This is a genomic window from Bombilactobacillus sp. ESL1197 (assembly GCF_058107145.1).
Genome location: NZ_JBYLTY010000001.1, coordinates 288,358 through 403,700 on the forward strand (window position 1 = coordinate 288,358; position 115,343 = coordinate 403,700).

The following is a 115,343-nucleotide window of genomic DNA, read 5'->3' on the forward strand; positions in this document are numbered from 1 at the left end:
CTGTTCATTTTTTTCGACCAGTTGAATTAATTCTGGATTAACTTGATTTAAACTACGTCCTAGTAAATCCTTATCAACAAAATGGCGCTGTAAATTAGGATTCACCCATTCAATCGTGCGCTGTTTGTCGTTATCATACAGTAACATCCCAATGGGAATATTAATCAAAGCTTCTTGTTTGCCCCGATTTTCACGAAATGATAAATCGTATAGATATTTATTAGTTTGCACCACAAACTTGCGTAATAAATAAGAACCAATGGCGACAATTAACGTAAAAATAATAAAGACCAATAAACCTAAAACTGGACTAATTCCAAAAATTAAACTAACTAAAATTAAAGCCAAAACCACTACGACAATTAACCCCCAACGTAGTGGCTGACTAATAGCTAATAAACTATTCTTAGCTACGCTCTTTTTTTTCATACTTACCCTCTTGTAACTAGAATTTAGCTATATTTTAACATACTGTTTACATTAAAAAAGAAGCCTACCTTGAGTAGACTTCTTTGGGATTGAAGCTTATTAATCTTCAGCAACAAATGGTAATAAGCCCATTACTCGTGCACGTTTAATCGCAATTGTTAAACGGCGTTGATTCTTGGCGCTTGTTCCCGTTACTCGACGAGGTAAAATCTTGCCTCGTTCCGAAATAAAACGTTTCAGCAAATCTGTATCTTTGTAATCAATATATTCAATATGGTTAGCGGCAATAAAGTCAACCTTCCGGCGACGACGGCCACCACGACGTTGTTGTGCCATGTTGAACGCTCCTTTCAATTATTCACAAAATTTAAAACGGTAAATCATCATCTGAAATATCAATCGACTGCGTATTATCCGCAAATGGATCTTCATCCATTGATGGAGCAGAATTATTGGCAGCTCTATTATTGGAATTATTAAAATTATTATTAGAGTTGCTTGGTCCAGGAGTCGTATTATTTTCAACCGTTTGATTTTGATTTCCATTATTGTGGTTCGCCGATTTCGGTTCTAGCAGTGCAAAATTCTCCACTACAACTTCGGTCACGTAAACCCGCTGTCCTTGTTGATTCTCATAATTGCGAGTTTGAATGCGCCCATCAATACCAACTAATGAGCCCTTATGCGTAAAATTAGCAAAATTTTCCGCTGATTTACGCCAAATCACACAATTAATAAAATCAGCTTCCCGTTCACCATTCGAATTGGTGAATTGCCGATTAACAGCAACGGTAAAAGTAGCAACGGCTGTTCCTGCAGCTGTATACCGCAAATCAGGGTCACGGGTCAAACGACCAACTAATACACTACGATTAATCATACTCCTGTCTCCTTTTTGACTGTCTCCAACAGATTAATCTTCGCGCTTGATAATCATATGACGTAAGATGCTGTCATCAATTTTTGATAACCGGTCAAATTCATTGATCGCTGCTTGGTCTTGGGCATTAACATTAACGATATGGTAAGTACCTTCATTGTAACCACCAATTTCGTAAGCCAAACGCCGTTTTTGCCAATCTTTTGAATCTAATACATCAGCACCGTTGTCTTTGAGAACCTTATCAAAGCGTTCAATCAAGGCCTTCTTATCTTCTTCAGAAATATCCGGTTTGATGATATAAGTGATTTCATAATGTGTTTGAGCCATTATTTTACCTCCTTATGGACTAATGGAGAATAAATAGATTATTCTCAAGGAGTATTAACTATCTTAAAGTGTAATACTCACAGAATAGTATTCTACCATCATTTACCAAAAAATACTACCAAAAAAGTTTTTAACGTTCCAAGCGCCTTGCACTTTTAGATTACGTTAAAAACTTTAAGAATTTTTAGTTTTCTGAATCTGGCTGAGTTTCGGTGACTTCCGGTTCAGGATCTACCTTCGTCATTGTCGAAACCTTGGCGCCATCATCCAATTTAATTAACCGCACACCTAAAGTGGCCCGGCCGGTTTGTGAAACATTATTAACTGCAAACCGAATCATGACGCCTTGATTGGTTACCACCATCATGTCTTCAGTTCCAGCAACGGTCGTAATTCCTGCTAGCGGACCATTTTTAGCCGTCACATTCGAAGTCTTAATTCCTTTGCCACCGCGCCCTTTGATTGGATATTCTGTGGCCGGTGTTTTTTTACCATAACCATTTTCCGAGATGACCAATACATCACTTTGCTCAGCTAAAATGGCTGAACCAACTACGTAATCTTCTTCTCGTAAGCGAATACCCCGTACGCCTGCGGCCGTGCGACCCATGATCCGCACTGCATTCTCTTCAAAAGCAACAGCATAGCCTAAATGCGTGCCAATCAAAATATTATTCTGACCATTGGTTAGCATTACATTATCTAACGAGTCATTATCTTTTAAAGTAATTGCTCGCAAACCATTTTTGCGAATATTTTGAAATTCATCTAAAGCTGTACGTTTCACGGTTCCTTGTTTAGTGACAAAGAATAAATAATGATCCGCACTAGAAGCATCCTTCTTTAAATGAACCACCGTCTGAATTTGTTCACCGTTATCAATTCCTAGTAAATTAATAATCGGAATTCCTTTAGCACTACGCCCATATTCAGGAATTTCGTAAGCTTTCGAACGATAAATCTTGCCGGCATCAGTGAAGAAGAGTAAGACATCATGCGTCGATGTATAAATTAATTGTTCAATGAAATCATCATCATTGACGCCCATCCCTTTAATGCCGCGACCACCACGATTTTGTACTTTAAATTCGTCGGCGGGCAACCGCTTGATGTAACCACTATGAGTCAAAACAATTAAGACATTTTCTTCTTCAATTAAATCTTCATCTTCAATACTTAATACTTCGCCGACTAATAATTCCGTGCGGCGGGCATCACCATATTTACTTTGAATTTCCAGTAATTCTTGATAAATTATTTCGTCAATCCGCTCAGGTTTCGCTAAAATATCTTGATAATCAGCAATTTTGGTCATCAAATCTTGATACTCATTTTCAATTTTGTCTCGTTCTAAGCCAGTCAAACGGACCAAACGCATATCTAAAATTGCCTGAGCTTGTTTATCAGACAAAGAAAATTGGGTAATCAAAGTGCTTTTCGCAATTTCCGCCGTTTTAGAACTGCGGATCACTTCAATCACCGCATCAATATGATCTAACGCAATGCGTAAACCATCTAAAATATGTGCGCGATTTTGCGCTTTCTTGAGTTCAAATTGGGTACGCCGACGAATAACTTGTTCTTGATGTTTTAAATAATATTGCAAAATCTCTTTTAACGATAAGACTTGCGGCGCACCTTTAACGATGGCAACCATATTAAAACCAAATGAAGTTTGTAAGGCGGTCATCTTATATAAATTGTTTAAAACAACATTAGCACTCATGTCGCGACGAATATCAATCGTCACCCGCATACCTGTGCGATCTGATTCATCGATCAAGTTAGTAATTCCCTCAATTCGGTGATCCCGTGCCAATTCAGCTATCCGTTCAATTAACTTAGCTTTATTAACCATGTAGGGTAATTCAGTGATAATTAATCGTTCCCGACCATTTTTTAGCGTTTCAATTTCTACTTTGGCCCGTAAAACAATATTTCCACGACCCGTTTCATAGGCATGCCGAATCCCCGACTTACCCATTACCACACCGCCAGTAGGAAAATCGGGTCCCGGAATGGCCTGCATCAACTCAGCAGTAGTCACATCCGGATTTTTCATCAACATGTGAATACCATTAATAACCTCAGTCAGATTGTGGGGTGGAATATTAGTTGTCATCCCGACAGCAATCCCCGTCGCACCATTGACTAATAAGTTCGGAAAGCGTGCTGGCAAAACCACCGGTTCGCGTTCAGTTCCATCATAATTTTCCTGAAAATCAATGGTGTCTTTATTAATGTCACGCAACATTTCGGTCGCAATTTTACTCATTTTTGCTTCGGTGTACCGCATTGCGGCCGCAGAATCGCCATCGACGGAACCAAAGTTACCATGTCCGTCCACTAACAAATAACGATAACTAAATTTTTGTGCCATCCGCACCATCGACTCATAAATCGCGGAATCACCATGGGGATGATACTTTCCCATCACATCCCCCACAATCCGGGCGGATTTTTTATAAGGCTTGTCCGGCGTAACACCTAATTCATTCATTCCATATAGAATTCGCCGGTGAACGGGTTTCAAGCCATCACGGACATCAGGCAACGCCCGGGCCACAATGACACTCATTGCGTAGTCTAAAAACGAACTCCGCATTGTTTTGGATAGGTCAACCGTTTGAATACGGCGATCATCAGTTTCTGCCATGCACTATCAGCTCCCTCAATTAAAAATCTAACTCTGCATATTGCGCATTTTGTTCAATAAATTCTCGCCGCGGTTCGACTTTATTACCCATCAACATTGAAAAAACTCGATCGGCATCAGCTGCATCAGAACTAGCCACTCGATCCAAGCGCCGATTTTCGGGATTCATCGTCGTCTCCCAGAGTTGATCAGCATCCATTTCGCCTAGACCTTTATACCGTTGAATGACGGGCTTAGGACTCGGCTGTAAAGTTACCATAAAATCTTTTAATTCTTCATCCGAATCAATATAACGCGACATTTTACCTTGGCGGACTTGATATAGCGGTGGCTTAGCAATATAAACATAGCCGGCTTCCAAAATTGGACGCATATAACGATACAACAGCGTCAACAATAAGGTCCGAATATGGGCACCATCAACATCGGCATCCGTCATGATAATTAATTTATGATAGCGCGCTTTGGTAACATCAAAATCATTGCCAAAACCCGTGCCCATCGCTGTAAACAAGGTGCGAATTTCATCATTCGCTAAAATCCGATCCATTGAAGCTTTTTCGACATTTAAAATTTTACCGCGAATTGGCAAGATTGCTTGCGTTAAGCGTGAGCGCCCCTCTTTAGCAGAACCGCCGGCGGAATCTCCCTCAACAATAAATAATTCAGAAATTTCTGGATCTTTACTAGTATTGTCTGCTAATTTACCGGGCAGATTACTAATTTCCAAACCGGATTTTTTCCGCGTTACTTCACGTGCCCGTTTGGCTGCTACTCGAGCTCTGGAAGCCAACATTCCTTTATCAATAATTTGCCGCGCTTGAGCAGGATGTTCCAACAAAAACTTATTAAAATGATCAGCAAAAGTCCGATCGGTAACTGTGCGGGCATCAGAATTGCCCAATTTGGTTTTAGTTTGGCCTTCAAATTGTGGATCTGGATGTTTAATACTGACCACGGCTGTCATACCTTCGCGCACATCATCACCGGACAATTTTTCGTTGTCTTTGAGTAAATTATTTCGGTGACCATAATCATTAATCACCCGGGTTAAAGCAGCTTTAAACCCAGCTTCGTGTGTGCCGCCTTCATAAGTATGGATATTGTTAGCGAAGGTCATTAAATTCGAATGATAATCATCCGTATATTGTAAAGCAACCTCCACAGTAATCCCGTCTTGAACGCCTTCGACATAAATTGGTTCTTCAAAAATGACATCTTTATTTTCGTTCAAATACTCAACGTAACTCTTAATGCCACCTTCATAGTGGAATTCGAGCTTTTCCGCCGTGTCTTGCCGTTTATCCGTAAACGTAATTTTCAAACCTTTATTCAAAAAGGCTAATTCGCGAATCCGGGTCACTAAGGTGTGATCATCATAAACCGTCGTTTCGGTAAAAATGTCGGGATCGGGTGCAAAATGCACTTTAGTACCATGTGGGCGATCATCAGTGATGGACCCCAAAACTTTCATTGGCGTTTTCACTTTGCCCCGTTCAAAGTCCATGTAATAGCGTTGGCCATTGCGGTGCACTTCAACATCTAAATGCGTACTTAATGCATTGACTACTGAAGCGCCAACCCCGTGCAAACCACCCGAGACTTTATAACCGCCACCGCCAAATTTACCACCAGCGTGTAACACATTAAAGACCGTTTCCAAAGCGGGTTTACCCGTTTTTTGTTGAATGTCTACCGGAATCCCCCGACCATCATCAATGACCGTGATACTGTTATCCGGTTCTACTTCCACATTAATTTCGGTGGCAAAACCAGCTAACGCTTCATCAATGCCGTTATCAATAATTTCCCAAACTAAATGATGCAATCCTTGCACACTCGTTGAGCCAATGTACATCCCCGGCCGTTTTCTAACAGCTTCTAAGCCGGATAAAACTTGGATTTGACTGGCATCATATTCCTTGGCTCTTTGCGCCAAGCTCTCCTGCTTGTTTGAATCTTTATCACTCATACTATCCCTCCAGCTTTTATTTGAAAGATTTTCGGATGATCAATTTTAGTTAAATCAACCCCATCTAAACTTGTGGTTGTAATAAAAGTTTGAATGCGATCTTGAATTACCTTTAATAATTGGGTCTGCCGCACTTGGTCTAATTCTGACAAAACATCATCCAATAACAAGATTGGATATTCGCCAACCTGTTGGTTAAACAATTCAATTTCTGCTAACTTCAGACTTAAGACCGCGCTCCGCTGTTGTCCTTGTGACCCAAACTTCTGCAAATCCTTATCATTAATCAAAAATTGAAAATCATCATGATGGGGCCCCGTAGTGGTTGAACCTAACCAAATATCATGATCTTGGTTTTTTTGCAATTGGTGCAATAGTTCTTGATAAACTTGTTCGACCGTCGTAATTTGTTGAACTCCTGCTGGCAAATATTTCAGTTGCAAATTTTCTTGTTGTTGCGTGATTTGTTGATGAATCGGTAACAAAAATTGCTGAATTTGCTCAAAAAATTGCTGGCGCTCATAAATTAGTTCTGCACCAAAACCTGCTAATTGATCAGAAAGAACTTCTAAGTATACTTGATCATGCGCTTTTTTCGAACGTAATTGCTTTAAATAAAGGTTCCGCTGCTTTAAAACTTGCCGATATTTCGAACTGTTACTTAAATACGGAGCGTTAATTTGACCAATTTCCATATTTAAAAAATGCCGCCTTTTTCCGGGAGCACCTTTGACTAAGGTTAAATCTTCTGGCGCAAATAAAATAATATTTAATTGACCAACATATTGGGACAATTTCTTTTGCTCTAAATGATTTAAACTCGCCTTTTTACCAGCAGCACTTAAAATCAAATCTAAAGTTAAACGACCACTATTTTTTTGCACCACCGCATGCAACTTACTAAAGTCACAACCCCAACGAATCAATTCCTGATTATTATTCGTTCGATGTGAGCGTACCAAAGCTAACACCGAGATAGCTTCCAATAAATTGGTCTTGCCCTGAGCATTTTGGCCAATAAAGATATTTAAATTTTGACCAAAGGACAAAGCTAATTGCTGATAATTGCGAAAATTTTTCAGAACTAATTGTTGTAATTGCATTAGTTAATGGTTAACTGAGCTCCATTTGGTAATTGGAGTTGATCACCAGCATAGAGCTTTTTCCCCCGCCGATTTTCTGGTTCACCATTTAAGAAAATTGTGTTTTCCTGTAAGTACCATTTAGCTTGACCGCCGGTGGCGATGACGCCTGCTTCTTTTAAAGCTTGCGTTAATGTCATGTAATCACCATTTAATTTGATGTTCATTGCTGCACTCACATCCTTATAATTAGATAAACTTATCTAAGCTAATTATAACGCTTTTTAGTTTAACTAGCAATTTAAAGCCGTTTTAGCTCATTGATCTCATTTAGACTAAAAAGACTAAAAACCATTTAAATTAAAATTTACGCAAAAATTTAGCTTCAAGGCAAAATAAAATGTCCGGCAACCGTAAACGATTGTCCGGACATTCTACGTAAAAGTTAATTTTAAATTTTAGTTAAAAGTTCTTACCGGAGTGATCAGTTGAATAAAGCCTTGATCATCTGCTAAAGGTTTCAGCGTAAAGGGATGCAGTGCTGCGGTTAATTCAACTTTAATTTTTGTATCACCGAAAGCTTGTAAGGCTTCTTTTAAATAGTCCGGATTAAACGAAATGTCTAAATCTTGACCCGTAACTTGATCAAATTGCACTTCTTCTTCAACGGTTCCGACTTCAGGAGAATTACCATAGATAATAACTTTTGATTCGGCAGCATTAATCGCCAAGCGTACAACATTATTACGACTAGCATGTGATAACAGTGAAGCCCGTTCAATTGAAGCTAACAGTGATTTGGCTTCAATTTCAATCTGGGTCGTCGATGATTCGGGAATTAAACGGTCGGTACGCGGATAATTGCCCTCTAAGAGCCGTGAATAAAATAAAGTATTTTCAAATTCGAATAAAACTTGGTTTTCAGAAATTGCTAAATTGATATCACCGGCATTATCCCCAATTGAATGTTCTAATTCTTTTAAGCTACGCGCGGGCAAGACTAAATCATAATCGTTGGCGTTTGGATTTTGAATTTTGATAATCCGTTGCGCGAGACGATGGCTGTCAGTGGCTACGGTTAATAATTGGTCTTGGTTAACTGTCAAATGTAAACCTGTCAAAATTGGACGATTTTCTTCTTTAGAAGCAGAAAAGACGGTTTCGTCAATTACTTGTTTTAATAGGTCGGCTGGAATTTTTAATTGATCGGAATTAGCAACTTCTGGTAGATGTGGATAATTATTTGCATCTAAGCCATTAATCTTAAATTCAGAATTACCTGAAGTAATTGCCACTTGTAAATGATCTAAAACTTCTAGACTGAAATGGTCATTAGGTAGTTTTTTGATAATGTCGCTAAAAAAGCGGGCTGGTAGAACAATAGAACCTGTTGATTCAATTGTTAGTTCATTATCAGCATTTTGTTGATCAATAAAAGTTTGCACAGAAATGTCCACATCGCTGCCGGTAACTGTTAAACCTTCATCTTTTAGATCTAATTTAATTCCTGTGAGAATTGGAATTGTTGTTTTGGTTGAGATAGCTCTTTGAACATTTGTGATTTGGCGGTTGAATTGATTACGATTGATTGAGAATTTCATGGTGGTCTCCTTAATAATTAATAAAAAAATAGTAGTAATAGTAGTAGGAGCTGTTGAAACTGTGCGTTTCAGCTAAAAGGCTAACAGCTACTTAACTTTTGACTGTTAATAAATTGCGCAAAACTCTTGTGGAAAAACTTGAGCTTTGCTTTTTTTATCCACATGTTAATTTTTTAGGCTAGCTTTGAGATTGGTCAAATCATGTTGGATATTGAGATCGGATTCTAACAATTTGGCGATTTTGTCACAAGAATGAATAACGGTGGTGTGATCTTTACCGCCAAATTCTTGACCAATTTTAGGTAAAGAACTATCAGTTAGTTCCCGCGCTAAATACATAGCCACTTGGCGGGGAACGACAATAGCTTTATTACGGCGCTTGCCTTTGAGGTCTTCCACAGAAACTTTGTAGTATTTAGCAACTTGATCTTGAATATTGCTGATGGTTAAGCCGACTTGATGTTTGGAATCTTTGAGATCTTTGAGTGCTTCGGCGGCTAAACTAATGTCAATATCCGCATTGTTAATTGTTGAATAAGCTTGGACACGGACGAGCGCGCCCTCTAATTCCCGGACGTTACTGTCAATTTGACTAGCGATATAGGATAACGCATCATCCGGAATTTCTAAGTTTTCGGCGATGGCTTTTTTGCGTAGAATTGCCGTCCGAGTTTCTAGATCAGGTGCAGTAATATCCACTGATAACCCCCATTTAAAACGCGAAACTAACCGTTCTTGTAATTTTGGAATTTCATTTGGTAACCGATCAGAGGTTAGGACAATTTGTTTTTTAGTATTATAAAGTGTATTAAATGTATGGAAAAATTCCTCTTGGGTACCTTCTTTATCCGCAAAGAATTGAATGTCGTCGACTAAAAGTAAGTCAACTGTGCGGTACTCATTGCGAAATTGTTCTTGGGTCCGATTTTGAATGGAATTAATAAAATCATTGGCAAATGATTCACTGGAAATATATTTAACATTGGCACTGGGATCACGCTCTAGTAATTGATGTCCAATCGCTTGCATCAAATGAGTTTTTCCCAAACCGACACCACCGTAAATAAATAACGGATTATACATAGTACCAGGTTCTTCAGAGACCACTAAAGCGGCAGCGTGGGCCATTTGATTACCCCCACCAGTCACGAAAGAATCAAAAGTATATTTACTATTTAAATGAGCGGCTTGAATAGGTGACTGTGCAGTCTTAGTAGTAACAGTTTGCGGTTGGGTAATTGTTTGTTCTAATTGTTGTTTTTTGAGCTCAGATTCTAATAAAACGACGGGGACAATTTCTTGATTACTGTACTCATAAGCTGTTTCAACTACTTTAGTACTAATATTTCGTTCCCAATATTCTTTGTGCAATGATGATGGAACGGAAATATAAATTTTTTGGTTTTCTAATTTTAAGGGTTTGGCGCTTTCGATCCAAGTTTGATAACTAACCGGTGCAAAATCTTGTTTAAATTTCTTTTGCAAAAATTCCCAAAAAGAATCCAACTCACCATTTGTTATTTCGGGCACATTACTCCTCCAACTAAAATGTAATAGATAATTAACTGCATTATTTTAGCATTTTTTAAAAAAGTTTTCCACAAGTGGATATTAAAAACTAACTTTTAAACTTAGCACTGATAAATCATTCAGAAAATTGTGGAAAACAAGAAAGAAAATAAAACATTTGGAGTTTTCCACAGAGATAAAAGCAAACAGATTTGCTATTTCAAAAGAAAATTAATTTAATATTAACAACTGTGGAAAAACTGTTAACAAAGCAGTTAATTGTTAATTTACTGCGGATTTACTTGTGGAAAAAGTTTGAGGATTAGAAACTGTTTTAATTTATACACAACTTTTTAAACAAGTAATTAGAATGAGAACGTCCTTCGCTTAAGAAAAATAATTTTATTTAGGCGGCAAATGTGGTAAACTACTATGGTATTATCATTAGAATAATAAACGATGAGATTAGTTATGGAGGTGTTTAAACATGACTACAAAAAGAACTTATCAACCTAAGAAACGTCATCGTCAACGTGTTCATGGTTTTATGAAACGGATGAGTACTAGTAACGGTCGTAAGGTTTTAGCACGTCGTCGTCAAAAAGGTAGAAAAGTATTATCCGCCTAAGCCACTGAAGATTCAGTGGTTTTTTTATACAGGACGCCAGTTAAGACAACCTAGGAAGGTATTATTCTTAGGATGAATTAACGTCTCAGGCGTCCTTTTTTATGCTAAAATTATTTTTGTGAAATGAGGTGTAACGGCCGTGGATCAAGGTCTTAAATTACAGATTTATCCTCACCAAAAGCCAAAACAACTTTTGCTGGACCAGAATCTACAATTGTCAAAAATGGTTAACTACTGTGGTCGTTGCACCAAGTCAAAATTGTAAACAGACTGCAATCACGATTAAACTGTTACGAAAATTTAAGAAAAATTAGGCCGGTTAAGTCTGTTTCTAACGGCTTGGTACTTGGTGCCGAAGGAATTTACTTTTCACTAGATGAGGTTAAAAGATGCGTAAAAGTTATCGAATTAAAAAGGAAAAAGAATTTCAAGCAGTTTTTGATCAACATAATTCCGTGGCGAATCGGGCGTTTGTGTTGTATCAAATTGAAAAACCCAACCAACCGCATTTTCGCGTAGGCTTATCGGTTAGTAAAAAGATTGCCCATACTGCTGTGTTACGAAATCAGATGAAACGTTATTTACGGCAATCTTTATTGGAGTTAAAGCCCCAATTGCCAGCAGAAGTAGATTTTTTAATTATTGCTCGCAAGCCGGCTACTAAATTAAATATGGCTGAAACTAAAAAAAATCTGATACATCTTCTAAAATTAGGTAAAATGTTATAGGAAGACTAATAACGTGGACGAGACAAAAATAATTGTTAATTAATTAACGGCTATCTAAAATCTTTGTGTGACGATTTGCTACGTTACTAAAAAGCACAGTGATTTGGTGACACTATTTGTCTCAACTACTGATAAAGGAAAGTTGCTATGTTGAAGAAAAAGAATCGACGTTGGTTACTATTAGTTGCAGTTTTAATGCTGGTAGTGGTCGTCAGCGGTTGTTCTAATTTGAACGAACCGATTACGAAAAGTAGTAGTGGATTTTGGAATCATTATGTCTTATATCAAGGCTCCCGCTTTATTTTATGGTTGGCAAAATTAGTCGGTAATAATTACGGTTGGGCAATTGTCTTATTTACAGTGATTATTCGGATTATTTTGTTGCCGTTAAATTGGTGGCAGACTCGCAGTATGAAAAAGCAAATGGATATTCAACCGCAGATGAAAGCTTTGCAGGATAAATATTCAGCTAAGGATTTAGATACGCAGCAAAAATTACAAGAAGAAACGAAGAAACTCTATGCTGAAGCAGGGGTTAATCCGTTTGTTGGTTGCTTGCCGCTGCTGATTCAGTTACCAGTGATGTGGGCTTTATATCAAGCTATTTATCGGACTACGCAATTACGGAATGGTAGCTTTTTATGGATGGCATTGGGTAAACCAGATCCGATTTACGTTTTACCGATTTTAGCTGCGATCTTTACGTTCTTGAGTACTTGGATTGCTAACTTATCACAGCCGGATCAACCGCAATCAGCGAAAATGATGATGTGGTTTATGCCAATTGTCGTCTTGATTCCAGCCATTAGTTTTCCATCGGCAATCTCTGTTTACTGGGTGGTTTCTAATGCTTTTCAAGTTTTGCAAACTTTATTGTTGCAAAATCCGTTTAAATTTAAACGGGAACAAGAAGCTAAGGCGCAACAAGAACGAGAGCGACAAAAGGCCTTACGGAAGGCTCGTAAAAAAGCTTATAAAAAGCGCAAGTAATTATTATTTGGAGGAGCTTGGTTGTAGCTATGGCAGAGTTTAAGGGAACAACAATTCAAAAGGCCATTGATGAGGGGTTAAAACAGTTACAGGTTAAACGAGAGCAGGTTTCAGTTAATGTAATCAGTGAAGGACGAACTGGATTCTTAGGGATTGGGCGGAAACCAGCCATTGTGGATTTGAAGCCGGTGGAAAGTATTCAAAATCTTGTGGAACAAACGCAATCCACGCAAAATAAGATTCAACAAATTCAAGATTATTTAGCGCATATTTTGCAGACGATGGGTTTTAAGCAAGCAGTCAAATATGTTAAAAATTCGGATTGTTTAAAGTTTGATATTGATGTCACTGAGAAATTGCAAGCGAAAATTATTGGAAAACATGGTAAAAATATCAATGCCCTACAAACAATTGTGCAAGAGTATGCTTATTACTTAGATTTTCGAGAGCAGCCAATTTTGTTGGATATTGGTAATTACCGCAAACGGCGGCAAGAGTCGTTAATTGCTTTATCAACATTCAAGGCGGAACAAGTGGCTGCTACCAAACGGCCAGTTTATTTAGATGCTATGCCAGCGATTGAACGTAAAATTATTTATCAAAACTTGGAAAACAATGATCAAGTTTTCGTGCGGACACAAGGACGCGGTTTAGATAAGTATTTGGTCATTCGCCCAGTCCGTGAATTGCAGAAGTAATTTTTGACAAAATGGCATTTAACCAGTATATTAACCGTATTAACTAGATTTAAAATCATTGGGATCTGAAAGATTAGAGATCAAAAAGTAGTCAAAGTGCTTTTTATCGAGATTAGTAACCGACTAATCTGGATTAGTAGCACTTTTTTTGTGCTTTCAAAGGAGTAGTTTGATGACGGAAATTACAGAATTTGATACAATTGCGGCAATTTCGACACCCATTGGAGAAGGGGCCATTGCAATTGTGCGTTTATCAGGAGATCAAGCAATTAAAATTGCTAACCAAGTGACGACGGGGGTCGATTTAACCACCGTGGCTTCGCATACTATTAATTATGGACACGTGATTGATCCCCAAAATCAGCAGCCAATTGATGAAGTCATGATTTCGGTGATGCGAGCACCCAAAACTTTTACTCGTGAAGATGTCGTGGAAATTAATACACACGGTGGTTTGTTAGCTACTAACCGAGTTTTACAAGTTTTGTTAAGTCATGGTGCGCGCTTGGCGGAACCTGGTGAATTTACGAAGCGGGCATTTTTAAACGGGCGGATTGATTTAACGCAGGCAGAATCGGTAATGGACTTGATTCGTGCTAAAACGGATCGTGCGATGGATCAAGCTTTACAGCAATTAGATGGTTCATTAAATCACTTAATTAAAAATCTACGCCAAGAAATTTTGGATGTTTTGGCCCAAGTGGAAGTCAATATTGATTATCCAGAATATGATAATGAAGAATTGACAACGCAGATGTTATTAGAAAAAGCCCAACAAGTGCAGCAACAAATTGCCAATCTGTTAAAGACAGCTCAAGAAGGCCAAATTTTAAATCAAGGTTTAAAGACAGCAATTGTTGGCAAACCCAACGTTGGTAAATCCAGTTTATTAAATGTCTTGGCCAAGCAAGATCGTGCCATTGTAACTGATGTGGCGGGCACAACGCGTGATGTCATTGAACAAATGGCTAATGTGAATGGCATTCCCTTAACGCTCATTGATACAGCCGGCATCCATGCGACGGATGATAAAGTAGAAAAAATTGGTGTGGATCGCAGTCGGCAAGAATTAAAGAAAGCCGATTTGGTCTTATTAGTTTTGGATGGCAGTCGGCCGTTCAGTGAGCAAGACCAACAGTTATTAGCCGAAACTGCCACGCAGCAACGCATTGTCATTATTAATAAAAGTGATTTGCCACAAGCGTTTAGTGTGCAAGATTTAACTGCCGATCCACAGGAAGTGATTCAAATTTCCGCGGTGGAGCAGCAAGGCATTGATCAAATTGAACAAAAAATACAAACGATGTTTTTTGCAGGGATTGATCAACAACAAAATGGTGCAGTGGTAACCAATGCCCGCCAAGTTGGGCTGTTAAACCAGGCACAAGATTCTTTAAGTGATGTCATTCAAGGCATTAAAGCTGGTATGCCGATTGATCTAGTCCAGATTGATATGACTAACTGTTGGGACAAATTAGGTGAAATTACGGGTGAAAGTACTCCCGATGAGTTAATTACAGAGTTATTTACGCAATTTTGCGTGGGAAAATAAGGAGTTTAATAGATGGCAGATGGGAAAGTTAGAGAGTATGAAGCCGCCAAAAGTTATGATGTGATTGTGGTCGGTGCTGGGCATGCTGGGTGTGAAGCCGCCTTGGCTGCTGCTAGAATGGGTCAAGAAACTTTATTATTGACTTTGAACTTAGATATGATTGCGTTTATGCCATGTAATCCGTCGATTGGGGGCCCCGCTAAAGGCGTAGTTGTCCGTGAAATCGATGCGTTGGGTGGCGAAATGGGTAAAGCCATTGATGCAACCTATCTACAAATGCGGATGTTAAATACTGGTAAAGGTCCTGCTGTGCGGGCATTACGGGCACAAGCTGATAAAAATGAATATCATCAATACATGAAAGAAACGATTGAAACCACGCCGCACTTGACTTTGCGGCAAGGCTTAGTTGACCAGTTGATTGTGGAAGACCAAGTTTGTCAAGGAGTGATTACCAGTACCGGTGCGCGTTATCGAGCAAAGAGCGTGGTTTTAACTGCCGGGACCTCTTCACGGGGCAAAATTATTATTGGTGAATTGATGTATTCTTCAGGTCCCAATAATTCTTTGCCTTCGATTAAATTATCGGAAGATTTAGAACGTTTAGGTCTAAAATTACGGCGTTTTAAAACAGGTACCCCACCGCGAGTAGCTAAGGATAGTGTTGATTTTTCCCAAATGGAAGAACAACCTGGTGACAAAACGCCTCGGTCATTTTCTTATTTAACTGACCGGACTCATTATTTAAAGGACCAAATATCTTGTTGGATGACTTATACCAATGAACAGACCCACCAGATTATTCGGGATAATTTAGATCGGGCTCCGATGTTTTCGGGCGTAATTGAGGGTGTTGGTCCACGATATTGTCCTTCTATTGAAGATAAAGTAGTGCGTTTTGCGGATAAACCGCGGCATCAGATTTTTATGGAACCAGAAGGACGCACGACGCAAGAATATTATGTAGGGGATTTTTCGACCTCTATGCCGGAAGAAATTCAACAACAGATGTTGCATTCCGTAGCCGGGTTAGAACATGCGAAAATGATGCGGCCTGGTTATGCTATTGAATATGATATTGTGGAACCGTGGCAATTGAAGCAATCTTTGGAAACAAAAGTTATTAGTCACTTGTACACTGCTGGACAAATGAACGGAACTTCTGGATATGAAGAAGCAGCAGGGCAGGGCATTATGGCGGGCATCAATGCGGCCTTAAGTGCCCAAAATAAAGAACCATTAATCCTAGGTCGCAATGAAGCTTATATTGGTGTGATGATTGATGATTTAGTGACGAAGGGTACTAATGAACCATACCGCTTGTTAACTAGTCGGGCCGAATACCGCTTAATTTTACGGCATGACAATGCAGATGAACGGTTAACTGAAAAGGGGTATCACCTCGGTTTAATTAACGAAACTCGTTATCAAAATTTCCTCAATAAGTATCAGCAGGTTACGGCGGAAATTTTACGTTTGAAAATGACCCGAATTAAACCATCCAAAAAAGTGAATGAGTTTTTGGAAGGTTTGGGAATGAATCCGCTGAAAGATAGTGTGGTCGCGGCAGACTTTTTGAAACGTCCCGAAATTGATTATGCTAAGTTAGTGGAATTTATTGGGCCAACGAGTGAACCTTTGGCGCCGGAGGTTACGGAACAAGTTGAAATCTCACTCAAATATGCGGGCTATATTAAAAAAGAAGAAGCGCAGATTGCGCATTTGAAAAAATTGGAATCAAAAAAGATTCCTGAGCGGTTGGATTATGATGATGTACAAGGCTTGGCTACGGAAGCTCGGCAAAAATTGCAAAAAATCAATCCAACCACGATGGCCCAAGCTAGCCGCATCTCCGGTGTTAATCCAGCGGATTTAAGTATCTTGATGGTTTATATCCAACGTGGGCGGATTGCTAAAATTGGTCAAGAGCAGGAACAAGCAACAAAATAAAAGGTTATTTAAAAAGTGTTGATGATTGGATCAGCACTTTTTTATTCGCTTTAAAAAATAAACAAGAGGTCGGGACAATAAAATTACTGCTCACATTTTGGATAGAAATATCTGAGCAGTAATTTTATTGCGTTTTAAAAGTCAGCAGTTTTTGCCTAATTGAATCCAATTATTTCCAGTCGTGAGCGGACTGGAAAATTTAATTCGGCTAGTGCTCAACTGTGAAACGACTTTTGGCCCCGCCTCTTGTGACAGTATTAGTAAGATTTAAATAGAAATTTATCATTCAGATGATTTTATTAGTTAGTCGGCTAAATTGAGATTTTTTTCAAAGGCACTTAATTCGGGTAACGGTAGAGCAAATCTTCGTTGTAGCCAAGTGGCGCATAAATCAAACCAAATAGCAATGTCGGGCTTGATTTGATTTTGAGAAGCAGCACTGGCTTGTGTGGCTAAGCTTAAGCCGTGAGCACCATGTTCAAAGAGGTGAATTTCAAAAGGAACGTGGTGGTTCTTTAATTCTTGGGCAAACGTGAGTGAATTAAGTGACGGGACTAGAGGATCATCAGCAGTGGCCCACATAAATGTTGGTGGTGTGAACTCGGTCACTTGCAAACGGGGACTAACTTTTTTTAAATCAGCTAGGTCCGGGTTCTCTTGCCCTAAAAAGGTCACCATGGAAGCTTTCATAAATTGCTGTTCCATCCCCTGCAGCTCATTTTGGATATGTTCATTAAGGTTAACGTAGTCGGTAATGGCGTAACCTAAGATGCAAGCAGCAGGCTGGAGTAATTGGGCCTCAGCGCCAAAATGTTTTTGAAAACACTCCTGATGCCAATTGGTGGCGTACAAGGCGACGTTATGACCACCAGCAGAAAAGCCACAAATTGCTAACTTTTGATCATCAACCTGCCAGGCATCAGCGTGTTGCTTCACTAAGACCATGGCTTGTCCTAATTCCAACAATTGTTGGGGAAATAGACGCTCTTTTTTGGGCGCAATATTGGTAATATTGGAAAAATCCGAAGAACCTTCATTATAGGTACTGTAGCGCAGGATAAAGGCATGATAACCCAAAGAATTAAATTTTAAAGCTACTGGTTCAGCTTCCGGATAAGAACAATTCATATAAGCGCCACCTGGGCAAATGATAACTCCAGGCCGTTTTTTACCGGCCAAAGTTTCTTCGGAATCGTCTAATAAATAGGCGGTTAAAGTGACAGCGGGATTTGTTTCACTTAATTGGATAGTTTTGATTTGCATAAATAACACTCCTTTAAAATTATTTAATAATGATAAAAATATTCACCAGCAGTAACTTTAAGTTGTAAACAATGTTGTTGTTCATTAAGAGCGCCATCAGGATAATTTTGCAGTAGCTGTCTTTTTTGTGTTGGATTGGTATAAGGCAAGCAAACTAGCGCACAAGTGTCTTGGGGAACACTGAGTTTTAAGACGGTGATCTGATCTTGTGTAGTTAAATCTAGTTTAATTAAGCCGTTTTGAGAGGCATATTGGAGTTGAATTTTGTCACAAACGTGAACTAATGGATGAATTTGAAAAGTTTGAAATCCTGGTTTCAATGTTTGCAAGCCGGCAACTTTGCGGACAAACCAATCCAAAACACAGCCCATAGCGTAATGATTAAAGGACAATTGGCCCACTTTACCGTCTGGTTGAATGCCCGCCCAAGATTCCCAAATCGTGGTGGCACCATGTTGAACTTCATATAACCAAGAAGGGCATTGCTCTTGCAAGAATAGTTTAGCAGCTAATGGTGCTTGACCATTATCACTTAAAACATCTAATAAATAGGGTGTGGCTAAAAAGCCAGTATCTAAGCGATCATGATTGTGATGAATCAATTCAACTAGGCGGTTAATTAAAGTTGGACGCATTTTTTGGGGAACCATGTCGAAAGCGAGTGCTAAAACATAACAGCCTTGATAATCTTCTTTGAGTTGGTGGTTGTCAGTTACCAAATATTTGGTAAAAGCAGCCTTAACTTTTTGAGAGTAAGCTTTGAAACGAGCGCCATCTTGCTGTAAAACAGTACTAATTTGGGCCAACAGATCTGCGGAATGGGCTAGAAAAGCTGTGGCCACAGTATTTTTAGTGGCTTGCGCCGTTTTCATGGGATCAGGATCTTGGAGCATGAAACTGGGAAACATCCAATCGCCGTAATGAAACTTCGTGTCCCACAGATATTGGGAATCATCAGTCTTGTCGCCGGCGGCACTGTTTTTAGAAAATTCAAACCACTTAACCATGGCTTGATAATTATCTTGTAAGACTTGTTTGTTGTTATATCTTTGATATAAGGTCCAAGGAACTAAAATAATAGCATCACCCCAACCGGCCGAAGAATAAGAACCGGTAAATTCTACACTCTTTTGGGCATCTTTGGGTGAAGGTGAGTAATCTAAGATTTCACCGTTGGGACGTTGGTCAATGCGAACATTTTTAAGCCAGCGTTCGATAAACTGATTGGTATTCATGTAAAATGTGGCAGCAGGCGCAAAGACTTGCATATCACCCGTCCAGCCAACTCGTTCACGTTGAGGACAGTCAGTGGGAATGGAAAGCATATTGCTTTGCTGACTCCATTTGATATTGGATAACAATTGGTTGATTTGTTGGTTATCAGTGGTAATAGTGCCGGTTTCTGGCATATTGGAATATAGTGGAATAGCTTGAATCTGTTGGAGATTACTTTGTTGGAGACCAGAAATTTTGACATAGCGAAAACCATGAAAAGTAAAGTCGGGCTGCATGGTTTGCGTAGTACCATTACCAATAAAAATATCGGTTTGGTCTTTATTACGTCCAATAATATTAATTAAGAATTGGCCGTTTTCATCTAAAGTTTCGGAGTGTTGAAGTGTAACTGCCTGATTTTTGGGAATAGTGGCTGTTAAACGGACGACACCAGTAATTACTTGACCAAAATCACAGATTAAGTCGTCATTTTCTGACCAAACTTTTTGACAAGCTAAGGGCTTTTGTGCATAGACTAGCGGACCTTGTTGTGGTTGTAAACGCGAATAATCAGCATCAATGATAAAGGTCGTAAGAGGTAGATTTAAGTTGTCCGTTAGCCAAGCATCCGTCTGTCTTAAATCTTGTTTTTCACCGATATCAATGTCAGCATAGACATGTTTACCGGAACCGGCAGTAAAACTATCATCTGTGCCAAGGATTTCTTGGGTGCCATCGAGATATTCAAGCGTTAGTTCTGCCAATAATGCTAATTGATTACCAAATTGATTACTGCCACCTTGAACACTGATGCGTCCAGCGTACCAACCATCAGCAACCATGATGCAAAAGTGATTTTGTCCAGAAATTATCTGATCAGTCACATCATAAGTTTGATATTGCAAAAATTCATTGTAATTGGTGTAATCCGGAGTAAAACGAGCTTGAGTTACTGGGCGACCATTGATCAATGCTTTATAAATTCCTTGGGCAGTCATGTTCAGGTGGGCTGTTTTAACTCGTTTATCGATGGAAAAATTTTTTTTAAAATAAACTACAGGGTGCAACCGTTCAGCAACTGGTTTTTGTGGTTTAGTTTGACCAGAGAACATTTCTGCAAGTGTAAATTCTGGTTCTTCTGAAACCAAACAGTTGTTGGCGCTAATCCAGCGTCCTTGCCAATTAGTTTGGGTGCTTTTTTCTTGCTTCAATGACAACACTTCTTTCTCAAAGATATTAATCTGCTTCGACATTAGCATTTCTGTTGGGAAAATTCATTGCTTTGCGACCAATTTGCGATACTAAACAAATAACTGCAACGACAATGCTACAAATTCCGCCAAACAGAAAGGAATCAACGCCGGCATTAATGTTAATTAGTTTTAAAACTAGTGGCGCAATAGTTCCACCTAAGGAATTAGCAAATTGAAAAATAGCCATGGCCATCGCTACTTGAGCCGGTTTGGAAACTAAAGAAATTAAAAAAGGAACGGTAGACATAATCATTGACATGGCAAAACCTGATAACAAGGCACCAATAATAATTAAAGTTATATTCTTGAAGAAGTAAATAAAGAAGAAGGTTAGCGCTAAGGCAACGAAGCCGGCAGTTAACGTTTGGTTCTTAAATAACTTATTCAAGTACTTCATACTAAAACCAGTTAAAACGCCGCCCAATGTTCCCAGCGAATTGATGATGCCGGTTAAGCTAGTACCGCCAAGATGTTTGGTGTTAATGATGATCGATAGATTGGTGGGAAAAATATTATAAATGAGCGCTAGTAAAAAAGTTAGTGTGGCTAAGGCAAAAACATAGCCGCTTAAACTTTTGACAATCTGCCAAGTATGATGATCTTGTGACGTATCACTTTTGGTAGCTGCCGCTTTTTGAGTACTATCTTGAGGCAAAAAGAAAATAACTAATAAAATAACAGGGATGGTTAATAAGAAAATTAAATAAGTGTTAACCCAATTTTTAGCCCCTAAAAAGCTTCCGCCCATCATTAAAATAATCGAGCCAAAGCTATTAATGGCTGTAGATTGCCCCATAACGCTAGCGCGCTCTTCGTCTGCAAAAAACAAAGAAATCAACATCGGTGCTAATGTATTAATGAAGCCAATGCCAATTCCTAATAGTAAAGCGCAGATTAATAGTTCGTTGACACTATTGTGGAAAACCAATGGCATTAATCCGCCCAAGGCTAAAACCAGGGTGCCTACTAGCGTTAAGCTTTTTTTAGAAAAATGCGTGGCTAAAGTTCCAACCACCAAAGTGGATATCAAAGCGCTTAAATTAGGGATGGTGGCAATCATTTGAATCTTGGCAATAGAATCATTGGGAAAAGCTTTAATAATAGAATTTAAAGCACTAGAAATGGCTAAAGCACTCATGGATAATGAGGTAGTACTTAAAATCCCAACTTTAATTTTGGTTTTATTCATACAGGGTTCCTCCAGTTAAAAATTATTCTTGAGATAAAATTTGAAAAGGGTGTATGCTTGATACGAATAGAAAAACAAAATTTTGGCCCAAAATTTTTTCATAGAAGCTCTAACTAAACTGTCATAAGCTACAGTCTTAATTTTTGTCGTTTTAGCAAACGGTTACAATGCTCAATTATGATGAATGTCTGCTTTTTTGTGACTTTGAGGAGGAACCCTTATGACAGTGGATTTTCAAAAAAATCAGTTACCGCTTCTCTTGAATGTAGATAAGCAAGTTTTTTTAGATGGTCAAATACGCTCAGAACAATTATTCTCTAATGATAAAAATATTTTTATCGTCGCCCACCGAATGTACGAACCGGCGCCACTCCATCAACATAATTTTTATGAATTTGTGTTTGTAAATGATGGGAGAGTGATCAATCAAACTTTAGATGATCGAATTTATTTATTAGCTAATAGTCTCTTAATCATGAATTTGCATAGTCAACATGCGTTGGAAGTTGTTGATTCTAACGCATTGGTTATTAATATTGGGGTCAATCAATCACTGTTTCAGCAGGGGCTTTTTAAACAATTTTTGCAGGATGTTAATCCTTTAAGTCAATTTTTGCAAGGAAGCGGAACCAAAAAATATTTATATTTTCCGACCTTTCATCAACTAGAAATTTGGGATTTTTTAAATCAAATTATTCAAGAATATTGTCAAAGCAATTTTCAAAATACGTATAAATTATATGGCTATTTTCTATTGTTATTAGCCGATATTTCCCAGGAAATTCATTATTCATTTAAGGGAATTGATCATCGCAGTATGCAAATCATTAATTATATCGAGCAAAATTATGCCACGGTTAATGTTCAGCAATTGGCCCGACAGTTTAATTTTAGTGCGAGTTATTTATCAAGATATGTTAAGCAACATACGGGCTGGAATATATCAGAATTGATTGTTACTACTAAACTGGAGCAAGCGAAAGAACGCCTGTTAAAAACGGAGGCCACAATTGAGGAAATAGCGCGCGAGGTTGGCTATCAAAGTACTAGTTATTTTTATAAACTTTTTAAGAAAAAAGAAGGCCATTCCCCACAAGAATATCGAGAAATGAACCGCTAGGCCTACTTATTATTGTCCATTAGTTAAAAAGTGTTGAGTAAGTAATCATATAAATCATTAATGTTATTAATATAAAGAAAGTCGTTCACAAAATCAGGACTATTAGACAGTTGCAGAAAGCGCTTTAATAATTGGCTATGTAAAGAAGGCGTTTTGTCCGAAATTCCTAAAAAGAAAAAGTTTTGGACAGGAATGATAAACTGTTGATCCATTTGTTGCATTAAAATCGGGTTGTTCGTACGCACTAAAGTAATAAATGAATGATTAATGTGCTGTGGTTTAGTATGAGGTAAAGAAATAGTAATATAAGGGGTCTTAATTCCGGTGGGAAACTTTTGTTCACGTTGCCACAAGGCTTGTTCATAGTTAGTAGTAACCAAATCTAACTTTAATAATTTTTGTGAAATGTGATGGCATAGCGCAGCAAAGTCAGATATTTCAGAATTTAAAAAAATCAGTTGATTACTAAAAAGGTCGGCGTATTCTGTCATTATTATCACCTGCGTCCGTTCATCTCAATGAACAAATATAAACATCTGATATTAGACTACAGTTTTATTTTAGTTTAAAGTAAAGGCTTTAACAAGATAATCTTTGCTTGGTAAAACGGTTAATGTTCATAAATGTTCACTGATTTTTTTAAAATAATTATTGTATAATAATTAAAAAGTAACCTGAAAGAATTGAATTGTCAGATGACACAAGCAGAACGACTTCAAAGTATTATTGAGATTTTATCGAATCACAAAAAAGTAAAGACTAGTATTTTACAACAAAAGCTGGGCATCAGCACTTCGACTTTACGACGTGATCTCATTGGTTTAGAGCTCACAAATACCGTCAAACGTGACCAGGGTTATGTCAGTTTGCTCAAAAACTCCAATGTGGAAATGACCTATGCTATTAGGCGTAGTGAGAATGAAGCTGCGAAAAAAAAGTTGTGCTCCTTAGCTGCAAAACGGATTCACAATAATCAAGCAATTTTCTTGGACGGTTCTTCGACCTTAGCTTTTTTGCCGAAGTATTTTGCTGGCAAACGCCAACTGCATATTATTACGAATAACTTGCACATTGCCACTGAAGTTAATCAATTGCAAAATATTAAGCTGTCTATCTTAGGAGGAGAAGTCCCTTACCAATCAAATTCAATTTTAGGTTATCGGGCGTTACGTGATTTAGCCCAAAATTACCGTCCAGATATTGCTTTTATGTCGTGTAATTCGTTAGATGAACATGGGATTTATATGGCGAATGAAGAACAAAATGCTTTGAAACAGATGTTGTTGCAAACCGCACGGAAAGTTGTGTTGTTAGTGGATCATTCAAAGTTTGGACGTCATGATTATATTTTAATGTCCTCTTTTCAGCAAACGAACATAGCAGAAATCATTTGTGATCAACGTCCGTCAGCAGATATTGCCCAGCAAATAACACAAGCTAAAATCCAATTAACAATTGCATAGGCATTATAAAGCTTGATGGCGCTTTTGAAAGTCAGCGCGTTTTTGGGCGGGCGACATGCCGTAAAATTCATGGTATTTTTGATAAAAAAAGTTTTTGTTTTTAATCCCGACTTTAGTGATAATCTTATTAATCGGTAAAGTACTGGATTGTAATAGGCTGTTAGCTTGAATGAGCCGTTGTTTGGTTTTTAGTTGGGAAAAAGTATTATGCGTGTGTTTTTTAATTAAATTACCCAGGTAATCTTTGTTATAGCCATATTTATTAGCTAGCTGTTCCAAAGTAATGGTGGCATAGTTTTGATCAATTTCGTTTAAGCATTGAATGATTAAATCTTGTTGGCGATTGGTGGTTTTTACTGTCGGCAAAGGATGGTGACGGAGGATTTTGGCTAAAAGAATATCTAAATAAGATTCAATGATCCGACTCGAGTACGATTTTTCAAGAAAATATTCTTCAATAATTTCGTCCATGGTTTCTTTGATGTCTTGGTTTTGCGGAAATAAAATATAATTGCGGGTAGGATGCTTGCCAAGAGAAATATCAGATAAAAAACTATAAGTAATACTATTATTTTTGTGAATACTGTTTAATAAATTGAAAGTAATACTACTGTCGCGAAACAAAACATTGATGAGTAAATCGTTGGTCCCGAGTGCTTTGATAGAGTGGCTGCAACCAACATTCATCATTAGAATATCACCTTCATGTAATTTGACTAGTTGCCCATCGACGACTTCAGAGCAACTGCCAGTTAACATATAATTTAATTCTAAAAATTTATGCGTGTGTTTAGGGTAGGGGGCAAAGCGGTTATGTTTACTGATATAGACAGAATGGTACTTAAAAAAGTAATCGTTAGTTAAAGTGAGGAGTGCTTGATGATCGACAGAAGTAGCGACTGCACTTTGTGGTAAATCGGCAATAAAATGATGAGTTGCTTCTTGTTGTTGTTCTAAACTGGTTTTTTGTTGGAGCATTTGGATAACTTGTGCGTTCATAATAAAATCCTTTCGCAAGCTGATTAGCAATCAATAACGGAACAAAAAGGAAATGTTGGTCAATGATTAAGATTGAGCCAAACATTTCCTTTTATAATACTCTTAAATTCCCAAGTTACTGTCGAGTAACGACGATTATTTATCTGGTTGGTAGTCGGGATCAATAATCAAAACCGGTTTAATCGTTTTCCCCGAAACAGAATCGGCATTGGCTTGATTAATATCCTTGAAATCATAGAACTTTTCAGTTTTATCAAAGTCAAACCAACCTAACTTATAAAATTCAATCAAGCGGGTAATATCAACTTGAGGAATGGAATCGCCCATGTTGACACCAACGACTTTGCGATCATCAACGCAGAGATCATTCCAAGTAGAAATTTCTAATAATTTTGGTGTCACGGCGATCGCAGCACACGTTCCGCCTTGAGCTAATGCTAAAACGCTGTTTTTGATTACTGCAGGAATACCAGTAGTGTCAACCGTCCAATCAACGCCATAGCCATTAGTTAATTGTTGAATTTTAGCCACGGCATCCTCATCATTACTATTAATCGTATCTGTAGCTCCTAATTCTTTGGCTAAGGCCAATCTTTGAGGAACTACGTCCACGGCAATAACTTTAATACAACCAGAAATGCGTCCGGCCATCATAGCAGCTAGACCGACGGCACCAGTACCAAAGACAGCGATCGTATCACCAGGTTTCGGTTGCAAAGTATTAAAGACAGTACCGGAACCAGTTACATAACCACAACCTAATGGTCCTAATTTCCGTAAATCTAAACTTTTATCAACTTTGACAGCATTACGTTGGTCAACAACGGTAGTCGTTGTAAACGAGGATTGATTAAACATATTAGAGATGTGCTGACCGTTCTGAGTAAATTGATCTTCACCATCGGCCCGGACTCCAGACAAATTGTAATCACCATAATTACGACACTGTGTGGGCACCCCTTTTAAACAATTATCGCAGGTTCCATCAGCGTAAAAAGATAAAATAACATGATCACCGACTTGAAAGTTTTTCACTTCGGAACCAATTTTTTCAACGATACCGGCCCCTTCATGACCTAAAATTGCTGGATAGCCTACCGAAGCATCGCCTTTGCGAATCGCTTCATCAGAATGGCAAATCCCGCTGGCCACCATGTGAATTTGGAGATCAGTCGGACCAACTTCGTGCAGTTCAATGTCATCTTCTAAGGTAAATGGTGCTCCTTGTTCTTTGACAACAGCGGCAGTAATTTTCATTAATAAAACCCCTTTCTTGAAATTCACCCTTTTCAACAATGATTATGTCACTATCAAAAAACGATTTCAATAAAAACTTGTGATTTTATTCATAAAGTTTTGCGATGAATGGTTTAAATATTTTATTTTTACAAAAAAATAATCTAAAAAGTGCTTTTATAGATAAAAATTACGAACTGTGCCCCTGGTTGATTTCCAGAATCTAAAATCATTAAATTAAAAAATGTATTAATATGATACTGATTATCAAGAATTATGCCATTGCGCTAGTCTAGCGATTACGCTTACAATCTATACAGTAAACGTTTACGATTAAGAATTATGAATGGAGATCTGAAGTTATGGCTAAAAGTTCGCACGCTTCAACGTGGGCAGTATCCTTAACCAATTTTTTAGACTCAGGCTCAATCGTTGCGGGCGGTGCAGGTTTAACAATGTGGCAAAAGCACTTTGGTTTGAGTAGCTTTGCCGTCGGTTTATTAGGGGCATTGAGTGCTAATGCTTTTGGTTCGGCATTGGGAGCCATCATTGGCGGGCATTTGTCTGATAAATACGGCCGCAAAATGATTTATACCTATGATATGTTGGTCTACATGGTCGGAACACTTTTAATTGTGTTTTCTATTAATTTTCCGATGTTACTAATTGGTTTTTTAGTAACAGGTATGGCTGTAGGTGCGGGGGTTCCTGCTTCTTGGACGTATATTGGTGAAACATCTGATGGAAAAAATCGGGCCCATGATATTGGGATTTCTCAATTTTCCTGGTCCATGGGACCGACGTTAGTTTTTGTAGCAGCATCATTATTTGCACCACTTGGTTTATTAGGTAACCGTTTATTATTTGTCTTTTTAACAATTGTGGCATTTATTGCGTGGTTGTTACAAAGAAACTTACCGGAATCTCAGGATTGGTTGCAACAAAAGGAAAAAGAACGGCAATCAGGAATTAAGCCGCATCCATATAAAGAATTATTTTCGAATATGGTTTCCATTAAAAGTATTCTCTTCTTATGCGGTGTTTATGCTCTCTGGAATTTAGTTGCGGGGGCGATGGGCTTCTTTATGCCATTTGTGTATGAAACTGTCGGTGGCTTAAATACCTTGCAGGCAAATATTTTACAAGCAGTTTTGTGGTTATGTACCGCTTTATCTGGTTACTTCGGTTTTGCCTTATTTGGCGATCGGCTTAATCCCCGGGGCTTCTTCTTTGTAGGGGCTTTAATGGCTGTTATTTCTTGGGTAATTTTAACTTATATTGGCTTCGGCTGGGCCGCTTTAATTGCTTTTGTAATTATTTGGGGACTATCTGCCGGAATTGGTGCCCAAGCTTGGTATGCTTTATGGGCAGTGGAGCTTTTTCCCACGAAGTACCGTGCTGGCTCCCAAGGGTTTATGTTCTTTATTGTCCGTGGTAGCTCTGGGATTTGGTCGATCATTTTCCCAATGATTTTAGCAGATCTTGGTTTTAAGGTTGCTGGGACGGTCATGATTATTTTGCTGTTAGTATCTTTGATTATTGGTGTTATTTGGACGCCACAAACTCAAGGTAAATCTTTAGATGAAATCACTTTGGAACGTTATGGTACCAAAGAAGAATAGAAGGTGCAGTTAGTGAGTAAAACTTATGTAGCAATTGATATTGGCGCTTCCAGTGGGCGTTTGATGCTGGGTCAATTAATTGATGGCCAATTGCAATTGAAAGAAATGCACCGTTTTACCAATGGATTTACCTCCAAAAATGGTGCTGATTGTTGGGACATTGATCATATTATCCAAGAAATTTTACTGGGACTGCAAAAAGTCAAACAAGCTGGTTATGTGGAAGTAACAGTGGGAATTGATACGTGGGCTGTTGATTACGTTTTGGTCGGTTCAGATGGTCAACGTTTGAAAGATCCGGTTTCTTATCGGGATGCGCGGACTAAAAATGCGATTCACGATTTAACCTCTGATTTATCCAAAGAATATATTTATCAAAAAACCGGGATTCAATTTTTAGACTTTAACACGTTATACCAATTGTTTGAAGAAGACAAAGATTTATTAGCACACACCGACAAAATTTTAATGATTCCCGATTACTTGGGTTATGTGCTAACGGGCCAAGCAGTAACGGAAGTTACTAATGCATCCACGACGCAAATGTTAAGTTTACGCGAAGGCTTGTTTGATGAACATTTGTTGCAAAAGGTTAATGTCAGTGCCGATCAATTTCCTAAGTTAGTTGACCCCGGAACCATGCTGGGTGAATTACAAACGGATAAATTCCCCGATTACGATTTGCCCCAAGCTCAAGTAATTACGGTAGCGACCCATGATACGGCCTCGGCCGTCGTAGGAACTCCCGGACTCGGGCAACGCTGGGCTTACTTGAGCTCAGGAACCTGGTCTTTGATTGGGGCCGAATTGAATGTGCCGGAGAACGGCCAGTTAGCATTTAAACACAACTACACCAATGAATGGGGTGCGTATGGCACGTATCGGTTTTTGAAAAATATTATGGGCTTGTGGATTGTGCAAAATATTAAAAAAGAATTACATGATCAATATAGTTTTGCGCAATTAGCTCAGTTAGCACAACAAGAAACGCCATTTCAACAATATATTGATGTCAATGATCAGCGCTTTCAAAATCCACCAGCGATGATTCCAGAAATTCAAGCTTACTGTCGTGAAACGCACCAAAAAGTCCCGCAAACTCCTGGTGAAATTGCGATGGCTGCTTATTCGAATTTGTCACTGTATTACGCTAATGAATTAGATATTTTGGGCCAAATTTTAGGTTATCAAATTGACACGTTGAATATTGTTGGTGGTGGTGCCAATGTAGCTTTAATGAACCAGTTAACAGCTAATATTGCTGGTGTGAATGTGTTTGCTGGCCCCACTGAAGCCACGGCCATTGGCAATTTGATTGTGCAGATGATTGCGCAAGGTGATATTTTAAATGTTTATTTGGCACGGCGGATCATAGCTGATTCCTTTGATTTAAAGCAATATCAACCGCAACAAGATATGCAAGAACATTTAAAAACTTGGCGTAGCAAATTTAGATAAAAAGGAAGTGACCAAAAGTGACAGTCCGTTTGGGACAATTAATGCATGTTTATCCAGATCAATATGCTGAGTATGAAAAGAGACACAATAATTTGTTTCCGGAAATGCGCCAAGCTTTGAAAGCTGCTGGTGCGCATAATTACTCAATTTTTCTGGATAAAGCCACGGGCAATTTGTTTGCTTATTTAGAAGTTGATGACCTTGATAAATATAATCAGATTTCCGAGTCTGATGCCTGCAAAAAGTGGTGGGCATATATGGAACCGATTATGGATACGAATCCGGATCAAAGTCCAGTGACGACCGACTTACATGAGGTTTTTCATTTGAATTAAATTTTTAAGGAGATGTGTGATTATGACTAAATCTGAAACTGTTGAAAATGCTTATCAAACCGCCAAGGAACGGTATGCTGAAATTGGCGTAGATACAGAAGCTGCCATGGAACAATTGAAAAAAGTTAAATTATCTGTGCATTGTTGGCAAGGTGACGACATTCATGGCTTTGTGAATCCGGAACAAGAATTAACCGGTGGCATTGGCGTCAGCGGTGATTATCCGGGGATTGCTACAACACCTGATGAATTAACGGGTGATTTACACGAAGCATTATCATTAATTCCTGGTCATCATAAAGTGCAGCTGCATACTTTATATGCGGTCACAGATCGCAAAAAAGACTTTGATGAAATTGGTCCAGAAGACTTTAAGTATTGGGTTGATTGGGCTAAGGAAGAAAAAATTGGTTTGGATATGAATCCTACTTTCTTCTCTCATCCCAAAGTCAAAAATAATTTTACCTTAGCTAGTCCAGAAAAAGATATTCGTGATTTTTGGATTCAAGTAGGGAAACAATCACGGAAAATTTCAAATTACTTTGGTCAAGAATTGGGTCAACAATCAATTAATAATTTCTGGATGCCTGATGGTTTTAAAGATAATCCCATTGATAAAGCGACACCGCGCTTGCGGATGATTGAGTCCTTAGATGAAATTATTAAAGACAAATATGATGAAAAGAATACGATTGAATCCTTTGAAGGTAAATTGTTTGGTACAGGTATTGAGTCTTACACGGTAGGTTCTCATTTGTTCTACAACAACTATGCGATTACTCGTAACAAATTATGGACGATTGATGCAGGTCACTGGCATCCAACTGAAGATGTTTCCGACAAGTTTTCTGCCTTTTTGCCATTTGGCCGCGGCTTGATGTTACATGTTTCGCGTCCAGTTCGTTGGGATAGTGACCACGTAGTCATCTTTGATGAAGCTTTGCAACGGATTACTCGCTCGCTAGTGCGGGATAACGAATTAGATAAGACGAATATTGGTTTAGACTTCTTTGATGCTACGATTAATCGGGTTTCTGCTTGGGTCATTGGTGCCCGGGCAACCCAAAAGGCTTTATTACAAGCAATGTTGGCACCTTTAGCCCAATTAAAAGAAGACGAGTTGCATTATGACTTTACGCAACGCTTAGTAGAAACTGAAGAATTAAAATCTTATCCATTTGGTGCAGTTTGGGATGAATTTTGTTTGCGGAATAATGTTCCAGTCGGGATGGATTGGCTCAAAGAAATTCGGCAATACGAAAAAGACGTTCAATTTAAGCGCTAAGATAAAACTGAATGATACTCAATAACTGAGTTTTAACTCGGAATAAACAATTAAGTCATCACAATGACTCGATTGTTTATTCGTGGTTCAGCGTAAATTTTGGCATTTTTAAAAATATTAATGGACTTAATAAGGGAGAATTGTAAGCATGACAAGTTTTGGTGATTCTAAATATGTACAAAAAGTTTGTGAAATAACACAAGCCTCTTATCAAGAAGGCTGGGATGAGCGTAATGGTGGTAATGTGTCCTTACGTTTGACGGCTGAAGATGTGGCGCCATTTGATGATGTTGCTGTAGTTAAGCGGACTATCGACCTGGGCTTTGATGCTAGTGCGTTAGTAGGGAGTTACTTTTTGGTAACGGCTACGGGGCGTTATTTCCGGAATGTTATTCATCAACCTAACCTTGATTTAGGTTTGGTTAAAATCACTGCTGATGGGCAACATGCTGATTTATTATGGGGTTATGAAGATGGTGCGGCCCCAACTTCTGAATTTCCGAGTCATTTAATGTCACATATTGAACGGTTGAAAGTTGATCCTAACCACCGCGTGGTGATGCACTGTCATCCAACGAATTTGATTGCGTTGTCTTTTACGCACGAATTGGATGAAAAGAGCATTTCTTTGTTGTTATGGAAGATGCAGGCAGAATCATTAGTTGTGTTCCCTGAAGGTGTGGGAGTCATTCCTTACATGACACCAGGGACGAATGAAATTGGGCAAGCCACGGCTGCCAAGATGCAGGACTTTCGGGTAGTTATGTGGCCCCACCACGGGATTTTTGGTACGGGTACGACATTAGATGAGGCTTTTGGTTTAATTGAAACGGTTGAAAAAGCAGCCACGATTTACTCACAAATTGGTGCGCAAGGCGGTCAAATTAAACAAGAAATTACTGATGCCCAATTGCATGATTTGGCAGATGCTTTTCATGTTACTGCTAATCCTAAATTTTTAAAATAAAATTAATTGAATAAAACCATAAAAACGAGATGGAAAATTCAAGCTTAGCGGTGCTATGAGGCCTGGATTTACCCGCTCGTTTTTTGATTGAGGAGATTATTTGATGGCACAGACAGAAAAAGAAAAATTTTTAGCTGGAAAACCGTATTATATTTTTGACCCAGAATTGGCGGCTGATGAAACCAGGGCACGGCGCTTATGTAAAATGTTAAATGAATTGGATGATCAAGCTACGCAACAAAAAGATCAGGTGATTCGGCAACTGTTGGGCTCAGTGGGGACTAATCCGTACATTCAACCGAATTTTCGCTGTGATTTTGGTTATAATATTCACGTTGGTGATAACTTTTTGTGTAATTATGATTGTACGATTCTAGATATTGCGCCCGTGACGATTGGTGATAACTGTTTATTGGCGCCGAAGGTACAATTATATGCGGCCACGCATCCACAAGATCCTATTCAGCGCAGTGCAGGCATTGGTTTAGGACAAGCGATTACGCTCGGCGACAATGTCTGGGTCGGTGGGAATGCGGTAATTTTGCCGGGAGTTAGCCTGGGTGATAATGTAATCGTCGGCGCTAACGCGACAGTGACCAAATCGTTTGGCAGTAACGTCATCCTTGCTGGTTCACCAGCGCGAGTATTGAAAAAATTACCAAGTAAGTCCTGAAAGGATCAAGTTAATGACAGCTTTTAATCAAGTAATGCTACCAGTATTATTAATTTTTTTAGCGGGCTATCTTTTTCAAAAAATTTTTCGCTTAGATGTTAAACCATTGTCCACGCTATCGATTTATTTGCTCCTGCCATTTTTGGTTTTTCAAACTTTTTATAAACAGACACTCAATCAAAATTTTTTAAATATTATTATTACTTCAACATTAATTATGTTGAGTTTGATTGTAGTTGGCGTAGTAATCGGGCGCATTTTAAAATTTTCGCGGAGTCAGGTGAATGCCTTTTTGTTAGCGACGGTTTTTCCCAATAGTGGTAATTACGGGGTACCTTTGGTTTTATTTGCTTTTGGAGCTAAAGGAACTAGTCTGGCGATGATGATTATGGTTTTTCATAATATTTTGATGGGCTTTGTGGGGGTCTATATTGCTGCTTCGGCTCATGAACGCGGCCTAGCTGGATTTAAAGCTGCTGGTATGGCCGTCTTGAAACAGCCAATGAATTACGTGATTTTACCAGCTATTCTACTACATTTTTATCAAATCCAATTACCAGCTAACTTAATGAAGAGTGTTAATATGATTGGCAACATTGCCATTCCGTTAATTATGTTGATTTTGGGGATGCAATTGGCTGACGTAACTACAAAAACAGTAGCGTTAAAAACAATTAGTGTAGCAGTGCTGGTGCGCTTGGTCTTATCCCCTGTGCTGGCACTATTGATTTGTCGTTGGGTCGGCGTTTCCACGCTTTTGACACAGATTGTTGTGTTAATGTCGGCAATGCCGAGTGCGGCCAATACTACACTATATGCGATTCAATTTAAAACGGAGCCAGATTTAGTTTCGAGCTGTACATTAATGAGCACGTTGCTAAGCGTCATAACATTGACTGTTTTATTGAATCTATTTTAAAAAATATCTTTTCTTTAATTAGTGATATTATATTGCTGTCGAAAATTGTTATATTGATTAAAGGAAATTTTATGTTCTCTTTGTAACCTACCAACGACGATGCCAGGGTGTAAATCAGTAGATTTAGCAAAATTGACGATAGCTTCAGCTGAGAAATTATTTTGCATAATAAAAGCTTGATACAATTTAGGTGGAATTAGATAATTTTGGGCGAATAAATCAGCATCTTTTTCTAATTTAGATAAGTCTAAAATACTATTAATGGCCTCATTTTTTTGAGGGGATACAATAATGTGTCCTCTTTTATTTTGAAAAATATGTTTGATTTCATGGAAAAGTGCAAACCAAAAAATATCCGCATATTTACGGCGGTCGTTTAAAGCTAATAATACCTTATCGTTACTTAACCATTTAACCGCACCGTTAATACCACAATTTTTTAGATTGGGTAAGATGACGAAAGCTACACCCGCTTTAGAAAAAATTTCCTTTAAATTAGGTAAAAATATTTCCGGTTCTTGGGTGGTCATGGATCTAATCTGCGGTAATTTTTCCTTGAGAAATGTAATATTAATGGGTTCCACGGAAGTGTTACTACCCAAATTTAAGGCAGTTTGTACCCAGGCATTAGAATTAATAATGTTAGTATCTTTAATTTTTGGAACAGCGGTTTTATATTGGACTAAAAAATCATGATTTTTTAAGACTTCAAGAGAGGATACATGAAAAAATTTTCTTAATTCCAATACTTTTTGTCTAGTTTGATGTGTTTCTGGTACAAGATTTAAGTTTTGCCAAAATTTATAATCCATTTGTTTTTCAATTGCACTATCTTTAGTTAATTGCTGCTCAAATTTAATTTGATTTATAGTGTCTAGGTATTGATTATTTAAATTTCTCCAAAATTGTGCCGATGTTCCTAAAATAATGGCTAAACCTTCGATTAATTGTTCAGTTAGCGGTATTTTGCCATTGATTAGTTGGCTAACGGTTTTTTCATTAGTATTTAAACGCTTAGCTAATTCATGTTGATTCATGTTTTGAGATTTTAAATATTGTTTAATATAGTATCCTGGATGAAAGGCAGCAAAATTATCTGTAATTGTTTTATTCATAATGTTTAGATACCTCCTCAATCCTAACAATATCAACAGCAGTGTAGAATAAAACCAAATTATCTGTGGAATCAATTAATGGCTGATAATCACTAGCTAGGGGCTGCAGAATAAGGCGATAACTATTTTTCCTGCCCTTAATATCAAGTGATAATTCACCATGACGATTATTAGATAATTTATGTACATGATAAATTCTTAAAGCATTAATATCTTGTAAATTCTCTGCGCTGTTTAAAGCATTAACTAATCCCAAGAGTGCAACTGCAATCTCTTTACCATAAATTTTTTGTGCTTTTTTAGGCATTGTACAGACTTGCTGGACACGTTTATTTTTATATGTAATCTTGATTTTTCACCACCTACATTCTTGTAATTTATCTTACTAAATTAGTAACAATTTTTCAAATTGTTGGCATTGGGGCAAAGTAAAGTACTTAATTTTTTGTCATTAATTCTTTTAGTGTAATTTAAAGATGAATGGCTATTGCTTAACAATATTTTTTACAATTTAATGTACACTATTTTAAATAGTTTCTTTGAATTACTATTATTAATTACGAGAAAACAAATAAAAAATTCTAGCTACTTTTCCTCATTGGAAAAATAACTAGAATTTTTTGTTAAATCTGATTGTGATTGATAAATTATTTCTTTTGGAGACCCTTAACGCCACCAACTTCATATAAAACTTGTTCAAAGGAGAAGCGTTTAGCCATAGCAGCAACAGCACCCTTTAATTTCAAGTGTGGTTTGGTAATTTCAGCAATACCATGAGAAGGTCCTAAGGAAGCAATTGTTCCTTTAGATTGGTAAACAAACTTCTTCTTTGGAGTATCTTGAATGTCAGCAACAATATTTTCTGCAGCAACAATTGCTTGTGCCAAAGCTAATTGGCCGGTAGTTGGTAATGGTCGTTCGGATTTAGGATCCATGGAAGCAGAATCATCACCAGCCACATAAATTTCAGGATGATCTTCAATGTTTAGATAGTCGGTAACTGTAATCCGGTTGCGCCGAGCATTGAAGCCGGAGTCTTTGATGACATCACTACCACTAACACCAACTGTCCAGATAATAGAATTAGCGTAGATGCGTTGTTCTTCATCACTGTCGCCCTTTGTATAAACAACAGCATTTGGCTCAATCTTCTTAATTTTTGCACTGGTCATGATTTTAATGCCGTTCTTGCTTAAGAAATCAACAGCATATTGTGCCAACTCAGAGTCAAACATTGGCAAAATTTGCGGTGCCATTTCCACACTAGTAATGTTAATTTCGGGAACACCATACTTAGCTTTTAAGATCTTAGCGGTGTCAATTAATTCACCCAATAATTCGATACCAGTAAAACCAGCACCACAAACTACGATATTTAAGTCGTTCGGGTCTTGGGATTGCTTATAATTACGAATGTTAGAGTTGATAACTTCATAAATCTTTTCGGCGGAAGGAATATCTTGCAGTTTGTAAGAGTACTGATCAGCACCTTCCATACCAAAGTTTTCAGAACGGAAACCTAAACCAAGAACAACATAATCGTAAGTTAAGTCATCATGATCAGCAAATTCAACCGTTTTGTTTTCATAATCAATTTTTGAAACATTCGCTTGAATAAAGTTAACATTATCCGGTAATACTCCGCGAATATCAAAACTGATTTTGTCTGCGTTGGCGGTACCCGCAGCGACTTGATAAAGTTCGATTGATTCAACATGCTTAGTGTTACGGTCAATTAAATCAATTTGTGTGTCTGCAGGAGCAATTTTTGCTAATTTTCTGGCGGTACCTAAGCCAGCATAGCCTGCTCCTAAAATTACAATGTGAGCCATAAACCCAATCCTTTCTTTGTATGTAATTCTAACAATTATTATAAACTTTTTCTGAAGTTCTGAAAACCGATATACTGTATTTATTTTAAAGTTTTCTGAAGTTGTTGAGATAAATGGAAATGCGTATAAATGAGAGTGTGCCACAAATCCCCAAAACGGTATTTCTGAAAGATAAAAAATCATAATTTAGCGTTCTTAGCTGGCCGTTTGCGATTTTGTTCGCTAGCTAGAGGCTTTATTAACAACTTTTGTGCAACCGGTTTCTTTGAAGTATAATTAAGCCAACTAAGGAATTGGAGGCTGAATTTTATGTTAATAATGGCGGTCAATGCAGGTAGTTCGAGTTTGAAATGGCAGATTTATGATTTACCGAGTGAAAAAAAAGTAGCACAAGGAATGATCGATCGTCTAGGTAAAGTTGACGCAGTGTTTGAAGCAGAATATCAGGGCCACAAGTTTAAACAACAAGAAGCGATTACTAATCAACAAATTGCTGCTACCTTAATTTTAACACGTCTCAAAAGCTTGGGGATTGTGGAGCACTTAGAAGATATTAAAGGTGTCGGGCACCGGATTGTGTCAGGCGGTGAAAAATTTAAGCGTTCAACTAAAATAACCCCGTATGTCGCCCAAGAAATTGCTAATTTAGCCGAATTAGCGCCGCTACATAACGCGACGGAGGCTTATTATATTCAAGTTTTTGCCAAATTATTACCGCAAGCTACACAAGTGGCAGTGTTTGATACGTCATTTTACACAACTCTAGCGCCCGTCAATTATTTATATCCCTTAGAAATGAAATATTATCGTCAAGATCACATCCGAAAATATGGTGCGCATGGTACTAGTCACCGCTATGTCTTAGAGCAAGCAGCCCAATTATTACAAAAACCAGTTGCGCAAACCAATTTAATTACGCTGCATTTAGGTAGCGGTGCTTCGGTGACGGCCATTGAAAATGGGCAAGCCATTGATACTTCGATGGGCTTTACGCCTTTAGCTGGCGTGATGATGGGGACGAGAAGTGGTGATATTGACCCCTCGATCTTAGAGTACTTGATGAAAAAAGAACAGATTTCTGATATCTCGGAAGTGTTAGATATTTTAAATCATCATTCGGGTTTGCTCGGTGTTTCCGGGCTGTCCAATGATAAACGGGATATTGATGAAGCGGCTGCACAAGGTAATCAACAAGCGCAATTGGCGCAACAAATGTTTATTAATCGGATTGTTAAATATGTAGGATCTTATTTAGCTTTACTAAATGAACAGCCAGACGCTTTGGTCTTTACGGCGGGGATTGGTGAAAATGATGCTGGAGTGCGTGCGGGTGTTTGTCAACAATTACAACATTTAGGAGTGCTGTTAGATCCGAAAGCCAATCAGGTGCGTGGCAAAACTGCTTTAATTAGTCAAAGTGCTTCACCCATTAAAGTTTTCGTGATTCCAACCAATGAAGAATTGATGATCGTGCGGGACACTTATCAATTAATTAAATAATCAAAAAATGGTATTGACAATTGATATAACTGTCGATACCATTTTTACTTTGTGTATTATGCGGTGCGCCCAAGAAATTAATCGCGATTACAAAAAACTAAGGAATAATTAAACCGATTCCTAAAGTGACGACTTGGGTGAAAGTCATGATAAATAAGTTTTGCACTGCTAGTTTAAAGGTTTGTTGTTTGACATGAACTACAAAGAATTGTCGGGTATTTTGGTAGACGACCGGAATGGTTAGCCAAGTCAGCATGACAAACCAGGGCAAATAATTCTTAATCACAGCGAGTAATAACAATAAATAACCAGCAATTAATAACAGTGCATATAACCAGAGACTGCTATTAACTCCTAGATAACGGACAATGGTATGACGTTTTAAATCTAAATCTTCTTGATAATCACAAATGTTATTAGCTAAAAGTAGGGAAGCAATCGCGCACATTGCTAGACTTGAGGCCAATAATATTGGTAAAATAAAAGACCAGTTAAGGCTGACTAATTGGTGTACGTTGAGCCAGACCGTGATGAAAAAGATCATAAAGCCCATCGTAAAGCCCGCAAATAATTCGCCTAAGGGTAAGGAGTTTAACGGCCACGGGCCACCAGCATAAAAAAATCCGACGGCAAAACAAAAGAGTCCCATAACTAGTAATAACCAGCCAACTCTGACTACTAACAATAAGCCAATTAAAGCTGCCACAACCATCAAGGAATAGTTGAGCCAACCAATTTTATGAATATTTAAATGATTAACTCCAATGACATTGGTTTTTTGGCGGAAGTTTTGGCCTTGATCATGATCAGCATTTTTGTAATCCCAATAGTTGTCGTTAATATCAACCGCCATATTAAATAACAACATGGCCACAAAAAAGAGAATGGTATTGAGCCAGTTCAGCTGCTGATAATGGTAAATGGTATAAAACACACCTAATAAAAAAGGAAACACACTCGCCGTTTTGGCTTTAATTTCAACTAATTCTAAAAAAACTTTTGGTTTCAAACTTTCAATAAACCTCACTTAATTTTTGATATACTATATAAAGATTATACATGAAAAGGTGCCTGTCAATGATTAACCCGATGTGGTCTGCAATTCCTGAATTGAAACAGCAATTGCAGGACGTTCAAAACTTTATTTTAAAACAAATTGATCCACTAGATCAAGCAATTGCCCAACCAATTCGCGAACAAGTGATTAGCGGTGGTAAAATGATTCGCCCCGCTTGCCTATTAATTTTTAGTGATTTTGGCGATGTGGCGTACCAAACAAAGATTCAAGCAGCTGCGGCCATGGAAGTTTTGCATATTGCCACTTTGATCCATGATGACGTCATTGATGATTCTAAGTTACGGCGCAATGTGGAAACTATCCAAGTTCACTTGGGAGATCGCAATGCGATTTATGCCGGCGATTATTTGATGACCGTCTATTTTGATTTAATCAGTCAGGTAGCAACTAATCAACAAGAAGTACAATTAAATGCGCGCGGTATGAAAAAAATTTTAAAAGGTGAACTAGATCAGTTACGGATTAATTATAACCCGCAAGCCACTGTGAAAATGTATTTGCGCGAAATTGCAGGTAAAACGGCGCAGCTAATTGAACTAAGTGCACAATTTGGCGCTGTTTTGGCAACGGATGATCCGACAATTATTCATCATGCTCGTTTTATCGGCCACAATATTGGCATGGCTTTTCAAATTGAAGATGATATTTTAGATTACCAAGGCCATAAGCAAACTGGCAAACCCCAATTAGAGGATTTAAAAAATGGTGTCTATTCCATTCCGCTGATTTACTCCTTGCAGTTCGATAATGAATTGAAACAATTTTTAATGGATAAAAAGCAGTTAACACCAGCAGAAATTACGGCTGTGGCGGACCGGGTTCGGACTTCGGGCGGTTTAAAAGCAGCACAACAGTTAGCCCAAAACTATTCCCAAAAAGCCTTGACTTTGATTGAAGATTTACCAGCTAATCAATATAAAAAATACATTCGGTGGGTTACTAAAAAATTGTTAAAGCGGCAACAATAAATTAAGTTGCGACCAAAAGTGGGTGGTAGTGTGTTGGCGAACAGAAAGGGGAAATGATTGGACTATTATAACTTGAGCAAGTTTATTGCCGGAATTTATCGTGGTTCGAAAAATGAGTGTAATAAACAATTAGATTGTTTAAAGATGCGGGCGACCGAAACCGATCTACTATTGTTTATTGATGAACATCCTAATTACAGGCAACAAGAAATTGCCAAAAAAATGGTCATGGATCCGAGCTTGTTGGCCCGTGATTTGCGAACTCTAGCCCAAAAGAATTATATTAAACGTCAATGCGACGCGGATGATCGCCGTGCTAAGCGCATTAATCTGACTAAGCGTGGGCAAAATCAAGTTTGCCAATTACGGCAAGTGATGAATGATTGGTGGCAACAACTGTTTGCGCAACATGATTTAGATGCAACGACTGTTTACCAAACTTTAGAAGCCGTCTATGATGCTATGACGACTGATAAAAATGATTCTACATGTTGTTAATTTAATACAGAGTTTCCTTAAATAAGCGGTATAATTTAATTAATCGTTTCCAACTTTTGAGGAAAGGAAATTGTTAATTATGTCAGAATTATATCTTATGCGTCACGGTGAAACTTTATTTAATCAAACTCATCGAATTCAAGGAGCTTGTGATTCGCCATTAACTCAGCAAGGTATTAGCCAAGCCAAAGAGGTGGGGCAATATTTCAAACAAGCAGGAATTACGTTTGATCATGCTTATTCGTCTACACAAGAACGGGCCAGTGATACTTTGGAATGCGTCACCAGCCAACCATATCAGCGATTAAAGGGAATTAAAGAGTGGAACTTTGGCTTGTACGAAGGTGAAAGTGAACGATTAAATCCACCAATTGATCCGCAAGCACACTCGTATGGTGACTACTTTGTTTATTATGGTGGTGAGTCAGTGGCGCAGGTTCAAGCACGGATGGATCAGACCTTGACCCACATTATGGAGCAACCTGATCATCATCGAGTTTTGGCAGTTAGTCACGGTGGCGCCTGCCATGCCTTTCTATTGAAGCATTGGCCGCAAGCTCAGGATATTGCCCAAATGCCATTATTGAAAAATTGTAATATTTTAAAATTCACTTATAACCAGCACCAATTTACGTTTGAAGAAGTGATTGATGCTCCAAGTCTACTCCACAAATAGTAATTAAAAATTCGTTTATTGAACAACGGGCCTAGCGGCAGTTGATTCAGTAAACGAATTTTTTAGGCAAGATTTAGAATGAATAATATACTGAAAATTAAACAGCAAACTCCAAAGTAGGTTCCTGAGTATAAGGCTAATGCCACAAAATGTGATGTACTGGCAGTGGCATACTTTTGAACACTTTTGAAGTGATTATGCACAGCAACAAATTCCCATAGTCCTAACAACAATAGAAAAATTCCAAATGCAGTTTCAAAAGTGAATTTCATTTTTAATCCCCCTCATAACTTGCCCAGTACTAGTTTAGCACTTTGTTAGGCAGTAAATTAATGCTCAAAAAAATTTTGCTTTTTTAAAAAAATGTAGTAAACTACCTTTTTGAAAAGGAGTTGTGGTTGAATGACTGCTGATTTATTACGGCAATTGGGTCCGCAGATTAAAGTAGCTAATACTTTAATTGAAAAAGAATTAAATAATCAAATCGCTAAACTCATTCCAGAACAAAACTTGACCGGTCCGCAGATTACATTGCTGGTTTATTTATATGAATCTAACGGTCGCACGATTACGCAACGCGAAGTGGCACAAAAGTTTGCTTTGAGTCACCCAACAATGCGAAGCATCGTCAAACGTTTGGAACAGGCCCAGTTAATTAATACGGGGCATTTGTCGAATGATCGCCGTCAAGTTAGTTTGTCGTTGACGCAGCAAGGGGGTGCTTTATTAGATCGGCATATTGTGGATATTCGCGCGACAATGAGTCGTGTTAATGATCAAATTATTGCCGGCTTAACGGAGAAGCAGCAGGCTCAATTAGCGAAAATTTTGACGCAGATCATTCAAAATTTCTAAATTTTATGCAAAAGTGTAGCTTGCTACAAAAAGGAGATAGCAAAATTGCAAACGACAGTTAAAAGTATTTCTGGAAAAAAACGAGCTTTAATGATGGCCGTGTTATTGTTTGGTTCTTTTGTGGCTTTGTTAGCTGAAACGTTCTTAAATAATGCTTTGCCCACTATTATGCGTGCGTTTCAGGTCAATCAAGCCACTGCGCAATGGTTAACGACTGCATACTTGTTAGTGGTGGGCTTAATGATTCCCATTTCGGCGTGGATTTTTGATTCTTTTAATTTGAAACAAAATTTTTTGACAATGATGGTAATCTTCTTTGTCGGTTCCATTGTCTGTCTAATGGCACCCAACTTTTGGGTTTTATTGACTGGACGCATTATTGAAGCCGTGGCAGCCGGGGGGTTAATGCCATTTATTCAAAATGTTATCTTGATGATGTTTCCCCCCGAAAAACGCGGCTTCGCCATGGGGATTACGGGATTCGTAATTGGCTTTGGTCCGGCGGTCGGGCCGACAATATCCGGTTTAATCTTGAAATACGCTGATTGGCAAATGTTATTTATTATTTTGAGTGTGACGAGTGCTTTAGTTGCCATTTTAGCGTTGTTTACGATTCAAAATCTAACTACACCCAAATTACAAACAACCGATCTTTTATCCTTTATCGAATCAATTATTGGCTTTGGTCTATTGTTATATGCTTTATCCGAAGTGGGCAATACGGGTAAAATTACGGTGAGTTTAGCGGTTATTTTCCTTATCGGGATTTTAGTCATTTATTTATTCTGTCGGCGCCAATTAAAAATGCAGGAACCACTATTAGATATTCGCGTCTTTAGAAATTGGCGTTTTGACTTATGTACTATGTTAAGTATGATTAGTAATATTGCAATGGTGGGCATTGAATTAGTTTTGCCATTGTATTTACAGACAACACGGCAAGAATCGGCCTTGATTGCGGGCTTAGTCATGATGCCGGGGGCTATTGTGATGATTATCTGTAATCCTATTTCGGGAACACTCTATGATAAACTTGGAATTAAGAAGTTAGCGTTCTTTGGCTTTGCCATGTTGTTGTTAGGTACTTTGCCCATGCTGTGGTTCAATACTCAGACAAGTTTAGTCTTGATTGGACTGTGCTATGCTGTTCGGATGGTGGGTATTTCCTTTACAATGATGACGACTTTTACTGCCGGTATCAATATGATTGAACCGCAGTTAACGGCTCATGCCAATGCTGCTTCATCGACGGTGCGTCAAATCGGGGGGTCACTGGGAACAGCCTTAGCTATGTTGCTGGTGGCTTTGGCAGCTACTCTAAAGACTAGTGTTGGTCAAGTTCAGGCTACCGAAATTGGCTATCAATGGAGTTTTATTTTAATGATTGTGTTTGCCGTCATTGGCTTACTGGCCTCATTCTTCTTGCCCAGTGCGGCAGCTGAAAATAAATAATTTTATCGTGGGGATTCAAATAGTTGATGTTCAGTTGAGTAAGCCAATAAAAAAGGAGCCGTTAGGGGCTCTTTTTTTATAAGCTAAATTAATTTTAGTCTTCAGCAACGGATTTTTGTTCTTGTGCTAATAAAATGCTGTCATACTTTTTGGCGAATGGATAGTAAATAAAGAAGCTCATAATTAACATTAAGGTTTGCCAAACAGCTCCTTGCCAACCGCCGACAATTAAGCCGGAAATTATTGCTGGTGTGGTCCAAGGAACGTAGACCCCGTTGAAAGGTGGAATAATGCCGAGGGCAATGACAGCATAGGTTAATAGTCCCGAGATGACCGGTGTTAAAATAAAGGGAATTGCTAGCATGGGATTTAAAACAATCGGTAAACCAAACAAGATTGGTTCATTGATGTTAAATAAAGCTGGAACAATCTCCAATTTGCCTAAAGCTTTCATCTGGGCTGATTTGGCAAAAACAAACATGAAAACGACTAAACCAATGGTCATACCGGCACCAGTGACTGTTAAACATTGATCCATAAAAGATTGAGTGACAATGTGGGCACCATGAGCTAAAGATAATTTACCAGCTTTATACAAAGCCAAATTATCAGCATTATTTGATAATAATAATGGTCCCATAATCCCGCCAACAATCGTGGAGCCATGTACGCCAAAGAACCATAAAAAGACTGGTAATAGAGAAATAACAATGACGCCTAACAAGCCATCGGTAGCGTGTTGCAGTGGAATCTGAATAACCTTATAAATCCATTCGGCTAAGGTAGTATTGAAGCCTAATTTGAAGATGCCATACACAACCGCCGCTAACGAAACAATGACGGCCGCCGGAATCAAAGCAGTAAAAGAACCTGCCACATTAGGGGGAACTTGTTCCGGCATTTTAATAGTAATATTTTTCTTCAAAAACCAGGAGTAAAGCCAACCAACAAAGAGTCCAACTAAGATAGCGATAATCATCCCTTGCCCGCCGAGCCAGTTTTTGTCAATGATCCCGGAAACTTGCCAAGCGGTGGATGTTTTATCGGGATGGGCGATACTAGTGACTTTAGTGATGGTACTAGGTTGTAAAATGATATCGACCGTGACCGCTAAGAGTCCAGCAGGTGCAGCATCAAAGCCTTCATCTTTGACCCAAGAATAGGCAATGCCGAAGACGGCAAACAAAGCCATGATGCCGAAGGAAGCATCACTTGCTTGCATGAACACAGCAGCAATACCAATTTTATTAAAATAATTTTGTAAGGCCTGAATTGGTGGTTGCCCTAGGATTAAAAAAATAGCGCCGATGATGATAAAGGGAATGGGATAAATCATTCCATCTTTAATCGCTTTGAGGGGCCTAGTATTGACGAATTTCATTACCGGTGGTAGTAACTTTTTGTTAATAAAGTCTTTCATATGTAACAACCTCCATTATTGTCAAAGTAAGATCAAGACTTAATCAATACCAATTTTCTGTTAAACTAGCAGTAAGGGCTTTCACAACTGTACACGTACAGTTTAAAACGCTAAATTAATTTTTGCAAGCGCTTTTTAAAATGATGATTAGATTGTCAAGGAGGTTTCTATGCTTAAATATCAACAGTTAGCCCAACAACTAATTGCAATGATGCAACAAAATTCGTTGCCACAAGGTGCTAAATTGCCGAGCTTAAATGAGTTAAAAGCTACTTATCAGACGAGTAAGACTACAATTCTCAAAGCCTTAACAGAATTAGAACGAGCGGGCTTAATTTATCAAGTGCAAGGTAGTGGGACGTTTGTGCGTAAACCGCCTAAAGCTGGTTATCTGAACTTTTCTAAGACCAATCATGGTTGGACCAATGACTTGGAAGACAATCAATTAACGAATGCGGATGTGACTGTCAAAAAAATCTATCCCACAGTAGAGATCGCCCAATATTTACATTGTTCACAGAAAACGCCCGTGTATCAAGTCCAAAGAATCAAGCTAGCACAAGGAGTAATTTCGTGTTGGGAAACTTCATATTATAGTACTGAAGAGGTACCGTTTTTAAATGTTGCCATTGCGACCGGGTCTATCTTTCATTATTTGCAACAAGTTCATCAGATTAAAGTGGGTTTTTCGGATAAGTATTTTGCTGTACGGCCCTTAACAGAATTAGAAGCGCAAAAATTAGCTTTGGCTAAAACTAGTTTTGGCTTAGTCGTTCAAGAAGTGTTTTATTCAACTAGTGGGCGGATTTTTGATTATTCCCAAAATGTCTATAATTATCAAACCACCAAATTTTATTTATAAGACAACAAAAAACTCGCTTGTCAGTTCGAAGCGAGTTTTTAATGTTAGTGTATTGGTAGTCTTAGAAGTAAAGACCAACGATCGTTCCGGTTAAGATAGAAGCCAATGTAGCACCTAATAATAACTTCATGGAAAATTTAGCCACGAATGATCCTTGCTTAGCACTAATGGATTTAATTGCCCCGGTAATAATACCGATTACGCTAAAGTTTGCGAAGGAAATTAAATAGGAAGAAATAATGGCGACAGCCTTGGGACTTAAGACATGCACAATCTTATGCAATTGACCTAGGGCCACAAATTCATTCGTCAAGAGTTTGGTGGCCATTAAGCTACCAACTTGTTGGATATCTTTGCTCGGAACACCCATTAAGTACGCAATTGGCGAGAAGATATAACCCAAAATCTTGGTAAAACTGATATGGAAGATAACTGAACAAGTACTATTTAAGAAAGTTACTAAAGCGACAAAACCAATCAACATGGCCGCAACGGTAATAGCTAGATTAAAACCATCTTGAATATAATTACCGACAACTTGAAAGAAAGGTTCATGGGAAAGATTAGTTGTCGCGGAGTCGGCATTAATGGCTTTGTTTTCTTCATCAGAAACATCATAGGGATTGACGATGCAAGAAACAATCAACGCCGATAAAATGTTCAAGAAAACCGCAGTTACCACAAATTTACCAGGAACTAACTGCATGTAAGAAGCTAAGACCGCAGCAGAGACCGCACTCATGGCCGAAGCACAAATGGTATACAGCCGCTTTTCGTCAAGCTTTGGGATGACATCTTTAATGGTTAAGAAGACTTCCGGTTGTCCTAAAATAGCAGTGGAAACGGCAAAATAACTTTCCAGTTCACCCATGCCAGCTAATTTATTCAAAATAAAACCGGTCCATTTAATAATAAAGGGTAAGATTTTTAGATAATTTAAAATTCCTACTAAAGCGGAAATAAAGACAATCGGCATTAAAACATTTAAGAAGAAGACGGAAGCGCCTTTTTTGATAACTAAACCACCGAAAACAAAATTGATTCCGCCGGCGGCTTGAACCATTAACCAGTTGAAGAAACTGGAAATGGCTCCCATTGTTTTAATACCACCTGAAGTATTTAAACATAGGAAAGAAATGATTAATTGGAGGGCAAACATAATTCCCATTTTTTTGAATTTGATATGTTTGCGGTCACTACTGACTAACCAACCAACTATCAAAACGAGTAAAATTCCGGTTAACAAGAAAACAAATCGCATAATTTTCACCTTTCTGAATTGTGAATATGGTAATGGATCTGATCTGTATAAAGATTGTAAAATCACACTCAATAGTTAAGATTTTAAGGTTATAAATAATACTTTCACCCTTAACTAAGACGGCTACTGGTCGCAGTGTGATCTTGCGCTCCAAAAGCTAAAAGCTTACGTTTAACTACAACTAAGAACTCAAGTCAAAGTCCCGACTTAAGTCCTTAGTCTAGGTTAATCCTCAGCTTTAAATCGGCTTTTGTCGCAGTGGTTAAGCGCTCCAAGTAGCAACAGTTTGCGTCTAGCTACGCTAAAGATCTCAAGTTTAAAGACCAAAACTTAAGGTCTTTATCTAGGCTATACTCCACTGCTGAACGCTACTTATCGCAGTATTTAATCAATAATTTTGTAAATCATTGGGTTCTTATCAGCATGATCGGCCACGGTGATGTTTTGATACAATAAATCTTTGATATCATCGACATTTTCCCGATTACTGTAAATAGTTAACAATGATTCACCTGCTTGAATAGCGTCACCGACTTTTTTGTGTAGTTCAATACCGACACTGTAATCTAATTGATCTTCTGCTTTTTGGCGACCACCACCGAGCATCATGCTAGCAATGCCAACTTCATCGGCTTTGATTTGAGCTACAACACCGCTTTGTTGGGCCGGTAATTCAATCTTATATTGCGCTTGGGGCATGATGGAATAGTCATCAACAACGCGTTCATCGCCACCTTGAGCTTTAATCATTGCTTTAAAGCGCTCTAAAGCTTTGCCGGAACTAATAGCTTCTTCAAGTAATTTACGGGCTTCAGCAGCATCTTTGGCTTTGCCGCCTAAAACAACCATGTAACTACCTAAAGTTAGCATTAATTCAGTAACATCTGCGGGGCCTTGGCCCTTTAAGACATCAATAGATTCTTCGATTTCCAAAGAATTACCAATTTTGTAACCGAGTGGTTGATTCATGTCGGAAATTACAGCCATACATTGCATGCCTACACCTTTGCCAATAGAAACTAAAGCTTTAGCTAAAGCAATGGAGTCGTCTAAGGTCTTCATAAAAGCGCCAGATCCTGTTTTGACATCAATAACTAAGGCATCAGTACCAGAGGCAATCTTTTTACTCATAATGGAACTGGCAATGAGCGGAATTGAATCAACGGTATCGGTTACATCCCGCAAAGCATAAATTTTCTTATCGGCCGGAGCAATGTTACCGGTGGCGCCAATAATGGCTAATTTTTCAGCAGCGACTTGCTTGATAAAGTCTTGTTCGCTGATTTCTACTTTGTAGCCCGGGATCGCTTCCAACTTATCTAATGTTCCACCAGTATGGCCTAAACCGCGTCCAGAGATCATAGGCACTGGAATACCAGTGGCGGCTACGACTGCGGCTAATGGTAAGCTGATTTTATCGCCCACACCACCAGTAGAATGCTTATCAACTTTGATACCTGGAATTTCGGACAGATCCAAATGATCGCCCGATTCCATCATTTTCATGGTCAGAGTTGACCGTTCTTGAGCTGTCATGTCTTGGAAATAGATTGCCATCAATAAGGCACTAGTTTGATAATCAGGAATAGTGCCATCACAAACGCCATCAATGAAGAATTGAATTTCTTCAGCAGTTAATTCTTTTCCGTTGCGTTTGTTATCAATAATATCGACCATTCTCATGAGTAATACACTCCTTTGGATTTATAAAATTAGAAAGTAAAGATGTAATTAATCTTGTTTTAAGAAAACGCTTACTATTAGTACCTTAAAGATTACCGTTGCTAGCATTAAAGCAGCAACTACGGGTAATCTTTAAGAAAAATTATTCATAATCAATCAAGTTCTGGGCTAAAGGTACATCTAAAATTGCAATATTGGCGTAATGCGCTTTTAAAACCGCATGCACAGCTGCAGTTTTTTGTAAGCCACTGGCCACGACAATCGAGCTTTCTTTTTGTCCTAAAGCCTGCGCCTCAATCCCAACAGTGCGTTGATTGAGTTCTTGATTAATAATTTGTCCATCATTATCAATAAAACGGGAAACAATATCACCCACAGCTTTAGTTTGAATTTCTGTCTTTTGGGCTTGAGTTAAATAGCCTAAATTAAAGAGCAATGAATTACTGCTTGCGGTCCCAACACTAAACAGCGCAATATTAGCTTGTTGCCCTAGATCGAGGATTTGTTTAATAAAGCGATCTTGTTCCACTAATTCTTTGGTTGTTTTGCTATCAAAAATAGTGGGTAGGGGCAGGTATTGAGCCCGGGTTTGAAACGCTTGCGCTAGCTCATTAATACTCTCATAGGCATAAGTTTTCTCATGGCTAAAACTAAAGCCACCTTTTAATTGCACCGTTTTGACACCGGGAGTCGTTTGTTCGGCTAAATTGGTGGTGACGGCGTGCACCGTTTTGCCCCAACCAATGCCGATGATGTCATTGGGTTTGACTAAATTGGTTAAAAAGTTAGCTGCATAAGCACCAACGCTATCAAGGTTCGATGCTTGCCCGGCATAATGTGACGGGACAATTTCAATTTGAGCACGATATTTTTGCGATAAAATATCGCCTAAATCCGAATAATTAATAAAGGGATTTTCAATTTGAATTTTTACTAAACCAGATTCGCGCGCTAATTGCAATAAACGCGAAATTGTTGGACGTGACATCTGCATTTTATTGGCAATGGTTGTTTGACTGAGATTCTCTTCGTAATAAAGCTGTGCCACAATTAAAGCTTGTTTTAACTTAGTTTCACCGTTATTTGTCATAGTTAGCCTTTATTGAAGTTGGTTTAAGAAGCTCGTACCTTTATCGTTGGTGGTAATGTTGAAGTTTTCAGCAACCGTCGCACCAAAATCGCTAAAGGTTGTCCGAGTACCTAAACTAGCTGGATTTTTCATACTTGGTGAGTAAACGAGTAGGGGTACTAATTCACGTGTATGATCGGTACCTTTATAAGTTGGGTCATTGCCGTGATCAGCAGTAATGATTAAAAGATCATCATCATGCATTTGCTCTAAAACATGACCTAATCTGTGGTCAAAGTCCATCAAAGCATCACCATCACCTTGCGCGTTACGCCGGTGGCCATACATCGCATCAAAGTCAACAAGGTTGGTAAAGCAGAAGCCGGTAAAGTCTTGTTGCATAACCTTGTCTAAATGATCCATACCGTCCATGTTACTTTCGTTATGATAACCTTCACCAATCCCGTCGCCACTGAAAATATCGTTAATTTTACCAATGCCGATAGTTGTTACATTATTATCTTGCAAATAATTTAAGGTAGTTTTAGCTGATGGCTTCAAGGTAAAGTCATGCCGATTAGCAGTCCGTGTAAAGTGATCTTTGTCAGGTCCAACGTAAGGCCGCGCAATGATTCGACCAACAGTATATTCAGGACCGTTAACTAAACTACGTGCATATTCACAAATCCGATATAATTCATCAACAGGAATTACATCTTCATGAGCGGCAATTTGTAAAACGGAATCACCAGAAGTATAGATGATTAAATCACCAGTCTTCATTTGTTGTTCGCCTAATTCAGCAATAATTTTGGTACCAGATTCTGGTCGGTTACCAATAATTTTCCGACCGGAAAATTCAGCAATTTTATTCAATAAGTCATCTGGAAAACCATTCGGGAAGAAAGATAATTCTGTCATAACTGGTAATTGCATCATTTCCCAATGACCATCCATACTGTCTTTACCCACAGAAACTTCTTGCATATTACCGTAGTAACCAATTGGTTGCTCAGCTTTAGGTACACCCAAGATTGTTTCTTGACGTTGGTTAGAAAGGCCAAGCTTTTGTAAGTTAGGTAATTTCAATTCACCTTTGAAGTATTCACCGATGTGACCTAAGGTGTCTGAGCCAACGTCATCGAAGTTGGCGGCATCATGCGCTTCACCAGTACCAATGGAATCTAAAACAATACCAAAAATTCTCTTATAAGCCATTTTGTTCTCCTTTACTTTTTAGCGCCTTCTAAAATCTTAACAGTTGCACTAACACCTAAGCGACTAGCACCGGCTTCGATCATGCCCATAGCTTCTTCATAACTGTGGATGCCACCAGAAGCCTTCACGCCTAAACGATCGCCCACAGTTTCGCGCATTAATTTCACATCTGCTTCTTTAGCACCAGCAGAACTAAAACCAGTTGAAGTCTTAACAAAATCGGCTTGCGCTTGTTCTGATAATTGTGAAGCTTTGACGACTTGTTCGTCATTTAAGAATGATGTTTCGATGATGACTTTCAATAATTTGTTTTCAGCATGAACTGCTTCTGCAACGCTTTGAATATCCGTTTTGACAGCGTCGTAATTGCCGCCCACCAATTCACCAACATTGATGACCATGTCTAATTCATCAGCGCCATCTGCCATGGCTTGCTTTGCTTCAAAAACTTTAGTAGCTGTGCTGGTAGCGCCCAATGGGAAACCAACAACCACGCAAGTATTAATATCAGTATCAGCTAATTGTTCATGTACTAGTTTGGCCCAGTAAGCATTCACACAAACAGAAGCTGTTTGGTAATGTTTAGCTTCCTCGCAAGTCTTTAAAATGTCTTCTTTAGTAGCGTTTGGATTCAACAGTGTGTGATCCAAGTATTTAGCTAACTCCGCTTGATTAAGTTCTTTCATTGATTGAAACCCCTTTCTCTAATTCCAATTTAAATTATATAGTGTATTTGACAAATGTAAAGCTGTTTTTTGAAATTATGTTCAAATGACCATGTGTTTTAAGCAAAAAAAAGACTAATTCTGGTTACATATCAGAATTAGTCCTGCGTATAAAATTTTAGCTTGCTGTAATTTTTAAAGTTAGAAGCCACGATCCATGCGATAAAGTTCTTGGAAATGGTGGTTATTAGCGGCTAAATCTTTGGGATTACCTTGCATTTTAATTTGACCTTGGTCTAAAAAGACCACTTGGTCAACGTGATTAATGCCTTGTAAATGGTGGGTAACCCAAATGATGGTTTTGTCTTTTAAAACTTCAAAAATAGTCTTTAATAAATCATTTTCGGTAATGGGATCTAAACCAACCGTTGGTTCATCAAGTAGCACAATTGGCGCATCTTGCAATAAAATGCGGGCTAGCGTGATGCGTTGTTGTTCACCACCGGAAAAGCGTGCGCCCGCTTCGCGTACGGATGTTTCGTAGCCTTGGGGTAATTGCTCAATTAAATTAGTTAATTGAACAGCATCTAAGGCGGCTTTCACCTCAGCATCCGATTTTGTTTCGTTACCAAGGCGCACATTATTTAAAATAGACGTATTAAATAAAAATGGTTGTTGGTTGAGAAAAGAGAACAATTGTTTTTGTTCGTCTTGAAGGGCTCGCACATTGATTCCGTTTAAAGTAACTTGACCCTTTTGGGGAGTTAAGTCCCCGTTGATTAATTGTAGTAGGGTCGTTTTACCGGTACCACTAGGCCCAATTAAAGCCACCTTTTGTCCCCGCTGAATGGTTTGATTGAAGTCTGTCAAAAGGATCGGAGAATCTGCATCATATTCAAATTGCAAATTTTCTAATTTTAAAGTTTGAAAATCTTTCGCAGATAATTTTTGTTGCGGTGGTAATTGTTGCAGGGTGGGATGAAGATTATTGAGACGTTTAATCGAATCTTTATAAACCGGATATTCTTCAAATCCCTGACTAATTGGCACAATGGCCTCACCAATTGGAGCAACTGCCAAGACAAAGGCTGCCGTGTAGTTAGCTCGCATTTGCGTATTAGTGAAGTGCAAATTGGTGAAAATAATCATGGCTAGAAAAATTAGTACTAGAATGACTTGCAGATAGAAATCCCGTTGCCAACGAAAATGTTTACTCTTTAATTTGGAACTGTTTAATTGCGCAATAGTCTGGGTAGTTGTTTGTTGAAAGTCTTGTTTGCGTCCAGATAAAATCCAATCATTAGCCCCCAAAATATTATCGGTTAACTGAGTATATAACTGATCAGTTAACGCTTTTTGGTGACTACGACGTGCGGCTTCAATTGCGGTTGAAGCTAAAGGTACAACCAAAATTTCGAGTAACAATAAAATGGCGGTGATAATGGCAAACCATAAGTCAAAATAGCCAATACCAATGGTGACAAAAATAGCTAAAAGGATCCCCACAACAGTGGGAAAAACCGTTCGCAGATACAGGTTTTGTAAATGATCAATATCTTCGGATAATAAGCCCAGCAGATTACCACTGCGATATTTTTCATTAAAGAAAGCCGCATCTTTTTCCACTGTTTTATACAGGCGAGTTCGCAAATCGGAGGTGACTTTTAAAACCCAATTATGACTTTTTAAACGTTCGAGATATTTAAAAGTCGGGCGGCCGATTCCAAAAGCACGTGTTAACAAAATGGCCGGATAGATCATTAAAATATTGTACGGATGAGTGGCCGAGCGATCAATGGTATAACCAGAGGCAAACATTAAGGCGCCACCACAGAAAATTGTCAGAAAGCCTAAGAATAAGGCTGTAGCTAAAAGAAATTTATATTGTTTCAGGTAAGGTTTAACCCAAGTATCGTGCTTCCACATTATAGATCACCTCGCATTTGGAAAGTTAGATCAGCAAAGGGGCCACTCGTTTCTTGTTGTAGTTGTTCAATTGGTCCTTGTTCCACAATTTGGCCGTGATCTAAGACAATGACATAGTCCATTTGTTGGAGCCAATGCAAACGATGCGTAGCAAAAATAACTAAGTGTTGGTCAAATAAAGGCAACATGGTTTGCTTGAGACGATATTCCGTTTCAATATCTAAATGGGCCGTTGGTTCATCTAACAGAATAATGCGGCGCTGTTGGGCCAAAAAGGCCCGTGCTAACATGATTCTTTGGGCTTGACCGCCGGAAATGCCCCGGCCGCCTTCACCAACAGGAGTATTTAATCCCTGCGGTAAACTCGCAATAAAGTCGGTTAAACCGGCCTGCTGGGATGCTAGTTGAACCTGTTCATCAGTGGCCTCAGGTTGATAAAAGCGAATATTGTTGGCAATTGTGTCACTAAACAAATACGGCTTTTGCGGTAAATAGGTGATTTGTTTTTGCCAATTAGTTTGGGACAAATGTGGTAAAGCTTGATCATTAAGCTGGATTTGTCCGTTATTCGGAGTGAGAAAACCACCTAAAGTATCTAAGAGGGTGGTTTTGCCAGCGCCAGATTTGCCGATAATGGCGATTTTTTGATAACCATGGAGGTTTAAATTAATGTCGTGGAGATTAACCAACTGGTTTTGGGTATCATATTGAAAGTTTAGATGGGACACTTTTAACGTGCTTTGTTCATTCCAAGTAAAGTTAGTTACGAGCTGTTGATCGCTGACCACGGGTTGATCTAATAATTCAGTGGCTGCAGTGAAGGCATTAGCCCCATCTAAGGTGGCATGATAATCATTGGAGAAATTTCGTAATGGTAAGAAGTACTCCGGTGCTAACACTAAGGTTACCAGGGCAGGGTATAACGGAATTGAGCCCTTGATTAAAGCTAAACCTAAAAAGACGGCTAATAAAGCAATGGAGAGCGTGGTAAACCAATCTAGAGCAAAAGTCGATAAAATAGCAATGCGCAAAGTACTCATTGTTTTTTTACGATAATTTTCACTAACGGTTTGGATATTATGCGCATAATCTTTACTTAAACCGAGCATTTTCAGGGTAGTCAAGCCGCGTAAAGCATCCAAAAAATGATTCGACAGCACCACATATTCATTATATTGCGCGTCAGCCTTGTCTTGAGCCGCGTAGCCTAAAATAATCATAAATAAAATAATGACAGGAAAAACTAACAGCAAAATAATTCCGGATGTCCGGTTTTGGAAAAAGATATAAATTAAGATAATCCATGGAATAATCATCATGTCCATAAACTTGGTCAAAATCAAATTAAAATAATTATTAACTTTATCCATTCCGTCGAGTGTTTCGGTGACTAAGTTGCCCGAACCGGCTGTAGAAATAAAGTCGGGCCCCGTTTGATAAATTTTGTCTAAAATATCTTGGCGTAAGTTTTCGGTTGTCTGAGTGGCAAAGTGATCTAGCAGAATATTCTTTAACCAGACCAGCAAGTGGCGAATTAAAAAGGCAATTACAAATCCGATTGTGGGCTTGAGTAATGCGTGTAAATGCAATTGCCGCCAAGAAAAAACTAAGGCCTGTGTGAGGAAGCTAGCTTGTAATAAAATCATAAATGCTTGCAAGACGGTTAGTCCTGCAAGCATTACGAATAGTGATTTAACTTTGGGTAATTTGAATAAACGTTTATCAATCATAAATTAATTGGTCGCTTTCCCAGATGGTACCCGTTGTTTAAAGATATAGTAAGACCAAGTAAAGTAGATTAAAACAATCGGCAGTAAAATGCAGACTACAATAGTCATAATCGTTAAAGCTGCGGGTGAAGAGGAAGCATTTTTAATTAAAATGCTATTGGCAGGGTTAGTCGCAATCATGACCCGTGGGAATAAACCGTTAAAGATTAAGATCACTACAAAGGCTAAGGATAAGCCACTGCCAAGTAAACTCCAGACTTCATGATCTTTGTACGTTCCCCAAGTCCCGATGATAGACATCAAAACGATGAGTAAGGTAATTAAAGTACTAGAAACAGGTTTATTAGTGAAGAAGTCTGTTTGGAAAATTACTAGTAAGGCAAAGACAACTTCACCAACGAACAAAATAGGATAGAGATAGCGATTAAGATTACGTGCCCGTTCTCTTAAAATGCCCGTTGTGGTTAGTCGTGTATAGTTTAAGCCGTGAATTAAAGACATCAAGACGCCTGCAATTCCACCAACTAATGATAACCAGTTAATAATATCAAAAAAACCAGCGTGCATATCGCCTTGCGCATTGATTGGCACACCTTGAATCATGCTGAAGAAAATAATACATAACATTAAAGGTGCGACTAAGCTACCAAAGACAAAGACGTTATACCAAAGGTGCCGCCCACGCTTGGTTTCGGCATGTTCCGCAAATTCAAAGGAAACACCCCGTAGAATTAATCCGACTAAGACTAATAAGAACATGATGTAATAGCCAGAGAACAAACTCGCATACCACATTGGAAATGAAGCAAACATGGCGCCACCGGCTGTAACCAGCCAAGTTTCATTGACTACCCAGTGGGGGCCAATAATGCGCAACATAGTTTGTTTTTCCTCATCAGTGCGCGCGATAATACCAGAAGCCATGCCCACACCAAAATCAAAACCTTCTAAGAAGAAAAAGCCAACAAAGAGCACACAGATTAAAATAAACCAAATAAATTGTAAGGCAGTCATTAGTCAAAGGCCTCCTTTGCAAAAGGATCCGCAGTTACAGTGTCTTGTTGTGTAGCACTAGGTCCATCAATTGCACTTAAACCATGATGCAATGTTTGCCGTGAGTAATAAATCATAACTCCACCCAAGACGGTAAACAAAACAAGATAAATAATATTACTAAATAATAACTCACCAGCTGTTGTTGATGGTGAAACAGCATCTGCAATAGTGTACAATCCATAAACAATCCATGGATAGCGACCTAATTCGGTAATTAACCAACCACAAGTATTGGCGATGAATGGACACCACATTACGAAACCTAAGATATATAAGAACCAACGTTGATTTTCAATCATGTCATGCTTTTTACGCATCAAGAACAAGCCAACGATGGAAACTAAAGCAAACAAAGCGCCAAAACCAGCCATGACCCGGAAACTCCAGAAAATAGCGGTCGTTGGAATATAGAAGTTTTTAATATTGCGAATACTCTTACTCTTATTATGAGCAAATTTTTGTTTTAATTCTTTGTTAATCGTGTTCATACCTTTAACGGAGCCTTCAGGCTTATGATAAGCTAATAAACTCAACATATAAGGTACGGAGATTTCGTGATTAACTTTATGATCTTTAGTATCAAAAGTAGCGACGATCTTCCAAGAAGCTGGGGAACTAGTATCTTTATATTCGCCTTCTGTAGCAGCAAATTTCATTGGTTGGTCTTGAATAATTTGTTGGGTTTGATAATCACCAGCAACCATGACGCCAATAGAAGCCACTAAACTGAACCATAAACCGAAATGTAAGGACTTTTTGAAGAAAGCACGATCTTTTTGCTTCCGAATTAAACCCCAAGCACTCATTCCCACGATAACTAAAGCGGCAGTAGCAAAAGCACCTAAAATAACGTGGGGGAACACCCGCCACAATTGGGGATTACCAACAATACTACCAAAATCGGTCATTTGAGCATGATGCGTTTTACCGTTGATAGTAAAACCGGTAGGATGCTGCATAAAACTGTTAGCAGTTAAAATCCAAATAGCTGACAACATGGTACCAATGGAAGTTAACCAAATAAATAAGGCGTGAATTCCGGGCTTGAAACGATCCCAAGTAAACATCCAAACGCCAAGAAAAGTCGATTCCAAGAAAAAGGCCAATAAAGCTTCAATCGCCAGAGGAGCACCGAAAATATCGCCCATGAAGCGAGAATAGTTGGACCAATTCATTCCAAACTGGAATTCTTGGATTAACCCAGTCACAATGCCGACCGCAAAACTTAGCAAAAATATTTTGCCCCAGAATTGGGCCATTTTTTTATAAATTTCCTGCTTCTTAATTGCATAAATGGTTTCCATAATTGAAACTAAAAAGCCCATTCCAATTGAAAACGGTACAAAAAAGAAGTGGAAAATCGTTGTTATCGCAAATTGTAATCTTGCTAATGATAACAATGACAAACTCAAAGTTAACATGAATTTCACACTCCTTAAATTATGTAAAATTAATTACATTAATCCATAACTTACCAACTATTACTTTACCACAAAACGAACAAGAAAAACGCTTTTTTGGCTAAAAATGCTTTTTAAAATATCGCTTAAATAAAAATTAAAGCAGTCTTTTTTTAATTTTTTAAAACAAAAAAGAAACGACAACTTAGTTGTCGTTTCTTGGAGGAGTAAGGATGTGAATACAATTTATATGTTGTAGCAACCTATCGGTTATCTACACTAATAATAGTATTCATTAATTATGATGAAAATGTGAAGAAAAAGTGGTAAAAGTTAGTTTTTTGAAAATTAGGGTTTGTTTTTGGTTTTAAAGCGACGATGTTTATTAGTTGGAGCTGGTGGAACGGAGTTTTGGGTCGGTTGATAATAGTTATTAGCATAATTATTATCAAATGACGGATTAGGTTGTTGTGGTGCTGGGTTGGGGTTTTGTGCCATAGGATTAGCTTGATTGGGTGCAAAGTTTTGCTGTGGCTGATTGAATTGATTATTATTCATTTCAGGATTATTCATCGGTTGCGGTTGGTTAGGATTTTGATAGTTGTTCGGTGCCATTGGTGGCTGTTGAAAGTTAGGATTAGAATTTGGTTGATAATTATTGGGAGCTTGATAGTTATTATTGACCGGTTGTTGATAATTATTCGGCATTTGCTGCTGATTGTTGACAAAATTATTTTGATCCGTGTAACCGTTATTCGTAGGATTTTGATAATTGTTATTATTGTTATCGTAAGAACTATTGCTATAAGCATTACCGTATTCATCAACGGCTGGCGTAAAGAAGAAGCGAACGATCAGATTGGCAATGACCATGACCGTCCCAATGCCAATACCAACCCAAGACCAAATCATAATCCCAGGAAAACTTAAAGCATTAAAAATGCCCATCACGCCACCTAAAATGAGAATAATAAAGCTGGTAATAGCTGGTACAATGCTGGTACTAGCATTGCAAACAATGTAAATAATTCCAGCAATTAAATATGATAAGGCTACTAGGACACTAGCGGTACTACCTAAGTCAGCGTAACCCATTAATGCTTGAATAAAACTATCAAATTTAAATTGAATCACAATTACAATGGCTAAGATAATGGTAATAATCCCGGTAATTAGCCTTGCTATTTTCATAAGAAAAAAACCTCCAGCATAATTTAAACATTGAATAAGAGTTAGAACTAATAAGAATTTTATCTAAATTAGAACAAAGTCAATATAGAATAGTTCAAAATTTTATTGCCTTTTTTAAAACTAATACAAATACTCTAAGTTTTTTGTTTGAATTAGATCAACTTGTTGTACTTGTTTAGTTTAGCTAATTGCATTTTACCGCAAACTGTGGTTTGAAACCAATAATTTATTAATAAACTATTCTGTTGTACAATGAAAAAAATTGAGGTGATTAAATGAAAATTGGACTTGTAGGTGCTGGCCGAATTGGCAGTGCGATGATTAAAGGATTATTGAAAGCGGGCATTAGTCCCCAACAGATTATCGTTAAGGGTGGACGGCACCAAACGGCAGCTAAGTTAATTGCGCAGTATCAGTTGGGAGCAGCGCAAAGTGTATCGGAATTGTTGGATTGTGAAGTTATTTTATTAGCGATTCCAGCACCAGCGGTGCCAGCAGTGATTCAAGAGTTAAGTCAAGATTATGAGGGAATGATTGTTTCAGTTTCTGGTGGTGATTTAACACAAATTAATCAATCATTAACTGGGGCAGCTGGTTTTGCCAAGGCAGTACCTAATACGGCAGTGGAAATTGCCCAGGGAATAATTGCTGTGAGCTTTCAAAAACAAGAAACGGCGGCTCATCAAGAACTGGTGACCAATTTATTTAACAAACTAGGTCAAGTGTACGTAGTTCCTGAACAGCAGTTGAGTATTTATGGTACGATTGCCGGTTGTACACCAGCATTAATGGCGGTAATGATGGATGCTTTAAGTGATGCTGGAGTGTATTACGGCATGAAACGTGAAGATAGTCATCAAATTATCTTACAGATGCTGCAAGGCACAGTCCAATTAGTGCAAAATCAGCAACTAGACTTTGAAGCTTTAAAGGATTACTCAGCTACTCCTGGTGGTTCCACGATTCGCGGAGTGGCCGCTTTAGAAGAAAACGGCTTTCGCGGAGCTTTGATTAAAGCGATTAAGGCTTGCGAAGAAGGTTAGTGTTTGAACAAATCTTATATTTATAAAAAAAGAGGTTGGATTTTAAATTTCCAACCTCTTTTTTACATACAATTAACAACTATTATTCTGATCTTAAGGCCGTGGCCGCATCTTTTTTGGAAGCCATGCGGGCCGGAATATGACCACCTAAGACAGTTAAGATGGTGCTGACAATAATTAAGACAATCGCATGGAGCGGATTTAATTTAGCAACGTGACTTAAACCGGTCATATTTTCTAAAATAACGTTGGCAGGGAAAGTTAAGAGCCAAGCAATGATAACACCTAAAATTCCGGAACCAATGCCTAAAATAGTAGTTTCAGCATCAAAAACGCGCGTAATATCTTTCTTACGAGCTCCTAAAGCTCTTAAAACTCCAATTTCTTTGGTTCGTTCAATAACGGAAGTATAAGTGATGATGGCAATCATAATCATGGAAGTAACTAAGGAAATGGCCGCAAATCCGATTAACACGTAAGTGATAGCGTCCATTAAACCACCGGTAATGCTGGTGATGTTGCCCGCTAAGTCTACATACATAACTTGATTAGCTTTACTCTTATGCTTATTATATTTGTCTAAATAAGCGGTGATTTTGTTTTTCTCTTTAAAGTTATTGGGATAAATTTGAATCGAATTAGGCGTATCGGTAGCTCCCAGAGCAGTCAGAGTTAAAGCACCTTCCATACCTTTTAATGGCGTACCGGTGATCACATTATTCTTACTCTGCTTTTGAGCTAGCGCAATGTGCGAATTCTTATTGATGTTAATGACTTCTTTAGTCAAACGGTCAGAATAGGCAATCCCACTCGATAATAAACCGTCAGAATTTTTAGAAGTAGTTCGTAAAATACCGACAATCTTCAAGTTAATAGTGTCATGAGCCGTGGCCATTTGGCTGTAATCTTTACTAGGGACAAAGTTGCCAGTTGGTAATTGCTGGTAAAAATTGTTATTCGCAATGACTTGAATGTTAGTATTCAATAATTGTTGTGGTTGAATGTGCTGTTGATCTTTGAATGAAAAACCAAGATTTTTCAACGCATCTAAGTTCAGATTATTTTTCTTATCAGTAATCAGAACAATTTCGTGATTATTGGTAGGGTATTTACCAGCTAAAACGCGATAATTTTTCTTGAGGAAACTTTGTTGATTATTGCGATCAACGGGGTAAACACTGCCACCAATACCTAAGTTAGAAGTAACCATGCTTTGCGCATTGCTAGATTCGGAACTGCTGATATTAGTTGTGGCAAAAGATACCGGCCGGTATTGGCCGTGCACTTTGCGAATTAAATTTAAGCCGGTCGTATAGGTATAAGCAATATTTTTACTATCAGACTTTTTGATCTTGCGAATATAATTTAAATATTTGGGCGTGATTTTATTCAAATGTTGGGCAGAAGTTAACTGATTAGCTTGTGCTTTCAGCTGTTTGCCTGAAGCAAACTTTTGACTACCAGTGCTACCAGAACTGTCGCTTTTTTGCATTTGCTTTTGATCCGCTGTAACTTGCGAAATGGTAATTGGAAATTGCGATAAAGTTTCCGATTGGGTGGCGTCGATTTGTTTTTGAAAACCATTCGATAAAGCTAACACGACACCAATACTAATAATACCGATACTGGACGCCAAAATAGTAAGGAAAGTGCGGCCTTTTTTAGTTTTGATATTGGTAAATGATAGTTTTAACGCCGTCCAAAAACTCATCTTAGTACGTACGGGATTAAAGTGTGGTTGTTCATCCGGTTCTTGATAAGGATTAGAATCGTTTTGAATTTGACCATCAGAAAATTCAATAATGCGATCAGAATATTGGTGTGCCAAATCGGGATTATGCGTCACCATAATGACTAATCGTTCTTTGGATAAGTCTTGAATTAACTGCATAATTTCGTTACTGGTCTTAGTATCTAAGGCCCCCGTTGGTTCATCAGCTAATAAAATCTGGGGATCATTCGCCAGGGCCCGCGCAATGGCAACACGTTGTAATTGTCCACCAGATAATTGACTGGGCTTTTTAGATAGATGTTCTTTTAAGCCGACACGTTCCAATGCTTGTTGGGCTTTTTGTTTCTTTTCAGCGTTCGAAACGCCACTCAAAGTCATTCCTAAACTGACGTTATCTAAAATACTTAAATGACTGATGATGTTGTAATTCTGAAAAATAAAACCGACGGTATTATTACGATAAGCATCCCAATCATCTTCTTTAAAAGTTTTGGTTGACTTACCGTCAATAATTAAGTCACCAGAATCGTAATGATCAAGGCCACCGATAATGTTTAGCATCGTGGTTTTACCGGAACCGGAAGGTCCGAGGATTGAAACAAATTCTTTAGAACGAAAGGCAACAGAGACATCATCTAATGCTTTGGTGGTCGTATCGCCGACTGTGAAGTACTTTTTAATATGTTGCAGTTTCAGCATGGTTCTCTCCTAATTTAAAAGATTCATTAATTATGAGCTCATTTTAACGCTTTTTGAAAATGAAAACTATCATGTTTTTAATTAAAAAGAAATAATCAAAAAAACTTTCAATTCACCAGCAAGTAAATTACTCGTGAATTGAAAGTTAATCTAGATTTTTAGTTGAAAGTAATTATTCAGTTATTGTATGAAGTGTTTAATCCCACCAAAGCTTGATTAAGCCTTGAGTGCCTAAATCACCATCGTGCTTTTGGTCAACTAGTTGTTCGTATAGTTCTTTGGCTTGTTTAGTGGCAGGCAAATTCAAGTGCATTTCGTCAGCAGTGTCTAACGCAATCCGCAAATCTTTTAAGAAATGTTTACTGAAAAAGCCTGGAGTATAATCGCCTTTTAATACCCGAGGACCATAGTTTTCTAGACTCCAATTAGCTGCACTACCACCACTGACTGTTTTGAGCACGTCTTGTAAATCCAAGCCCGCGGCTTTAGCGTAAACAAACATTTCAGTCATACCAGTCATGGTACCGGCAATCATAATTTGGTTAGCCATCTTGGTATTTTGCCCGGCTCCTGCCGGACCAAACAGGTTAACTTGACCGCTAAAATCAGGGAATAAAGCCTTAATTTGGTCATAGACTTCGCGGCGGCCACCAACCATCACGGTTAAAGTCCCATTTTTGGCACCAATATCGCCACCAGAAACGGGGGCGTCTAAAACTTTCGCGCCCAATTTTTCGCCGCTAGCTGCCAGTTTTTGTGCTAACTGCGGTTTTGAAGTTGTTAAATCAATTAAGAATTTATCATGGACATCAGCACTAAAAATGCCGTTATCGCCGTAATAAACCTGCTCAACATCTTGAGGAAAACCGACCATAGTCAAAATGACGTCGCTTTGTTCAACGACTTTTTGGGGATTATCTTCCCAAGTAGCGCCCTGTTGTACGAGATTGTCAGTTTTAGATTTTGTACGATTGTACACCCAAAGTTGATGGCCCGCTTTTAAAAGATTCACAGCAACTGCATTTCCCATTACGCCTGTACCGATCAAACCAATTTTCATTTCTATGACCTCCAAACGAAAAACTACGAATTAGTAACTTGTGTGGTGCGTTTCTGCAGGTTAGTACCAACTAGTACTATGATAATTATAACGCTTAAAGCGATCATGGATTCAAAAGTTCCAATTAAATGATTAGGATTGAATAGTGGTGCCGTGTATTTGAAGAACCAGACAGAAAATGAAAAGCCTAAACTAGTTAAAGCAGAGAATGAACCCATGACAATGGGATAAACTTTAGCTGTGGCTAAATTGGATAATAAAAAAGGCACAGTAATCAAAGTAACTGAAGCACAAGTTCCAATTAGAAAAGCGCCTAATGCACTACTCCAAAACGCATGGGAGAAAATAAATAATGCTGCCCCAATGGCTGCAGAACCAAAGCCGGCTGCCAATAAATAATTACCAAAAACCTTGCGGTAAAGACTAATAAATAACCCCGCCACAATAGAAGCTGCGCGGACAAACAAGAGGGCTTGACCGGAAGTGCTAGGACCACCAATGTGATAAGTGTGTAGGTAAATGGCCATTTTATTGGACATTACAGCGGCTAAGACTTCCACAAACGTAGAAATGACTACTAAACCAATAATTAAGCCCCAATGATTTTTCGCAGCATAAGTTTCATTAACAGCTTGATCTTCACTAGGCTTAACGTTCGGAATAAAGATTAAAGCTAAAATCAATGCGATAACCGTGATGAAGTAAATGTAATAGTTATGAACCCAGCTAATGTTGGCTAAATAGCCGCCAACCACGATCCAGACCATAGCAAAACCATCTTCTAACGCGACATTGAAGCCAAATTGAGTTGACCGTCGTTCACCTTGGTAATTGGCTGCAGATAAACTAGGTAAAACAGTTGTAATCGCGCCACTACCTAAGCCGACAATCAAAGCAAAAAAGATTAGTTGGTTGACACTTTGGTGAATGAAGATAGGTAGTAAGCCACCAGCGGCTAATAAAGCTAGGCCAATAGCGGCTGCATATTTGTAAGTGATTTTGGTTAAAATAAAACCAAAAATAAAAGAGGCCAGCATGGATGCTACATCACCGATAGACGCAATGGATTCAACTTGAGTCGCATCAGCGTTGGGAAAAGCTTGTTGAATTTTGACGATGGACGGGGCCATGATGGAATCCAAGCGCGTCACCGTGGTGAGAGCAATAATACCGACTAAAGTAGAAATTTGTACTTTACGAGTATTCAAAAAATGTTCCTCCTGAAAATAATTTGTTGCTGTTCAATTATGATCTAGTTAAATCTCAAAGCTGTTGGAGCTGGGTAGTTAAGTATTAAGTAGGTACTGGGCGAGATTTTGGATTGAATTTTCACCGCAACATAAAAAAAGCTACTCTCTTTTAATGAGAGTAGCCAGAAATTTGCTCATGAAGTTCTTAATTATTGTCATTACCAAAAATAGCTAACAGATTCATTAGTAAATTGATAAAATCTAAGACTAAATTCACGGAAGCGACTAAAGCTAAGGCGCCTAAGTTTTGGCCTTGACTATTGGCATAAATCCGTTTGAGGTCTTGGGAATCAAAGGCAATATAGCCCATGAAAATAACAATCGTTAAGATATTAATGACTAAAGCAATCATTGGACTCTTAAAAAGAAAGACATCTAATAAGGAAACCACTAAGATAGCAACTAAGCCAATTAATAAAGTCCGACTCCAAGACGATAAATCGGTTTTGGTGAAATAACCATAACCGGCCATTACGAAAAAGACAACGGAAGTCAAAATTAAAGCTTGGGCAATACTTTTAGCGGAATAACTAAAAAATAATGGTACTCCTAAAAATGAAAAAACAAATAAAAAGGCGAGGTAACAGACAAACGTCATTAAATAAGAACTTTGCGCAAAACGTTGACACATGGTTAATAAAATCATGGACAAACCCACAATGATAATGGTTGATAATAACCAATGTTGTGCGCCCCACATGATGATGGGCATGGTGAAAGCTTGATTTTTAGCAAGAGCAAAAGCTGCCATTAACCAAAAAACAATGCCTAAACCAGTATATAGATAAACTAAGGAAGTAAAACGGCTTAAACCAGTTGCTTGGGATTCTTCATAAGTTTGCATAAATAACCTCCATTATTAATTGATTAAAACATACTGGATACTTAAGATAAAGTCAAATGCTTATGACGCCAGGTGATTGGTAGATGTTAATTTAATCTGGTAGCTGGTAAACTAAACGCAGATTGAATTAAATAAATTGTAATTGTTGAAGGAGAGAAATCGTGAAGTATTCGTTAAAAGCTTTAGTTTCCACAGCGCTGATGACGACAATTATTATCGTTTTGGGATTATTTCCGGGAATTCCGTTGGGTTTTATCCCGGTGACTATTGTATTGCAGAATTTAGGCGTGATGCTGGCAGGGGAGTTATTAGGCCCTAAAGCAGGCACAGCGGCCGTAGGATTATTCTTATTATTAGTGGCGCTAGGTTTTCCTTTTTTATCAGGCGGACGTGGTGGAATAATTAGTTTCATTGGACCAACGGGGGGTTACTTAGCGGCTTGGTTTTTTGTGCCATTACTGGTCGGCAGTACTTTAAAGCGCACGTTCTTTTCTGCTAAATGGTGGACGGAATTTTTGGTGGTCTGGTTGCTGGGCGTTGTTGGTGTTAATTTAGTCGGCGCTAGCTGGTTAGCAATTCAAAGTCATTTATCCTGGAGTAAAGCAGTAGTTTCGAGTTTGGCGTTTATTCCGGGAGATACACTCAAAGCGATCGTAGCAGTTTTTTGTGCCCGTAGATTACGGCCATTGTTGCATTAACGGAAAAATCTAGTAATTAATTTGTTAACAAAAAGAGACTGGTCTTTAGCAACGAGTTACTGATCGAATTGTCAAGAATGTCATCAGTAAGCTGTTATGGCCAGTCTCTTAAATTATTATTAGTAATAATTATTTTTCACTTGAAACGTCAATCTCTTCTAGCGGGATAATCTTAGTGTGGTGTTTCCATTTGTAACCAAAATATAAGATTAGAACTAATGGAATGCCAATATAAGTAATTCCAATTTGCTGCCAATCCCAATGTACAAAGGCATCAATATTTTGTCCACCGATGACTAGGATACACAAAATTAAAGCAATAATTGGTCCTAAAGGAAATAACTTAGCGTGGTATTTGAGTTCACTTAAATCATGACCTTGTAGCACAAAGGCTCTCCGGAAACGATAATGACTTAAGGCAATGCCAACCCAAGCGATGAAGCCGGTTAAGCCAGAAGCGGCCACTAACCACATATAAATCTTTTGCCCAAAGATGCTGGTTGCGAAAGTTAATAAAGAAATTAACATAGTAGCGCTTAAAGCCAGTAAAGGAATACCATGTTTGGTTGTTTTGCCAAACGCTTTAGGAGCGTAATTTTCGTGTGCTAAGGCATATAACATTCTTGTCGAAGCATAAGCACCAGAATTAGCTGAGGAAAGTACGGCTGTTAAAACAATGGCATTCATTAAGCTGGCGGCAAAAGCTAGTCCAGCACGTTTAAAGACTAGGGTAAATGGCGAAACAGCAATATTACCATTAGCCGCACTCAATAAATTCTTGCTGGTGTAAGGAATTAAAGCAGCAATCACAAAGATAGATAAAATGTAAAATAATAAAATCCGCCAAAAGACTTCTTTAATGGCCTTCGGTACTGCATGTTCTGGATCTTCTGATTCCCCCGCGGTTACACCAACTAATTCAGTTCCTTGGAAGGAAAAGCCGGCAATTAAGAAGACATTTAAGATGGCTGGAAAGCCGCCAACAAAGGGGGCCTTTTTATAAGTGAAGTTCTTTAAACCAGCAGCCGGATGATACATAATTCCTAAAATCATGGCAAAGCCAATGATTAAGAAGACGATAACCGTCACCACTTTAATTAAAGATAACCAATATTCGGTTTCACCGAAGGTAGAAACGGTTAAAGCATTAATCAAAAAGATCACGACTAAAATGAGTAAACTCCAAATCCAACCGGGAGTATGGGGCAACCAGTATTGAATCAATAAGGCAGCTGTCGAGATATCAATCGCAACAGTAATAGCCCAGTTGAACCAGTAATTCCACCCCATCGCAAAGCCTAGTGCGGGGTCAACATATTTAGCGTTATAAGTAGCAAAAGAACCCGAAACGGGCAAATGAGTGGCTAATTCACCTAAACTAGTCATTAAAAAGTAAACCATGATCCCCATGGCCAGATAGGCGATTAAGCCGCCCCCCGGGCCAGCTTTAGAAATTGTCGAACCTGAGGTCATGAATAAACCAGTTCCAATACAACCGCCTAAAGCGATCATGGAAACATGGCGGTTTTTAAGATTACGCTGTACGTGATCTTGTGAACCTTTTTCTGCCATAAAAAAATCCTCCTAAGTGAGAAGGACTCTAAAAACGATTAAAGCCTCTTTACGCAAATCGTAAAGAGGCTACTAGTATAAAATCGTAGATAGCGCCCCGCAATTGTTATTAATTGCGACAGTCTCAGACTTATTCAATCTGAACCCAACAGTGAATAAATGAAGTTAAACACCATTTCGGCTAAAAGTCCTTTCACGTTCAGGCTTAGATTCTTCATAATCGGCTGAACGTTACTCTTAAATTTAGCAACCTCTTCTTTGATTGTTTGCTTTATAATTTTAGCGCAAATTGTTGGAAAGTCAAGCCAACTTAAAGCAAGTAGTGGTAATTGGTGAAAAGTCAATTAATCCAAAATGGTTCGGTTAAAAAGAACTCATTTAAATAAGCTTTAACCAACTAATTTAACAATTGGTATAGTTTTGGCAGCTGCTAAGCTTTAATTGCTCGCAAGTCTAGCTAGTTTTTTGAAAAATGGTATACTTATTATTGATTTTAATCTAGTAACCAAGAATTGATTTTGATGATTGGGGTAGGGAGAAAACATTGCGTAAAAGTAAAGCTTATAAAATTGCCATTCGGGCGATTTTGATTGCCATTATTTTGATTCAATCAATGACGCCATTTTTAGGTTATATTCCTTTAGGGGTACTTAATGTTACAATTATTCATATCACAGTTATTGTGGCAGCAATTGTGTTAGGCCCCAACGATGGAGCTTTGATTGGTTTTATTTGGGGATTAGGTTCATTAATACGTGCTTATGCAGCGCCGTCTAGTATTTTGGACACGATTGTGTTTACCAATCCGGTGATCTCGGTCTTGCCACGGATTTTAGTTGGCTACTTTGCTGGTTGGGTTTACCGCTGGTTATCTAATAAGCTGAAAAGTAAAACGCCAGCAATGGTGGTCGCTGCTGCTATTGGAGCATTAACCAATACATTATTAGTTTTAGGTTTAATGCGGATTCTTTATGCTTCAGCGATGGCGGCATCTTATAAAGTGCCGGTTAAAGGATTAAATTGGGCAATCATGGGAGTCGTTGGCAGTAATGGGGTGCCAGAATTATTGGCGGCGGTGATCATTGTACCGATTATTTCCTTAGCTATTTTTAAAGCTAATAAGTTTTTAGAGCGCTAATCCAGCAAGTATCGGGGTTATAAAGAACAATTAATGTATTGCTAATAAGATTATTGTTCCCATTTTCTTCAGTCAACCAATAATTAACTCACAGCTGCCTATTCAACAATAAGGGGGAAATTTGTGTCATTATTTTTTACATGCTTGTTGTTAATTAGTGCAACTATTGCAGCTAATATCATTTATTCACTTTATCCAAAAATTCCGTTAGCTTTTTATCAAATTGCCACGGGTTTTGCTTTGTCTTGGCTACCGGAATTTACACACTTTAATTTAAAACCCGGAATTTTCTTTTTGATTATTATTGCACCACTCATGTTTAATGATGGTCAGAATACAGACTTTCATAGTTTAAAAAGTAATTTTCGTAATGTGTTGTCATTAGCGATTGTACTAGCCATTTTAACGATTGTTGTGGGCGGCTTTTTCATTCACTGGCTGTGGGATGCTTTACCATTAAGTTTGGCTTTAGCTTTAACAGCTATTGTGGCGCCTACCGATGCAGTGGCGGTTTCTTCCATTACTGCCGATATTGAAGTGCCAGAATCTTTAATGCAGAATTTAGAAAATGAATCGTTATTTAACGATGCCTCGGGTTTAGTGGCTTTAAATTTGGCGCTCGCAGCGTTTGTTACCGGAAAATTTAGTATTTGGCATAGCGTTGGGACTTTTTTGACGACTTTTGTCGGTGGAGTTATTGTGGGCATTTTGTTAGGATTAGTACTCGTTAGTATCCAAATTGTTTTTCAACGCCGTTTATTTGATGCGACTGCGATTACAGTTCCCTTTAATGTCTTGGCACCATTTATTGTTTATTTAGTGGCCGAAGAATTTCATCTGTCAGGTATTTTAGCCGCCGTTGCTGCGGGGGTAGTATTTGGTATTTATAAACGTCAGCTACGCTTGACCTCATCATCGAATCAAGTGGTTTTATCATCAACTTGGGATATTATATCTAATTTATTAAATGGGTTTGTCTTTGTCTTATTGGGAATTAGTTTGCCCCGCAATTTGCTGGCCATCGTCGATTATAATAATTTACATTTTTCCACATTGTTGTTATTGGCAAGTGGTTTGTATTTGTTGATGTTAGCCTTGCGGTTTTTATGGGTGTACTGGCGCTGGATCAAATTACCGGATACAGGTCAAAGCTTAGCAAAAACCAGTCTAATCATTGCTTTGAGTGGAATCCACGGCACAATTACTTTAGCAATGGCATTTTCGTTACCCATTATGCAACATGGTAAGTTGATTCCCTTTCGGACAGATCTGATTTTTGTGGCCGAAATTATTATCTTGTTGAGTCTAGTTGTGCCTACTTTGTTGTTACCACGACTCTTACCGGCCAAGGTCAGTCCATTTACGATTAACGAATTTACTGACCAGCTAGTAAAATTGGTCAACTACGCGATTCAGGAGTTACGTGAAAATAATGACCAAAATCCACTAGCGCTCAGCCATGTCATTACATTATTGAATAGCCAAAAATTAGATAATGCCCGAGCTAACCCTAAGCAAGTACGAAATTTATTAGAAAAAACCGAAAGTATTGAATTTACAGCAATCGATCACTTTGTGCAAAATAATGAAGATGTCGATTCTAAGATTGTTTGGCAGTACAATCGCCAACAGATATTGCAAATGCGCAAAATTATTACCAATCCATTAATTCAGTTGAAGATGTGGTGTAAGCTAGTGGTTTTGCGCTGGCGGATTCGGCGGTTAAGAAGAAAACGAGCAGTGCAGTTGTCTAAAAAAGACCGTAAAGCGTTGGCTTATAATAAGGATCAGTTGCGTAAATTGGAGAATGTCGGTTACCAGGCTGTCAGTCAATATTTAAAGCAATTACGTGATCCAGAAAATATTGCCGAAGTTAATTTAGTGCAACATTATTATGCTTATCGGCATCAGCGCTTCAGTAACAATGAAACGGATGAAACCCAAGAACGTGATTTGATTATTATTGCTTTTCAATATGAATATGAATTTGTGCAACAAGAACTCCGCAAGCATCAGTTAGCTCCAGAGCTAGTTACGGCTTTAAATGAGAAAATTTCCACGGACCAATTTGTCTATATGATGTCTGATAATTAAATAACAAGTTGACCACTAATCACGGTTAATTTTGAAGCACAATCAAAAACGGTTCATCGCCAGTTAAACAAGTGATGAACCGTTTTTTTAATTAGTAATAGATGCTTAATTTAATAAACCGGGCGGTTTGCACCTTGAGTGTCTGGATCAGCGATACCAATACTTTCGTAACTATATTGCTTTGGATCGGCAATTATTTTTAAAATTGCGTTCGCAATACTTTGACGTGAGCCTGAAACACCTAAATAAGGTTGAGCTTGAGTCGTAATTTGATACTTGATTGCGGGGCGGTCGTTTAACCAAGGTAAACGCAATGTTGTGTAATTTAAACCAGATTCTTTGAGGATTTGGTCGCTCTGTCTAGCAGATGGTAAACCGCGTCCAATATATTCAGCGTTCCAGCGGCCAAATTCACCGCCAACTTCGTGATATAATCCCAGCACATTGGCAAACAGTACCCGGTTAACCCCCTGCTGTTTCATAGCAGTAACTACGTTTTGGGTGATGCGATTTTTTGAATCGTGATCAACAACGGCTACAAAGACTAAATCTTGGTTTATCACGGCTTGGTTTACTGCCGCCTCATCTAATAAATCGCCTTCGATTAAAGTTACCCGGGAATTATTTTGGTAGCGGGCTAGACGCTGTTTGTTTCTTAAAAATAAAGTCAAATGAATATTTTGAAATTGCTGTTCGGACAGAATTCGTTCTTCAACAATCCGTGCAATCTGCCCGTTGGCTGCCATAATTAAAATATTAGTCATTTGCTAAAACCTTCTTTATTACAAATTTTAGTGGCACTGTACACCTTGGAGTCGACTCTAAGACAAGATTAGTTCAGTCTGTCTTTTAGAAAAAGATTATAATCAAGTTGAAAAATATAATATTGGAGGATTGTAAAATGGCTTATTTTAAAGGGATTTCACATGTTGGTATCACTACGCAAGATTTTAGCCAGAGCGTTGACTTGTATGAAAAATTAGGTTTTCAGTTAATTAATCAAGAAGACAATCAAGGCAGTAAAGTCGGTTTCTTGCAACTAAATGACTTGCTGATTGAATTATATGAAGCACCGATTAATCCCGTGAATGGTGCAATTAATCACCTGGCATTAGATACCGATGACATTCAAACAGCCTATGATTATGTGCACCAATTGGGTTTTGAATTTATTGATGACCAGGTGATGCATTTACCATTTTGGGAACATGGAATTAGTTATTTTAATTTTTACGGTCCGAACCATGAAATTATTGAAGTTTGTCAGAGAAATCAAAAATAAACAAAAAATGCAGTTTACAAACGTTTTGTAAACTGCATTTTTAATAGAAATATTATTCAACTTCAGAAAATTGTTTGATCAACGTCTGCAGTGAAGGCTGACTTGTTGCTGAGACATCGTAAAGTTTACGATAATGATCAATTGTAGGTTGATCAAATAGATCTTCATTGACAGGAACAAAACTGGTATCAATTGGATCAATATTTTGAATCTTTGCATCTAACACAATAGGTAAATGATTACCTTGCTTTTGTAATTCATCAATTTGTTGCATGGCTTGCTGTAATTCACTTAAGTTCTGCACAGTAAAACCGTGAGCACCCATGGCTGTGGCCACTTGTCCCCAATCAGCCCCTAATAAGTTGATACCATACATGGATTGTTGATTTTGAATTTTTTCATGTTCGATATAACCAAAGGAATTATTTTCCAAAACGACATTGATGACTGGTAATTGATATTTGACCTCGGTTAATAAATCAGGCATGACCATTGCAAAGCCACCGTCGCCAGAAATACTCCAAACTTGTTGGTTAGGGTAATTCAATTGGGCGGCTAAGCCTGCGGGTAAGCCAAAGCCCATGGTCCCATACCAGGGGGACATGGTAAATGATTGGTCTTGATTAAATGGTAATTGGCGAATAGACCATTCTGTATTATTACCAACATCTAAACCATAAACGGCATTGTTCGTACTGTGTTCTTTAATGGCTTGAATCACACCTTCAGCTCGCAAGCCGTCTTTGTCATCTTGGGCGCATTGCAGTAACCATTGATCCCAATTAGCTTTGTTTTGCTTAGCTGCTTTGACAAACGGAGTTTCAGGTCGTTGATAGCCACTAGCTAATAACGCTTTGAAAAATTCGGCACTATCAGCTAAAACGGTCACGCTAGCATCGTATTGTTTGCCCAAATCGGCTAAATTATTATTCACTTGAATAAATTTGACAGAATCGGGTAAAAAGCGCGCAAACGGATAATTGGAACCAACAAAGATAACTAAATCGCTCGCGTTAGTAACTTCAAAGCCAGGTTTGGTCCCTAATCGACCCCGTGAACCCATGAAGTTGGGATGGTCAGTTGGAATAACGCCAGTTGCAGGAACGGTGGTTAAGACGGGTAAGTTTAATTGTTCCACGACTTGTACTGCCAGTTCTCTGGTTCCCTTGGTTCCTTGACCTAGCCACAAAACGGGCCGTTGCGCTTCTTTTAAAGCTGTAATAACCTGTTGGATCTCCGTTGCAGTTGGCTTTAATAAATTAGCCGGTTTGTGGGCAATGGCAGCTGTTTGGAAACCTTGAAAATCAATTTCTTGGCCTGATAAATCATCCGGTAAAATGACAACGGAAACTGATTTAGTAGCATAAGCATGACGAATAGCTTCGTCTACTAAGTAAGGAATCTGTTCAGCTGTAGTAGCTTGCTTATGAAATTCTGCTACGTCGGCAAAGATGGGATCTTCATTCATTTCTTGGAAAAAGTTCGTATTCATAATGCCAGTGGCTGATTGACCGACGAGTGCTAAAACGGGGACATGATCCATCTTGGCATCATATAAGCCATTCAACAGGTGGACACCACCGGGACCGGCAGAAGCAAAACTAACGCCAATTTTACCAGTCAACTTAGCATCAGCGGTGGCTGCTAAGGCACCAATCTCTTCATGACGGACTTGAATGTACTTGAGCTGTTCACGTTCTTGATATAAACCTTCTACGGCATTATTGATTGAGTCAGCCGGAATACCATATAAATGATCAATGTTCCATTTGACTAAGACTTGAGCCAAAGCACGACCTGCAGTCATCTTGGTCATAAAATCACTCCTTAATTTGCGATTATTTAATTTTTAACAAGAAAAATCATGTTTTATGGTTTCATATATAGATTATTATACGGTCTTGAGGCGGTGACTGTTAATTATTTAGCTCAGCTGGTGCATGATGATGCTGATAATTAGTGATGATTAATTGTACTAAACCTTGGGCAACGTTAGTATTTTTGAGTAAGGGACCGTGCGCATAGCTACCAATTGTATTTTTATAAATCATGCCTTCGACACCATCATCTTGATTATTGCCGTAACCTTCAATCATTTTGCCAAACGGTTTTAACTGCTTGGAATCATCAAAGAAAGTTTGCCCACTGTGATTTTCAAACGCATGAACTTCACCAAATTTGGTGGTGAAATGCGTATCACCAATCATTCGTTTTTGAGGATTGAAGACGGTGTGAAAGGGGAGAATGTCCAAACATTGAATGGTTTGCCCGCCACTCGTTTGATAATAGGAGCCCAAGAATTGATAGCCGCCACAAATTCCGAGCATGGGGCGATTGTCTTCAATGTAGTCGGTAATGGTTTGTTTGTGGCGTAAAATATCGTGCGCGACCACCGATTGCTCAAAATCTTGCCCACCACCAAAGAACAAAAAATCGTAGTCTAAGGCATTGAAGTCATCATTTAAGCTAATATTGGTTACGGTGCAATCAAAATTTTGCTGCTTTAAAAAATAACGTAAAATTTTGACATCGCCCGAATCACCGTAGGTGTTCATTAAATCTTCATATAAATAAGCAATTTTAACTGGTTGCATTCTTAGAATTTCCTCATTAAACTATTTACTATTAATCTCCAATAGTTTAAACTGTCTGATAAGAAAAGTCTAGGAGTGATCAACTTGCAAGCAATTGACCAACAACAATTACAGCGATTTCATCAAGATTTAAAACAACAACCAGCTGCGGCAATTAAAGGAGCTTTAGTGCAGAATAATGGGTTTAATAAAGCCACCCAAAATCAAGCACAGTTGCGGCAGTTAAACCCAGAATTTAATGTTGAAGTAGCCACTGGTAAAGTCTCGAATCAAAAAAAGTCTGGGCGCTGTTGGCTATTTTCAACGCTCACAACTTTGCGCACGAAGTTTGCGACGAAATATCAAATTAAAGATTTTGAATTATCTCAGAATTACCTGTCTTTTTATGACCGCTTGGAAAAAGCGAATGTTTTTTACCAACAAGTGATTGCAACCGCTGATCGGGAGTTAACGGATCGGTATGTGGCCCAATTATTAGCGGGACCGGATGAAGATGGTGGCCGTTGGAATTACGGATATAATTTGGTTCAAAAATACGGGGTGGTACCCAAATATGTGATGCCAGAAACTTATAATTCAGAACATACGCAGGAATTTTCCCAAGTTTTGAATACTAAATTGCGTAAAGACGCGGAAAAATTGCGCTCTTTAGTGCAACAACAAGCATCAGAGGAACAAGTACAACAAAGTATTAAAGCCATGCTCAGTGAAGTTTACCGTATTTGTGTGCTATGTTTTGGCCAGCCACCAGTTAACTTTGATTTAGAATTAAAAACGGATACTGGTAAATTAATTCAAGCAACGAACATTACACCACAACAATTTGCACAAGAATATTGTGCTTATCCATTTAACGACTATGTTTCTTTACTCAATGCGCCACAAGCTAGCAAACCATACGGTCGGACGTATCATCTCAAAGACGATACGAATATGGTGGGCACTAAGCAACAAAAAGATTTAAATTTGCCAATCGAACGTTTAAAGCAAATTGCTATTCAGCAATTACAGGCGGGAGATACAGTGTGGTTTGGCAATGATGTTAGTGCGCAGTCTAATCGTCAGCAAGGACTATTAGCTGGTGATTTGTATCAGTATCAAGAATTATTAGCGATGGATTTAACGATGACAAAAGAACAACGCTTAGAAACTCGGCAAGCTCAAATGTCTCACGCCATGGTTTTGACTGGTGTTGATTTAGACGAACAGGGCCACGCACGCAAGTGGAAAGTGGAAAATTCTTGGGGCGAACAAGTCGGTACGAAAGGCTATTTTGTCATGGATGATCAATGGTTTAGTGACTATGTATACGAAATTATTGTTCAAAAAGCATTCTTGACTCCTGTGGAACAACAACAGTGGCAACAAGATCCAATTTTGGTTCCTGCTTGGGATCCATTGGCTTAACCCAGAAAATTTTAACAGTTAAATATTAAGATAATAAGAGATTAGATAAGGCAAAGGCCAATTATTTCTAATCTCTTATTTAATATTCATGTTTAATCATAAAAGAAAGTGAAAAATATGAAAATAGGAATGTTTTCAGCCTCAACACCCATTAGTGCACTCGCACCTCAGCGCTACTTACGAGCGGTTAATTTCTTAAAACAACAAGGTGTTTCGGTAGTAGCAGGGTCATTAACCGGACAAAGTGAGTTTTATCGTTCGGGCTCAATTCGGCAGCGTGCACAGGAAATTAACGAATTAATCTATCGGGAGGATATCCCTATTTTAATGGCTGCCATTGGTGGTAATAATACTAATTCAGTTTTACCCTATGTGGATTTTTCTTATTTAAACCGGCATCCCAAGACGATTATCGGTTATTCGGATACGACAGCCTTACTTTTAGCTGTGCAAGCGCAGGCTCCCAATTGTCGGGTGATTTATGGTCCGGCAGTGGTGGCTTCCTTTGGTGAATGGCCACCGTATGTGGATTTGATGTGGCAAGATTTATTAGCTGTTTTACAGGCTAGTACAACGGTAACTTTACACCAACGTCCATATTGGAGTGAGGAAGCTATTAATTGGGAAAAGTGGCAACATCCTAAAAAGCGCCATGCTAATCACTGGCATTATACAGTAACTCCTTATTTAACAGGTCGCGTGATGGGCGGCAATTTAAATACCATGGCGGGGATTTTTGGTACGAAATATTTTCCACGGCTGCAAACAGGTGACATTTTATTACTGGAAGATGCACAAAAAGATGCGGCGACGGTGGAACGTAGTTTTGCGCATCTAAAAATAGCGGGAGTCTTTGACCAAATTGGCGGTATTATTTTGGGAAAGCACGCCTTGTTTGACGATCAACAAAGTCACCAGCGCCCCATTGATATTTTACAAGAGGTCCTTAATAATCCTGACTTACCAATTATTTATGATTATGATAGTTGTCACACAGTGCCAATGTTGCCTACTGTTTTGGGAGCACAAATTCAGATTGATGCAGTTTCTAAAACAGTACAGTTTGATGTAACTCACAAATTTAATTCATAAACCCACCGCAAAGCATGTTGGTTATCTAGCAATTCAATCGTTCCCCGTTTTTGAAAACCAGTTTGTTCAATTAAATGTTGCATGCGTAGATTTTGCGGATGCGTATCAATGCGTAAATTTTGGTAACCCTGTTGATAAGCTTGCGTGATTAAATTAGACATGAGATAACGGCCCAGCTGTTGGCCGCTAAACTGTGGATTAACGGTAAAGCGGTGAATAACAGCATAAGGCTCATGACTGTGATAGTTGTTATTGGCTAAAGTTTGATAATTAGGATCAGGGCCATTAATTAGCGCTGCAGTACCAACAACTTGTTGTTGTAAACATAACGACCAACTGGCGTGTTGAGTGATATCCTGCTGGATTTGACGAATATTAGGATGGCCATCTTGCCACTGGTTGATGTGATCTTTTGCGAGAAGTTGTTGCGCGGCGGTAATGAGGGTTTGAATTTGCTGTAAATCATTATTTTGGGTTAAACGTAAAAAAGGTAACATAAAAGTCCTGCTTTCTATAAAACTTTGATTCCAGACAGCTGCGGAAAAAGAGCTAATTCTTGGGGTTAATTTTACTATAATGTTTGTTAAAAAAACATGTATAATAGTAGACAGTTATTGCGTTTACTAGCTAATTAAGATAGGATAATTGTGAAACATAAGCTATGTTTCACGTGAGGAGTTTACATGAGTCCGCAAGAATTTCAACAAGCCTTAAGTAAGGAAGGGGTTAATTTGTCATCCCAACAATTGACCCAATTTCAGCTATACCTAGATTTATTAATTCAGACCAATAAAGTGGTTAATTTAACGAGTATTACCGATCCCGCTGAAATTTATGTTAAGCATTTTTATGATTCGGCAGTAGCTCTCTTGGTGCAACCACAGTTACAACAAGCTGTGAGTTTAGCCGATATTGGTTCTGGCGCTGGTTTTCCAGGCTTAGTTTTAAAAATTATTAATCCCCAGTTGCAGTTAACGATTGTCGATTCGTTGCAAAAACGGATTAATTTTTTGGAGCAAGTCGTGCAAACTCTCCGGTTAGATAATGTCCAGTTGATTCATGCGCGTGCAGAAGAATTTGGCCGCCAAAAAGATTATCGTGAACACTTTGATTTTGTGACGGCGCGCGCGGTGGCTAAGTTACCCGCATTATTAGAATTGTGTTTGCCAGTGGTGAAGTTAGAGGGGACTTTTATTGCTTTAAAGTCTCAACAAGCACAAAATGAACTTGATCAAGCACAAAATGCTTTACAGGTTTTAGGTGGTCAAGTTACTAAATTACAACAATGGCAATTGCCGGAGCAAGCGGGGTTACGCGAATTAATTTTAATCAAAAAAATCCATAAGACACCAGCTAAATATCCCCGCAAGCCCGGAACGCCCACGAAACAACCGTTATAAGAGTTTTTGTCATAGTAGGAGGAGTACGGAGTGTCATTTTGGGAACACTTTAAAGAGAAAAATGGCCCTACCAAAACGGACCAAGTTCAAGAAATTCCGTTAGCACAAGTGATTGTTAATCGCTATCAGCCACGGCAAAAATTTGATAATGAGAAAATTTTAGAGTTAGCGCAGTCTATTGCTACTAATGGTTTATTGCAACCAATTATTGTGCGGTTAACAGCTGATCAAAAGTATGAGTTAATTGCTGGTGAACGGCGCTTTCGCGCTATTAGCCAGCTACAATGGTCCAAAATTCCGGCCATTGTACGCGATTATGATGACCAACAGTCGGCCTCATTAGCTTTAATTGAAAATTTGCAACGACAAGATCTTAATCCGATTGAGGAAGCACAAGCTTATCAAAATTTGATGCAAATGAATCATTTGACGCAAAAAGATTTGGCGAAACATTTGGGGAAGAGTCAATCTTATATCGCTAATAAAATTCGCTTATTAAACTTAACCCCCACCGTGCAAACGGCTTTAGCCCAGGGGCAAATCTCTCAACGTCACGGCCGTGCCTTATTACAAGTACCGGTTGCGCATCAAAGTCAGTTATTAGCGCAGATTCAAGCTAAACACCTAACGGTGCAACAAACGGAGCGTTTAATTCAAAAAAAGCAACAACCAGCGCCTACTAAGCAGCATAAAAAAATTCGGGCCTTAACTTCGAAAAGTTCACAATTAGCCATTAATACTGTGCGCGATTCAGTGAAATTGGCGCGAAAAAATGGCGCACAATTTGTTTACCAAGAAACAGAAACTGACCAAGAATACCAAATGATTATCACAATTAAAAAGGAGAACAAGCATGGTTAAAGTAATTTCACTCGCCAATCAAAAAGGTGGCGTTGGTAAAACAACGACGACCATTAACTTGGGTGCTTGTTTATCTGAACTAGGACAGCGAGTATTAGTCATTGATATTGACCCGCAAGGCAATGCCACTAGTGGTTTAGGTATTAAGAAAGTTGATGTGGCACAAGATATTTACGATGTCATTATTAATGAAATGCCCTTGAAAGATACAATTATGCATACACAGCGCAAAAACTTGGACATTGTGCCCGCTACTATTCAATTAGCGGGGGCCGAAATGGAACTAACTTCAATGATGGCCCGTGAAACCCGCCTCAAGGAGGCCGTTGGTTCGATTGCTACTGATTATGATTACGTATTGATTGATTGTCCACCTTCCTTGGGGCAATTGTCCATCAATGCTTTTACTGCTAGCAATTCAATTATTATTCCAGTACAAAGCGAATACTATGCTTTGGAAGGATTGAGTCAATTGTTAAATACGATTCGCTTAGTGCAAAAACATTTTAATCCCGATTTAGCCATTGAAGGTGTGTTGTTAACAATGTTTGACGCGCGAACTAATCTTGGGACCCAAGTGGTAACGGAAGTACAAAGTTATTTTGGAGATCACGTTTATAAAACGATTATTCCACGGAATACTCGTTTAGCCGAAGCTCCTAGTTATGGTTTGCCGATTATTGATTTTGATCGTAAGTCACGGGGAGCGGAGGTCTATTTGCAATTAGCCAAGGAGGTTATGAACAACGATGCCCGATAAAAAGAGAAGCGGCTTAGGTCGCGGAATTGATGCCATCTTTTCAGATTTTGAAAATAATGAAATTAGTTCTGAAAATGTTGTTGAGATTTCCTTAGAAGCCATTCGTCCCAATCCGTATCAACCACGTAAAAGCTTTGATCAAGAAGCTTTAAATGAATTGGCGCAATCAATCAAAGAAAATGGCGTGTTTCAACCAATTGTGGTGCGTAAAAGTGTTAATGGCTACCAGATTGTAGTGGGGGAACGCCGTTTTCGCGCTAGTAAAATAGCTCAACGGCAAACAATTCCCGCCATTGTTCGGCAATTAGACGAAAGCCAAATGATGGAAATTGGCGTTTTGGAAAATCTCCAGCGTGAAGATTTAAATCCGATTGAAGAGGCACAGGCTTATCAAACTTTAATTGAAAAATTGCATTTAACGCAGGAACAAGTGTCGGAACGTCTGGGCAAGAGTCGACCTTATATTGCAAATTATTTACGCCTACTCAGTTTGCCTAACCAAACGAAACAATACTTAATTAATGGTCAATTGACGATGGCGCAAGCTCGGACTTTATTGACTTTTAAAGATCCACAAAAAATTGATCAAGTAGCGAAGATGGCCGTCCAACAAAGCTTAACTGTGCGACAATTAGAAGCAATGGCTAATCAACCTGTGAAAACCAAAAAGAAAATAACCAAATCTCCCTTCATTCGGGCCACTGAAGAGCAGTTGGTTGATAAGTTTGGTACTAGTGTGAAGGTGACCGATGGCAAAAATGGTAAAGGTAAAATTCAAATTGATTTTTCTTCGACGAAAGATTTAAATCGAATTTTAGATTTATTAGACATTTCTGTTGATTAAGGGGGCCAATATGTATCAGCTAGGTGATATTGTTTTAATGAAAAAACCGCATGCTTGTAGCTATAATCGCTGGGAGGTTGTGCGCTTAGGTGCCGATATTAAGATCCGGTGTTTAGGCTGCGGCCACCAAGTGATGATGCCTCGGGCGGAATTTAATAAAAAATTCAAAAAAATTATTACCAAAGAGCACGAAGTTAAAACCGCTCAAGAAGAATTTTATATCGCAACTGCAAAACTAAAAATACCTAATCAATTAAATTAATAAGGAGTTTAGATCATGGCTTTAACAGCAGGAATCGTTGGTTTACCTAATGTGGGTAAATCAACTTTATTTAATGCAATTACCAAAGCAGGAGCAGAAATGGCTAATTATCCCTTTGCCACTATTGATCCCAATGTCGGGATGGTTGAGGTGCCAGATGCGCGTTTAAAGCGGATTGATGAATTAATTCCCGCTAAGAAAATTGTTCATACCACATTTGAATTTACGGATATCGCCGGGATTGTTAAGGGTGCTAGCCAAGGTGAAGGTTTGGGTAATAAATTTTTAGAAAATATTCGCCAAGTGGATGCAATTGTGCACGTGGTGCGGGCCTTTGCTGATGATAATATCACTCATGTCAATGGTAAAATTGATCCCTTGGATGATATTGAAACGATTAATTTGGAATTAAGTATTGCGGACTTGGATAGTGTCAATAAGCGCTTAGCTAAAGTTGAAAAAGTAGCACGCACCAAAGATAAAGCGGCAGTGGCAGAATTAGCCGTTTTACAAAAAATTCAACCAGTCTTAGAAGCAGGCGGTGCCGTGCGGAGTATTGATTTCAGTGAGGAAGAGCAGCCAATCGTTAAGGGGTTATTTTTATTAACCGCCAAGCCAGTTTTATACGTAGCTAATATTGCTGAAGATGACATGGCCGATCCTACTCAATCACCATATTATCAACAAGTTGCAGACTATGCTGCAAAGGAAAATGCAGAAGTGATTGGTATTTCAGCCAAAACGGAAGAAGAAATTGCGGAATTAGATGATGATGAACGCCAAGTCTTTTTGGAAGCTGAAGGTGTAGAAGAATCCGGGTTAGATCGGTTGATTCGTGCTAGCTATCATTTATTAGGTTTAGCGACGTTCTTTACGGCTGGTGGTCCAGAAACCAGAGCTTGGACGTTTAAGCAAGGAATGAAAGCTCCCCAAGTGGCTGGAGTGATCCATTCAGATTTTGAACGGGGCTTTATTAAAGCTGAGACGGTTTCGTATGCCGATTTAGACAAATATGGTAGTATGCAAGCAGTCAAAGAAGCTGGACGTTTACGGCTTGAAGGTAAAGATTATGTAGTTCAAGATGGAGATATTATTGAATTCCGGTTTAATGTTTAGGAGTAGCTATGGATCCCAGAGATAAAAATAAACAAGCACAACAACACCAACAAGAACAACAGCAGCAACGTACTCGAAAACGAGAACATCAATTAGAAGTTGAAGAGCAAATTAAAGATGCCACGCCCGAACAATTACGTCAAAAACTAAGTAATAAAAATGAAGATTACTTATTTCGGTTGCAAAAAGGGCTGACACAGCAAGGAAAAACGCCACAACAAGCCCAAACATTGGTTGATGGTTTGCTACAAGAAGTCCTTGATAATCAAATTAAGGGGATTCCGGCGCGCCAACTTTATGGTTCCGTAACGACGAAAATCGATTCGTTGATTCATAAAAAGGCGCCGAAGGCTACAGCTTCCAATACACCGACTTGGCAAATGGCGGTGGATAATTCCTTGTTATTTGTAGCGATTTTTGCCATTATGTATGGAGTGATGAGCTTATTCATTAAGCATCCTAGTCGGCAAAACCAAAGTGGAATTTTATCTATTTTAGTGATTGCGATTGTTTGGGGCGTTTTATTCGGTTGGTTGAATAAACGCATGTTAGCAGAGGATCACAAACGCGAACCTTTCTGGAAAACCATTTTGATTATCATTATTGGTTTGTTGATCATGTTCTTTGTCTGGATGTTAACGGTGCTTGTCCCACCAGTCCTCAATCCGATTTTACCAGCTTGGGCTGAAATAGTAATTGCCATCGTAGCTTATGCAGCTCGCTGGGGCTTTCGGAAGTATTATCATATTACGTTTAGTTCGTTTACCGGACGGTAGAAATTTTAATTTTTGGAAATAATAGAGATTGAAGTGAAAGTGGCTGTTTTAAGCTTTTACATTCAATCTTTTTCTTTTGGAGAAAATTGTCCTAAAAACGGCTGGTATACTCGAGAAAAGTTTTGGTAATTGCTGGCAAACCTAATTAAAAATTGCCGTTGTAGTGAAAGTAACTAATTAATGTTATTGTCCCAACATCCTGGTTTTATTTGCAGATGCCTAGCTGGGTTCCATTATTGTTTGTTACAAGGTTATCTAGAGTAGGTACTTTTGCTTTAATTTTAGTGGTTATTTTCGGTATTAAGCTCATATTAATATACAAAAAAGAGCAGGACAAAAAGTTGCTCACTTTTGTTCTACTCTTTTTACTGACTGAAAATAGTTGATTCTAAGCAGTGACGGTCTTATCTTTTTGTCCTAGACTAGCTAAGAACATTACAATTAAGCTGATAATGCCAATCACGGCCATGATGCTCATCATACTACCAGTTGTGGTACCATTGGGTAGATAGAAAATATTGGTTAAAGCTTCCATTGGGAATTTAATTGGGGTCCAACTAAAGATAAAGTCTCTTTGGAATGCGGTTAAGGCTTCCTTAGGATAAGCAGCAACAGCTATTGATAACATCCAAACGGCCATCGCGATTAATTGACCGCCCATCCCCAACCAATCAAAGAGGGCACTGAGTAAATAGAAAAAGACTAAGACTGAAGTAAAGAGTATTCCGAGATAAGATCCAGTATTTGGAATTGGTACGGAGAAGGCACTGCTAATTCCGTAAATAACAAAAGTTACGATAGCAGCTAATAAAATACCAGCGACAGCTTGTTGCCCTACTAATCTAGTGGTTAAACGCTTGGTCTTAGTTTGAGCTTTCAAATAGCGCCATAGCATCATGTTACCCATCATGGCTCCAATCCAGATGAAAACAGTAGTCATCATTGGCATCATGCCACTCATTGATTTATCAGGTACTTTATTGATATTCTTAACTTGAGGTACCATTAAATTATTGAGTGCGGAATAAGCTTGTGGCGACAATTTAACGGATTTTTGAGCCAGTTGTAGGTTGATTTGTTTACTCATTCCTGCGTTTAATTTATTAATTAAGACCGGGAGACCAGTAGTTAAAGCAGAACTGGCTGAGACGTTCGAACCTTGGCTAATAATGATTTTAACTTTAATCGGCTGTGGCGCAGCTGGCTCAGGCTTGTTGGTCATGCTGGCAATAGCCACTTGCTGTACGTAAGTGCCAATTTGTTTTTGCTTTTGTGAGAAATCCTTTGGAAAAACAATAATTCCGTAAGCCTTGTGTTCGTTAATTGCCTTTTTGGCAGTTGAAACAGAATCTTTTTTTATAAATTTGATTTTGGCATCTTTTTTGGTGCCAGCATCATGTAATTTATCAGCGATTTTCTGGGACTGGGGACCTTTGTCCAGATCAACCACTGCCACGGGTAATTTTTTAACAGCTACGTTATTGCGGACACCGATTTGAATACCGCCTAAAAAGGTTACCATTAAGGTGGCAGCAATTATCGCAATCCAAAAGCCTTTAGCTTTTAAGAAATTGAAAAATTTCATACTTGTGAAAACTCCTTTGCTTGTGTGATTGTTCCATTTTAGCCACATTAATATTAAAAATCATTAGTTAATTTTTCTGAAAATGTTCGTTTTGCGACATTTTTAAGCAAAGTGCTCACTATTTGAGGAGAAAATATGGATTTACGTAAAAAAAAGACAATAAAAGCTATTGTAGAGGCCTTTATAGAATTGGTTAATAAAAACGGCTATCACAAATTAACGATTAATCAATTAGCCCAAAAAGCAATGATTAATCGCAATACGTTTTATAACTATTTTGAAGATAAAGAAGATTTAGTAGAAAAATTAAGTCAGAGATTTATTGTAGATTCTAAGGACGTGTTAGACAACGCGATCACAAACCAAAGTGCTGAGCACATTCATTATTTTTTTGAACATCGTGAGTTGATTCAAGCACTATTTAATAGTAAATTTTATTCACAACATCAAGATTTTGAGAGTCAATTGGCGCAATCTTTTAAAGAATTATTACATCAAAAGTATCAATGGTCGCCGGATTCATTACAGTCGTCGTTGGTTAGTATTAATGCCATTTCTGTGATTAAGTATATTGTCTCAACTGAGATTGAAATTACGGCTGAACAAATTAATCAAGCCCGCCAGGCAATGTTTTCGGTGATTAATCAAGGCTCCGATAAATAATTGGAATATTCAAAGAGCGTTGTTCAACTTCCAAGTTGAACAACGCTCTTTTGCTGAAGCTAAATGGGAAAAATGACCTTCAACGATTTCATCAGGAACATTTTCAGGCCAGTAGACTTGGCTTCAAGCAATTTGCATAGTCACATAACTTTCATAAATTCGGCTGATGATAACCTTATGATTAATGATCATGATAAAAATATATGGTAGGAACTATTTATCTAAATCTTTAGCAATTTGTTGCATTCCGACTTCAATATCGTTGATCCGCTGGGAGTATTCGCCGAGCTTATCAGTATAGGTATCAGCTTTAGCGGTACTAGTTAGGTTTTTATAATGTAATTTATGTTCGAGGCTAGCCCACATGTTCATGCCGCTAGTGCGTAACTGCACTTCTACGGGAATATCTTTGTGCGTTTGATTGGCTAAAAAGACCGGGACACTAACAACTAAGTGCAACCCACGGTAACCGTTAGGTTTAGGGTGATTTAAGTAATCTTTGCTTTTGATTAATTTGACGTCGTCTTGATTAATTAAGGCTTCTTTAACGCGCAAAATATCATCCAGATAATTGGTAATAACACGAATGCCAGCAATATCGAGCATGTTTTTATTGATACTTTCAATTGAATAAGGGAGCTGTTTGCGTTCTAGTTTATCAAATAAACTGGCGGGACTTTTGATTCGCTCTTCAATGAGATTAATCGGATTGTGATGGTGCGTGATGGAATACTCATCATCTAAGTTTTCTAACTTCGTGCCGATCTCTTTAATGGCAGAACGGCGTAACATATATAGGTTAATTAGTTGAGTGAGATCAATGTCGTGATCTTTCATGAGGACGGAACTAATCTGCATTTCAATTTGGTCAATACTTAAAAAATTATTACGTTCTAGAATCATAAGAGAACCTCCAATGTTCATTATTATAAAACTTTTTGTTTGGTAGAACTATTTTGAAAGTTTGAAGATTTTGTGCTTGAAAGCCGAAAAAATTTATATTAAAATTACACATTGTAATATTGTTTTTACAAATATAAGGAGATGGAAAATGGTTAATCGACGTGTAACTAAGGAGCAGATTGTTCAAGTTGCGCAGCAAATCGTTTTTGATGATGGCATTCGTTCGCTATCATTTCCACTCATCGCCCAAAAATTGGATATTCGTTCGCAAACTTTGTACAATTACTTTAAAAATCTGCAAGATTTAATCAATCAGATTGGTGCGGACTTTATGGACAATTTGTATCAATTATTTATGGATAATTTGCTTGGTCTGTCTGGCAAAGCGGCGTTTCAAAAGTATGGGGAAGTGGCCCATCATTATTTTGAAAGTCAGGGTAAACTGGTGGAACTAGTTTATGAAGTTCATCGCTTTAGTCATGATAGTCTGTTTTATCAAAAGACGGCCCGTAATTGGCAAATCTTGGATAAATTGGTCACGGGCGTGCATTTGAAGCATATGCATGCGAAAAATTTTGTCCAAACTTTTATCAGTGCGGTACTCGGCTTTACCGCTATTGAAATGATGGGCTTCTTACCATCTGAGCAAAAGCAACGCCAACAGTCATTTCAAGAACTTCTGGCTTTGCAGCTCAATGAAATTATTGAATAACTAAGAGAAATTAATAAGGAGTAGTTTGTTATTTATGATTAAAAAAGAATGGAAATTTATTGGCAAACATCATATGATTTGGATTTCATTGATTGCCATTGCATTAATTCCCTTTTTGTATTCCATTTTCTTCTTGCGTTCAGTTTGGGATCCGTATGGTGAAACGCAACATCTTCCTGTCGCCGTGGTTAACGAAGATAAGCCAGTGCACTATGAGGGGAAAAAGTTAGCGGTAGGACAGCAAACGGTTAAAAAATTGAAAAAAAATCACCAGTTAGGCTGGCGCTTTGTCTCCGCTAAACAAGCAAAAAAGGGTCTGAAAGATCAAAAATATTTTACAGTGGTGACGATTCCGAAGGATTTTTCTAAAAATGCGGCAACTGCTTTAGACAAACATCCTAAGAAAATGAAGTTACAATACCAAACTAATGATTCCTTGAATTATATTGGCAGTGTGATTAGTCAGATGGGAGTTACTAAGTTAAATTCGCAAGTTCGATCTGCGGTCACTCAAGCTTATGCGCAAGCCATGTTTGCTGGTTTAAATGTGATTACCCATGGCATGCAACAGGCAGCGAGTGGTGCTAGTCAACTCAACGTTGGTACGGTCACATTGAGTGATGGTTTGAATCAATATACGGCGGCAGTATCCCAGGTTAATGACGGTGTGCAAACTTTGAGTTTAAATGTTGCGCCATTAACGAACGGGATTGCGCAATTAAAACAACAAGTGCAACCTCTAGCAAGCAGTGTCAGCCAATTAAGTAACGGTGCTAATCAATTAAGTTCCGGCTTGGCCCAGCTACAAAATGCTGTGAGCGCGAGCGCTTCTGGCAGTCAACAAGCACAATTACAACAAGTTGTTGCGGCTTTACCTCAAATCAATTCTGGTTTGCAACAATTAAATCAAACCTTACAACAAACAAATACTGGTGCCTTAGGTAATTTTCAAAATAATCTAGCAGGAATTGGTAGCCAAACGCAAACGATTGGTAGTAATTTACAACAAGCTAGTCAAACTTTGGCCAGTTTGAATACAAATACCGGTAGTGGAGTTGATGTGGCGACAAGTTCCCAAGCAATTATTGGCCAAATCAATCAAGAATTAGCTAATCAAGGAACGCCATTGACGGCTGATCAACAAGTTATTGTTAGTCAAGCGGTACAATCTGGTTTAGCTCAAGGAGCTGATAGTAGTGCTTCCAGTGACTTGCAACCAGCTTTACAAAGTGTAGCTGGTAATTTGCAGGCAGCCAGTGCCGCTACACAAGGCATTGGAGCTAACTTACAAGCAGTGCAACAAGCACAACCGCAATTACAACAAATTCAAGGTCAATTAGGTCAACTACAAGGTAGTGTCCAACAATTAGCGCAAGCTTCTAACTTAGCCTTACCAGGTGCCAGTCAGGCAATCAACCAATTGAACTCGGGTGTGCAAGGTATTCAAAGTGCTTTAAATGGTACGGGTACACAAGCAGGTTTAACTTCGGGTGCTAATCAATTAGCTAGTGGTTTGTCACAACTTAATCAATCTGTACCGACATTAACTAACGGGATTGATCAATTAGATGCTGGTAGTCAGCAATTGGGTTCAGGTGTGCAACAGCTGGCTAGTGCCACCGGCCAATTGGCATCTAGTGGTGAGCCGTTAACCGCGGGTGCGCAACAATTACTCAGTGGTAGTGGCCAATTAGGTCAAGCCTTGAATCAAGGTTCACAGACGTTAAGTCAAATTAAACCAACTACTAAAAATGCCCAGATGATGGCTGCGCCGACTAAGGTTAAACAGCATCATTATAGCCGCGTATCTAATTATGGTCATGCGCTAGCACCGTATGTATTGTCAGTGGCATTATATGTTGGTTCTATCGTCTTTAACTTTATTTATCCGATTCGTCGTGTTTCTGAGACAGGAAAACCTTCTTGGCAATGGTTCTTAAGTAAAATTAGTGTGGGAGCAGTGATTGCTGTCGCAATGGGCGTGTTAAATGCAGGCTTGATGTTAGTCGGTGGACTGCAACCAGATAATTTAGGCGAGTACTTTACGATTGCCATTTTATTCTCGCTGACGTCGATGTTCCTAATTATGTTTTTGGCGATGTTATTAGATAATCCAGGACGCTTTTTAGCAATGGTCTTGTTGATGCTTCAATTAGGCGGTTCTGGTGGAACTTTCCCTATGCCAATTACGAGTCATTTTTATAATGTAATTCATCCTTACTTGCCAATGACTTATTCAATTAATGGTTTTCGGGAAGCTTTGACTTCGGGATTAGGTTACAATACCTTTGTGCAAGCAGTGATTGTCTTAGTATCAATTATCGTGATCAGTTTGGCTTTGTTATATTTAAGTATGGATTTCTTACAACGAAAGCATCTTGCTGGTAAATCTGAACTAGATGGTAATCAAGATTTACAAGCAGTGGAAAAGTAAGCTGAAATTTTTCATTGATAGTAACAATTTAGAACTAAAAGCACTCAGAAAAAATATAAACTGCTGACCCCTAGAGCAGTGTGATGTTCGTATCATTTGATACGAACATTTTTTTGTCGCGTCTTGTTTGAACAGCTGAAGGTTCGTAAGGTTACTCTCCACTCGGCTTCAGAAAGTCACACCAAGTTACACTTGTAATCGTTACCGAACCAGACTATGATGAAGCTAGGGGAAGATATGGGTTAAATTGATTATTTGACGTTTAATTAATTAGGAGGCTAATTGATGAAGTCAAATCTAATAAACAACTGCTGTATCGTTGGTTCCAACAAATTGGGTTGTTCTTTAGCAATTCAATTGGCTGGGTCCGGTTACCAGGTTAATTTAATCGTACCGCAAGCTGATTTAGATACATGCCACCAAAAGATTCAACAACAATTAACGGATTTGGTGCAACAAAAATTATTACAAACAACTTTGACAGAAGTTTGGAATTATATTCATCTAGTAATTCAAGCTGCCACCGCTTTTCAAGATGCAGATATTGTATTTGTTACCAATCATATGACGATGCTCGCGGAACAGCATTTTTGGCAGGAAGTTGAACCCTTGGTCAGTCAAAACGCCATCTTGGCTGACTGTAATACTTACTTGTGTCCGACGGATATTCAAAAGCAATTACAATACCCCAAACGTTTTGTGGGACTATGTTTTGGCTATCCAGTTTATTTAATCCCGCTAGTAGAAATTATGTCTGGGCAATTGACCGCTCAAGCGGTCGTCGAACACTTAATGGATTGGTTTATTTCGTTAAATAAAAAACCGGTGCATTTAACTGCTGAGGGGGCAGGCTTTATTAGTGAGCGCTTAGAAATGGCAGTGCTGAGAGAGGCTACTTCGTTGATTGATCACGGCGTAGTGGATGCCCAAACGATTGATACGATTTTTAAATATGGTTTAGCCCGTTATTGGCAAACTGCGGGTCCACTAACACAAGCTGATGTAATTGGTTTAGATGTGTTGGAGCGTTTGAGCAGTTATCTTTATTCTAATTTGTCCAGTGCTAAACAGACGGACTGGGTTTTGCAAAATAAAGTTATGACGGACCAACTAGGCGTTAAATCTAAGCAAGGTTTTTACGCGTGGGATCAAAAAACTATTTCCAAAATGCAAGAACAGTCCTATCAAGTTTTGCTGCATCAATGTAAATTTGATCAAAAACAAGCTTAAAAAAGCAAGTCCCAATTACGGTTGAATGGCTGGTAATTGGGGCTTTTTGATTCTATTACTAAGAAAACGTTTCACGTGAAACGTTTGAGAACAACCATAGTTGTCCAAGAAAAAATTTACTAGAAAGTTAGGTCAATGGTGATTGAATAAATTAACTAAGATGACGCCCATGAGGATCAACAGTAAACCTAAAACACTCATCCAATTTAATTTTTCATGCCATAATAAGACGCCAATGATGGTGGTGGCAATAATCCCCACGCCTGACCATAACGCATAAGCAATACTTAGGTTGATACTGCGTAATGATAATGACAGACAGTAGAAACAAATTCCGTAAGAGATTAAGGCCCCACCAGTAGGAAATAATTGGGTAAAACCATTTGAGGCTTTCAGTAGTGAAGTACCGATGATTTCACCAATGACGGCAATGAGCAAGTATAAATAACTCATAAAGTTTCTCCTTCATAATTAATAATCATTACTTTAAAGAGGTTATCCGCGGAAAGCAAGCAATATAAAATTAAAAAAAGTTCTTGCTTTTTAATCAAAAATTAAGTATGTTTAATTAAAATTCAATTTGAGGTGAACATGATGCGTTTAAGTATTAACCGACAGTTGAATATTCATTTTTACCGGTACTTTCGATCGTTGATCTGAGTACCAGTATTCTTTGTTATACGACTACACAGATCAAAACATCATCTTTTGAACTGTGTAGTGCTGGAGTAAGAAGTCAAAAGCCTGCATGGTCAAACCTGTAGGCTTTTTTAGTGCGATGGAGGAATCAAAATGGCAAATGTTAAAAAAATTTGTTGGGAAACAATTAACGGTTTATCGACGGGAATTGTATTGGCCTTGGTACCCGGAGTTTTAGTCAGTTTATTGGTGAAGTGGCTAACGCCCATTTGGCCACAAATTCAAATTTTAAATTTTTTAACGGAAATTGCGACTAGCTTATTACCAGTGATGGGCGGAATTTGTGTGGGGATGACTGCAAAATTAACACCCATTCAAACTGGTGCCGTCGCTATTGCGGCTATATGTGGCGCCGGCAATGTAAAATTAAGTCATCAACAGTTAGTGGTCCAAGGTAGTGGTGATGTGATTAATATAGCGATAACGATTATGCTTGCTGAGGCGGTGATCTTATATTTAGGCCAAAAATTAAAAGCTTATACCATTTTATTGGTCCCTTTAATCGTCATTGTCATTGCTGGAGGAATTGGCTTAGTGACGTTGCCTTACGTCCAACAAGTAACGGCCTTCATTGGCTTCGGGGTTAAACAATTAATGGCTTTTCAACCAATTGTAATGGGAACTTTAGTGGGAATGATTTTTGCTTTATTGATTTTGTCCCCCATTTCTTCAGTGGGAATCGCTTCGGCCATTGGAATTAGTGGTGTGGCTGCTGGTTGCGCTAATTTGGGGATTACGGCGGCTAGTTTTGCCTTAGCAATTTATGGCTGGCAGGTTAATTCCATTGGCACGTCGTTGGCCCATTTTTTAGGTTCACCCAAAATGCAGATGCCTAACTTAATGGCCAAGCCGAAGTTATTAATTCCGGTATTGATTAATTCTGGTTTGTTAGGAGCTGTAGGCGCCATCTTTAAAGTGACTGGAACGACACAAAGTGCAGGATTTGGTTTTTCTGGTTTGATTGGTCCAGCTACGGCCTTAGAAACAATGGGCGCTACCAGTTCTAACTGGATTATTGTTTTAAGTTTATTTCTGTTCTTACCCATTGTCCTGGGATTAATTAGTAATCGAATTTTTAATCATCGACTTTTTAATAGTCAGGATTTTCAATTATCCTTTACGTAAAAAAGCTTGCTAAGGGAATTTTCAAAACAGTCCTATTGTAAATTAATGGCGCTAGTTAATGGAACCGAACTTTTTTTGTTGTACATAAATTTCAGTGTACAATGAATTAAAAGAGGTTAAAATATGCGTTTTTTACACACGGCCGATTGGCATTTAGGACGAAAATTACACGGCTTTAGTTTACAAGCGGAGCAAGAGTTTGCTTTTCAGCAAATTGAACAAATTGCTTTGCAACAACATGTTGATGGAATAATTATTGCAGGCGATTTATATGATCGAACTTTACCATCTGAACAAGCAGTAGCGCTCTTTAATCAGCAATTAAAGCAACTTAATTTAGTTGATCATTTGCCGATTTATGCGATTGCGGGCAACCACGACAGTGCTACGCGGCTAGCAACCGGTAGTTCATGGTACCAAAATACTAATTTGTATTTGGCGACCCAATTGGCACAGGCGTTTGAACCGATTGAATTAGCGGATACGCAGATTTTTTTATTGCCGTATTTTGAACCGTTCGCCGTCCGCCAATATTTTGCGAACGCTCAGATTAAGACCTTACAGCAAGCGATTGTGCCAGTGTTGCAAAAAATTAAGCAGTTGTTTCATCCGCAAAAAAAGCATATTTTAGTGGCACATTTTTTTGTGGCAGGGAGTTTACAAACCAATTCCGAAACGCCATTAAAAATTGGAGGCTTGGCCGCGGTACCAGGAAATTTGTTAGCTGATTTTGATTATGTTGCCTTAGGGCACTTACATGGTAAGGATGCTTTAAGATTGCCGAATGCTCGTTATAGTGGTTCGCCGATTAAATTTTCATTGTCCGAAGCCCAGCAAACTAAGGGAATTTGGCTAGTGGATACCGAACCTTTTCACTTAACCTTTATGCCCTTAAACCCCTTGCATGATGTCCACCAACTAACGCAGGATTTTCAAACTTTAATCACGCCAACTTATTATCAGCAGTTAAATTTAGATGATTATTTTGGTTTTATCTTAACTGATCAGCAAATCATTCCCAATGTATTATCTCGTTTACGAAAAATTTATCCGAAAATTTTGAGCGTGCAACGGGCAACAGCCATTCAACTACCGCAGACGACCTTAAAAAAGCGGCCGGATTTACATCAAGATCCGATGCAATTATTAACCAAGTTTTATCAACAAACCACACAAAGAACTTTAACAACTGAGCAATTAAAGTGGGCCACTGCAGCTTTAAAAACGGCTCAAAAAGAGGTGTAAGCTTTGCGGCCATTAAAATTAGTAATGCAAAATTTTGGACCTTATGTCCACGAAACGGTGGATTTTACGACCTTTGCACATTCGGGCTTGTTTTTAATTACCGGTCCGACGGGGAGTGGTAAAACCACTATTTTTGAAGCTTTGACTTTTGCTTTATATGGAGCAACAACTACCGATGCGCGGACACCGGAGAGTTTTCGTTCGGATTTTGCATCCGCCAGTGAACCCACCCAAGTGCAGTTGAACTTTGCACATCAACAACGTGAGTATCAAATTACTCGCTGTCCTAAGCAGGTTCTACCCAAAAAGCGCGGGGCGGGACAAAAAGTTTACGAAAGCACCGGGCGGTTAGCAATTCTTGAACAGGGCCAACAAATCGCGGAATTGACCAAAATCAAAGATATTAATTTAAAATTACTCGATGTTTTACAGCTGTCCCGCCAACAATTTGTGCAGATTGTGTTATTGCCACAAGGAGACTTTCAACGCTTTTTAATGGCTTCTAGTAATGATAAAGAAACAGTTTTACGCAAAATTTTTCGGACACAGTTGTATCAAAAATGGACGCAAGTCTTGAATGAACAATTGAAAGATTATAAAAAAACACAGACTAATTTGCAACAAGAATTGAAGCTGTTATTGGAGAAGGTTCACTGGGCGGTCAAACCAACTACTAGTGATGTAGATAGTAAAATATCCCAGTTAACGACACAACAAGACCATGACGAGCAACAATTGGCACAGCAAAAAAGCGCTCAAACCAAGCTACAGCAACAAGTACAACAACAGCAGCAGTTATTAACACATGCTCAAACATTGAATCAGCAAATTCAATTGTTGCAGCAAAAAAAGGCTGAGCAGCATAAATTAAGGCAAGAGCAACCGAAATTTACGCAAATGCAACAAACAATTACGCAATTGCAGTGGGTGCAACAGCAACAGCCTTTATTACAAATGATCCACCAGCAACAAGACCGTCAACAATCTTCGCAACAGCAATTACAACAAGTCCAGCAAGAAGTGTGCCAACAGCAGCAAATTTATCAACAACAAACGCAACAATTAAGTAAATTACAACAACAGCAAGCCCAACAAGACCGCCAGCAGCAGGAATTGGAACTCTTACAACAGCAGCAGCCGATTTTGACTAAGTTGCAAGCAACACTGCAACAAATTCAACAATTGCAGCCCCGAGTACAAACCTTGCAAGAACAATTGCAGCAGCAACAGTTAGTGGTCGAACAAACACAATCGCAGTATGAGCAAGTTCAAACCCAACTACAAAGTCCGCCACAAGATCTCAGCCAAATCGCTACAGACCGGCAAAAATTGCAAACCATGCAGACCATGCAAACTCAGGTCGCACGATTAAGTACATTGCAACAAAAACAAGTACAATTGCAGGCGGATCAAAAGCTTCAGCAACAAGCATTGCAACAAGAGCAACAAAATGTGCGCCACTGGCAGCAACAATCCGCACAGCAAGAGCGCCAACGTCAACACCAACAAATTCAAACTTTGGCCGCACAATTACAAACTAACCAACCCTGCCCTGTTTGTGGTAGTCGCAAGCATCCCAAACCGCCGGTGATTACGCAAGCTACTGTTAGTTTACAGCAGTGGCAAGCGACGAATACGCAATTACAGCAACACCAACAACAGTTAGTTCGCTTGCAAACTATTGTAGAAGAGCAAACGCAGCAATTACAAAACCAACAGTTAGATTACCAACAATCTCAGCAACAATTACAAAAATTATGGCAAAGTATCAATCTGACATGGGATTCAGCTGTGACGCTGGAGCAATTACAGTCGCAGTTAACGCAACAAATTACTCAGCACCAACAATTAATTAAACAACGTACCGCTAGTTGGACTCACTGGCAACAGCAAACCCAAGAGTTGCCACAATTACGCCAAGCTTGGCAAACAGAACTTGCTCAAAAACAGGCTACACAGCAACAATTACAAGAGCAGACTACAAAACTTCAAGTTTTGCAGAGTCAACAGCAGAATTTACAAGCGCAATTGACGATCAAATGGTCTCATGAGGCTGAACTAGAGCAACGTATGGAAGAGTTAGAACAGCAAATTAACCAATTTAATGATCAAAAAGCGTTGCTAGAACACCAACAAGCTACGACCAAGCAACAACTAGTTACCGCGCAAGCACAAGCGCAAGTTTTAACTCAACAAGTCCAACAATTAACGGCGGAATTGACCAAGCAAACCGCTGATTGGCAGCAACGCCTCCAGGACCATTTTACGCAGAATGCGCAACAACAATGGCAGCAATTATTATCGCAACTGGACCAATTGCCGACTTTACAAACACAACTTACACAGTATCAGCAACAATTACAGCAGGTGAATAATCAAATTGATATTTACCAAAATTTAGTCGGTCAACAAGAAATGATTGATTTACAGGAGCTGCAAGCACAATTGGATCAGCTACAAGCTCAATTAGTGCAACAAACACAATCTTGCGACCAATTGCAGCAACAAGTTCTATTCAATGAACAACTCCTGCAACAGATCCAAACTAGTGCGCAAAAGTTGCAAGCCATTCAGCAAAAACTAGAGCAATTAACCTTATTAGTGACAACAATGTCGGGCAACAATGAAGTCAAGTTAAGCTTAGAACGTTTTGTTTTGCAGGCCCAACTAGCCGAAATTTTGGAAGTCGCGAATCAACATTTACAGCAGTTAAGTTCGGGGCGTTATTACATGTTGTTGCACCAACAAAAAGGTGTTTATCAGAAAAATACCGGTTTAGAAATTGATGTTTATGATGATCACGTCGGCCAAGTACGGAGTGTTCATACGTTGTCGGGAGGAGAAAGTTTCTTAGCAGCTTTGAGTTTAGCCTTAGCATTGGGGGAAGTGATTCAGCAACAGGCTGGTGGTATTAGTATTGAAACGCTGTTTATTGACGAAGGTTTCGGGTCTTTAGACCAAGCTACTTTAACGACGGCGCTCACGGCCTTGGAACAATTGGAAAGTCAAGATCGGCTGATCGGAATTATCAGTCATGTCGATTTATTGCGGGAACAAATTCCTAATCAAATTCGTATTCAGACTACGGGTCAGGGCCAAAGTAAGATTCGCCTGATTACTAATGAAATGACTGCTGAATAAAATATTAGTTCGCTATGTATATCAAAAAAAGACTGGAGCAATCAGCCGAACAATGATCCACGTTAATTGCGTACTAGCATTGTAGCTAGTGGTTTTTAAGGATCAATGACTAGAACCAGTCTTTTTTGATTTGTAATTCTTTGTTAATCAGCTGTCGGAGCTAATTAGGAAGGTCGATTATTTTGATCGTAGTCTTTATAGAACTTGACATTTTCTGGAGCACGCCGATCTTTTCTGGGCGCATTCGGCGCATCTAGTTTTTGAATTTGCTGCATTTGTTCAGGTGTTAATGCAAAATTCCATAAATCTAAATTTTGTTGCATGCGGTCAGGATGAATTGACTTCGGGATAATGACAATGCCTAATTGAATCAAGTAGCGCAAAGCAACTTGCGCCGCTGTTTTGTGATGCTGTTGTCCAATTTGGACCAAGGTGGGATTATGGAATAAATCATTTTGACCTTGAGCCAAAGGTCCCCACGCCATCAGTTGGGTTTGGTATTGATCTAAATATTTTTGGGCAGTACGTTGTTGATAGAAAACGTGCGTTTCTAATTGATTCACTGCTGGTTGAACATCATTAAATTCTGCTAAATCAACAAAACGATCAGGTAAAAAGTTGGAAACACCAATCGCCCGAATTTGCCCAGCTTGATATAACTCTTCTAAAGCACGATAAGCACCATAGTAGTCATTAAATGGTTGGTGGAGTAACACTAAATCTAAATAATCAGTTTGGAGTTTGTGCATTGATTCTTGGAGAGAATCTTTAGTTTGTTGATAACCGTAATTTGAAACCCAAACTTTAGTAGTTAAGAAAATATCTTGCCGATTGACGGAACTCTCAGCAATTGCTTGACCGACAGCTTCTTCATTATAGTAAGCTTGCGCGGTATCAATTAAGCGATAACCAGTATCTAAAGCTGTTTGTACGGCAGTTTGGCACTGCTTTAAATCAGCAATTTTGAAGACGCCAAAACCTTCTTGAGGCATTTGCACACCATTATTCAACGTAATATTTGGAACTTGCTTCATGATCTAACCTCCTAGGATAAATTGACTGTAGCACCTTCGAGTAACACGAAGTCAAGGATTAAGAGTGCGATTTTTGGTTGGCCGTTTGAGCTTTTTTTAAGAAGGTGGATGGCCAAGCACTTTTCAAACCCCAGAAGTAAAATAATAGACTGCCGATAATAATGACACCAAAGTCCCAAGGATATTTGATCCAATTCAAACCGTGAAATTCATGGCTACCTAGTAAAGAGCTAAGTGTCATAAATAGTAAATAACATAACAACCAGGCGGCACCTTTGAGATTAGCGCTGGTTTGTTGCCAATGATTTTTGGCCTCATAGTAAAAATAAATTGGTAGACCCAGGCAAATGACTAAAATAACTTCAATGGTAGTGGGCCACATGCCCCAATAAATCGCTAAAGAAGTTAGCACAAAGGCAAGCGGTGCTAACCAGGATAAATGTTTTAATTTGACAGGACGGTGAAACTGCGGGGCTAATTTACGCAAGGAAACGACAGTGACTGGTCCTGTAAGATAGGCGATTAATGTGGAAGTGCAAATGACCGTTGCCAGCGTGGACCAGGAACGAAAAACACTCACCATGATCATGCTCAAAACGGCATCAATAATCATGGCCGTGCGCGGAGTGTGGTATTTGGCATTCATTTTGCCAATGAAAGTCGGCAAGTGTTCACTGTCGACCATAGCCGCTAAAGCGCGCGAACTGGAGGCAGCAAACGAAACTCCCGTACCAAAGGGCGAAACAAAAGCATCTAAGTATAAAAGAATTGACAGCCAGGAAAGTCCGATTAAGATGGCTAAATCCGCAAAGGGTGAATTAAAATTCAAACCTTGCCAGCCATGACTTAACATTTTGGGTGTTAATGTGGTAATAAAGGTACTCTGTAAGAGAATGTATAATACAGCACTGATACTGAGTGAGATGGTAATGCCCCGGCCTACGTTTTTTTTCGGATTAGTAATTTCGTTACCCATATTAATCACGGTTTGAAAAGCATCAAAGGAAAAAATAATCCCGGAAACAGAAGTGGCCGCAAAAATGGGCGCACTACCATAAGGCATAAAAGTGTGCCAACTATGGCCGTAATTAGCCGGATGAAAACTACTGATGGTTAATAGAATGATAGTTAATAGGGGAACAACGACTTTAAAGATAGAAATGAAGCTGGTAAAACGCGTTAATAAATCAATAGACCAGTAATTGATCAGTGTAAACACGATGATGAATACAAAAACGACTAGTAAGCCGGAATTGGTAATTACTCCATGATTTAATAAATGGTGGGTAAATTGAGCCCAAGACCACGGCCACGAACTCATATATTGCACGGCCGCTACTGCTTCAATCGGAATTAGAGTAATTAAAGAGATCCAGTTGGCCCAGGCAGCAATAAAGCCGAGTAAGGAACCATGACTATATTGGGCGAATTTACTCATGCCCCCAGATTCGGGAAACATGGTCCCTAATTCGACATAATTATAAGCAATTGCGCCAATAATGACTGCTCCGATTACCCAAGCTAAAATGGCCGCCGGACCGGCAATTTTGGCGGCTTCCCACGAACCAAAGAGCCAACCGGAACCAATTAATGATCCCAGTGCCAGCATGACTAAGTGAAATAAATTAATTTTCTTTTTCATTTCATTCTCCCAAGAGTACTAATACTTAATTAATTTACCACTTTTTGATAAGCAACATAAAAAAATTTTTGAAAACGAGCAATCAAGTCTAAAGCTGGTTGTGCTAATGATTATAAAAAAATCCCCTGCAATTGTTATCGACAATTACAGAGGACGTTGTGAAGTATTAATTATTGAATGTCAATTTTGGTATCGTTACTAGAATTTGGTTGAGCTTTAGGTAAATGAATTTGTAAAACACCGTTGGTATATTGCGCACTGACCTGATTACGCTCCACATTAGGTAAGCGATATTGGCGGCTAAAGCGACCGTAGGAGCGCTCATTCATGATCATCTGACCTTGGTCATTGCTGGCGTCAGAGAAAGAATCACGCTTTGCAGATACGGTCAAGATATCACGGTCGTAATTAATGCTAATATCCTTCTTATCTAAATCGGGTAAATCAATGGCAACATCATAGGCTTGGCTTGATTCAGAAACATCAGTCTTCATATTAGAGTTAGTAAAACTCGGTGTCATATTGTTAAACCAACGATCCATATTGTTGAACATATCAAACATATCGCCACGACGATTCGTTAAATTATTATTCATAACTGATTACTTCCTTTCAATTTATAACCACATTGTAGCCTCCAACGTTATAAATTTCAACTAATTAGCACTATTAATTAGATAGTGCTAATCAACCTTCTAAACCAGCGGGTTTTAACCATTTTTCTAATAAGTTGAGAAGGGTATCGGAAATAATTGACATTAAGGCAGTCGGTAAAGCCCCAGCTAAAATCAAGGCACCACCATTGGTGGCGTTGGTACCCCGAATAATAATGTCGCCTAAACCACCGGCACCAACAAATGCCCCGATTGCTGTAATCCCGATCGCTAAGACCAGAGCGTTGCGAATGCCGGCCATAATAATTGATAATGATAGGGGCAAACGGACCATATACAAGATTTGCCAATTGGTCATCCCCATGCCTCTACCAGAATCAATGATATTAGCATCAACATTGCGCATACCAGTGTAAGTGTTCTTGATAATTGGCAATAAAGAATATAAGAACACAGTCACAATGACCGTATTGACGCCTAACCCCATGCCAATCATGATAATCGACAAGAGGGCTAAAGACGGAATGGTTTGAATTACATTGGCAATACTGATCACGAAGTTACCAAGCTTATGATTACGAGCAATTAAAATGCCCACAGGAATACCAATGATGGCCGCGAACAAAACGCCATAAATCGAAATTAAAAAATGCCGACAGAATTGTTGCAAGATATACATGCCGTTGTGCTGATAATAATAAATTAATTGTTGCCAAATATTTAAATGTGACATCTACTTATCACCTCGGAAATAATGATTTTCCTGTAAGAATTTGTGGGCGACAACTTGGGGTTCTAGCAATTGATCATCAACTTGATAGTTGAGCTTACGCATGGTATGGACGTTAATCTTGCCATCTAAGCGGTGTAAAATGGGTTTTAAATCAGGATGTTCTTTTAATAAAGAATTGTTCACGAGCATAGAACACTTATATGGTGGGAAAAACTTTTTATCATCTTGTAGTTGCTTTAAGTGATAGCTGTCTACGCGTCCGTCAGTAGAGTAACCTAAAACGACATCCATCTTGTTAGAGGCTAATGCCGAATAAACTAACCCAATCTGCATGGGATAGGCTTTCGCAAACTCAAAACCATAATAACGAGTAAAATCTTTATAACCATCGCCCTTACGATTTAACCAGTTAGCATCTACACCAATCGTGGAACTATTGGCCACTTTACCTAAATCGGACACCTTGTTTAAACCATACTTTTTAGCAGTTTTTTGTGTGACCATAAAGGCAAATTTGTTTTCAAAACCGTAAGTAGGAAATAAGGTTTGATTATAGCGGCGTTTAACCGTTTGACTAACAATTCGGGTTGCTTTAGCTGCACTTTTAGTTGGCGGTAGATTTAGCGTCGTGGTTAATTCGGTACCACTATAAGATACAGCTTGAATGTCAGCATCTTTACGAATTAAAGCTTGGTGCATAAGCGGTGCCGAACCGAGGTTATTGACGATTTCGGTATGATAATTGGTTTCATGAGCTACTAATTCGCTGATAATGTTAGCAATAACCTGTGATTCAGTTGTATTTAAAGAAGCAATTCGTACCGTATCACTATTGCCTTGTGCGGAACTGAGACCGGGTAGGCTGCAACCACTAGCGGTGACAGTTGTTAATAATAAAACTAAGGCCAGTAAACAGCGGCGTAGTTTCTTTTTCATAGTTCAACCCCCTTAGTTAATTTTACTGGAAACTGGTGTTAGCTTTTGTTCTAATTTGCCTAATAGATAGTCGGTGAGAATGGCTAAGATAATGACTGGAATGGTGCCTCCTAAAATTAAGGCTGGTTGGAACAAGTTCAAACCATTAAAAATGAAGTCGCCTAAACCACCAGCACCAATGTAAGAAGCTAAGGTGGACCACGCAATGACATAGATAGCGGATAAACGAATCCCCGACATAATTACGGGCATCGCCAAAGGAACCTCGACTTTAATAATTGATTGCCAATTAGTCATGCCAATGCCCTTGGCGGAGTCAATAATATTAGGATCGACCCCTTTAATACCAATATAAGTGTTACGCAAAATCGGCATTAAACTATAAATGAATAAAGCAATAATTGCGGGTAATTGCCCAATGCCAAACACTGGGATCATTAAGGCTAATAAAGCTAAGGCCGGAATAGTTTGCAGCATACTAGCAATATTCATGACAATATTGGCCGTTTTGGGAAAACGAGATAATACAATGCCCAAGGGAACAGCGACCAAAATGCCCAAGCCTAGAGAAATAGCTGAAATATAAATTTGTTCCCAAGTTTTAACTAATAATTCAGAACCATGCTGTGCTAAAAAACTACTCATTATTTTGCTCAGCTCCTTTAGATGGCGTGTGATTATTATCCTGGCTTTCAGCGAGCGGATCGCTATCCCCCCAGATGGTGTTGTAAACCAAATTAACTAAAGCTGAACGGGTAACAATCCCGACTAAAACGCCATTATGATCAACTACAGGTACATAACTAGAACCCCGTTTTAAAATTCGATCCACTGTATCACGCAAGTAGGCTTCAGGACGTACAGTATAGATATTCGTATCTAAAATATCACTGACTCCTGCGGCCTTATGGTAACGATGTTCCAAGCGCTCAATGCGAATCAAACCTTTGAGGTGTTTGTCATCATCAGTTACTAATAAGGTATCAACATGCCGTTGTTTCATTAAAACCAAAGCTTCTTTTAAGGAAGCACCCAAGTTGATTTGTACCGGCTCCGTCAACATGATTTCTTTAACTTGCACCATATCATGCTTGGCTTCAGCTAACCGATCTTCACCAATTAAGTTTTCCACGAAATCATTAGCGGGGTGTCGTAAGATTTGATCAGGGGTATCATCTTGGACCACTTGACCATCATGCATAATGACAATATGGGTGGCTAATTTTAAAGCTTCATCCATATCGTGAGTGACAAAGACAAAGGTTTTGCCCGTATCGCGTTGCAATTTTTGAACTAAATCTTGTAAATTATCCCGCGTAATAGGATCTAATGCCCCAAATGGTTCGTCCATTAAGATCAAATCTTGATCAGCTGCGAGGGCGCGAACCACACCAATTCTTTGTTGTTGGCCACCGGATAATTCGGAAGGGTAGCGGTCTAAATACTCTTCTGGTAATTCGGCCAGTTGAATTAATTCTTTGGCCCGTTTGTCTAGTTTGTCTTTAGGCCATTTTAATAGTTTTGGAACTAAAATAATATTATCTTTAATCGTCATATGGGGCATGAGCCCATTATTTTGAATCACATACCCAATTTTGCGGCGCAAATCGACCGCGTTAAAGCTGTTAACACTTTTTCCCTTAATTAAAACATCACCAGAAGTAATGCTATTCATGCGATTAATCATTCGCATTAAAGTGGTCTTGCCCGAACCGGAAGTGCCGATAAAACAGCAAAATTCTCCTTGAGCAATTTTGATATTAGCGTTACTAACCGCGGGCGTTTTTCCTTTATAGATTTTAGTGACATTTTTAAACTCCACCATTGGTGTATTATCTGTCATGCAGTTGATACTCCTCTCTGTGTTTGTCAGGATTAATAGTCGCTGACATTAAAAATAGCTACGACAAAAGTACAATTAATTAAAATCACGCCAGTGTTATAAGCGTCAAGTTAAATCCAATTAATTGTTGTCTTGATACCATTAGGTAATAGAATCGATCTTGGCAAAAATACTTGTATTTTAAGGAGAGATCTTACTACCATAATAACGAAGCGCTAGAATGAAATCAAAAAACAGACTATTTTTTAGTCTGTTTTTTACGGATAAAATGGATCACAAAAGTAACAATAAAAGCAACGGCTAAAGCCAGCGTAAACATGGAATTCGGAATTTCAATGTTAATGGCGGGAATCGTCAAAAATAATTTCACGGCAATTAATAAAATTAAAATATAAGCCATGGGTTCCAATTCGGGGATTTTGTTCATTAAACTCATAATTACTTCGGCCACTCCCCGCATGGCAATAATTCCGATCACACTACCAATTAAAATAATGACGGGATTATTGGATACCGCGATGAGGGTTAACACGGAGTCCAAGGAAAACATAATATCGGTAAATTCAACCGAAATAATCACTTGCCATAACGGAGATAAGCCTTTGATTTTAAACATTTTAATCTGCTTTTTTTCGCCGGAAAATTTTTCCCAGAAAAAATGAACTGACATATATACTAGATAAATTGCACCTAGGATTTTAATCCACCAAAAGTCAATTAAATAAGTGCCAATGCCAATTACTAAGAAGCGAAAAATAAAAGCTCCCCAAATACCGTAAAACAGGGCATCTGCCTGTTCTTTTTTAGTTTTTAAGGTATGTGCTTGGGCGGCGAGAACGATCGAATTATCAACAGACAAAAGACACTCCATAATAATTAACGAAATAATCAATAACCAGTCATTCGGTGACTGAATGACTTTCTCCCAATTGTGTAACTCAAAAAACGGCCGGTACAAATTAATAATGAAATTCACAGAATTCTCCTTTAGAATAGTAACGTCAAAAAAATGCATTCAGCTCATATTAACTGCTGCTTTCGGTTATAAAGCCAATTAACCAGCTACTAGCAATTTAGTTTATTGTAACAAATCTACTACTGAAAAGAAAAAGCCAGTGCGGCTGTGCAGCCTGGCATAAGAGTTATTTTGACTAAAATGTTTGATTGAGCAGCTCCGGTTTTTGAATAGTAAATTTTGTTTGTTGATGATTATCAATGCAATAGACGTGTTGACTATGATCTTCGGCTAGCGGACCAAAATCTAAAATAATATTATCATTTTGGATAGAGATATTTTGAATACTATCTAATAAAATGTGCTGGACAGAGCGGGCAATTGACAGGTTGTCTCTCATCTTGTCAACGGCAGCGTGCAGGGTATAACCATCGTCTAAAAAATTTTTAATCATGCGGGCGTGAATTACTTGTTGGTAGGGTAACTTCACTGCGCCGTTTTCGGTTTTGACGGTTTTGAGATAGCCATTTTTAATCCAGTAGCGAATCTGCGTATCAGTAACTTGACAGGCACGGGCAGTGTCGCGAATGCTGAGATACAGATTGTCTGGTCGAATAATATTATGAAACCATTGTGCGTAATCATTAATTTGAGCCATTTTTCACCTAGTTCTTGTCTAAAATAAAATCTGAGCATCAAGAAAATTTGTGTAGCAAAACTAAACGTCTTCTTATTATAAAGTTCTTCTGTTAATTTGTAAATTTGTTAACATGAATATCAAATAATTGACAAAGAGTAGGAGATAGTTTATATTGTACAGTATTGCTTTGCTATCGGGATTTAAGAAGTTCTTAAATCGGTTCTACATGTTTAATGAATAATTTTATTGGAAAGAAGGATTTTACTTGGCAGAAAGTAACACAATGAATAAGTTCAGCAAATTAATGCTGATTATTGTTCTACTAGTTGGAACATTTTGTACTGTGTTAAATCAGACTTTATTATCGACAGCATTACCAAAGTTGATGTCCACATTTAATGTTTCGACAGCAACGGTTCAGTGGTTAACGACTGGCTTCTTGATGGTGAACGGAATTATGATTCCATTGTCTGCTTATTTAGCAACGACTGTTAATACTAAATGGTTATATATCTCAGCAATGGTTATTTTCTTATTTGGGACAGTTTTAGCTTTTATTGCTCCTAGTTTTGGCATTTTGTTAGCTGCGCGGTTAATCCAAGCAGTTGGTGTGGGAATTACCATGCCATTATTACAAACAATTATGTTATCGTTGTTCCCGGCAGAATCGCGGGGAGCCGCGCTAGGCTTAGTTGGTATTGTTGTCGGCTTTGCGCCAGCGATTGGACCAACTCTATCTGGTTGGATCGTCGATAACATGAATTGGCGTGATTTATTTGGTTTATTAATTCCATTTGTGGTGGTCGTAGTTATTTTGGCTTTAATCTTTATGAAGCCAGTTATAAAAACCCACAAACAAAAATTGGATTGGTTGTCCTTATTCTTATCCACAGCAGGTTTTGGAGCCTTATTGTACGGCTTCTCCGCCGCAGGAAATGATGGTTGGACTTCTGCTAATGTTTTAAGTACATTAATTATTGGTGTAATTGGTGTTGTTCTCTTTATTTGGCGGCAATTAGTAATTCCCAAGCCGTTCTTGGAATTACGAGTTTTTAAGACAGCAGACTTTACTTTAGCAGCTATTTTGTCCTCCATTGTGACAATTGCGATGTTAGGTGTTTCTACAGTCTTACCACTTTATTTACAAATTGTGCACGGTATGAGTGCTTTGAAGTCTGGTTTAATTTTACTACCAGCAGCGTTAGTCATGGCCTTCATGAGTCCTATTACAGGACGGACCTTTGACGCATTTGGCGGTCGGCGTTTAGCGGTTATTGGCTTGGTTATTTTGACGTTAGCAACGTTGCCATTCGTGTGGTTAACTGCTGACACACCAACCAGTTACATTGTTATTTTACAGGTAGTACGGACATTAGGAATCTCGATGGTCTTGATGCCAGTTACCACTTCCGGAATGAATGCTTTACCAGATGATTTAATTGCTGACGGTACGGCAGCTAACAACACGGCACGTCAGATTGCGTCTTCGATTGGTTCAGCGATTATGATTACGTTATTGACTAATGTTACTAAAGGTCAACAACCAGGTAAGCATTTATTGCATGCGGCACCATTCCAATATAAACATGACTTCTTAAATGCGACTTTAGCAGGTTATCATGCTTCCTTTATGTTCTCCTTAGTCTTTGCTGTGATTGGTGTGGTTTTGGCCTTCTTCTTAAAAGAAAAGAACCAGGCTAAAGATGTTGATGTGAACAAAGTAGTAAAGGGGGGTGAATAGGCATGATTTTAGTAACTTTAGTTATCGGTGCAGTCGCTACCTTTATGAGTTTTGTCTATTTAAGAAAACCACTTTTACGGACATTCGCTACGCTTATTGCTTTAATTATTTTCGGATTGTCACTCGTCTTTTTAGTCTTGAATGATTATAATCACTTCGGTATGCACCAAGTGACCGAAAGTAAAACTACCCAGATTTACCCAGCTAAATCAGCTAATGGCTTGAACTTAATGTTGTATAAGACTGTGGGTACCAATGGAAAAGAAACGGTGCAAGTTTATAAAACTGATCCAGATCAGAAAAAGCCCGTTCATTCACAAGTTAATGAAGAAACAATTTCTAATAACCACATTAAGTCCACCACTAAACAGGACGGTTCTTTAAAAGAGACGGTTACGCGTTGGAAGTATAAATCAAATGCGGATAAGATTTGGTTTGGCGTTTCTGGGATGGATAATAAATTAGTTAAACGGGTTAATACGTTCTATTTGCCTAAGAATTGGTTACATTTATCAATGAATCAAGTTAAGCAATTACAAAAGAAAATGGCCCAAATGAAAACGCCAGCTGGTCAAGCGCAAGTTAAAACACAAGCTCAAGCTTATGTTAAACAAAAATTGGCTGCTGCAGCGAAGAAAGATCCTAGTTTAATGACTAATAAGGCCCAGATGGCAGCTTTGAGTAAACAATATGCGCAAGAATTTCAAACGCAATTGATTAAAAAAGCAGTTGGTCAATAAACTGTGTGACAACAACTAAATGTTCCAAATAGACTTTTGAGAAATTTCTCAAAAGTCTATTTTTTTGGATGTTTTCTTGTGTTTTAACATCAATTCGGTTACACTCGAATTAAATTAAATCAGATTATCATCGCAAAGGGGAGCTCTAAATAGCTGAGAGTGATTAAGTTCAGACCCTTGGAACCTGTTTGTTAGTACAAGCGTAGGAATTGTGATGAGTGGTAGACACTCTTTTTTGCGAGATAGTTAAAAAGGAGTGTTTTTTGATGTCAAAAAATAAGTTACAAACGTTGGTTGAAGGTGCAATCATCGTGGCGCTAGCCATGGCTTTGTCGTATATTCCTCACAGTTTAGGAATTTCCTCAATTGAGATTTTGTATGGAGTCGTTCCTTTGTGTTTATATTCTTGGCGCCGGGGTGTTAAAGCCGGCATTATCGCTGGTATTGTGTGGGGATTATTGGATTTGATTTTACGAGGCTTAAGTAGTGGTTCGGTTTTAAATGTGTGGCAAGGAATATTGGAATATCCTGTGGCCTTTGGGGTCTTAGGCTTAGCTGGTCTTTGGGCACCTGTGATTGAGCAGCGGATTCAACAACACCGATCGATTTTGCCAGCAGTATTAGTTAGTAGTAGTGTTGCATTATTTATCAAATACTTTTGTCATTTTGTGGCGGGCGTCTTGGTGTGGAGTTCTTATGCTCCCAAAGCATTTAATCCGTGGACATGGTCGTTATTAGTTAATGGTGGTAGTGCAGTTGCCAGTTTAGTTTTTGCGTTAATCGTCTTTGGCTGTTTAAAAAATATTTTAGTTAAATTATTAAATTTAAAAACAAAATAAATTAAAGATAGTCATTTGAGTTTAATTTCTTTATAATGTTATTGAAAACGTTTATAAAGAGAGGTGCTCTGAATGTACTATGTAGTAATGCAATCGCATGATATCCGTGATAATCTAGCCACTGAGCAGTATTTAATGAATAATAAGGATTTTGATGAACCACTAGTATTGTTTTATATTGAAAGTCCTTGTATTATTGTTGGTCATAATCAAAACACAATTGAAGAATTGAATAACGACTATGTCCGTCAACATCAAATCACGGTTACTCGACGACTTTCGGGGGGCGGCGCAGTATATCAAGACTTAGGTAATCTTTGTTTTAGTTTTGTAGTCGATGCAAAAGATGAAAAGTTTGGTGACTTTAAAAAAATAACCCAACCGCTGGTTGACGCCTTACACCGCTTAGGGGCAACTGGGGCACAAGTTTCCGGGCGCAATGATATTTTAATAGACGGTAAAAAGTTTTCGGGCAATGCCATGTATACCAAGAATGGCAAAACTTTCTCACATGGTACTTTATCGTATGATGTCGATTTAGACGTCTTGACAAAAGCCTTGCATGTACCCAAAGATAAGATTGCTTCTAAAGGTATTAAGTCGGTGCGCAGTCGGGTAACGAATATTCGGCCGTATTTAGATGCACAGTATCAAAATTTAACGACGGAACAATTTCGCGATATTTTGTTATTAAGTCTCTTTCAAGCTGATGATTTAGCGGACATTAAAGATCATGAATACCAAATTACCGCCCAAGACCAGCAAGCAATTGCGCAATTAAAAACAGACATTTACGCTAATTGGGATTGGGTGTACGGCAAATCACCCGAGTTTACCGTGAAGAATCGCCAACACTTTGAGATGGGGACCATTGATGCACGGTTTGTCATTGAGCAAGGCAAGATTAGTCAAGCTAAGTTTTACGGTGATTTCTTTGGTACACAAGATGTTGAACAATTAGAACAACAACTTCAAGGTGTGACTTATGATTATGATCATCTTGCTCAAAAATTACAAACGATTGATTTAGACCAGTATTTTACCGGTATTAAAGCAGATGATTTGATCAAGCTAGTGACACCTTAAAAATCTTTTCCAAAGGAGTGCAGAACCGTGTATTATTTTTGCATGCCAGCACAAGATATTCGTGAAAATCTGGCAACCGAACAATATTTAATGAACAATAAGGACTTTGATGAACCATTGGTTTTGTTCTATATTCAAAAACCGTGTATTATTGTGGGACGCAATCAAAATACTTTGGAAGAATTAAACTTAGATTACGTGAAAGCACACCAAATTACGGTTACCCGACGGCTTTCGGGTGGTGGCGCCGTGTATGATGACTTAGGTAACGTCTCTTTTAGTTTTGTGATTAATGCGCAAGATGAGCGGTTTGGCGATTTTCAAAAAATGACCCAACCGATTGTAGCAGCTTTACAGCGGATGGGAGCCACGGGGGTAGAAGTTTCTGGGCGCAATGATTTATTAATTGCTGGTAAAAAGTTTTCCGGCAATGCCATGTATACTAAAAATGGCAAAACTTTCTCGCACGGGACGTTGACTTATGATGTGAACTTAGATGTTTTGAGCCAAGCACTCAAGGTGGCGCCTGATAAAATTGCGTCTAAGGGTATTAAGTCAGTCCGTAGTCGCGTGACGAACTTGAAACCTTACTTGGCACCTGAATATCAAAACTTAACTATTGAACAATTTCGCGATGCTTTATTGTTGAGTCTGTTTGAAGCACGAGACTTAGCAGACATCAAGGATAAAGAGTATCACTTGAACGCTCAAGATCAGGCGGGGATTGCCCAACTAAACCAAGAATTATATTCCAATTGGGATTGGGTTTATGGACAATCGCCACAATTTACCATTCAAAAGCGTCAGCATTTTAATGCGGGGACCATTGATGCGCGGTTATTGATTGACCATGGGAAAATTGATCAAATTAAGTTTTATGGAGATTTCTTTGGCCAACAAGATGTTAGTGAATTACCAGCATATTTAGTTGGCATTGACTATACGGAATCAGCTTTAACGCAGGCCTTAGCTTCGGTTGATGTGGATCAATATTTTACCAATTTTACGGCACAGCAATTAGTTGATTTGTTAAAGCCATGAAAGATTAGAACAAAAGTCGTTGCAATTCCCGCAGCATTCTTTGGGTTCCAGTTTCTAACAATTAAAAAACAGCTAGCAATAGTTTGGACTAAGGCTAGCTGTTTTTTCTGCTTAGAATTTAATTCTTGGATTCAGTTCGATGCGTTAATTTAAATTTTGTCCACGGTTTGATGAAGTCCAACAAGAATAGTTCTTCCGGTTTTAATTGTCCGACTTTATTTTTACGTGAATCTTGATGAGGCTCTAAAGCAATTTGCAGTTCATTTTTATAAACACCAAAGTTATCATTGCCGATTAAAACATCGCCACGTTGGAAAACTTGGTCATTATCATGCGGTGGATTGGCCACAGCTTGATAGGTAACGCGCGGCATAGTGGAACGAATGACTAATTGATTAATATCACCGCGCCGAAAATGTTGTGGCTTGAACATGATGTCTGTTTCAACCGGATTAACAGTATCATTTAACTCCAAGTCAAATTCTAATTGATAGCGATCAGTTTGGGCTAAGGCTTGCAACTCACTTTCACTAGCGTAAGCATTGCCGATAATCACGTCGTCAATCATTTGGGAGGCAAATAAGTGCTTGGCTTGCACAGCAATAGGTAATTTTCGATCCATTTCTAAAGTTGGTAAGCCATCGTTGACATTCCACGGCCCTTGGTCGCCCACATGACTTGCCACAAAGGCGGCAGTATGAATCCCAGCTTTTTTGAAGCGTCGATTACACTCCATAAAATAATCATAGGGTAAACCAGTTCCTATTTGCGGATAAAAATTGTGACAGCCATAGATAAAGGGCGTATTGGCTTGAAAACTTAAAATATTATTTAAGTAATCAACATTATTACTGAGGTTCAGTTCAATAATTAAGCCGTAAGGGTTATAGGACAGCATGGCTTCAGTGGCTCCATCAAAAGCTTGATCCAACCTGATGCCCGCTGCATGTAATTCAGCAAAAAATGATAAATCATCGTAAGAAATATTCAATTCATCAAAGATGTTAGGAGCGACGTCAATAATGGTTTGATAACCGAGCTTGTTACCCACGTCAATAATTTTTTGAAATTTAGCTTTAGTTTGTTCCGGAGAACCGGTAACTTCTAACATACTCATGAAAATTCGGGAAAAGCCGTATTTGTGTCCCAATTCTAAGTATTTTTTATCTTCTGCAAAATTGCTATGATCTGGATAAATCGATAGTCCTAATTGTCGTTTTGTCATAATAAACTCCTTTAGCAAATTCATCAGCGAGCAAATTCTTGGGCATTGTGTTAACTAATTAATTAAATTGTAATTTTAGTTTAACTGAATGAGCCTAATTTGCAAGAATGACGGAAAAAGATATTTTTCTTTGAGAAACGTGTTTCTGATTTTTTACCACATAATCTTGATTTTTAGAAACAAAATAGTAAAATGTTTCTTGTAAGCGTTACATAAAAACGTTTTTATAAATTGGGAGGCTGTTTGATGACTAACAAGAAACAATTACGACCAGATTTTTTGTGGGGAGGCGCTGTAGCAGCGCATCAATTAGAAGGTGGCTGGCAAGCAGGTCATAAAGGTGTGAGTGTTGCCGATATTATGACGGCTGGCGCTAATGGTGTTCCCCGGCAAATTACCGATGGTGTTAAAGACGGGCTGTACTATCCTAATCACGAAGCCATTGATTTTTACGACCGTTATCCGGAAGATATTAAATTGTTTGCCGAAATGGGTTTTAAATGTTTTCGGACGTCAATTGCGTGGACGCGCATTTTTCCTAATGGCGATGAAAAAGAACCTAATGAAGCAGGATTGAAGTTTTACGATGACTTATTTGATGAATGCTTAAAGTATAACATTGAACCGGTCATTACGTTATCACATTTTGAAATGCCATATCATCTAGTTACCGAATATGGTGGGTGGCGCAGCCGTAAGGTGATTGATTTCTTCTTGAATTTTGCTGAGACTGTCTTTAAGCGCTACCAAAATAAAGTTAAATATTGGATGACTTTTAATGAGATCAATAATCAAACCGATTACAAAAATGATTTTTCGATGATGACTAATTCCGGGTTGTTAAAACGTCCGGGTGAAAATATGGAACAGACCATGTATCAAGCCGCGCACTATGAGTTGGTGGCGAGTGCGAAAGCGGTCCAAATCGGACATCAAATTAATCCGGACTTTCAAATTGGTTCGATGATCGCGATGGTGCCGTTATATCCAGCTAGTCCTAAACCAACGGATATGTTAAAAGCCCAACGGGCGAATGAAGCGCGGTATTGGTTTGAAGATGTGCAATCTAATGGTCGTTATCCGCATTGGCTTCGGACTTATCAAGCTAATCAAGGCTGGGAGATGGATATTACCGCTGAAGACTTAGCAACTTTGGCACAAGGCACCGTTGATTATATTGGCTTTAGCTATTATATGTCCCGGGCTGTTCGGGCAAAAGACCATGAACCAGTTAATTATCATTATGATGAAGACCAAGATGGAACTCCTAATCCGTATGTCAAGTCCTCTGAGTGGGGCTGGCAAATTGACCCTGAGGGTTTGCGTTACGCCATGAATTGGTTAGCAGATCGGTACAATAAACCGCAATTTATTGTAGAAAATGGTTTTGGCGCGGTTGATCAAAAAGAAGCTGATGGTTCAGTCCATGATCAATACCGGATTGATTATTTGCGCGCACATATTGAACAAATGAAGTTAGCCGTCGAAGAAGATGGGATTGATTTAATGGGTTATACACCATGGGGTTGCATTGACTTAGTTTCTGCGGGGACAGGACAAATGTCTAAGCGTTATGGCTTTATCTATGTGGATAAAGATGATGAAGGTCACGGCACTTTGGAACGCTCGAAAAAAGATTCCTTTGCTTGGTATCAAAAAGTCATTGCATCTAATGGCGAAGATTTAGCTTAAAAAAGGGGGCAGTTAAAATGGCTGAAGAAAAGTCTAAAAATAGTTTTTTAACGACTAAACTGATTCCATTTTTCCAAAGAATATCGTCAGCACGTCATATGGTAGCTTTACGTGATGGGATGGCAGCTGCGATTCCAATGATTATCATTGGTTCAATCTTCATGATTATTGCGCAATTTCCGATTAAGGGTTATTTAGCTTTTATGGCGCATACTTTTGGACCAAATTGGGCAAATGTGGCCCAGTATATCACTAATGCATCGTTTCATATTATGGGGTTAATCGCTGTCGCCGGGATTTCGTATAACTTAGCACGCAGCTATAAAGTTGATGCTTTTTCAGCGATGATCGTTTCTATTGGAGCCTATATTTTAACCATTCCACTAAAAACGGATAAAGCCGGTAATTTGTGGGTACCGTTAAAAGAACTGGATTCCTCAGGTTTATTTATTGCGATTTTAGTCGGTTTATTTATTACTGATTTATATGTCTGGATTGTTCATAAGAACTGGACGATTAAGATGCCCGCGAGTGTGCCACCGGCCATTAGTAATTCATTCTCGTCATTGATTCCGGGCGCGATTTCGTTACTAGTTGTGTGGGTCATTCGCTTGGGAATTGAAGCTACGCCAATGAAGAGTATTCCTAATGTGATTACCTTCTTCTTACAGGATCCGTTGAGTCATTTGAGTAATACTTTACCGGGAGCACTAGTTGCAGAAGGTTTAGTCTGCATTTTGTGGATCTTTGGGATTCACGGTTCCAATACGGTGGCTGGCGTGATGCAACCTATTTGGTTAGCTGCGATGGCCCAAAATTCGGCTGCTTTAAAAGCTGGACATGCTTTACCAAATATTGTTACAC

At 38.6% G+C, this 115,343-nt stretch carries 102 protein-coding genes, 1 pseudogene and 2 riboswitches (2 of these 105 only partly in view); of the genes and pseudogenes, 50 read left to right on the top strand and 53 right to left on the bottom strand.

Annotated features, from left to right (window positions below; translation table 11 throughout):
- The 10 genes from AC3B6B_RS01165 to dnaA all read right to left on the bottom strand — a co-directional run.
- A protein-coding gene (locus tag AC3B6B_RS01165) for a DHH family phosphoesterase (protein ID WP_489756882.1) crosses the window boundary here: on the bottom strand, nucleotides 1-429 show its start. It extends 1,605 nt beyond the left edge of the window; only the first 429 of its 2,034 coding nucleotides appear in the window; it begins with the start codon at nucleotides 427-429; its stop codon lies beyond the left edge, outside the window.
- 99 nt (nucleotides 430-528) lie between these two features.
- Entirely contained in the window at nucleotides 529-765 is a 237-nt protein-coding gene (gene rpsR / locus AC3B6B_RS01170; RefSeq protein ID WP_489754979.1) for a 30S ribosomal protein S18, read from the bottom strand.
- A 31-nt stretch (nucleotides 766-796) separates the two neighbouring features.
- Nucleotides 797-1,309 (bottom strand): single-stranded DNA-binding protein, encoded by a 513-nt coding sequence (ssb, locus tag AC3B6B_RS01175; RefSeq protein ID WP_489756883.1) that lies wholly within the window; start codon nucleotides 1,307-1,309, stop codon nucleotides 797-799.
- 33 nt (nucleotides 1,310-1,342) lie between these two features.
- Nucleotides 1,343-1,639: a 30S ribosomal protein S6 gene (gene rpsF, locus AC3B6B_RS01180; protein WP_489756884.1), complete on the bottom strand. Its 297-nt coding sequence runs from the start codon at nucleotides 1,637-1,639 to the stop codon at nucleotides 1,343-1,345.
- Nucleotides 1,640-1,823: 184 nt separating this feature from the next.
- Nucleotides 1,824-4,295, bottom strand: a complete 2,472-nt coding sequence (gene gyrA / locus AC3B6B_RS01185; RefSeq protein ID WP_489756885.1) for a DNA gyrase subunit A — start codon at nucleotides 4,293-4,295, stop codon at nucleotides 1,824-1,826.
- Nucleotides 4,296-4,314: 19 nt separating this feature from the next.
- Entirely contained in the window at nucleotides 4,315-6,267 is a 1,953-nt protein-coding gene (gene gyrB / locus AC3B6B_RS01190) for a DNA topoisomerase (ATP-hydrolyzing) subunit B (protein WP_489756886.1), read from the bottom strand.
- Nucleotides 6,264-7,370, bottom strand: a complete 1,107-nt coding sequence (gene recF / locus AC3B6B_RS01195) for a DNA replication/repair protein RecF (protein WP_489756887.1) — start codon at nucleotides 7,368-7,370, stop codon at nucleotides 6,264-6,266. The genes gyrB and recF overlap by 4 nt, the downstream gene beginning before the upstream one ends.
- On the bottom strand, nucleotides 7,370-7,576 hold the full coding sequence (yaaA, locus tag AC3B6B_RS01200) for a S4 domain-containing protein YaaA (protein ID WP_489756888.1): 207 nt from the start codon (nucleotides 7,574-7,576) through the stop codon (nucleotides 7,370-7,372). Before yaaA ends, recF begins: the two co-directional genes overlap by 1 nt.
- A 231-nt stretch (nucleotides 7,577-7,807) precedes the next feature.
- Nucleotides 7,808-8,950 (bottom strand): DNA polymerase III subunit beta, encoded by a 1,143-nt coding sequence (gene dnaN / locus AC3B6B_RS01205; RefSeq protein ID WP_489756889.1) that lies wholly within the window; start codon nucleotides 8,948-8,950, stop codon nucleotides 7,808-7,810.
- A gap of 165 nt (nucleotides 8,951-9,115) precedes the next feature.
- A complete protein-coding gene (dnaA, locus tag AC3B6B_RS01210; protein ID WP_489757697.1) occupies nucleotides 9,116-10,471 on the bottom strand; it encodes a chromosomal replication initiator protein DnaA in 1,356 nt (451 codons plus the stop codon).
- Nucleotides 10,472-10,946: 475 nt separating this feature from the next.
- Between dnaA and rpmH the strand changes: the two genes are divergently transcribed.
- The 6 genes and pseudogenes from rpmH to mnmG all read left to right on the top strand — a co-directional run.
- Entirely contained in the window at nucleotides 10,947-11,087 is a 141-nt protein-coding gene (gene rpmH / locus AC3B6B_RS01215; RefSeq protein ID WP_249512191.1) for a 50S ribosomal protein L34, read from the top strand.
- Between the two features lie 389 nt (nucleotides 11,088-11,476).
- Nucleotides 11,477-11,815 carry a ribonuclease P protein component gene (rnpA, locus tag AC3B6B_RS01220; RefSeq protein WP_489756890.1) on the top strand — a complete coding sequence of 113 codons (339 nt, stop codon included), beginning with the start codon at nucleotides 11,477-11,479 and terminating at the stop codon, nucleotides 11,813-11,815.
- Between the two features lie 147 nt (nucleotides 11,816-11,962).
- On the top strand, nucleotides 11,963-12,805 hold the full coding sequence (gene yidC / locus AC3B6B_RS01225; protein ID WP_489756891.1) for a membrane protein insertase YidC: 843 nt from the start codon (nucleotides 11,963-11,965) through the stop codon (nucleotides 12,803-12,805).
- Between the two features lie 29 nt (nucleotides 12,806-12,834).
- Complete coding sequence (jag, locus tag AC3B6B_RS01230) at nucleotides 12,835-13,503, top strand: RNA-binding cell elongation regulator Jag/EloR (RefSeq protein ID WP_489756892.1); 669 nt, start codon at nucleotides 12,835-12,837, stop codon at nucleotides 13,501-13,503.
- Between the two features lie 169 nt (nucleotides 13,504-13,672).
- Nucleotides 13,673-15,055 (top strand): tRNA uridine-5-carboxymethylaminomethyl(34) synthesis GTPase MnmE, encoded by a 1,383-nt coding sequence (gene mnmE / locus AC3B6B_RS01235; RefSeq protein ID WP_489756893.1) that lies wholly within the window; start codon nucleotides 13,673-13,675, stop codon nucleotides 15,053-15,055.
- Between the two features lie 12 nt (nucleotides 15,056-15,067).
- Nucleotides 15,068-17,002, top strand: a pseudogene (mnmG, locus tag AC3B6B_RS01240) (tRNA uridine-5-carboxymethylaminomethyl(34) synthesis enzyme MnmG); the annotation flags it as partial.
- Nucleotides 17,003-17,308: 306 nt separating this feature from the next.
- Here the strand turns inward: mnmG and AC3B6B_RS01245 are convergent.
- The 3 genes from AC3B6B_RS01245 to AC3B6B_RS01255 are packed head-to-tail and all read right to left on the bottom strand — an operon-like array spanning nucleotide 17,309 to nucleotide 21,925.
- Entirely contained in the window at nucleotides 17,309-18,268 is a 960-nt protein-coding gene (locus AC3B6B_RS01245; protein ID WP_489756894.1) for an alpha/beta hydrolase, read from the bottom strand.
- 23 nt (nucleotides 18,269-18,291) lie between these two features.
- Entirely contained in the window at nucleotides 18,292-20,703 is a 2,412-nt protein-coding gene (locus AC3B6B_RS01250; protein ID WP_489757698.1) for a family 78 glycoside hydrolase catalytic domain, read from the bottom strand.
- Between the two features lie 16 nt (nucleotides 20,704-20,719).
- Entirely contained in the window at nucleotides 20,720-21,925 is a 1,206-nt protein-coding gene (locus tag AC3B6B_RS01255; protein ID WP_489756895.1) for an MFS transporter, read from the bottom strand.
- A gap of 220 nt (nucleotides 21,926-22,145) precedes the next feature.
- Between AC3B6B_RS01255 and AC3B6B_RS01260 the strand changes: the two genes are divergently transcribed.
- Complete coding sequence (locus AC3B6B_RS01260; RefSeq protein WP_489756896.1) at nucleotides 22,146-23,045, top strand: AraC family transcriptional regulator; 900 nt, start codon at nucleotides 22,146-22,148, stop codon at nucleotides 23,043-23,045.
- Between the two features lie 23 nt (nucleotides 23,046-23,068).
- Here the strand turns inward: AC3B6B_RS01260 and AC3B6B_RS01265 are convergent, their stop codons facing one another.
- Nucleotides 23,069-23,536 carry a PTS sugar transporter subunit IIA gene (locus AC3B6B_RS01265; protein WP_489756897.1) on the bottom strand — a complete coding sequence of 156 codons (468 nt, stop codon included), beginning with the start codon at nucleotides 23,534-23,536 and terminating at the stop codon, nucleotides 23,069-23,071.
- Between the two features lie 204 nt (nucleotides 23,537-23,740).
- On the opposite strand from AC3B6B_RS01265, the gene AC3B6B_RS01270 reads away from it, so the two are divergent.
- Nucleotides 23,741-24,508 (top strand): DeoR/GlpR family DNA-binding transcription regulator, encoded by a 768-nt coding sequence (locus AC3B6B_RS01270; protein WP_489756898.1) that lies wholly within the window; start codon nucleotides 23,741-23,743, stop codon nucleotides 24,506-24,508.
- Nucleotides 24,509-24,511: 3 nt separating this feature from the next.
- Here the strand turns inward: AC3B6B_RS01270 and AC3B6B_RS01275 are convergent, their stop codons facing one another.
- A complete protein-coding gene (locus AC3B6B_RS01275) occupies nucleotides 24,512-25,507 on the bottom strand; it encodes a helix-turn-helix domain-containing protein (protein WP_489756899.1) in 996 nt (331 codons plus the stop codon).
- 135 nt (nucleotides 25,508-25,642) lie between these two features.
- Nucleotides 25,643-26,764: an NAD(P)-dependent alcohol dehydrogenase gene (locus tag AC3B6B_RS01280; RefSeq protein ID WP_489756900.1), complete on the bottom strand. Its 1,122-nt coding sequence runs from the start codon at nucleotides 26,762-26,764 to the stop codon at nucleotides 25,643-25,645.
- A 341-nt stretch (nucleotides 26,765-27,105) separates the two neighbouring features.
- Between AC3B6B_RS01280 and AC3B6B_RS01285 the strand changes: the two genes are divergently transcribed.
- From AC3B6B_RS01285 to AC3B6B_RS01315, 7 genes are all read left to right on the top strand, one after another.
- The gene (locus tag AC3B6B_RS01285) at nucleotides 27,106-28,365 is read left to right on the top strand and encodes an MFS transporter (RefSeq protein ID WP_489756901.1); all 1,260 of its coding nucleotides are present in this window, start codon (nucleotides 27,106-27,108) and stop codon (nucleotides 28,363-28,365) included.
- Between the two features lie 12 nt (nucleotides 28,366-28,377).
- Nucleotides 28,378-29,823 carry a rhamnulokinase gene (rhaB, locus tag AC3B6B_RS01290; protein ID WP_489756902.1) on the top strand — a complete coding sequence of 482 codons (1,446 nt, stop codon included), beginning with the start codon at nucleotides 28,378-28,380 and terminating at the stop codon, nucleotides 29,821-29,823.
- Nucleotides 29,824-29,840: 17 nt separating this feature from the next.
- Nucleotides 29,841-30,158, top strand: a complete 318-nt coding sequence (gene rhaM, locus AC3B6B_RS01295; RefSeq protein WP_489756903.1) for an L-rhamnose mutarotase — start codon at nucleotides 29,841-29,843, stop codon at nucleotides 30,156-30,158.
- 22 nt (nucleotides 30,159-30,180) lie between these two features.
- Nucleotides 30,181-31,443 (top strand): L-rhamnose isomerase, encoded by a 1,263-nt coding sequence (locus AC3B6B_RS01300; protein ID WP_489756904.1) that lies wholly within the window; start codon nucleotides 30,181-30,183, stop codon nucleotides 31,441-31,443.
- Between the two features lie 148 nt (nucleotides 31,444-31,591).
- On the top strand, nucleotides 31,592-32,410 hold the full coding sequence (gene rhaD / locus AC3B6B_RS01305; RefSeq protein WP_489756905.1) for a rhamnulose-1-phosphate aldolase: 819 nt from the start codon (nucleotides 31,592-31,594) through the stop codon (nucleotides 32,408-32,410).
- A 103-nt stretch (nucleotides 32,411-32,513) separates the two neighbouring features.
- A complete protein-coding gene (locus tag AC3B6B_RS01310) occupies nucleotides 32,514-33,083 on the top strand; it encodes a sugar O-acetyltransferase (protein ID WP_489756906.1) in 570 nt (189 codons plus the stop codon).
- 13 nt (nucleotides 33,084-33,096) lie between these two features.
- Nucleotides 33,097-34,002, top strand: a complete 906-nt coding sequence (locus tag AC3B6B_RS01315) for an AEC family transporter (protein WP_489756907.1) — start codon at nucleotides 33,097-33,099, stop codon at nucleotides 34,000-34,002.
- A 14-nt stretch (nucleotides 34,003-34,016) separates the two neighbouring features.
- Here the strand turns inward: AC3B6B_RS01315 and AC3B6B_RS01320 are convergent, their stop codons facing one another.
- From AC3B6B_RS01320 to AC3B6B_RS01330, 3 genes are all read right to left on the bottom strand, one after another.
- A complete protein-coding gene (locus tag AC3B6B_RS01320) occupies nucleotides 34,017-35,117 on the bottom strand; it encodes a helix-turn-helix domain-containing protein (protein WP_489756908.1) in 1,101 nt (366 codons plus the stop codon).
- Complete coding sequence (locus tag AC3B6B_RS01325; RefSeq protein ID WP_489756909.1) at nucleotides 35,110-35,424, bottom strand: hypothetical protein; 315 nt, start codon at nucleotides 35,422-35,424, stop codon at nucleotides 35,110-35,112. The genes AC3B6B_RS01320 and AC3B6B_RS01325 overlap by 8 nt, the downstream gene beginning before the upstream one ends.
- A 340-nt stretch (nucleotides 35,425-35,764) precedes the next feature.
- A complete protein-coding gene (locus AC3B6B_RS01330; protein ID WP_489756910.1) occupies nucleotides 35,765-36,949 on the bottom strand; it encodes an NAD(P)/FAD-dependent oxidoreductase in 1,185 nt (394 codons plus the stop codon).
- Nucleotides 36,950-37,258: 309 nt separating this feature from the next.
- Between AC3B6B_RS01330 and AC3B6B_RS01335 the strand changes: the two genes are divergently transcribed.
- Nucleotides 37,259-38,449 (top strand): acetate/propionate family kinase, encoded by a 1,191-nt coding sequence (locus AC3B6B_RS01335; RefSeq protein ID WP_489756911.1) that lies wholly within the window; start codon nucleotides 37,259-37,261, stop codon nucleotides 38,447-38,449.
- A gap of 97 nt (nucleotides 38,450-38,546) precedes the next feature.
- On the opposite strand, the gene AC3B6B_RS01340 is transcribed toward AC3B6B_RS01335, so the two are convergent.
- Nucleotides 38,547-39,458: a 1,4-dihydroxy-2-naphthoate polyprenyltransferase gene (locus tag AC3B6B_RS01340; RefSeq protein WP_489756912.1), complete on the bottom strand. Its 912-nt coding sequence runs from the start codon at nucleotides 39,456-39,458 to the stop codon at nucleotides 38,547-38,549.
- A gap of 68 nt (nucleotides 39,459-39,526) precedes the next feature.
- On the opposite strand from AC3B6B_RS01340, the gene AC3B6B_RS01345 reads away from it, so the two are divergent.
- The 5 genes from AC3B6B_RS01345 to AC3B6B_RS01365 all read left to right on the top strand — a co-directional run bounded on the left by AC3B6B_RS01345 (nucleotide 39,527) and on the right by AC3B6B_RS01365 (nucleotide 43,976).
- Nucleotides 39,527-40,495: a polyprenyl synthetase family protein gene (locus AC3B6B_RS01345; RefSeq protein WP_489756913.1), complete on the top strand. Its 969-nt coding sequence runs from the start codon at nucleotides 39,527-39,529 to the stop codon at nucleotides 40,493-40,495.
- A gap of 57 nt (nucleotides 40,496-40,552) precedes the next feature.
- Complete coding sequence (locus tag AC3B6B_RS01350; protein WP_489756914.1) at nucleotides 40,553-40,993, top strand: MarR family transcriptional regulator; 441 nt, start codon at nucleotides 40,553-40,555, stop codon at nucleotides 40,991-40,993.
- Nucleotides 40,994-41,072: 79 nt separating this feature from the next.
- The gene (locus AC3B6B_RS01355) at nucleotides 41,073-41,669 is read left to right on the top strand and encodes a histidine phosphatase family protein (protein WP_489756915.1); all 597 of its coding nucleotides are present in this window, start codon (nucleotides 41,073-41,075) and stop codon (nucleotides 41,667-41,669) included.
- 402 nt (nucleotides 41,670-42,071) lie between these two features.
- Nucleotides 42,072-42,524: a MarR family winged helix-turn-helix transcriptional regulator gene (locus AC3B6B_RS01360; protein ID WP_489756916.1), complete on the top strand. Its 453-nt coding sequence runs from the start codon at nucleotides 42,072-42,074 to the stop codon at nucleotides 42,522-42,524.
- A 45-nt stretch (nucleotides 42,525-42,569) separates the two neighbouring features.
- On the top strand, nucleotides 42,570-43,976 hold the full coding sequence (locus tag AC3B6B_RS01365) for an MDR family MFS transporter (RefSeq protein WP_489756917.1): 1,407 nt from the start codon (nucleotides 42,570-42,572) through the stop codon (nucleotides 43,974-43,976).
- A 94-nt stretch (nucleotides 43,977-44,070) separates the two neighbouring features.
- On the opposite strand, the gene AC3B6B_RS01370 is transcribed toward AC3B6B_RS01365, so the two are convergent.
- Entirely contained in the window at nucleotides 44,071-45,396 is a 1,326-nt protein-coding gene (locus AC3B6B_RS01370) for a PTS sugar transporter subunit IIC (protein WP_489756918.1), read from the bottom strand.
- A 169-nt stretch (nucleotides 45,397-45,565) separates the two neighbouring features.
- Here AC3B6B_RS01370 and AC3B6B_RS01375 point away from each other — a divergent pair, with 169 nt between their 5' ends.
- A complete protein-coding gene (locus tag AC3B6B_RS01375) occupies nucleotides 45,566-46,258 on the top strand; it encodes a GntR family transcriptional regulator (protein ID WP_489756919.1) in 693 nt (230 codons plus the stop codon).
- A gap of 61 nt (nucleotides 46,259-46,319) precedes the next feature.
- On the opposite strand, the gene AC3B6B_RS01380 is transcribed toward AC3B6B_RS01375, so the two are convergent.
- The 10 genes from AC3B6B_RS01380 to AC3B6B_RS01425 form a co-directional block, all read right to left on the bottom strand.
- Entirely contained in the window at nucleotides 46,320-47,519 is a 1,200-nt protein-coding gene (locus AC3B6B_RS01380) for a NupC/NupG family nucleoside CNT transporter (protein WP_489756920.1), read from the bottom strand.
- 384 nt (nucleotides 47,520-47,903) lie between these two features.
- Nucleotides 47,904-49,202, bottom strand: coding sequence for a pyrimidine-nucleoside phosphorylase (locus AC3B6B_RS01385; RefSeq protein ID WP_489756921.1), 1,299 nt, complete (start codon nucleotides 49,200-49,202; stop codon nucleotides 47,904-47,906).
- A 142-nt stretch (nucleotides 49,203-49,344) separates the two neighbouring features.
- A complete protein-coding gene (locus AC3B6B_RS01390) occupies nucleotides 49,345-50,292 on the bottom strand; it encodes a sugar-binding transcriptional regulator (RefSeq protein ID WP_489756922.1) in 948 nt (315 codons plus the stop codon).
- Between the two features lie 9 nt (nucleotides 50,293-50,301).
- Complete coding sequence (locus AC3B6B_RS01395; protein ID WP_489756923.1) at nucleotides 50,302-51,489, bottom strand: phosphopentomutase; 1,188 nt, start codon at nucleotides 51,487-51,489, stop codon at nucleotides 50,302-50,304.
- 11 nt (nucleotides 51,490-51,500) lie between these two features.
- Nucleotides 51,501-52,175 carry a deoxyribose-phosphate aldolase gene (deoC, locus tag AC3B6B_RS01400; RefSeq protein ID WP_489756924.1) on the bottom strand — a complete coding sequence of 225 codons (675 nt, stop codon included), beginning with the start codon at nucleotides 52,173-52,175 and terminating at the stop codon, nucleotides 51,501-51,503.
- A gap of 180 nt (nucleotides 52,176-52,355) precedes the next feature.
- The gene (cydC, locus tag AC3B6B_RS01405; RefSeq protein WP_489756925.1) at nucleotides 52,356-54,080 is read right to left on the bottom strand and encodes a thiol reductant ABC exporter subunit CydC; all 1,725 of its coding nucleotides are present in this window, start codon (nucleotides 54,078-54,080) and stop codon (nucleotides 52,356-52,358) included.
- The gene (cydD, locus tag AC3B6B_RS01410) at nucleotides 54,080-55,810 is read right to left on the bottom strand and encodes a thiol reductant ABC exporter subunit CydD (RefSeq protein ID WP_489756926.1); all 1,731 of its coding nucleotides are present in this window, start codon (nucleotides 55,808-55,810) and stop codon (nucleotides 54,080-54,082) included. Before cydD ends, cydC begins: the two co-directional genes overlap by 1 nt.
- Nucleotides 55,811-55,813: 3 nt before the next feature.
- Entirely contained in the window at nucleotides 55,814-56,824 is a 1,011-nt protein-coding gene (cydB, locus tag AC3B6B_RS01415; RefSeq protein WP_489756927.1) for a cytochrome d ubiquinol oxidase subunit II, read from the bottom strand.
- Nucleotides 56,824-58,287, bottom strand: coding sequence for a cytochrome ubiquinol oxidase subunit I (locus tag AC3B6B_RS01420; RefSeq protein WP_489756928.1), 1,464 nt, complete (start codon nucleotides 58,285-58,287; stop codon nucleotides 56,824-56,826). The genes cydB and AC3B6B_RS01420 overlap by 1 nt, the downstream gene beginning before the upstream one ends.
- A 327-nt stretch (nucleotides 58,288-58,614) precedes the next feature.
- Nucleotides 58,615-59,457, bottom strand: coding sequence for a hypothetical protein (locus AC3B6B_RS01425; RefSeq protein WP_489756929.1), 843 nt, complete (start codon nucleotides 59,455-59,457; stop codon nucleotides 58,615-58,617).
- A 275-nt stretch (nucleotides 59,458-59,732) separates the two neighbouring features.
- Between AC3B6B_RS01425 and AC3B6B_RS01430 the strand changes: the two genes are divergently transcribed.
- Complete coding sequence (locus tag AC3B6B_RS01430; RefSeq protein WP_489756930.1) at nucleotides 59,733-60,500, top strand: pyrroline-5-carboxylate reductase family protein; 768 nt, start codon at nucleotides 59,733-59,735, stop codon at nucleotides 60,498-60,500.
- 82 nt (nucleotides 60,501-60,582) lie between these two features.
- Here AC3B6B_RS01430 and AC3B6B_RS01435 read toward each other — a convergent pair whose 3' ends face one another.
- From AC3B6B_RS01435 to AC3B6B_RS01450, 4 genes are all read right to left on the bottom strand, one after another.
- Nucleotides 60,583-62,931, bottom strand: a complete 2,349-nt coding sequence (locus AC3B6B_RS01435; protein WP_489756931.1) for an ABC transporter ATP-binding protein/permease — start codon at nucleotides 62,929-62,931, stop codon at nucleotides 60,583-60,585.
- Between the two features lie 196 nt (nucleotides 62,932-63,127).
- Entirely contained in the window at nucleotides 63,128-63,991 is an 864-nt protein-coding gene (locus tag AC3B6B_RS01440; RefSeq protein ID WP_489756932.1) for an NAD(P)-dependent oxidoreductase, read from the bottom strand.
- A gap of 23 nt (nucleotides 63,992-64,014) precedes the next feature.
- Nucleotides 64,015-65,199 (bottom strand): MFS transporter, encoded by a 1,185-nt coding sequence (locus AC3B6B_RS01445; RefSeq protein WP_489756933.1) that lies wholly within the window; start codon nucleotides 65,197-65,199, stop codon nucleotides 64,015-64,017.
- A 187-nt stretch (nucleotides 65,200-65,386) separates the two neighbouring features.
- Nucleotides 65,387-66,085: a Bax inhibitor-1/YccA family protein gene (locus tag AC3B6B_RS01450; protein ID WP_489756934.1), complete on the bottom strand. Its 699-nt coding sequence runs from the start codon at nucleotides 66,083-66,085 to the stop codon at nucleotides 65,387-65,389.
- 161 nt (nucleotides 66,086-66,246) lie between these two features.
- On the opposite strand from AC3B6B_RS01450, the gene AC3B6B_RS01455 reads away from it, so the two are divergent.
- A complete protein-coding gene (locus AC3B6B_RS01455; RefSeq protein WP_489756935.1) occupies nucleotides 66,247-66,783 on the top strand; it encodes a biotin transporter BioY in 537 nt (178 codons plus the stop codon).
- Nucleotides 66,784-66,912: 129 nt separating this feature from the next.
- Here AC3B6B_RS01455 and AC3B6B_RS01460 read toward each other — a convergent pair whose 3' ends face one another.
- Nucleotides 66,913-68,355, bottom strand: a complete 1,443-nt coding sequence (locus AC3B6B_RS01460) for an amino acid permease (protein WP_489756936.1) — start codon at nucleotides 68,353-68,355, stop codon at nucleotides 66,913-66,915.
- Between the two features lie 82 nt (nucleotides 68,356-68,437).
- Nucleotides 68,438-68,619, bottom strand: a riboswitch (Lysine riboswitch).
- 280 nt (nucleotides 68,620-68,899) lie between these two features.
- Here AC3B6B_RS01460 and AC3B6B_RS01465 point away from each other — a divergent pair.
- Together AC3B6B_RS01465 and AC3B6B_RS01470 are read left to right on the top strand one after the other, a co-directional pair.
- Entirely contained in the window at nucleotides 68,900-69,493 is a 594-nt protein-coding gene (locus AC3B6B_RS01465; protein ID WP_489756937.1) for an ECF transporter S component, read from the top strand.
- 123 nt (nucleotides 69,494-69,616) lie between these two features.
- Complete coding sequence (locus AC3B6B_RS01470; protein ID WP_489756938.1) at nucleotides 69,617-71,587, top strand: cation:proton antiporter; 1,971 nt, start codon at nucleotides 69,617-69,619, stop codon at nucleotides 71,585-71,587.
- 110 nt (nucleotides 71,588-71,697) lie between these two features.
- On the opposite strand, the gene AC3B6B_RS01475 is transcribed toward AC3B6B_RS01470, so the two are convergent.
- Nucleotides 71,698-72,351 (bottom strand): NAD(P)H-binding protein, encoded by a 654-nt coding sequence (locus tag AC3B6B_RS01475; RefSeq protein ID WP_489756939.1) that lies wholly within the window; start codon nucleotides 72,349-72,351, stop codon nucleotides 71,698-71,700.
- A gap of 137 nt (nucleotides 72,352-72,488) precedes the next feature.
- Between AC3B6B_RS01475 and AC3B6B_RS01480 the strand changes: the two genes are divergently transcribed.
- The gene (locus tag AC3B6B_RS01480; protein ID WP_489756940.1) at nucleotides 72,489-72,869 is read left to right on the top strand and encodes a VOC family protein; all 381 of its coding nucleotides are present in this window, start codon (nucleotides 72,489-72,491) and stop codon (nucleotides 72,867-72,869) included.
- Between the two features lie 52 nt (nucleotides 72,870-72,921).
- On the opposite strand, the gene AC3B6B_RS01485 is transcribed toward AC3B6B_RS01480, so the two are convergent.
- Together AC3B6B_RS01485 and AC3B6B_RS01490 are read right to left on the bottom strand one after the other, a co-directional pair.
- Nucleotides 72,922-74,685 (bottom strand): thiamine pyrophosphate-dependent enzyme, encoded by a 1,764-nt coding sequence (locus tag AC3B6B_RS01485; RefSeq protein ID WP_489756941.1) that lies wholly within the window; start codon nucleotides 74,683-74,685, stop codon nucleotides 72,922-72,924.
- Nucleotides 74,686-74,785: 100 nt separating this feature from the next.
- Entirely contained in the window at nucleotides 74,786-75,463 is a 678-nt protein-coding gene (locus AC3B6B_RS01490) for a type 1 glutamine amidotransferase (RefSeq protein ID WP_489756942.1), read from the bottom strand.
- An 84-nt stretch (nucleotides 75,464-75,547) separates the two neighbouring features.
- On the opposite strand from AC3B6B_RS01490, the gene AC3B6B_RS01495 reads away from it, so the two are divergent.
- Together AC3B6B_RS01495 and AC3B6B_RS01500 are read left to right on the top strand one after the other, a co-directional pair.
- The gene (locus tag AC3B6B_RS01495; RefSeq protein WP_489756943.1) at nucleotides 75,548-76,870 is read left to right on the top strand and encodes a C1 family peptidase; all 1,323 of its coding nucleotides are present in this window, start codon (nucleotides 75,548-75,550) and stop codon (nucleotides 76,868-76,870) included.
- 117 nt (nucleotides 76,871-76,987) lie between these two features.
- Complete coding sequence (locus AC3B6B_RS01500) at nucleotides 76,988-77,962, top strand: S66 family peptidase (RefSeq protein ID WP_489756944.1); 975 nt, start codon at nucleotides 76,988-76,990, stop codon at nucleotides 77,960-77,962.
- Here the strand turns inward: AC3B6B_RS01500 and AC3B6B_RS01505 are convergent.
- On the bottom strand, nucleotides 77,944-78,459 hold the full coding sequence (locus tag AC3B6B_RS01505) for a GNAT family N-acetyltransferase (RefSeq protein WP_489756945.1): 516 nt from the start codon (nucleotides 78,457-78,459) through the stop codon (nucleotides 77,944-77,946). The two genes, AC3B6B_RS01500 and AC3B6B_RS01505, sit on opposite strands and share 19 nt — an antisense overlap.
- Nucleotides 78,460-78,645: 186 nt before the next feature.
- Here AC3B6B_RS01505 and rsmG point away from each other — a divergent pair, with 186 nt between their 5' ends.
- From rsmG to AC3B6B_RS01540, 7 genes are read left to right on the top strand one after another with little or no spacing between them, the layout of a single operon-like run.
- Nucleotides 78,646-79,362 carry a 16S rRNA (guanine(527)-N(7))-methyltransferase RsmG gene (rsmG, locus tag AC3B6B_RS01510; protein WP_489756946.1) on the top strand — a complete coding sequence of 239 codons (717 nt, stop codon included), beginning with the start codon at nucleotides 78,646-78,648 and terminating at the stop codon, nucleotides 79,360-79,362.
- A 30-nt stretch (nucleotides 79,363-79,392) separates the two neighbouring features.
- Nucleotides 79,393-80,223, top strand: a complete 831-nt coding sequence (gene noc / locus AC3B6B_RS01515) for a nucleoid occlusion protein (RefSeq protein WP_489756947.1) — start codon at nucleotides 79,393-79,395, stop codon at nucleotides 80,221-80,223.
- The gene (locus AC3B6B_RS01520; protein WP_489756948.1) at nucleotides 80,216-80,983 is read left to right on the top strand and encodes a ParA family protein; all 768 of its coding nucleotides are present in this window, start codon (nucleotides 80,216-80,218) and stop codon (nucleotides 80,981-80,983) included. Before noc ends, AC3B6B_RS01520 begins: the two co-directional genes overlap by 8 nt.
- A complete protein-coding gene (locus AC3B6B_RS01525; protein WP_489756949.1) occupies nucleotides 80,973-81,827 on the top strand; it encodes a ParB/RepB/Spo0J family partition protein in 855 nt (284 codons plus the stop codon). Before AC3B6B_RS01520 ends, AC3B6B_RS01525 begins: the two co-directional genes overlap by 11 nt.
- A 10-nt stretch (nucleotides 81,828-81,837) precedes the next feature.
- Nucleotides 81,838-82,089 (top strand): DUF951 domain-containing protein, encoded by a 252-nt coding sequence (locus AC3B6B_RS01530; RefSeq protein ID WP_489756950.1) that lies wholly within the window; start codon nucleotides 81,838-81,840, stop codon nucleotides 82,087-82,089.
- Between the two features lie 15 nt (nucleotides 82,090-82,104).
- Entirely contained in the window at nucleotides 82,105-83,205 is a 1,101-nt protein-coding gene (gene ychF / locus AC3B6B_RS01535; RefSeq protein ID WP_489756951.1) for a redox-regulated ATPase YchF, read from the top strand.
- An 8-nt stretch (nucleotides 83,206-83,213) separates the two neighbouring features.
- Nucleotides 83,214-83,981: a DUF1129 family protein gene (locus AC3B6B_RS01540; protein ID WP_489756952.1), complete on the top strand. Its 768-nt coding sequence runs from the start codon at nucleotides 83,214-83,216 to the stop codon at nucleotides 83,979-83,981.
- 388 nt (nucleotides 83,982-84,369) lie between these two features.
- On the opposite strand, the gene AC3B6B_RS01545 is transcribed toward AC3B6B_RS01540, so the two are convergent.
- Nucleotides 84,370-85,566, bottom strand: a complete 1,197-nt coding sequence (locus AC3B6B_RS01545) for a YhgE/Pip domain-containing protein (protein ID WP_489756953.1) — start codon at nucleotides 85,564-85,566, stop codon at nucleotides 84,370-84,372.
- Nucleotides 85,567-85,701: 135 nt separating this feature from the next.
- On the opposite strand from AC3B6B_RS01545, the gene AC3B6B_RS01550 reads away from it, so the two are divergent.
- Nucleotides 85,702-86,229 (top strand): TetR/AcrR family transcriptional regulator, encoded by a 528-nt coding sequence (locus AC3B6B_RS01550; RefSeq protein ID WP_489756954.1) that lies wholly within the window; start codon nucleotides 85,702-85,704, stop codon nucleotides 86,227-86,229.
- Nucleotides 86,230-86,442: 213 nt separating this feature from the next.
- Here the strand turns inward: AC3B6B_RS01550 and AC3B6B_RS01555 are convergent, their stop codons facing one another.
- Entirely contained in the window at nucleotides 86,443-87,132 is a 690-nt protein-coding gene (locus AC3B6B_RS01555) for a GTP pyrophosphokinase (protein WP_489756955.1), read from the bottom strand.
- A gap of 148 nt (nucleotides 87,133-87,280) precedes the next feature.
- Between AC3B6B_RS01555 and AC3B6B_RS01560 the strand changes: the two genes are divergently transcribed.
- From AC3B6B_RS01560 to AC3B6B_RS01570, 3 genes are all read left to right on the top strand, one after another.
- Nucleotides 87,281-87,844 carry a TetR/AcrR family transcriptional regulator gene (locus AC3B6B_RS01560; protein ID WP_489756956.1) on the top strand — a complete coding sequence of 188 codons (564 nt, stop codon included), beginning with the start codon at nucleotides 87,281-87,283 and terminating at the stop codon, nucleotides 87,842-87,844.
- A gap of 34 nt (nucleotides 87,845-87,878) precedes the next feature.
- A complete protein-coding gene (locus tag AC3B6B_RS01565; protein WP_489756957.1) occupies nucleotides 87,879-90,278 on the top strand; it encodes a YhgE/Pip family protein in 2,400 nt (799 codons plus the stop codon).
- A 285-nt stretch (nucleotides 90,279-90,563) separates the two neighbouring features.
- Entirely contained in the window at nucleotides 90,564-91,508 is a 945-nt protein-coding gene (locus AC3B6B_RS01570; protein ID WP_489756958.1) for a 3-hydroxyacyl-CoA dehydrogenase family protein, read from the top strand.
- A gap of 132 nt (nucleotides 91,509-91,640) precedes the next feature.
- Here AC3B6B_RS01570 and AC3B6B_RS01575 read toward each other — a convergent pair whose 3' ends face one another.
- Nucleotides 91,641-91,961, bottom strand: a complete 321-nt coding sequence (locus AC3B6B_RS01575) for a DMT family transporter (protein WP_489756959.1) — start codon at nucleotides 91,959-91,961, stop codon at nucleotides 91,641-91,643.
- A gap of 339 nt (nucleotides 91,962-92,300) precedes the next feature.
- On the opposite strand from AC3B6B_RS01575, the gene AC3B6B_RS01580 reads away from it, so the two are divergent.
- From AC3B6B_RS01580 to AC3B6B_RS01590, 3 genes are all read left to right on the top strand, one after another.
- Nucleotides 92,301-93,332, top strand: a complete 1,032-nt coding sequence (locus AC3B6B_RS01580; protein WP_489756960.1) for a PTS sugar transporter subunit IIC — start codon at nucleotides 92,301-92,303, stop codon at nucleotides 93,330-93,332.
- 123 nt (nucleotides 93,333-93,455) lie between these two features.
- Nucleotides 93,456-94,577 carry an exonuclease SbcCD subunit D gene (locus AC3B6B_RS01585; protein WP_489756961.1) on the top strand — a complete coding sequence of 374 codons (1,122 nt, stop codon included), beginning with the start codon at nucleotides 93,456-93,458 and terminating at the stop codon, nucleotides 94,575-94,577.
- Between the two features lie 3 nt (nucleotides 94,578-94,580).
- A complete protein-coding gene (locus AC3B6B_RS01590; RefSeq protein ID WP_489756962.1) occupies nucleotides 94,581-97,718 on the top strand; it encodes an AAA family ATPase in 3,138 nt (1,045 codons plus the stop codon).
- A 164-nt stretch (nucleotides 97,719-97,882) separates the two neighbouring features.
- Here AC3B6B_RS01590 and AC3B6B_RS01595 read toward each other — a convergent pair whose 3' ends face one another.
- The 9 genes from AC3B6B_RS01595 to AC3B6B_RS01635 all read right to left on the bottom strand — a co-directional run bounded on the left by AC3B6B_RS01595 (nucleotide 97,883) and on the right by AC3B6B_RS01635 (nucleotide 106,133).
- Nucleotides 97,883-98,752, bottom strand: a complete 870-nt coding sequence (locus AC3B6B_RS01595; RefSeq protein ID WP_489756963.1) for an aldo/keto reductase — start codon at nucleotides 98,750-98,752, stop codon at nucleotides 97,883-97,885.
- Between the two features lie 58 nt (nucleotides 98,753-98,810).
- Nucleotides 98,811-100,361: an APC family permease gene (locus tag AC3B6B_RS01600; protein WP_489757699.1), complete on the bottom strand. Its 1,551-nt coding sequence runs from the start codon at nucleotides 100,359-100,361 to the stop codon at nucleotides 98,811-98,813.
- A 203-nt stretch (nucleotides 100,362-100,564) separates the two neighbouring features.
- Nucleotides 100,565-100,990 (bottom strand): Hsp20/alpha crystallin family protein, encoded by a 426-nt coding sequence (locus AC3B6B_RS01605; protein WP_489756964.1) that lies wholly within the window; start codon nucleotides 100,988-100,990, stop codon nucleotides 100,565-100,567.
- A gap of 91 nt (nucleotides 100,991-101,081) precedes the next feature.
- The gene (locus tag AC3B6B_RS01610; RefSeq protein WP_489756965.1) at nucleotides 101,082-101,741 is read right to left on the bottom strand and encodes an ABC transporter permease; all 660 of its coding nucleotides are present in this window, start codon (nucleotides 101,739-101,741) and stop codon (nucleotides 101,082-101,084) included.
- A complete protein-coding gene (locus AC3B6B_RS01615) occupies nucleotides 101,742-102,677 on the bottom strand; it encodes an osmoprotectant ABC transporter substrate-binding protein (RefSeq protein ID WP_489756966.1) in 936 nt (311 codons plus the stop codon). It abuts the gene before it with no gap.
- A 12-nt stretch (nucleotides 102,678-102,689) separates the two neighbouring features.
- Complete coding sequence (locus AC3B6B_RS01620; RefSeq protein WP_489756967.1) at nucleotides 102,690-103,322, bottom strand: ABC transporter permease; 633 nt, start codon at nucleotides 103,320-103,322, stop codon at nucleotides 102,690-102,692.
- Nucleotides 103,315-104,520: a betaine/proline/choline family ABC transporter ATP-binding protein gene (locus AC3B6B_RS01625; RefSeq protein WP_489756968.1), complete on the bottom strand. Its 1,206-nt coding sequence runs from the start codon at nucleotides 104,518-104,520 to the stop codon at nucleotides 103,315-103,317. The genes AC3B6B_RS01620 and AC3B6B_RS01625 overlap by 8 nt, the downstream gene beginning before the upstream one ends.
- Nucleotides 104,521-104,758: 238 nt before the next feature.
- Nucleotides 104,759-105,496, bottom strand: coding sequence for a DUF475 domain-containing protein (locus tag AC3B6B_RS01630; protein ID WP_489756969.1), 738 nt, complete (start codon nucleotides 105,494-105,496; stop codon nucleotides 104,759-104,761).
- Nucleotides 105,497-105,671: 175 nt separating this feature from the next.
- Nucleotides 105,672-106,133 carry a MerR family transcriptional regulator gene (locus AC3B6B_RS01635; RefSeq protein WP_489756970.1) on the bottom strand — a complete coding sequence of 154 codons (462 nt, stop codon included), beginning with the start codon at nucleotides 106,131-106,133 and terminating at the stop codon, nucleotides 105,672-105,674.
- A gap of 265 nt (nucleotides 106,134-106,398) precedes the next feature.
- Here AC3B6B_RS01635 and AC3B6B_RS01640 point away from each other — a divergent pair, with 265 nt between their 5' ends.
- The 5 genes from AC3B6B_RS01640 to lplA (AC3B6B_RS01660) all read left to right on the top strand — a co-directional run bounded on the left by AC3B6B_RS01640 (nucleotide 106,399) and on the right by lplA (AC3B6B_RS01660) (nucleotide 111,562).
- A complete protein-coding gene (locus tag AC3B6B_RS01640; protein ID WP_489757700.1) occupies nucleotides 106,399-107,856 on the top strand; it encodes an MDR family MFS transporter in 1,458 nt (485 codons plus the stop codon).
- Nucleotides 107,857-107,858: 2 nt separating this feature from the next.
- Nucleotides 107,859-108,596: a DUF4811 domain-containing protein gene (locus tag AC3B6B_RS01645; RefSeq protein ID WP_489756971.1), complete on the top strand. Its 738-nt coding sequence runs from the start codon at nucleotides 107,859-107,861 to the stop codon at nucleotides 108,594-108,596.
- A 126-nt stretch (nucleotides 108,597-108,722) separates the two neighbouring features.
- Nucleotides 108,723-108,822: riboswitch (TPP riboswitch) on the top strand.
- A gap of 40 nt (nucleotides 108,823-108,862) precedes the next feature.
- Entirely contained in the window at nucleotides 108,863-109,435 is a 573-nt protein-coding gene (gene thiT / locus AC3B6B_RS01650; protein ID WP_489756972.1) for an energy-coupled thiamine transporter ThiT, read from the top strand.
- Between the two features lie 72 nt (nucleotides 109,436-109,507).
- Nucleotides 109,508-110,521 (top strand): lipoate--protein ligase, encoded by a 1,014-nt coding sequence (lplA, locus tag AC3B6B_RS01655; RefSeq protein ID WP_489756973.1) that lies wholly within the window; start codon nucleotides 109,508-109,510, stop codon nucleotides 110,519-110,521.
- 27 nt (nucleotides 110,522-110,548) lie between these two features.
- On the top strand, nucleotides 110,549-111,562 hold the full coding sequence (gene lplA / locus AC3B6B_RS01660; protein WP_489756974.1) for a lipoate--protein ligase: 1,014 nt from the start codon (nucleotides 110,549-110,551) through the stop codon (nucleotides 111,560-111,562).
- A 118-nt stretch (nucleotides 111,563-111,680) separates the two neighbouring features.
- On the opposite strand, the gene AC3B6B_RS01665 is transcribed toward lplA (AC3B6B_RS01660), so the two are convergent.
- A complete protein-coding gene (locus tag AC3B6B_RS01665) occupies nucleotides 111,681-112,787 on the bottom strand; it encodes a DUF871 domain-containing protein (RefSeq protein WP_489756975.1) in 1,107 nt (368 codons plus the stop codon).
- A gap of 246 nt (nucleotides 112,788-113,033) precedes the next feature.
- Between AC3B6B_RS01665 and AC3B6B_RS01670 the strand changes: the two genes are divergently transcribed.
- Nucleotides 113,034-114,479 carry a 6-phospho-beta-glucosidase gene (locus tag AC3B6B_RS01670; protein ID WP_489756976.1) on the top strand — a complete coding sequence of 482 codons (1,446 nt, stop codon included), beginning with the start codon at nucleotides 113,034-113,036 and terminating at the stop codon, nucleotides 114,477-114,479.
- A gap of 17 nt (nucleotides 114,480-114,496) precedes the next feature.
- Nucleotides 114,497-115,343 carry the 5' portion of a PTS cellobiose transporter subunit IIC gene (celB, locus tag AC3B6B_RS01675; RefSeq protein WP_489756977.1) on the top strand. The gene runs 452 nt beyond the window's last position, so only the first 847 of its 1,299 coding nucleotides appear in the window; the start codon lies at nucleotides 114,497-114,499; its stop codon lies beyond the right edge, outside the window.

Excerpts from the sequence above, each read along its gene's own strand:
- rpsR (WP_489754979.1), bottom strand. The coding sequence starts at position 765 with ATGGCACAACAACGTCGTGGTGGCCGTCGTCGCCGGAAGGTTGACTTT.
- ssb (WP_489756883.1), bottom strand. The coding sequence starts at position 1,309 with ATGATTAATCGTAGTGTATTAGTTGGTCGTTTGACCCGTGACCCTGAT.
- rpsF (WP_489756884.1), bottom strand. The coding sequence starts at position 1,639 with ATGGCTCAAACACATTATGAAATCACTTATATCATCAAACCGGATATT.
- gyrA (WP_489756885.1), bottom strand. The coding sequence starts at position 4,295 with ATGGCAGAAACTGATGATCGCCGTATTCAAACGGTTGACCTATCCAAA.
- gyrB (WP_489756886.1), bottom strand. The coding sequence starts at position 6,267 with ATGAGTGATAAAGATTCAAACAAGCAGGAGAGCTTGGCGCAAAGAGCC.
- recF (WP_489756887.1), bottom strand. The coding sequence starts at position 7,370 with ATGCAATTACAACAATTAGTTCTGAAAAATTTTCGCAATTATCAGCAA.
- yaaA (WP_489756888.1), bottom strand. The coding sequence starts at position 7,576 with ATGAACATCAAATTAAATGGTGATTACATGACATTAACGCAAGCTTTA.
- dnaN (WP_489756889.1), bottom strand. The coding sequence starts at position 8,950 with ATGAAATTCTCAATCAATCGTAATCAATTCAACCGCCAAATCACAAAT.
- rpmH (WP_249512191.1), top strand. The coding sequence starts at position 10,947 with ATGACTACAAAAAGAACTTATCAACCTAAGAAACGTCATCGTCAACGT.
- rnpA (WP_489756890.1), top strand. The coding sequence starts at position 11,477 with ATGCGTAAAAGTTATCGAATTAAAAAGGAAAAAGAATTTCAAGCAGTT.
- yidC (WP_489756891.1), top strand. The coding sequence starts at position 11,963 with ATGTTGAAGAAAAAGAATCGACGTTGGTTACTATTAGTTGCAGTTTTA.
- jag (WP_489756892.1), top strand. The coding sequence starts at position 12,835 with ATGGCAGAGTTTAAGGGAACAACAATTCAAAAGGCCATTGATGAGGGG.
- AC3B6B_RS01245 (WP_489756894.1), bottom strand. The coding sequence starts at position 18,268 with ATGCAAATCAAAACTATCCAATTAAGTGAAACAAATCCCGCTGTCACT.
- AC3B6B_RS01255 (WP_489756895.1), bottom strand. The coding sequence starts at position 21,925 with ATGAATAAAACCAAAATTAAAGTTGGGATTTTAAGTACTACCTCATTA.
- AC3B6B_RS01260 (WP_489756896.1), top strand. The coding sequence starts at position 22,146 with ATGACAGTGGATTTTCAAAAAAATCAGTTACCGCTTCTCTTGAATGTA.
- AC3B6B_RS01265 (WP_489756897.1), bottom strand. The coding sequence starts at position 23,536 with ATGACAGAATACGCCGACCTTTTTAGTAATCAACTGATTTTTTTAAAT.
- AC3B6B_RS01270 (WP_489756898.1), top strand. The coding sequence starts at position 23,741 with ATGACACAAGCAGAACGACTTCAAAGTATTATTGAGATTTTATCGAAT.
- AC3B6B_RS01275 (WP_489756899.1), bottom strand. The coding sequence starts at position 25,507 with ATGAACGCACAAGTTATCCAAATGCTCCAACAAAAAACCAGTTTAGAA.
- AC3B6B_RS01280 (WP_489756900.1), bottom strand. The coding sequence starts at position 26,764 with ATGAAAATTACTGCCGCTGTTGTCAAAGAACAAGGAGCACCATTTACC.
- AC3B6B_RS01285 (WP_489756901.1), top strand. The coding sequence starts at position 27,106 with ATGGCTAAAAGTTCGCACGCTTCAACGTGGGCAGTATCCTTAACCAAT.
- AC3B6B_RS01300 (WP_489756904.1), top strand. The coding sequence starts at position 30,181 with ATGACTAAATCTGAAACTGTTGAAAATGCTTATCAAACCGCCAAGGAA.
- rhaD (WP_489756905.1), top strand. The coding sequence starts at position 31,592 with ATGACAAGTTTTGGTGATTCTAAATATGTACAAAAAGTTTGTGAAATA.
- AC3B6B_RS01310 (WP_489756906.1), top strand. The coding sequence starts at position 32,514 with ATGGCACAGACAGAAAAAGAAAAATTTTTAGCTGGAAAACCGTATTAT.
- AC3B6B_RS01315 (WP_489756907.1), top strand. The coding sequence starts at position 33,097 with ATGACAGCTTTTAATCAAGTAATGCTACCAGTATTATTAATTTTTTTA.
- AC3B6B_RS01320 (WP_489756908.1), bottom strand. The coding sequence starts at position 35,117 with ATGAATAAAACAATTACAGATAATTTTGCTGCCTTTCATCCAGGATAC.
- AC3B6B_RS01325 (WP_489756909.1), bottom strand. The coding sequence starts at position 35,424 with ATGCCTAAAAAAGCACAAAAAATTTATGGTAAAGAGATTGCAGTTGCA.
- AC3B6B_RS01330 (WP_489756910.1), bottom strand. The coding sequence starts at position 36,949 with ATGGCTCACATTGTAATTTTAGGAGCAGGCTATGCTGGCTTAGGTACC.
- AC3B6B_RS01335 (WP_489756911.1), top strand. The coding sequence starts at position 37,259 with ATGTTAATAATGGCGGTCAATGCAGGTAGTTCGAGTTTGAAATGGCAG.
- AC3B6B_RS01345 (WP_489756913.1), top strand. The coding sequence starts at position 39,527 with ATGATTAACCCGATGTGGTCTGCAATTCCTGAATTGAAACAGCAATTG.
- AC3B6B_RS01355 (WP_489756915.1), top strand. The coding sequence starts at position 41,073 with ATGTCAGAATTATATCTTATGCGTCACGGTGAAACTTTATTTAATCAA.
- AC3B6B_RS01360 (WP_489756916.1), top strand. The coding sequence starts at position 42,072 with ATGACTGCTGATTTATTACGGCAATTGGGTCCGCAGATTAAAGTAGCT.
- AC3B6B_RS01370 (WP_489756918.1), bottom strand. The coding sequence starts at position 45,396 with ATGAAAGACTTTATTAACAAAAAGTTACTACCACCGGTAATGAAATTC.
- AC3B6B_RS01375 (WP_489756919.1), top strand. The coding sequence starts at position 45,566 with ATGCTTAAATATCAACAGTTAGCCCAACAACTAATTGCAATGATGCAA.
- AC3B6B_RS01380 (WP_489756920.1), bottom strand. The coding sequence starts at position 47,519 with ATGCGATTTGTTTTCTTGTTAACCGGAATTTTACTCGTTTTGATAGTT.
- AC3B6B_RS01385 (WP_489756921.1), bottom strand. The coding sequence starts at position 49,202 with ATGAGAATGGTCGATATTATTGATAACAAACGCAACGGAAAAGAATTA.
- AC3B6B_RS01390 (WP_489756922.1), bottom strand. The coding sequence starts at position 50,292 with ATGACAAATAACGGTGAAACTAAGTTAAAACAAGCTTTAATTGTGGCA.
- AC3B6B_RS01395 (WP_489756923.1), bottom strand. The coding sequence starts at position 51,489 with ATGGCTTATAAGAGAATTTTTGGTATTGTTTTAGATTCCATTGGTACT.
- deoC (WP_489756924.1), bottom strand. The coding sequence starts at position 52,175 with ATGAAAGAACTTAATCAAGCGGAGTTAGCTAAATACTTGGATCACACA.
- cydC (WP_489756925.1), bottom strand. The coding sequence starts at position 54,080 with ATGTGGAAGCACGATACTTGGGTTAAACCTTACCTGAAACAATATAAA.
- cydD (WP_489756926.1), bottom strand. The coding sequence starts at position 55,810 with ATGATTGATAAACGTTTATTCAAATTACCCAAAGTTAAATCACTATTC.
- cydB (WP_489756927.1), bottom strand. The coding sequence starts at position 56,824 with ATGACTGCCTTACAATTTATTTGGTTTATTTTAATCTGTGTGCTCTTT.
- AC3B6B_RS01420 (WP_489756928.1), bottom strand. The coding sequence starts at position 58,287 with ATGTTAACTTTGAGTTTGTCATTGTTATCATTAGCAAGATTACAATTT.
- AC3B6B_RS01425 (WP_489756929.1), bottom strand. The coding sequence starts at position 59,457 with ATGAAAATAGCAAGGCTAATTACCGGGATTATTACCATTATCTTAGCC.
- AC3B6B_RS01430 (WP_489756930.1), top strand. The coding sequence starts at position 59,733 with ATGAAAATTGGACTTGTAGGTGCTGGCCGAATTGGCAGTGCGATGATT.
- AC3B6B_RS01435 (WP_489756931.1), bottom strand. The coding sequence starts at position 62,931 with ATGCTGAAACTGCAACATATTAAAAAGTACTTCACAGTCGGCGATACG.
- AC3B6B_RS01440 (WP_489756932.1), bottom strand. The coding sequence starts at position 63,991 with ATGAAAATTGGTTTGATCGGTACAGGCGTAATGGGAAATGCAGTTGCT.
- AC3B6B_RS01450 (WP_489756934.1), bottom strand. The coding sequence starts at position 66,085 with ATGCAAACTTATGAAGAATCCCAAGCAACTGGTTTAAGCCGTTTTACT.
- AC3B6B_RS01460 (WP_489756936.1), bottom strand. The coding sequence starts at position 68,355 with ATGGCAGAAAAAGGTTCACAAGATCACGTACAGCGTAATCTTAAAAAC.
- AC3B6B_RS01475 (WP_489756939.1), bottom strand. The coding sequence starts at position 72,351 with ATGACTAATATTTTAATTATGGCAGCCAACGGGCAGATTGCACGGATT.
- AC3B6B_RS01480 (WP_489756940.1), top strand. The coding sequence starts at position 72,489 with ATGGCTTATTTTAAAGGGATTTCACATGTTGGTATCACTACGCAAGAT.
- AC3B6B_RS01485 (WP_489756941.1), bottom strand. The coding sequence starts at position 74,685 with ATGACCAAGATGACTGCAGGTCGTGCTTTGGCTCAAGTCTTAGTCAAA.
- AC3B6B_RS01490 (WP_489756942.1), bottom strand. The coding sequence starts at position 75,463 with ATGCAACCAGTTAAAATTGCTTATTTATATGAAGATTTAATGAACACC.
- AC3B6B_RS01500 (WP_489756944.1), top strand. The coding sequence starts at position 76,988 with ATGAAAATAGGAATGTTTTCAGCCTCAACACCCATTAGTGCACTCGCA.
- AC3B6B_RS01505 (WP_489756945.1), bottom strand. The coding sequence starts at position 78,459 with ATGTTACCTTTTTTACGTTTAACCCAAAATAATGATTTACAGCAAATT.
- rsmG (WP_489756946.1), top strand. The coding sequence starts at position 78,646 with ATGAGTCCGCAAGAATTTCAACAAGCCTTAAGTAAGGAAGGGGTTAAT.
- AC3B6B_RS01520 (WP_489756948.1), top strand. The coding sequence starts at position 80,216 with ATGGTTAAAGTAATTTCACTCGCCAATCAAAAAGGTGGCGTTGGTAAA.
- AC3B6B_RS01525 (WP_489756949.1), top strand. The coding sequence starts at position 80,973 with ATGCCCGATAAAAAGAGAAGCGGCTTAGGTCGCGGAATTGATGCCATC.
- AC3B6B_RS01530 (WP_489756950.1), top strand. The coding sequence starts at position 81,838 with ATGTATCAGCTAGGTGATATTGTTTTAATGAAAAAACCGCATGCTTGT.
- ychF (WP_489756951.1), top strand. The coding sequence starts at position 82,105 with ATGGCTTTAACAGCAGGAATCGTTGGTTTACCTAATGTGGGTAAATCA.
- AC3B6B_RS01540 (WP_489756952.1), top strand. The coding sequence starts at position 83,214 with ATGGATCCCAGAGATAAAAATAAACAAGCACAACAACACCAACAAGAA.
- AC3B6B_RS01545 (WP_489756953.1), bottom strand. The coding sequence starts at position 85,566 with ATGAAATTTTTCAATTTCTTAAAAGCTAAAGGCTTTTGGATTGCGATA.
- AC3B6B_RS01550 (WP_489756954.1), top strand. The coding sequence starts at position 85,702 with ATGGATTTACGTAAAAAAAAGACAATAAAAGCTATTGTAGAGGCCTTT.
- AC3B6B_RS01555 (WP_489756955.1), bottom strand. The coding sequence starts at position 87,132 with ATGATTCTAGAACGTAATAATTTTTTAAGTATTGACCAAATTGAAATG.
- AC3B6B_RS01560 (WP_489756956.1), top strand. The coding sequence starts at position 87,281 with ATGGTTAATCGACGTGTAACTAAGGAGCAGATTGTTCAAGTTGCGCAG.
- AC3B6B_RS01565 (WP_489756957.1), top strand. The coding sequence starts at position 87,879 with ATGATTAAAAAAGAATGGAAATTTATTGGCAAACATCATATGATTTGG.
- AC3B6B_RS01570 (WP_489756958.1), top strand. The coding sequence starts at position 90,564 with ATGAAGTCAAATCTAATAAACAACTGCTGTATCGTTGGTTCCAACAAA.
- AC3B6B_RS01575 (WP_489756959.1), bottom strand. The coding sequence starts at position 91,961 with ATGAGTTATTTATACTTGCTCATTGCCGTCATTGGTGAAATCATCGGT.
- AC3B6B_RS01580 (WP_489756960.1), top strand. The coding sequence starts at position 92,301 with ATGGCAAATGTTAAAAAAATTTGTTGGGAAACAATTAACGGTTTATCG.
- AC3B6B_RS01585 (WP_489756961.1), top strand. The coding sequence starts at position 93,456 with ATGCGTTTTTTACACACGGCCGATTGGCATTTAGGACGAAAATTACAC.
- AC3B6B_RS01595 (WP_489756963.1), bottom strand. The coding sequence starts at position 98,752 with ATGAAGCAAGTTCCAAATATTACGTTGAATAATGGTGTGCAAATGCCT.
- AC3B6B_RS01600 (WP_489757699.1), bottom strand. The coding sequence starts at position 100,361 with ATGCTGGCACTGGGATCATTAATTGGTTCCGGTTGGCTCTTTGGTTCG.
- AC3B6B_RS01605 (WP_489756964.1), bottom strand. The coding sequence starts at position 100,990 with ATGAATAATAATTTAACGAATCGTCGTGGCGATATGTTTGATATGTTC.
- AC3B6B_RS01610 (WP_489756965.1), bottom strand. The coding sequence starts at position 101,741 with ATGTCACATTTAAATATTTGGCAACAATTAATTTATTATTATCAGCAC.
- AC3B6B_RS01615 (WP_489756966.1), bottom strand. The coding sequence starts at position 102,677 with ATGAAAAAGAAACTACGCCGCTGTTTACTGGCCTTAGTTTTATTATTA.
- AC3B6B_RS01620 (WP_489756967.1), bottom strand. The coding sequence starts at position 103,322 with ATGAGTAGTTTTTTAGCACAGCATGGTTCTGAATTATTAGTTAAAACT.
- AC3B6B_RS01625 (WP_489756968.1), bottom strand. The coding sequence starts at position 104,520 with ATGACAGATAATACACCAATGGTGGAGTTTAAAAATGTCACTAAAATC.
- AC3B6B_RS01635 (WP_489756970.1), bottom strand. The coding sequence starts at position 106,133 with ATGGCTCAAATTAATGATTACGCACAATGGTTTCATAATATTATTCGA.
- AC3B6B_RS01640 (WP_489757700.1), top strand. The coding sequence starts at position 106,399 with ATGAATAAGTTCAGCAAATTAATGCTGATTATTGTTCTACTAGTTGGA.
- AC3B6B_RS01645 (WP_489756971.1), top strand. The coding sequence starts at position 107,859 with ATGATTTTAGTAACTTTAGTTATCGGTGCAGTCGCTACCTTTATGAGT.
- thiT (WP_489756972.1), top strand. The coding sequence starts at position 108,863 with ATGTCAAAAAATAAGTTACAAACGTTGGTTGAAGGTGCAATCATCGTG.
- lplA (WP_489756973.1), top strand. The coding sequence starts at position 109,508 with ATGTACTATGTAGTAATGCAATCGCATGATATCCGTGATAATCTAGCC.
- AC3B6B_RS01665 (WP_489756975.1), bottom strand. The coding sequence starts at position 112,787 with ATGACAAAACGACAATTAGGACTATCGATTTATCCAGATCATAGCAAT.
- AC3B6B_RS01670 (WP_489756976.1), top strand. The coding sequence starts at position 113,034 with ATGACTAACAAGAAACAATTACGACCAGATTTTTTGTGGGGAGGCGCT.